Source organism: Burkholderia semiarida, assembly GCF_029268935.1.
Taxonomy (GTDB): Bacteria; Pseudomonadota; Gammaproteobacteria; order Burkholderiales; family Burkholderiaceae; genus Burkholderia; species Burkholderia semiarida.
The window spans coordinates 146,936-261,593 of sequence record NZ_JAHLCL010000003.1 but is presented as its reverse complement, the minus strand read 5'-3'; the positions used below and the strand labels follow the sequence as shown (position 1 = coordinate 261,593).

The window sequence follows — 114,658 nt, the reverse complement described above, 5'->3', positions numbered from 1 at the left end:
GGCCACCGGCGCCGCGCTGACGCTGTCGGCAGGCGCGCACGCCGAAGACAAGGTGATCAAGGTCGGCACGGTCGCCGGCCCGGATGCGCAAGTGTGGCAAGTCGTGCAGAAGGTCGCGAAGGAGAAGGAAGGCCTGAACGTGAAGGTCATCGAGTTCAACGACTACGTGCAGCCGAACGCGGCGCTCGATTCGGGCGACCTCGACGCGAACAGCTTCCAGCATCAGCCCTACCTCGACAGCCAGGTGAAGCAGCGCGGCTACAAGCTCGTCAGCGCGGGCCTGACCTACATCTCGCCGATCGGCGTGTACTCGAAGAAGTTCAAGTCGCTGAAGGATCTGCCGCAGGGCGCGAAGCTCGCGGTGCCGAACGATCCGTCGAACGAGAACCGCGCGCTGCTGCTGCTGCAGACGCAAGGCGTGATCAAGCTGAAGGCGGGCGCCGGCACGGGCGGCAACAACGCGACGGTGCTCGACATCGCCGAGAACCCGAAGAAGCTGAAGATCTCCGAACTCGACGCCGCGCAGCTGCCGCGCGTGCTGTCGGACGTCGACGCGGCCGTGATCAACACGAACTACGCACTGGCCGCGAACCTGCAGCCGACCAAGGACGCGATCGCGCTCGAAGCGCTGACGAGCCCGTACGCGAACCTGATCGCCGTGCGCGCGAAGGACAAGGATCAGCCGTGGGTGAAGAAGCTGGTGAAGGCGTACCAGTCGCCGGAAGTGAAGGAATTCATCAAGAAGCAGTTCAAGGGCTCGATGGTCGCGTCGTTCTGAACGCCGCTCACCGGGTGGACCGCTGAACGAAAAGGCCTGCATCGCGCAGGCCTTTTTCATTGGCGCGGCCGCTTGGCGGCCGCCCGGAGGTCAGCGCCCGCTCACATCTCCCCGCGCCGCGAGCAGATCGACATGATCTGCTGGATTGCGTAGTTGTCGCGCACACCCGGCAGCGACTGCACGACGCATTCGTGAAAGCGCCGTTCGCGCGGCAGCAGCATCGCGTTGTTGCGGTACAGCGCGTCGCACGAGCGCTGGATCAGCTGCGCGGCGGCGCCGTTGCGGCTCTCACGTAGCGCATTGAGCATGCAGTCGTCGTATTGCGCGTTGCCGTCGGTCAGCGCGAAGGCTGCTCCCGGCAGTGCCAGCGCGACCGTCGCGCATGCGATTGCACGAATCGTTCGTTTCAAGTCTCCTCCGATGGTGTGGATCGGGTCGGCGGACAGCATAACGTAAAGCGATCAACGCGGCTGGCGCGTTGCGCCCGAACCGGCGCGGCGGGTCATGACGGGCGCGCCGGCTTTTCCCCGGTTTCTTCCGACGAAAACCGGTTTCGTACCAGTACTGTGCGACGCGGACGCATTGCCATATACTGTATATCCATACAGGTGCGACCTGAAAGTCGCTATCACAACTGTCTTGCCAATAGCAACCGGACAAGACCTGCTGTTCTGCCAGCAGTAGCCCACTCGCCTTATAGAGGCTTGAGCCGTATGCGGGGAAACTCGCACGTACGGTTCTTAGGGGGCGGCGGCGCAGCAATGCGTCGTCGCTACCCGACTTGTGGGTGGCGTCATGCTCGCATCCTCCATTACTCCCGAATCCCTTCATCCGTCCCTCTGGCGCGGCTCGCAGCTCGCGCGCGGCGGTCCCCGCACGGTCGAAACGGGCTTCGCGCCGCTGTCCGCCGAGTTGCCGGGCGGCGGCTGGCCGGTCGGCGGTCTCGTCGAACTGCTGGCCGCGCAGCCCGGCTGCGGCGAGATGCGGCTGCTCGCGCCCGCGCTCGCCCGCACCGTCAGCGCGCGGCGGCCGCTCGCGCTCGTCGCGCCGCCGCAGGCGCCGCATGCCACCGCGCTCGCCAGTCTCGGCGTGCCGGCCGACGCACTGCTGTGGCTGCGCGCCGGCAGCCGCACCGATGCGCTGTGGGCCGCCGAGCAGGCGCTCAAGACCGGCTGTTGCGGCGCGCTGCTGCTCTGGCAGGACGCGCGGCCCGATGCGCTGCGGCGTCTGCATCTCGCGGCCGCGCGCACGGGCGACACGCTGTTCGTGATGCTGCGTCCGCTGTCGGTCGCGCGGCAGCCGTCGCCGGCCGTGCTGCGCGTCGCGCTGCATCCGGTGCCGGGCGGCGTATCGCTCGACATCGTCAAGCGTCGCGGGCCCGCGCGCAGCGAGCCGCTCGTGCTCGATTTGCCGTCACCCATCGTGGAGAGCCGCTATGCGCGTCTTGCTCGGCATCCATCTGCCGCGCCTGCCGCTCGACGTGTGCGTCCCGCCGCCGTCTGATGCAGCAGCCGGCGAGGCCAGCGAGGCCGGCTGTGCGGTGCTCGAGCAGGGGGTCGTGCTGATCGCCGATGCGGCCGCGCGCCGGCAGGGCGTACGTGCGGGCATGAAGCGCGGCGGCGTGCTCACGCTCGCGCCCGCGACGCAGCTCGTCGAACGCGATCCCGCCCGCGAAGCCGATGCGCTGCGCGCGGTCGCGCTCGCGTTGCTGCGCTTCTCGCCGTGCGTCGCGCTCGACGACGAAGCCACGCTGATCGTCGACGTCGGCCCGAGCCTGCGCCTGTTCGGCGGCCTGCCGTCGCTGTGCCGCCAGGTGCGGGCGACGCTCGCGGCGCTCGGCTATGCGGTGCGCCTGTCCGCCGCGCCGACCGGACGCGGCGCGTGGCTGCTCGCGCGCACGTCGGCCCGCGCCCGCATCCGGCGGCGTGTCGCGCGCCAGGCCTCGCTCGTCCGCACGCTCGACCGGCTGCCCTGTGTGCTGCTGCCCGATGCGCGCCCATATGCGGGCTGGTTCGACGGTCTCGGCTGCCGCACGCTCGCCGATCTGCGCCGCCTGCCGCGCGCGGGGCTGCAGCGGCGCTGCGGTCCCGCGCTGCTGGCCGTGCTCGATCGTGCATACGGTGAAGCGGTCGAGCCGCTTGCGTGGATGGCGGTGCCGCCGGTATTCGACGTGCGGCTCGAATTGGCGGAGCGCGTCGAATACGCGGAAGCCGTGCTGTTCGCCGCGCGGCGGCTCGTCGTGCAGCTATGCGGCTGGCTGGCCGCGCGGCAACTGTCGCTGGCCGCGATGACGTTCGATCTCGAGCACGAGCGCGGCCGTCAGGCCGTGCCGCCGACGCCGCTCGCGCTCGCGTTCGCCGCACCCGTGCGCGACGAGGTGCATTTCATGCGGCTGCTCGGCGAGCGGCTCGCGCGCGTCGAGCTGCCGGCCGCGGTGATCGCGGTGCGGCTGAAGGCCACGCGCGTCGAATCGATCGCGCCGCCGGCCGACGATCTTTTTCCGGAGCCGGGCGGTACGCGGGAAACCCGCGAGCGGTTGCTCGAACTGCTGGTGGCGCGGCTCGGCGCGGACAACGTGCTGCGCGCGGCGCCCGTCGCCGATTACCGGCCCGAGGCCGCGAACCGCTGGCTGCCGCTCGATGCGCAAGCGGGCAAGCCGGCCGCCGGTCCGCCCGCTGCGCCGCCGCGTCCCGCGTGGTTGCTGGCCGAACCGTTGCCGCTGCTGATGCGCGGCGAGCGGCCGGTATTCCATACGCCGCTCCGGATGATGTCGTCGGCCGAGCGAATCGAAGCCGGGTGGTTCGACGGGCAGTTGATCGCACGCGATTACCACGTCGCGCAGGACGAAGAGGGCGCGTGCTACTGGGTATTCAAGGAGCGGACGAGCAGTCAGGCGGCCCCGCGCTGGTTTCTGCACGGGTTGTTCGGGTGAGCGGAGATGGTTGCGGAATTCAGTTTGCTGCCCGATTACGCGGAGTTGTTCTGCCGCTCGAATTTTTCGTTCCTGCATGGCGCGTCGCATGCGGAAGAACTGGTCGAGCGCGCGGCGGAACTCGGCTATCGCGGGATCGCGATCACCGACGAGTGTTCGCTCGCCGGCGCGCCGCGCATGCATGTCGCCGCGAAGGCGAAAGGGCTGCCGCTCGTCGTCGGTTCGTATTTCGACGTCACGCCGGATGAAGTCGCGCCCGGCCACGATCCGGGCCCCGGTGCGTTCGGGCTCGTGCTGCTCGCGCAGAACCGCGACGGGTACGGCAATCTCTCCGAGCTGATCTCATGGCGGCGGATGGCGGCGCCGAAGGGCACTTACACGCTGACGTCGCGGATGCTGTCGGCGCCGCCGGCGGAGTTTGCCCACTTGCGCGGGATGCCCGACTGCTTCGCGATCCTCGTGCCGACGTATCCAGTGCGGGCGGACGTGCTCGATGCGCAGGTCGCCTGGTTTCGCGCGACGTTCGGCGAGCGCGCGCGGCTCGGGCTCGTGCAGTTGCAGCGTGCGCTCGACGGCGCGCAGCGCGACGAGATTCGTGCGGCCGGCAAACGGCGCGGCGTGCGGATCGTCGCGCTCGGCGACGTGACGATGCACCGGCGTTCGTGCAAGGCGTTGCAGGACGTGATGACGGCGATTCGCATCGGCATGCCGGTGGCCGAGTGCGGGTATGCGCTCGCGCCGAATGCGGAGCAGCATCTGCGTGCGCGTGGACGGATAGCGAAGCTGTTTTCGCCGCAAGAGATTGGTGAAACCTGCGCGATGCTCGATGCGTGCGATTTCGATCTCGGCAAGCTGCGCTACGAATATCCCGACGAGATCGTGCCGAAGGGGCTCACGCCGACGCGCTATCTGGAACAGGAAACCCGGGCGGGCGCGGCCGTGCGTTATCCGAACGGCATCCCGGAAAAGGTAGAGAAGCTGATCCGCCATGAACTCGACCTGATTGCGAAGCTGAGTTACGAACCGTTTTTCCTGACCGTCTACGACATCGTCAAATACGCGCGCAGCCAGAATATCCTGTGCCAGGGCCGCGGCTCGGCCGCGAATTCGGTCGTCTGCTATTGCCTCGGCATCACCGAGGTCGATCCCGATCAGAGCACGATGCTGTTCGAGCGCTTCATCAGCGAGAAGCGCGGCGAGCCGCCCGACATCGACGTCGACTTCGAGCATCAGCGTCGGGAAGAGGTGATCCAGCACATCTACGAAAAATACGGGCACGACCGCGCCGCGCTCGCGGCCGCCGTCTCGACGTATCGCCCGCGTGGCGTGCTGCGCGAAACCGGCAAGGCGCTCGGCGTCGATCCGATGCTGGTCGATCGGGTCGCGAAGGGGCATCGCTGGTTCGACGGCAGCCGCGATCTGCTGCAGCAATTCGCGTCGACCGGGCTCGATCCGGCGACGCCCATGATCAAGGCATGGGCCGAACTGGCGGGGCGCTTGCTCAACTTTCCGCGTCACCTGTCGCAGCATTCGGGCGGCTTCGTGATCAGTCGCGGCAAGCTCACGCGGCTCGTGCCGGTCGAGAACGCGGCGATGGACGGGCGGCGCGTGATCCAGTGGGACAAGGACGATCTCGAGGCGCTCGGGCTGATGAAGGTCGACGTGCTCGCGCTCGGCATGCTGTCGGCGCTGCATCGCGCGTTCGACCTGCGCACCGCGTGGCGCGGGCCGCCGGAACCGGACGGCGAACCGTTCACGCTGAAACACATTCCGCAGGATGACAAGGAAACCTACGACATGATCTGCCGTGCCGATACGGTCGGCGTGTTCCAGATCGAATCGCGCGCGCAGATGTCGATGCTGCCGCGGCTGAAGCCGCGCAACTACTACGATCTCGTCGTCCAGGTATCGATCGTGCGGCCCGGCCCGATCCAGGGCGGCGCGGTGCATCCGTACCTGAAGCGGCGCAGGATCGTGGCCGGCGAAGAGGAGGGCGAGGTCACGTATCCGAGCGACGCGCTCAAGGAAGTGCTCGTTCGCACGCTGGGTGTGCCGATCTTCCAGGAGCAGGTCATGCAGATCGCGATCGTCGCCGCGGGTTTTACGCCTGGCGAAGCGGATGACTTGCGTCGCGCGATGGCCGCATGGAAGCGCAAGGGCAATCTCGAGAAATATCAGGACAAGATCATCAGCGGGATGCTCGAACGCAACTACACGCGCGAATTCGCCGAACAGATCTTCGAGCAGATCAAGGGCTTCGGCGAATACGGTTTCCCCGAAAGCCACGCGGCCAGCTTCGCGAAGCTCGCGTACGCGAGCAGCTGGCTCAAATGCCACGAGCCCGCGATCTTTCTCGCCGCGCTGCTGAACAGCCAGCCGATGGGCTTCTATCCGCCGTCGCAACTCGTGCAGGATGCGAAGCGCCATCGCGTGAAGGTGCTACCGATCGACGTCACGCAAAGCGGCTGGGAGGCGTCGCTCGAAGCGCTGCCCGATCAGCCGCCTCCACATGGCCAACCGGCCGTGCGGCTCGGCCTGTCGCTCGTGCGCGGCCTTGGCGAAGCCGCCGCGCGGCGCATCGAAGCCGCCCGCGCCGCCGGCCCGTTCGACACCGTGAACAGCCTCGCCCGCCGCGCGCAGCTCGAACGCCGCGATCTCGAAGCGCTCGCCGCCGCGAACGCGCTCGCGACGCTCGCCGGCCATCGCCGCGATGCGTTGTGGCAGGCCGTCGCCGCGGCGCCGGAGCGCGACCTGCTGGCCGCCGCGCCAATCGACGAGGCGGAGCAGCCCGCGCTCGGCGCGCCGTCGGAAGCCGACGACATCCTCGCCGACTATCACACCACCGGCCTCACGCTGAACCGCCACCCGGTCGCGCTGCTACGGCCGGCGCTGCGCGCGCAGCGCCTGTCGTCCGCGGCCGAGTTGCGCGACCGTCCCGACGGCCGGCTCGCGCGCGCGTGCGGGCTCGTGATCGCACGGCAGATGCCGGGCACCGCGAAGGGCGTGATGTTCATGACGCTCGAGGACGAAACGGGCTGCGTGAACGTGATCGTCCGGCCCGAACTGCTCGCGCGGCAGCGCCGCGAAACGCTCGATTCGCGGCTGCTCGCGGCGTCCGGCGTGTGGCAGGTTGTGAGCGACGTGCGGCACCTCGTCGCGCAGCATTTCGAGGATCTGACGCCGTTGCTTGGCGGGCTGCGCACGTCGAGCCGCGAATTCCACTGATTCCTCCGGCGCGGGCCGCCCCTCGCGCGGCGCTCATCGCACGATCCATACCAGTCGGCTCAACGGGCTCTACTCCGATGAAGTTCACCGCCGTGTTCGGCGCGATTGTCTACGCTTCCTTATTGCGTCGAAACGCACTTCGGCGGGAATAAGGGGGGGCGCGGCATTCTGTCGCGCATTACCTGACGAATCGGCCGCCGCTCCTGAGCGGAACGCGGATGCCGGATGCGATTTCCATTGGCGAGTCATGCCGCGCGCCTTATGTCCGTGCGATGCCCATCTGGCCTTCTCCCGCATCGGCGGCTCGCGTCCGTCTGTACGCGGCCCGCGTGTCAGACCGCGCCGGCTGCGGTCGCCATCAAGTCAATAACTAATAAGCATAGCAATATATCCAGAATGTCTAATATTAATTTCAATTCGAATTGATGTATTTGGTACCTGTCCTATTTGTGTCGGTGTGAAAAAGGTGAATGAAATTTGTCATTTGAGGGTGATTATTTCGTACCCGTCTAATGGAATTGAAAGGAATGAATTGCCACAATAATCGTGGAAATACGCGGCGCGGCAGGCCATCGCAATAAACATCCGCGCGGCCTGTTTTGCAGGTGCATATTCCCCTTCGTTTTTTAACGTTATCAACATAATGAGGTCTGTTTATGAAGCTTACCCGCGCAAGTCTTGCCATTGCGACGTTCGCCGCCGCGATTGCGGCGCCCGGCGTTTCGCAAGCCGCGCCCGACGGCACCATCACGTTCAAGGGCAACATTTCCGCGCAAACCTGCACGGTTAGCGGCAACGGTGGCGGCAAGGACTTCACGGTCACGCTCCCGTCGGTGTCCGTCAGCACGCTGTCGGCCGCAGGTCAGGTGTCGGGCCGCACGCCGTTCACCATCGCACTGACCAACTGCTCGACGAAGACGGGCGTCGTTCACACGTTCTTCGAGTCGGGCCCGACCACCAATCAGGAGATCGGCACCCTGATCCTCCAGGGCGCCGACGCCGCCCAGAATGTCCAGGTTCAACTGCTGAACGCGGATCATTCCCCGATCAAGGCGGGCGCCGACGATGCATCGCAGGGCGACAAGAAGGTGTCGATCGTCGATGGCAGCGCAACGTTGCAGTACTACGCTCAGTACTACGCGACCGGCGCGGCGGGCGCGGGTCCGGCGAACACGCAGGTCATGTACACGATGGCCTACGAATAAGCGCGGAGCAGTTTCACCGTCTATCGATCTCTAAGGATGAGACAGGTATCTCCTGTCTCATCTTTCCCGCGCTATTTACCAATTTGAAACAGTTGATAACGGTCATGCAAACTAAGCAATCCTTAAGACGGTTAATCGTCGGTGGATGCGTCGTGTTGGGGCTCGCAGGCGCCTTGAATGCACGGGCGTCCGTTGTCGTCGGCGGAACCCGGCTCGTATACGACGCGAACGAGGCCGAGGCCACGATCAAGCTGTCGAACGACGATGGCAAGTCTCCCGCGCTGGTGCAGTCATGGGTCGATACGGGCGACATCAAGGCCGCGCCGTCGGCGATCGACGCCCCGTTCACGGTCACGCCGCCGATTGCACGCATCGATCCCGGCAAGGGCCAGACGCTGCGTGTCGTGTTCACCGGCGAGCCGCAGCCGCAGGACAGGGAATCGGTGTTCTGGCTCAACGTCCTGGAAGTGCCGCCCAAGCCCGGTGCGGATCAGGCCGACACGAACAAGCTGCAACTCGCGTTCCGCACCCGGATCAAGTTGTTCTACCGTCCCGCGGGGCTCAAGGGCTCGGCCAACGATGCACCCCGGCAAATTGGCTGGCGGCTGACGCACAAGGACGGCCGTCCGTTTCTCGAAGCGCGCAATCCGACACCGTACTACGTGTCGTTCTCGGCGATCGAAGCGAGATCCGGCGGCAAGACCATCCCGACGAACGAAGCCGGCATGGTGGCCCCGATGAGCAACAAGGTTTTCCCGTTGAAGAGCGACCTTCCTGCGGCGCCGGACGCGAAAGTGTTTTACAGCGTGCTGAACGACTGGGGCGGTTCCGTCGAAGGCGATGCGGCGTTGAAGCCGGACAACACGTCTGCCACGAACTGACGCCGGACGACTGATACCGCGCCACGGCGGTTTCACGCTCCTTCCATTTCCTCCGCTTGTACTCGATTTGCCAGACCGCAGCAGGCGGTCCAGGCGTGTTTTGTCGCGGAGATTTCAACTGGCCTTCGCTATGCAAAGAAGCAATCGAGATTCATTTTCCACCGCGCTACGCCCGTTCAGCCTGGTTGCATCCGCGTTGTTCTCGTGCTCCGGCGCGTACGCGAGCAATGGCACCGCCATGCAGGTGGCGGAAGTGGAATTCAACGATTTATTCTTGCAGCGACCCGGCGCGCCGCGCGTCGACGTCAGCCGCTACAGCAAGGGCAACATCGCGTCGCCCGGTGTCTACCGTGCGGATATCTACGTGAACCAGCATTGGCTCGGCCGCTCGGAGGTGACGCTCAAGCAGATCGGTAGCCGAAGCGATAACGTCCAACCGTGCTTCGATCGCGCGCTGCTCGAGCGCATGGGCGTGGATCTGTCCAGGCTGCCGGAGCAGGCGGCCGCGCAGATCGACGGCCCTGCCGACGCCAGTGCGTGCCTGACCTTGCCGGAGCTGGTGCCGGACGCGACCGCGCAGTTCGACAACGGCGAGCTGCGGCTCGACATCAGCGTGCCGCAGGCTTCGATGCTGCGCAACCCGCGCGAGTACGTCGATCCACGCTACTGGGACGAAGGCGTGCCGGCCGCCATCTTGAAATACAACGCGAATGCGTACCGCTCGGTGGCGGCGGGCACGGCATCGACGCAAGGGTATGTCGGGCTGACGGCCGGGCTCAATGTCGGTCCGTGGCGTTTCCGGCACGACGGCAACGTATCGTACAACTCGTTCAGCGGCGGCACCCAGTATCAGAGCGTGCAGACCAACGTGAAGCGCTCGATCGCGAAACTGAAAAGCCAGCTCGTCGTGGGCGAAGCCTTCACGAACGGCAAGCTGTTCGATAGCGTCGGCTTTCGCGGCGTGCAGATCGAATCGGACGAACGGATGTATCCGGCCTCGCAGCGTGGCTACGCACCGACGATTCACGGCATTGCGAAGAGCAACGCGTTGGTGAGGATCCGCCAGAACGGCAACACCATCTATGAAACCAACGTCGCGGCGGGGCCGTTCGAGATCGACGACCTGTATCCGACCGGCTATGGCGGCGATCTTCAGGTGGAGGTCACCGAAGCCGACGGCAGCAAGCATGTGTCGAGCGTGCCCTATGCAGCGCCCGTCAACGCGCTGCGGGTCGGCAACACGCGCTTCAGCGCAACGGTGGGTCAGTACCGGAGCCAGATGCTCAACAGCAAGCCGTGGATGTTCGAAGGCACGCTGCTCCACGGTTTCACGAACGCGATCACCGGTTATGGCGGCGTGCAGGCAAGCGAAGGCTATATATCGGCCCTGGCCGGCGTCGCGCTCAACACGTCGTTCGGCGCGTTCGGCTTCGATATCACGCAGGCGAACGCGAGCCTGAAGGGCCTGCCGAGCCGCAGCGGGCAGAGTGTGCGAATCACCTACAGCAAGCTGCTCGTGCCGACCGACACGAACCTCACGATGGCGGCCTATCGTTATTCGAGCAGCGGCTACCTGAGCATGCGGGACGCGGTGACGTTGCGGGATCTCGCCGGGCGCGGCATGAACGATCACATGATGACGACCGGCGTGCAGCGCGGGCGGCTGCAACTTACCGTCACGCAGAATTTGCCGCGCGGGTATGGCTCGTTCTACGTGTCCGGCTCGACGCAGGATTACTGGAATCGGAGCGGCCGGGATACGCAGTTCCAGGCCGGCTACAGCAACAACTTCAAGCAACTGAATTACAACGTGTCGCTGGTGCGCCAGCTCGACGCGACGCGGGGCCGGTGGGACAACCGCATGATGCTGACGCTCAACGTGCCGCTCGGCAGCGGCCCCCGCGCGCCGTATTCGTCGACCATGTTGCAGCGCGACTCCGACGGCAGCGTGCAGGTGCAGGAATCGGTATCCGGCTCGCTCGGCGTCGACGATGCGTTCAGCTACGGGCTGAACGGCAGCAACACGAGCGGCGGCCCGGGGCGCGCGACGTCCAGCGTGGGCGGCAACGTGTCGTACGCGTCGCCGTTGGCCACCGTCACCGGCAGCGCATCGAAGGGAACGGGCTACAGCCAGGTCGGCGCGGGCCTGTCGGGCGGCGTCGTGGCCTACAGCGGCGGCGTTGCGTTTGCGCCGCAACTGGGCGAAACCGTCGCGATCGTCGAGGCGCAGGGCGCGCGCGGCGCCCGTGTACTGAACGGCAGCGGCCTGCGTATCGACCGTTGGGGGCACGCCGTCGTCACGAGCCTGCAGCCGTTTTCGCGAAACGACATCGAACTCGATCCGAAGGGCTTGCCGCTGAGCGTCGAACTCAAATCGACGGCGCAATACACGGTGCCGACGGCGGGCGCGGTCACACGGCTCAAGTTCAAGGCCGAGGGCGGCGGGCGCTCGGTGATCATCCGCGGCAAGACGGCCGACGGCGAGCCGTTGCCGTTCGGCGCGCAGGTGTTTGATGCGAAGGGGCAGGAAGTCGGCACCGTTGCGCAGGCGGGACGCATCATCGTTCGCAGCATGAAGGGTGAAGCAGGCGACTTCAGCGTGAAGTGGGGCGACGGCACGAACGACCAGTGCCGGATGAGCGTTTCGCTATCGGGCGGCGCATCGGGCGACAAGGCCTGGTCGACCGCGAATGCAGTGTGCGTGCGGTGATTTCGCCGCCGGAAGGCGAAGCCGCAGGTAAGTGTTCAGTCCGTGTCCAATATGCGGCGACAGATGGTCGCAACGAGGATTGCAGTCTGTATCGAGTTAAGAAAAGGAATGCGAAATGTTGATGACGAAACGAATATTCGGGCGCCGGCTGCCGGCGCTTGGCAGAGCCGTAGCGGGCGGTCTCCTGTGTGCGCTCGCACTTTTTTCGGGCACCAGTCAGGCGGCTTGCACGGTAAAGAGCATGCTAGGAGGGCCGACAATGCCCCAACTGGATGTGTACGTCAGCGGCCTTGCCGGAACGATCAACGTCGATCCGAATGCACCTGTGGGGACGGTTCTCTACGAGGGCAAGGCCAGCGACGATGGGTTTTACCAAGTAAAGTGCACAGGAAAAATGGGCTCGACCACGTGGTTTACAACGGGAACTAGAGTATCACTGCCGGGGGTCACTGACGTACACGCAACGAATGTTCCTGGCATCGGGGTACGACTCAGATCGACTTTCTCGGAAACCGGGCTCGCCAATTATCCAGTCACGCTTATAGGTTCCCAGAATGCGACCGAGTGGATTTACCGCATCGGATTCTGGACCCAGATAATCAAGACCGGCGATTTCGGGCTCGGAACGGTGAGTGGGTTGATCGGTGGTATGAAGGTCAATGGCTTCAATCAGCAAGTCTTCTACTTCTATCTGAAGACGCCGATCGTCATTCAGCCGAGGGCGCCCACGTGCAGTGTGAAAACGAAGGCGATCAACGTAAATATGGACACCGTCCTCGCGTCGCAGCTCGCGGGTGTTGGCAAGACGTCGCCCGAAAAGAAAGTGGATGACATCGTGTTGACGTGCGCGGGCGCGACGCAAATCGCCGGGACAATGGGCAAGACGGATATGTACATCACGTTGACGGACGTCACCAATCCGGGGAACCGGTCCAGCACGCTGTCTCTCACGCGAGACTCCACGGCGACCGGAGTTGGCATTCAGATTTTGCGCGGCGGCAACACCCTTGTCAGCTACGGCCCCGATTCGAACGCCCCGGGCAACCAGAACCAGTGGTTCGTCGGCACGTACAGTAACGCTACCGTATCGATCCCGCTGAAGGCGCGCTATATCGCGACCGATGCGAAGGTCGGGCCTGGCACGGCCAATGGCGCTGCAACCTTCACGATGAGTTATCAGTAATCGGCACAGGCAGCGCCCACCCGCGGCGCTGCCGCTTCAATGCCGAACCCGGCCTGTTCGTTCGGCGTGAGCGTAACGTGTCGTGCGATGACCGCATCCCCCCGCCGCGCAATGCATAGCAGTCACCCAAAGTGGTTCTATCCTGGTCTGCTTTCGACGCACGAAAACGCGGCAAATCCTTCCTTCGAACTGTCCCCTTGCATACCACCTCGGGTAAATCCCTATCCCGTACTGCTTTGTAAACAAAGGCTTTGCCGGCACTAAAACGCTTGCCGCGCAAGGCTTCCGGCGATTTCCGCGGTGCTAATACCAGTTCGTTGACTGGTATTATGGTGGTTATATAATGCGTTCACTTTCGACGGTCCGAGATCGTCGTCCGACACGCGGAGGCACATGGAAACCGGCTGGGCCGAACTGGCGCCCGATCCCCTCGACGACACGCCGCTCTATCTGCAGCTCGCCCGCAATCTGGCGAGCGCGATCCACGCCGGCGCGTGGCGGGCCGGCGAGGCGCTGCCGTCGGAGCGGCTGCTGTCGGTGTCGGTCGGCGTATCGCGGATCACCGCGCGTCGTGCGCTCGCGCTGCTGGTCGAGCAAGGCCTGATCAAGCGGGCGCGCGGCGCGGGCAGCTTCATCACGCCGCGTGTGGCCGATCCGCTGTCGCGTCTCGTCGGCTTCACCGCGAAGATGCGGCAGCGCGGCTTCGTGCCCGATTCGGTGTGGCTGTCGCGCACGCTGCGCGCCGCGAGCCGCGACGAGCTTACGCATCTCGGCCTCGCGCCCGGCGCGACGGTCGCGCGGCTCGAACGGCTGCGCCGCGCGGACGGCATCGTGATGGCGGTCGAGCATTCGACGCTGCCGGCCGCGGTGGTGCCCGATCCGCAGGTGCTCGGCGCGTCGCTGTACGAATACCTCGAGGCGCGCGGCATGACCGTCGTGCGCGCGCTGCAGCACTTTCGCGCGGCCAACGCGACGCACGCGATCGCGAAATGGATGGCGGTGAAGCCGGGCTCGGCGCTCCTCGTGATCACGCGCATCGGCTACGGCGTCGACCAGCGCGCGATCGAAGTGACCGAAACGTATTGCCGCGACGACTACTACGACTTCGTCGCCGAACTGAAACGCTGACGCGCGAGACTGCCCGCGCACCCCGCGCGATCGCGATGGAACGCAATCGCGCGCAATGAATCGCAACGAATTGGCCAATCGCGACGCGGATGCCCGCGTCACCCGATCATCAAGAGACACGTCATGCTGACTGGCAACATCCTCACCCCCGACGGCTGGATTCACGGCTCGCTCGATAGCGAGAACGGCCGCATCACCACGCTCGACGGCACGCCCGTCGATCCCGCGACGAACGACGCGCCGTACATCCTGCCCGGCTTCATCGACCTGCACGTGCATGGCGGCGGCGGCGCCGACGTGATGGAAGGCGGCGACGCGATCGAAACGATCGCCCGCACGCATGCGCAATTCGGCACGACGAGCCTGCTCGCGACGACGATGACCGCGCCGCGCGACGAGCTGATGGAGGTCGTCGCGAATCTCGGCACCGTCGCGCGCACGCGCACGCCGGGCGGCGCACGGGTGCTCGGCGTGCATCTCGAGGGGCCGTACATCAACCCCGGCAAGCTCGGCGCGCAGCCCGACGCGGCCGTGTCGGCCGTGCTCGACGAAGTGCTGAAGTACCTGTCGATCGCGCCGATCCGCGTCGTCACGCTCGCGCCGGAAATCGCGGGCCACATCGAGATCATCGGCGAGATGGCCGCGCGCGGCGTGCGCGTGCAGCTCGGCCATTCGCTCGCGACCTACGACGACGCGGTCGCCGCGCTCAAGCACGGCGCGTGCGGTTTCACGCACCTGTTCAACGCGATGTCGCCGCTGCATCACCGCAACCCGGGCCTCGTCGGCGCGGCGCTCGCGCATGCCGAATACGCGGAAATCATTCCCGATCTGCTGCACGTCCATCCGGGCGCGATTCGCGCCGCGCTGCGCGCGATTCCGCGCCTGTACGTCGTGACCGACAGCACGTCCGCCACCGGCATGCCCGACGGCGAATACCGGCTCGGCAGCCAGCACGTGACGAAATGCCTCGGCGGCGTGCGGCTCGCCGACGGCACGCTCGCCGGCAGCACGCTGACGATGGACCAGGCGCTACGCAACCTCGTGTCGCTCGGCCTGCCGATCGCCGACGTGTCGAACCGGATGTCGCGCTACGCGGCCGACTACCTCGGCATCGCCGATCGCGGCCGCCTCGAGCTCGGCGCATGGGCCGACCTCGCGGTGTTCGATCGCGACCTGAACCTCACCGCGACCTACGTCGAAGGAGAATCGATTGTCGAATATGCTTAAGGAAGCGCGCGAGTCCGCCCAGGTCGTCGCCGCGCAACTCGCCGACACCGCGCGCGTCGAAGCGCTCGCCGGCCAATTGCTCGATCACCCGCCGGCCGTCGCGCTGACGGTCGCGCGCGGCAGCTCGGATCATGCCGCCAGCTATTTCGCGAGCCTGACGATGAGCCGCCTCGGCGTGCCGGTCGCGTCGCTGCCGATGTCGGTCGCGACGCTGCAGCAGGCGCCGCTGAAGGTGCAGGATCAGCTCGCGATCGCATTCTCCCAGTCGGGCAAGAGCCCCGATCTCGTCAACACGATGGCCGCGCTGCGCGAAGCCGGCGCGCGCACGGTCGCCGCCGTGAACGTGCTGCCGTCGCCGCTCGCCGACGCGTGCGAGCACCAGTTGCCGCTGCTGGCCGGCCCCGAATTGTCGGTCGCGGCGACCAAGAGCTATATCGCGATGCTGTCGCTGTCCGCGCAGATCGTCGCGTACTGGCAGCGCGACGCCGCGCTCGTCACCGCATTGCGCGGCCTGCCCGACGTGCTCGCGCAGGCCGGCCGGCTCGACTGGTCGGCGGCCGTCGCGGCGCTCGCGGGCGTCGAGCGGATGATCGTGATCGGCCGCGGCCTCGGTCTCGCCATTGCGCAGGAAGCCGCGCTGAAGCTGAAGGAAACGTCCGGCATCCAGGCCGAGGCATTCTCGAGCGCCGAAGTCCGCCACGGCCCGATGGAGCTGATCGACCGCGACTATCCGCTGCTCGTGTTCGCGCCGCCCGGGCCGGAACAGGCCGGGCTGCTGCAGCTCGCCGCCGACATGCGCGCACGCGGCGCCGCCGTGCTGCTCGCGGCGCCCGCCGGCACGCCCGGCACGCCCGACGTAAAGGGCACCGTGCTGCCGCTCGCGCAGTCCGCCCATCCGGCGCTCGACCCGATCGCCGCCATTCTTTCGTTCTACGTGATGGCGGCGGATCTCGCCGTCGCGCGCGGCCGCAATCCCGATACGCCGCGCCACCTGAACAAAGTCACCGAAACGCACTGATAGCCGAGAAAGCCGATGAGACGCGCCGAGGAGTCCCAGTTGAAGAGCCCCACCCACGATCAGATCGTCCTGCTCAGCCCGTTGACGGGGCCGATCGTCGCACTGGCCGACGTGCCCGATCCGGTGTTCTCCGGCGGGATGTTCGGCGACGGCATCGGCATCGACCCGCTCGCGGGCCGGCTCGTCGCGCCGTGCGCGGGCGTCGTGTCGCATCTCGCGCGCACCGGCCACGCGGTGACGATCACGACGCCGCAAGGCGCGGAAGTGCTGCTGCACATCGGCATCGATACCGTCGAGCTGAACGGGCAGGGCTTCATCGCGCACGTCGAAGCCGGCGCACGCGTCGAAGCGGGCGCGTTGCTGATCGAGTTCGACCAGGACGCGGTGGCGCGTCACGCGCATTCGCTCGTGTCGGTGATCGCGATCGCGAATTCCGATGCGTTCGAGGTGGTCGACCGCGCGAGCGGTTTCGCGACGGCCGGCGAGACGCCGTTGCTCGTGCTGCGCGGCAAGGGCGAAGCCGCCGCGCAGGCGGCGCAGGCCGGCGCGGCCGCGCACAACGAAGTGCGCCGCGAGATCGTGCTCGCGCAGCCGGGCGGCCTGCATGCACGGCCGGCCGCGCGGGCGCGCGAAGCCGCGCGCGGGTTCGACGCGAGCGTCGACGTGCTGTTCGACGGCCGCAAGGCGTCGATCGCGAGCGTCGTCGGTCTGCTCGGTCTCGGCGCCGGCGAAGGCGCGACGGTCGAACTGGTCGGCCGCGGCGCGCACGCGCAACAGGCCGTCGATGCGGTCGAGCGCGAGCTGCTGCGCGAGGCGCACGGCGAAGTGGAGGAAAAGCCGGCGCGGCTGAAATCGCCCGCGCCGCAAACCATCGTGCACGCCACCGGCGCGGCGCTCGACCCGAACACGCTCGCCGGCGTGTGCGCGGCGCCCGGCATCGCGGTCGGCACGCTGGTGCGTCTCGACGATGCGGACATCGTGCCGCCCGAACAGGCGTCCGGCACGCCCGCGTCCGAAAGCCGCCGGCTCGACCAGGCGCTGAAGGCGGTCGACGCCGAACTCGCCGAAACGGTTCGCAACGCGTCGGCGCGCGGCGCGGTCGGCGAGGCGGGGATTTTCGCGGTGCATCGCGTGCTGCTGGAAGACCCGACGCTGATCGACGCGGCGCGCGACCTGATCAGCCTCGGCAAGGGCGCCGGCTTCGCGTGGCGCGAGACGATCCGCACGCAGATCGACACGCTGTCGAAGCTCGACGACGCGCTGCTCGCCGAGCGCGCGGCCGACCTGCGCGACATCGAGAAGCGCGTGCTGCGCGCGCTCGGCCACACGAATGGCGCGGCGCGCATGCTACCCGACGAAGCCGTGCTCGCGGCCGACGAATTCACGCCGTCCGACCTGTCGTCGCTCGATCGCGAGCGCGTGACCGCGCTCGTGATGGCGCGCGGCGGCGCGACGTCGCACGCGGCGATCATCGCGCGGCAGCTCGGCATCCCGGCGCTGGTGGCGGTTGGCGATGCGCTGTACACGATTCCGGACGGCACGCAGGTCGTCGTCGATGCGAGCGCGGGCCGGCTCGAACATGCACCGACCGCGCTCGACGTCGAGCGCGCGCGTCACGAGCGCCAGCGCCTGGACGGCGTGCGCGAGGCGAACCGGCAACTGGCAGGCGTTGCGGCCGCGACCGTCGACGGCCGCGCGATCGAGGTCGCCGCGAACATCGCGACGCTCGACGACGCGAACACCGCGGTCGACAACGGCGCCGATGCGGTCGGCCTGCTGCGCACCGAACTGATGTTCATCCACCGCCAGGCCGCGCCGACCGTCGTCGAGCACCAGCAGAGCTACCAGTCGATCGTCGACGCGCTGCAGGGCCGCACGGCGATCATCCGCACGCTCGACGTCGGCGCGGACAAGGAGGTCGACTACCTGACGCTGCCGCCCGAGCCGAACCCGGCGCTCGGGCTGCGCGGCATCCGTCTCGCGCAGGTGCGCCCCGATCTGCTCGACGATCAGTTGCAGGGCCTGCTCGCGGTGAAACCGTTCGGCGCGGTGCGCATCCTGCTGCCGATGGTGACCGACGCGGGCGAACTCGTGCGGCTGAGGAAGCGCATCGACGAATTCGCGCGCGCGCAGGGCCGCACCGAGCCGATCGAGGTCGGCGTGATGATCGAGGTGCCGTCGGCCGCGCTGCTGGCCGACCAGCTCGCGCAGCATGCGGATTTCCTGTCGATCGGCACCAACGACCTCACGCAATACACGCTCGCGATGGATCGCTGCCAGGCCGATCTCGCCGCGCAGTCCGACGGCCTGCATCCGGCCGTGCTGCGCCTGATCGACATCGCGGTGCGCGGCGCCGCGAAGCATGGCAAGTGGGTCGGCGTATGCGGCGCGCTCGGCGGCGATCCGCTCGCGGTGCCGGTCCTGGTGGGCCTCGGCGTGACCGAGCTGTCGGTCGATCCGGTGGCGGTGCCGGGCATCAAGGCGCGTGTGCGCCGTCTCGATTACCAGTTGTGCCGTCAGCGCGCGCAGGATCTGCTCGCGCTCGATTCGGCACAGGCGGTAAGGGCAGCAAGCCGCGAGGTCTGGCCGCTCGACTGAGCGTCGACGGCGGGCTCGCGGCCCGTTTTACTACGAAAGCAATTAGGTCAACGACGCTTAACGACGAGACATGGATTGGAGGATCGAATGGACGGGAATCCGTTTCTGAAAATACAGGGCCTGGGCCGGGCGCTGATGCTGCCGATCGCGGTATTGCCGGTCGCCGGCATCCTGCTGCGGCTCGGCCAGCCGGACGTGTTCAACATCAAGATGATCGCCGACGCCGGCGGCGCGATCTTCGACAACCTGCCGCTGCTGTTCGCGATCGGCGTGGCGGTCGGTTTCGCGAAGGACAACAACGGCGTGGCGGCGCTCGCGGGCGCGATCGGCTACCTGATCGAAACCGCGATCATGAAGGACATCGATCCCAAGCTGAACATGGGCGTGCTGTCCGGGATCATCGCGGGTGTCGTCGCGGGGCTGCTGTACAACCGCTACAAGGACATCAAGCTGCCGGACTACCTCGCGTTCTTCGGCGGCAAGCGGTTCGTGCCGATCATCACGGGGCTGGTGTGCGTGATATTGGGCATCGCGTTCGGGTACGTGTGGCAGCCGATCCAGCATGCGATCGACGCGGCCGGCCAGTGGCTGACGACGGCGGGCGCGATCGGTGCGTTCGTGTTCGGCTTCCTGAACCGGCTGCTGCTCGTCACCGGCCTGCACCACATCATCAACTCGCTTGCATGGTTCGTGTTCGGCAACTTCACGCCGCCGGCCGGCGGCGAAATCGTGCACGGCGACCTGCACCGCTTCTTCGCGGGCGATCCGACCGCGGGCACCTTCATGGCCGGCTTCTTCCCGATCATGATGTTCGGCCTGCCGGCCGCGTGTCTCGCGATGCTGCACGAAGCGCCGAAGGAGCGCCGCGCGATGGTCGGCGGCCTGCTGTTCTCGATGGCGCTGACGTCGTTCCTGACCGGCGTGACCGAGCCGATCGAATTCAGCTTCATGTTCCTCGCGCCGGTGCTGTACGTGATCCACGCGGTGCTCACCGGGCTGTCGCTCGCGATCTGCCAGATCCTCGGCGTGAAGCTCGGCTTCACGTTCTCGGCCGGCGCGATCGACTACGTGCTGAACTACGGGCTGTCGACGAAGGGCTGGATCGCGATCCCGCTCGGCATCGCGTACGGCGTCGCGTACTACGGGCTGTTCCGCTTCTTCATCCGCAAGTTCAACATGGCCACGCCGGGCCGTGAGCCGGCCTCGGCCGATGCGGCCACGGAATCGTACCCATCGGGCGGCTTCGTCGCGCCGGCCGCGGGCGCGGCTGCAACGGCCGCCGCACCGCGCGCGCAACGCTACATCGCCGCGCTCGGCGGGGCGGCCAACCTGTCGGTCGTCGACGCGTGCACGACGCGCCTGCGCCTGAGCGTCGTCGATCCGGAAAAGGTATCGGAGCCGGAACTGAAGTCGATCGGCGCACGCGGCGTGCTCAAGCGCGGCGGCAACAGCGTGCAGGTGATCATCGGGCCCGAGGCCGACATCATCGCCGACGAGATGCGCGCCGCGATCGGCAGCGGCGCGGCAGCGACGGCGCCGGCCGCCGCCGCGCAGCCCGTCACGGGCGCGGCCGCCGGCCCGCTCGATCCGGAGCCGACGCGCTGGCTCGCGGTATTCGGCGGCGCGACCAACGTCGTGTCGCTCGATGCGGTGGCCACCACCCGCCTGCGCGTGGTCGTGCGCGATCCGTCGGCGGTCGATCGCGAGCGTCTCGGCGCACTCGACGTCGCATGGGTGTCGCTCGACACGTTCCACATCGTCTGCGGCAACGCGGCCGCACGCTATGCCGAACAGCTCGGCGCGCGCCTGCCGCCCTCGGGCGGCGGGGCGGCGGCACAACCGGCGTGAGGCGGTGAAGCCGGCCGGAGCCGCGAGGCGGGTCCGGCCGGGGATGAAACGAAAAACGGCTTGCGACGTGTACGTCGCAAGCCGTTTTTTCTTTGGCGCGGGCAATGCTCGATGCGCGACAGGCGATGCGTGGGCGCGCTTCGCCTGTCGCGCCGACTGCCAGGCCGTTCAACCGTTCACGGATTCGTCAGCGTGAAGGTCGGTTTCCGGTAGCCGATGCCGGCCCGGTCGAGCTTCGGCAATTCGCGTTGCGTGAGCAGCGTCGCGAAGCCGGCCCAGTCGCGCTGCAGCGCGGCGATGTCGACGTGGTGCGTGTCGCCGCGCTTGAAGCGCACGCCGGCCGCATACGGCAGCTCCCAGTCGGCCCGGTGCCACGCGCGCTCGGCCAGCGCGAGCAGCCGCGGGTAGGTCATGTATTCGAGGAAGGTGTCGTTGCGCATCACCTCGCCCCACGCCTGGCCCTGCATGCCCTCGATGCGCGGCGCGGGGCCCGTGCCCGTCACCTCGAACGCGTTGCCGTCGCGGTCGCCCATCACTTCGGCGTTCTGCGGCAGGTTCTCCGGCGCGAGCGAGAACACCTTGTACTCGTCGGTCGCGTGCGAGCCCCAGTAGTAGCCGCGCTCGCGCGGATTGAGCGTGTACGGGAAGTCGAAGTACAGGTAGTCGGGCAGCGCGAGCACCGTCTGGTAGCCCTTGCCGCTCAGGTCGCGCGCGCTGTCCGACGCACCCCAGAAGATCGTGTCCCACAGCGACACCATCACGTGGCGCGTGCTGAAATCCCGCGGCCCGTTCGCATGCTTGATACCGTCCTGCCACGCGGCCATCGTGCCGATCCCGTTCGCGTCGACCGCCGCGCTCACCTGTTTCGCGAAGCGCGTCGGCAGCTCGTCGATCGACTTGATCTCGCCGCGCTGGAGCAGCGCCGTGCACGCGGGCGACCGCGCCCACGGCTTGTCCTGCGCGGCCAGATCGATGCGCCCCTTGTTCGGGTCGGTGCCGTTCAGCGGCTGGAAGCCGCCGCCGAGGAAGATGTTCTTCGCTTCGTCGCCGCCGTAGTGCCAGGTCTGCAGCGGTGCCTGCGCGTCCGCGTGCATCGCCGCGATCTCGCGGATCACCTTCGACGCGAAGTTCAGCGCGCCCGGCACGCATGGGTTCAGGTCGCTGCGCCGGTCGTAGAACTGCACCGTCGTCAGGTTCGTCGTGTCCTGCGGGTCGAGCAGCCGATACGCGTTCGCTTCCTGCTCGCGGCCGGCCGCATGCAGCCGCCGGTAGCGCGCCTCCATCGTCACGACGGCAGCCCGTGCGTGCGCGGGCATGTCGATCTCGGGGATGATCTGCACGAAACGCGCGGCCGCGTAGCGCACGAGCGCCACGTAGTCGTCGCGCGTCAGGTAGCCGCCGCCCGAGCGGTTGTCGGGGCCGGAGCCGAGCTGCGGCAGCAGGCAGCGCGTCTCGTCCGGGTCGTGACAGCGGCGCGAGCCGATCTCGGTCAGTTCGGGCAGGCCGGGAATCTCGATGCGCCAGCCCTCGTCGTCGGACAGATGCAGGTGCAGCCGGTTGAGCTTGTACGCGCTCATCTGGTCGATCAGGCGGCGCAGCGTCGCCGGCTGCTTGAAGTTGCGCGCGAGGTCGACATGCATGCCGCGATGCGAGAAGCGCGGCGCATCCTCGACGAGCATCGCAGGAATCGGGCCGCCGCCGGCCGGCGCGAGCGAGTAGAGCGTCTGCACGCCGTAGTAGAGGCCTGCGCGATCGTAGCCTTCGATCAGCACGCCGCGCGGCCCGATCGCGAGCCGGTAGCCGCCCGGTGTCGCGAGGTCGGCCGGCAGCCGGCGCGGCGCGACGAAGCCGCGAACCGGCACGCGTGCGCCGTCGAGCCCGAGCGTCGTCGCGCGCTCGCGCAGCGCCGCGACCTGCGCGTCCGGCAGGTCCGGCAGCGCGAGTTCGACGCCGCGCAGCTCGAGCGTACCGGGCAGCGGCAGTTCGCGCTTCACGCTCGGCAGCGCGCGGCCCGGATCGGACCGTGCTGCCACGGGCGGCGCGTTGCCGGTCGAATTGTTCTGCGCGTCGGCCGGCAGGGTTTCGACGTAGCGCAGTTCGTTGTCGGTATCGTTGTAGCGCAGCACGGCCGGCGGCGCGCCGTCGACGACGACATACGGGCGCGGAATCACGTCGCTGTAACGCAGCAGCCAGTATTCGGCGACGAACGGCAACTCGATGCGCTCGCCGGGCGCGAGCCGCACCGAGCCCGGTTGCGGCGTCAGTTCGTACAGGTCGCCGGTGAGCCGCCGCAGCGCGAAGCCCGGGCGGTCGATCCGCAGCAGACGGCGGATGCTGTGCAGATAGAGTTTCCAGCCGCCGTCGGCGATCGCCTGGTGGCCGCGGTTCTGCAGGATCAGGCGGCCCGTCGCGCAGGCCGCGCCGTCGGCGCCGAGATCGGCGCAGGGTACGCCGGCGGTGGCCGCATGGTTGTTGTCGACGGCCACGCGCAACGCGAGCCCGTTCGACAGCACCGTCGCGAGGCTGGCTGCTTGCGCGGCGGCTGCTTGCGCGGCGCCGGCGGTCGCGCCGGCGGCGGCCGACGCCGGTACCGCGGCGATCGCGGTGGGGGGCAGCACCGCGAGCAGCAGACCGGCAATGAGGGAAGGCAAGGTACGCTTCAATTCGAACTCCTGAGAAAAAGAGGGCGTGGCGGCGTCGTGACGCGACGTCGCTGCGATCGGGTCTTTCAGTGGAGCTGCGGGAGATGCCTGCACGCGGGGCGATGCGGCTGCACCGCGCGCATTCGGCACGCGGGAGCGTGCGTTACGGAACGGGAGGCGGGCATGCGTGCCGATCGGATCGGCGCGGCCGCGTGCGCGGATTCATCGGCGGCGCGCGGCAACCGCCGCGACGACGACGCGGCCGCGGCCGACGGCATACGTGCGGCCGAACGCGATCGCGACGACGGCGCGCGCCGCGGCACACGGACGTCGACACGGCGCGCACGCGCACGCCACACACGGGATTCGCATGTCTCCCCCACCCAGAAGGAATCGGCCTGTCAGCGGCCGTGTCCAACGATCTTATGAAACCTTTTATTGGTATTCAAGTGGTATCAATCTGGCGCTAAATTGGCATCGATGCATGACGCCTGCCCGCGCGCGGCCAGGACGAAAAAAAACCTCGCGTGAAGCGAGGTTCTTTCCCTTCCGGGCGGTGGCGGCGCGCGATCGGCGCGCGCGTCACGCGTCAGTGCGCCGGTGCGCCTGTGCGTCAGTCGCGGCGTGCCCGCACGGGCGCTTCCTGCGTCTTCTGCCGCGCTTCGAGCCACATCGCGTTGACGATGCCGAACGACAGCGCGACGCCGATACCGAGAATCCAGCTGAAATACCACATGATCCGACTCCTTGCGAAACGGTGGAACGGCGGGCGAGGCGCCCGCGCGCCCCGACCCGGTTCAATGCATCAATACATCGAGTGCTTGTTCTCTTCGAGCGTCTGGTGCGTGACCTTCCCGCGCATCACGCGATACACCCAGCTCGTGTAGATCAGCACGATCGGCAGGAACACGATCACCGCGAACAGCATCACCTGCAGCGTCATGTGGCTCGACGTCGAATCCCACACGGTCAGGCTGCTGCGCGGGTCGAGCGACGACGGCATGATGAACGGGAACATCGAGAAGCCCGCGGTCAGGATCACGCCGGCGATCATCAGGCCCGTGCAGAAGAACGCCGTCTTTTCCTGCTTCGAGCCGGCGAGCAGCAGCGCGAGCACGCCGCCCGCGATCCCGGCGACCGGCGCCGCGATCATCCACGGATAGTCGCCGTAGTTCGCGAGCCACAGGCCCGAACCGGCGGCGACGTCCTTGAGCAGCGGGTTCGCGACGGTGTCGGTCGGCGCGGCGTGGGTGATGTGGAAGCCGCCGATGTAGGAGGCCACCAGCACGCCGGCCAGCACGAACAGCACGACCGCGAGGAACGACGCCACGCGCAGCGCGATCGACGCACGGCGCGCGATCGCGCCGTCGGTCTTCATCTTGATGAACGCCGCGCCGTGCGCGACGAGCATCGTGAGGCTGACGAGCCCGCACAGCAGCGCGAACGGGTTCAGCAGCGCCCAGAAGCCGCCGTAGTAGGTCACGCGCAGGTCGCTGTCGAACTTGAACGGCACGCCCTGCAGCAGGTTGCCGAACGCGACGCCGAACACGAGCGCCGGCACGAAGCCGCCGGCGAACAGGCCCCAGTCCCAGCCCGCGCGCCAGCGCGGGTCCGGCCGCTTGCTGCGGTAGTCGAAGCCCACCGGCCGGAAGAACAGCGCGAACAGCACGAGCAGCATCGCGAAGTAGAAGCCGGAGAACGACGCCGCGTAGACGAGCGGCCAGGCCGCGAACATCGCGCCGCCGGCCGTGATCAGCCACACCTGGTTGCCTTCCCACGTCGCGCCGACCGTGTTGACGATGATGCGGCGCTCCTCGTCGGTCTTGCCGAGGAACGGCAGCAGCGCGGTCGCGCCCATGTCGAAGCCGTCGGTGACGGCGAAGCCGATCAGCAGCACGCCGACGAGCACCCACCAGATCAGCTTGAGCGTTGCATAGTCCATAGCGATTCCTTGTTCGGTTGCGAGGGCGTGTTCAAACCGCGGCCCGCTCGCCGGCAGCGGCGAGTTCGTGGTGATAGCGGCCGGTATGCAGCGACGACGGGCCGAGGCGCGCGTACTTGAACATCAGCTTGATCTCGATGACGAACAGCGCGGTGTAGAACAGGATGAAGCCGGCGAGACTCAGGTACAGGTCGCTCGGCTGCAGGCTCGACGCGGACAGGTGCGTCGGCAGCACGCCGGCGATCGTCCACGGCTGGCGGCCGAGTTCGGCGACGATCCAGCCGAATTCGATCGCGATCCACGGCAGCGGGATCGCCCACACCGCGTAGCGCAGGAACCAGCGGCGGTTGTCCTGCAGCAGTTGCCGGCGCGCGCAGAACCAGAACGCGGCAACGAACGTCGCGACGAACAGGAAGCCGAGGAACACCATGATCCGGAACGAGAAGAACACCGGCGCGACGGGCGGGATCGTCTTCTTCGCGGCGGCCTTGATCTGCTCGGGCGTCGCGTCGGTCACGTTCGGCGTGAACTGCTTGAGCATCAGCCCGTAGCCGAGATACTGCTTGTGCTGGTCGAACAGCGCGCGCGTCGCGTCGCTCGTGTCGCCCTGCTTGATCTTCTGCAGCGCACCGTACGCGATCATCCCGCTCTGGATGTGCTCCTCGCTGTGCTTCGCGAGGTCGCGCAGGCCGATCACGGGTTCGTCGATCGAGCGCGTCGCGATCAGGCCGAGCGCGTACGGGATCTTGATCGCGTAGTCGGTGCGCTGTTCCTCCTGGTTCGGGATGCCGATCAGCGTGAACGACGCGGGCGCCGGTTGCGTTTCCCATTCGGATTCGATCGCGGCGAGCTTCATCTTCTGCACTTCGCCGGTCGTGTAGCCCGATTCGTCGCCGAGCACGATCACGCACAGCGTGGCCGCGAGGCCGAAGCCGGCCGCGACCGCGAACGAGCGCAGCGCGAAGTCGACGTCGCGCTTCTTCAGCAGGTACCACGACGACACGCCGAGCACGAACATCGCCGCCGACACGTAGCCGGCCGACACGGTGTGCACGAACTTCACCTGCGCGACCGGGTTGAACAGCACGTCGAACAGGCTCGTCATCTCCATGCGCATCGTCTGGTAGTTGAATTCGGCGCCGACCGGGTTGTTCATCCAGCCGTTCGCGACGAGGATCCACAACGCGGACAGGTTCGAGCCCAGCGCGACGAGGAACGTGACGATCAGGTGCTTGACCTTCGACAGGCGGTTCCAGCCGAAGAAGAACAGGCCGACGAACGTCGATTCGAGGAAGAACGCCATCAGGCCTTCGACCGCGAGCGGCACGCCGAAGATGTCGCCGACGTAGTGCGAGTAGTACGACCAGTTCGTGCCGAACTGGAATTCGAGCGTGATGCCGGTCGTCACGCCCATCGCGAAGTTGATCCCGAACAGCTTGCCCCAGAACTGCGTCATGTCCTTGTAGACCTGTTTGCCGGTCATCACGTAGACGGCTTCCATGATGACGAGCAGCCAGGACAGGCCGAGCGTCAGCGGCACGAACAGGAAGTGGTAGAGCGCCGTGATGCCGAACTGCAGACGCGACAGATCGACGACTTCGCTACTTATCATGGTGGTCTCCCTCGGTGGGTGCAGGCGCCGGCACCGAGAGCAGCTTCTCGGCCACGGCGGCAGGCGGCAACGACATGTGCTCGGCCTGCGGATGATTGAAGAATGCGTATTTGAGCGACATCAGGAGGATCAGCTTGACGATCAGCACCAGGGTGATGTCGCGGGCGAGGGTCGGTCCGCGTGCCCATGCGGCGATGCGCGCGCGCCAGCCGATCGGGCCGGCCGGCCGCGAGGGCGGCGCAGGCTCTTTATTGATCGAGATCAAGGCGATTATCCTGAATCGATTTAGGTCGGATTGGGGGCGACTTTACGTCGGATTGGTGACGGCCGTGAAGCTGTTTTAATCCTTTTGCGCCTGACGTGCCAATTTTAAAAGGACTGCTTTCCGATGCCGAGTGCTGCGCTGCGGCAGACCGTCGCGAAACAGGGGTTGAAAATTGAGGTGGATCAAGGTTATGCGGATGAGCGCTGCAAATAGCGCAATGCCGGATGAATCAGTTCAATTAACGGGCGGGAAACGGGGAGGGAAACGGGGCGTGAAACGCGCTGAAAAGCGCGTCAAAAGCAGTGGAAAACGGACGAAAAAAAACCGCTGCCGGTCGGGCAGCGGTTTCGATGCAGTGCTCTGAATCGCCGGGATTTACGCGTATTCGGCGAGGGCCGTGCGCATCTTTTTCATCGCGCTCGCTTCGATCTGGCGGATGCGTTCCGCCGACACGCCGAACTCGGCGGCGAGATCGTGCAGCGTCGAGCCGCCCGAGCCGTCGTCGTCGACGTGCAGCCAGCGCGCCTCGATGATGCGGCGGCTGCGCGCGTCGAGCGCGTCGAGCGCCTGCGCGATGCCGTCCGTCTGCAGCATGTCGCGCTGGCGCGCGGCGAGCACGGCGGTCGGCTCGTTGTGCGAGTCGGCCAGGTAGGCGATCGGCGCGTACGACTCCTCGCCGTCGTCGACCTGCCCTTCGAGCGCGATGTCGCCGCCCGACAGGCGCGTTTCCATCTCGGTCACTTCCTCGCGCTTGACGTTGAGCTCCTGCGCGAGGCCGTCGATTTCCTCCGGCGTCATCGCCTGCATGCTCTTCTTGTGGCTGCGCAGGTTGAAGAACAGCTTGCGCTGCGCCTTCGTCGTCGCGACCTTCACCATGCGCCAGTTGCGCAGGATGTACTCGTGGATCTCGGCCTTGATCCAGTGAATCGCATACGACACCAGGCGCACGTTTTGCGCCGGGTCGAACCGCTTCACGGCTTTCATCAGGCCGATGTTGCCTTCCTGGATCAGGTCGCCGTGCGGCAGGCCGTAGCCGAGGTAGTTGCGCGCGATCGACACGACGAGACGCAGGTGCGACAGCACGAGCCGACGCGCCGCGTCGAGGTTGTTGTCCTCGCGGAATTCGGTTGCGTACCGGCGTTCCTCTTCGGCGGTCAGCAGCGGAATGCGATTGACGGCCTGGATGTACGCGTCGATGTTGCCGAGCTGGCCGGGCAACATCGATTGGGCTGCGAGCGCCAGCGAGCCTGCCGATTCGGCCTTGGCCGGCGTCGGGCGCAGGGTGTTCGGGAGGGTCAGGGCGTTGCTCACTAAAAACTCCTTTGGAATCAGGGGCAAACCCCCGGTCTCGGTTGAGATTCCGGAGGCCATCTTAGCACTCCCGCAAGATGAGTGCTAATTCCTTAGAGGCCACGGGGGCATCCAAGTTCCCTATTTTCTATCGAATCAGTCGAGCCGATAGTCTATTCTGCGACAAGGCCTCCGCCGCGAAGTTCCGTAAGCCGTTGTTTCTGATGGGAATCGGGAGACGATTTCGATTTTTGTCGTTTTGGAAGCAAACAATTTCGCTTCGTGATGCCGATCCGAAAAGTCCTTTACCATACCATTCAGTTCGCTCGGGCCGGGCCGTCGCGGCAGGCTCCATTCAACCCACAAAGTTGGAGTGTCAGATGAACAATAAGAAGAACCGTCGGCCCCGCGGCCGGGTGGTGCTGCACGCGACGCTGGCGGCGTCTCTCCTGGGCGGATCGGGTGCGGCTTTCGCGGATCGCTGGGGAATCCAGGCGGGCGGCGGATTTTCCGATCGCCACGGGATCGACAAGGCCGATCTCGGCGTGGTCTGGGATCCGGGCTGGAACTGGTGGGAAATCGGCGGCTGGCACTTCGCGTTCGTGATGGAAGGCCATGTCGGCTACTGGCACACCGGCGGCAACGTGCACGCCAACATCGGTGAATTCGGCGCGACGCCGATGTTCCGTTTCATCAAGAGCGCGGGCCAGGTTCGCCCGTTCGTCGAGGCCGGCGCCGGCATCCGGTTCCTTACGCATCCGACGATCTCGAACAATCTGTCGCTGTCGACATCGTTCCAGTTCGCGGACGTCGTCGGCGTCGGCGCGCAGTTCGGCCAACGGCAACAGTATCAGGTTGGTTACCGTTTCCAACATGTGTCTAACGCGGGTATCAAAGAGCCGAATCCTGGTATAAATTTCCACCAGTTCTACCTGCAGTACAACTTCTGATCCGCACGCCGGCGCACGGCGGGCGCGTTGCCGAGGAGTCAGGCGATGGCGAAGGTGGTCGATGCGATCCGCGCGCTCGAGCGCGATCGGTTCCGGGCGATGGTGGACGGCGACGGCGAGGCGCTCGACGCGCAATTGTCGGACAAGGTGTTCTTCGTGCACACCAACGGCAAACGCGAAACCAAGCAGCAGTTCATCGACGCCATCGTCGCCGGCCGCCGCCGCTATCGTCAGATCGAGGTCCAGTCGCAGGACCTGCTGCCCGTCGGCGATGCCACCTGCGTCGTGACCGGGCGCGCGTTGATCGAGATGGAAACGAACAATGGCGGCCTCGTGTTTCCGATTGCCTACACGGCCGTGCACACGCACGAGCACGGGCAGTGGCGGCTGCTCGCGTGGCAGGCGACGCGGTGCGCGACCGAAACATGAGCGCGGGTGGCGCCCCCGGGTAGTGTCCCTTTTCATGCCTCGACCGAAGCGGCCTTCTGAGCCGCTTTTTGCTGCCTCGTGCGGCGCGGATCGCGCGGCGCACGGGCGGTCACGCACCGCTCGCTGACATTCAACCCTGCATCGAAGCCCGGCGCTCAGGCCGCGGCGCGGCGATCCGCGCAGTGCCATGCCGAGCGGTTGATCGCGCTGACGAGCGCATCGAGCGCCGCGCTCGCCGCATCGGCGTGCACGCCGACGCCGTGCCGCAGCGGCGCGTCGCCGACCCGGCAGCCGACCGATACCGCGATCCGGCCGTCCGCGGCGCGCACGTGTTCGCACGACGCAATGTCGACGGCGGCGCCGGCGGCCGTCGCAAAGGCCGCGGCGAAACGTCGCACGGTGTCGTCGGGCGTCGCGTCGGCGGCGGGCGCCGCCGCGATCTCGCGGTTCCGCCAGCGCGCGCCGCTGCCGTGGCGCGCGGCCGGGCCGTCGGTTTCGAGGAATTCGCGTGCGAACAGCGCGCAGATCGCGTCGCCCGTCACTTCCTCGCCCGACGCATCGGCGAGCGTCTGCACCGCCTGGCTGAATTCGATCTGCACGCGGCGCGTCGGCGTGAAGCCCATCCCGCGTTCGAGCAGGAACGTCGCGCCGCCCTTGCCGGACTGGCTGTTCACGCGGATCACCGCGTCGTAGCTGCGGCCGAGATCGGCCGGGTCGATCGGCAGGTACGGCACTTCCCAGACCGCGTCGGCGCGCTGCTGCGCGAAGCCCTTGCGGATCGCGTCCTGGTGCGAGCCCGAAAACGCGGTGAACACGAGGTCGCCCGCGTACGGGTGGCGCGGATGCACCGGAATCTGGTTGCAGCGCTCGACGACGCGGCGCACCGCATCGATGTCGGAGAAATCGAGGCCCGGGTCGATGCCTTGCGTGTAGAGGTTCAACGCGAGCGTGACGAGATCGACGTTGCCGGTGCGCTCGCCGTTGCCGAACAGGCAGCCCTCGATGCGGTCGGCGCCCGCGAGCAGCGCGAGTTCGGCCGCCGCGACCGCCGTGCCGCGATCGTTGTGCGGATGCACGGAGAGCACGATGCTGTCGCGATACGCGAGGTTGCGGTCCATCCATTCGATCTGGTCGGCGAACACGTTCGGGGTCGCGGCTTCGACGGTGGCCGGCAGGTTGACGATCATCTTGTGGTCGCGGGTCGGACGCCACGTCTGCGCGACCGCGTCGCAGATCTCGCGCGCGAACGTCAGCTCGGTCATGCTGAAGGTTTCCGGCGAGTACTGGAACGTCCAGTGCGTATCGGGGCGCGCGGCGGCGTGTTCCTTGATGATGCGCGTGCCGTCGATCGCGAGCGCCTTCACGTCGTCCTTCGACATCCCGAACACGATGCGGCGGAACGACGGGCAAACCGCGTTGTACAGGTGCACGATCGCGCGCGGCACGCCTTCCAGCGCGTCGAACGTGCGCGCGATCAGGTCTTCGCGCGACTGCACGAGCACCTCGATCGTCACGTCGTCGGGAATCCGCTTGTCGTCGATCAGCTTGCGGACGAAATCGAAATCGGTTTGCGACGCCGACGGAAAGCCGACTTCGATCTCCTTGAATCCGATCGCGATCAGCATCTCGAAGAACTCGAGCTTCTGCTCGATGCTCATCGGCTCGATCAGCGACTGGTTGCCGTCGCGCAGGTCGGTGCTCATCCACACGGGCGCGCGCTCGATGGTGCGGGCCGGCCAGCGGCGGCCATTGAGGCGGACGGGCTCGAACGGACGGTACTTGTCTTGCGGATTGCGCATCATCTTCTGGACCTCGGGTCTCAAGTCGCGAGCGAAGACGGGCGGCATGGGCGATGGTTGGCGCTGCCTCGCACCCCCCGGCGCGCGATGGCGCCATGGATGCGGATGGTCTTCGCGAATCGGCCGACGGATGGACGGACGAAGGCTGACGACTTCGGGTTGTAAAAACTGCGAGAGGGGTACGGCGAGGAACTGCTGGGAGGACCGTGCGGACAGCACACGGCGCTACGACAGCCTTAGGCTAGTCGTAGCGATAGCGGCCGCGCTAGGCGGCCGGAGGTAATTCGGAGGGTGTTCGGAAAGGAACGCATGACGCCAACTCTATGCCAGGATGCGCTCCCGTGTCAAATATCGGGATAACGGGGCGGGCGCCGCCGCGCCGTCAGCGCGCGACGCGGGCGATCCGCACGATCGTCGCGACCTGCCGCGCGACCGTGTCGGGCACCGGCACCTCGCCGCGCAGCACGGCGTCCGTCCACGCGGCCGTGGTCGCCGCATCGCGCGACTCGGGCAGCGCGACGGGCGGCGCGTCGGTCGACGAACGCTCGGCGTCGATCAGCGTGTCGCACACGCCGTCGTGCAGCCAGTCGACCTGCACCTGGCGCCGCGTGTCGGCCACCGCTTCGCCTTCGGTGCCGCGCGCGAGCAGCGCACCGCCGAGCGCGGCGTCCGGATGATCGCGGAACAGCTGCGCGAGGCTGTCGCGGTACGGCGGGTGCGTGTAGTTGACGAGCCGCAGGCCGGCCGGCGCGAACGGCTGCAGAATCTTCACGAGCGTATGCGTCGAGTTGCGCACGCCGAGCACCCTGCGCATCGACAGCAGGTGCGCGATGCGCGGCGCGAGCACGTCGATCGGCGCGAATGCGACGCGGCGTTCGGCGAGCGTGTCCTCGATCGCATCGTGCGACGTCGACGGCGCGAGCGACAGCGCCGAGAAAATCTCCGCGCTCGTCACGCGGCCCGGATCGCGCTCCACCCCATGCACGAGCACCGGCACGCCTTCGCGCGCGAGCAGCAATGCGAGCAGCGGCACGAGGTTCGGCTGCTTGCGCGCGCCGTTGTAGCTCGGGATCGACACTGGGCGGAACGCGGCGTCCTGCACGTGCACGGGCTCGAACGACGCCTGCGCGGCGGCGAGCATCGCGGCCAGTTCGTCGGCGGATTCGCCTTTCAGCCGATAGGCGATCAGGATCGCGCCGAGTTCGAGGTCCGACACGCGCGCATCGAGCATCGCGCGATAGAGCTCGAACGTGTCCTCGGCGGACAGGGCGCGCGCGCCGTTCGGGCCGCGGCCGATTTCCTTGATGAAGCGGGCGCAAGGGAACGGGGCGGCGGGATCGTGGGAAGCGGTCATCGGAACGTGGGGCGGGCGGCCGGCGTGGGGCCGCGCGGTGAGCGGTGAGGAATGCCCCGAGTATCGCACGGGCGCGGCCGCGCATCGCGCCGCGCTACACTCTGGTTCCCGGCGCCGCGCGCACCGGCTGCGCCGCGCCCGTGCCGCCGCCGGCCGAATACGACCAAAAGCGAGACATCCCATGAAGCTCTACAGCTATTTCCGCAGTTCCGCGTCGTACCGCGTGCGGATCGCCCTGAACCTGAAGCAGTTGCCGTTCGACTATGCGCCCGTGCACATGCTGCGCGACGGCGGCGAGCAACTGAAGGACGCGTACCGCGCGCTGAATCCGGATGCGGTCGTGCCGACGCTGATCGACGGCGACGCGACGCTGCAGCAGTCGCTCGCGATCATCGAATATCTCGACGAAACCCATCCCGAGCCCCCGTTGCTGCCGAAGCAGCCGGTCGATCGCGCGTACGTGCGCGCGGTCGCGCTGCAGATCGCGTGCGAGATTCATCCGCTCAACAACCTGCGCGTGCTGAAGTACCTGAAGCACACGCTGAAGGTGTCCGAGGACGCAAAGAACGCGTGGTACCGGCACTGGATCGAGGCGGGCTTCGACACACTGGAGACCCGTCTCGCGAACGATCCGCGCACCGGCAAGCTGTGCTTCGGCGACACGCCGACGCTCGCCGACGTGTGCCTCGTGCCGCAGGTGTTCAACGCGAACCGCTTCTCGATCGATACGACGCGTTTCCCGACGATCCAGCGGATCGTCGACCATGCGGCGACGATCGATGCGTTCAAGGCCGCCGAGCCGGGTGTGCAGCCCGACGCGGAATGAGCGCGACCGCATGAAAAAGGGCGCCCGAAGGCGCCCCGTGCGAGGCGAGCCGGCGGCGGTCAGCCGAGCAGCGCGTCCGCGAATTCCACCGCGCTGAACGGCTGCAGGTCCTCGACCTTCTCGCCGACGCCGATAAAGTAGACGGGCACCGGCCGTTGCCGCGCGATAGCGGCGAGAATCCCGCCCTTCGCGGTGCCGTCGAGCTTCGTGACGATCAGGCCGGTCAGGCCCAGCGCGTCGTCGAACGCCTTCACCTGCGTGAGCGCGTTCTGGCCCGTGTTCGCGTCGATCACCAGCAGCACCTCGTGCGGCGCGCCGTCGTGCGCCTTCGCGATCACGCGCTTCACCTTCTTCAGCTCTTCCATCAGGTGCAGCTGCGTCGGCAGGCGGCCGGCCGTGTCGGCCATCATCACGTCGATCTTGCGCGCGCGCGCGGCGCTGACCGCGTCGAAGATCACCGCGGCCGGATCGCCGCTTTCCTGCTGCACGACCGTCACGTTGTTGCGCTCGCCCCAGACCGCCAGCTGTTCGCGCGCCGCCGCGCGGAACGTGTCGCCGGCGGCCAGCAGCACCGACTGGTCGAAGCTCTGCAGATGCTTCGCGAGCTTGCCGATGCTGGTCGTCTTGCCCGCGCCGTTCACGCCGGCGATCATCATCACGAGCGGCTGCGCGCGGCCGAGCATCAGCGATTTCTCGAGCGGCGCCAGCAGCTCGACGAGCAGGTCGTGCAGCGCATCCTTCACCTGCTGCGGATCGGTCAGCCGGCCGGCGCGCACCTTCTCGCGCAGCGCGCCGAGCAGGTATTCGGTCGCGTCGACGCCCGCGTCCGACATCAGCAGCGCGGTTTCGAGCTCCTCGTACAGGTCCTCGTCGATCTTCGTGTTGACGAAGACGCCGGTGATGCTCGAGCCCGTCTTCGCGAGCCCCGTTTTCAGGCGTGCGAGCCACGACTTCTTCGCGGAGGCGTCCTGCTGCGGCGGCGGGACGATCTCGACCGTCTCGACGACTTCGTCGCGGCCGTCGTTGGTCGGCGTGACCGTCATCACGACGGCCGGCGCGGCCGGTTGGGCGCTCGCCTGCGGCAGCTCGGCCGCGGGTGGCGCGTCGGCGTCGGACGCTTCGTCCGCTTGCTGCGCGTCGGCCGATTGCGATTCCGCCGGATCGGGCTCCTGCGTTTTCTTGAATCGTTTGAAGAAACTGAACATGGTCTGGCGTCGGGAAGAGGGCGGGCCGCCGCCGGGGGCGGGGGCGCCGGACGGGCCGTTCTGCGTTCGCGTGGGCGCGGCGCTCGGCGGCCGAAACCGTGCATTTTATCAGTGCGGCGTGGCGCTCGCGTCAGCGCGCGTCGCCGCTGTGGTAACGTGCGCCTGTTTGGCGGCGCGCGGCTGCGCGCGTCCGGTCCCTCCGTTGTCGATATTCCCGAATGTCCCGTTCCTCTTCCGGCCGCTCAGCGGCCCCTTCCGGCCGCGGCAAGCCGCACACGATCCGCATCATCGGCGGCGACTGGAAACGCACGCCGCTCGCGGTGCTCGATCTCGACGGCCTGCGCCCGACGCCCGATCGCGTACGCGAGACGCTGTTCAACTGGCTCGGCCAGGATCTCGAAGGCTGGCGCTGCCTCGACCTGTTCGCGGGCACCGGCGCGCTCGGCTTCGAGGCAGCGTCGCGCGGCGCGGCGAGCGTCGTGATGGTCGAGCGCCATCCGCGCGCGGCGCACCAGCTGCGTGCGATCAAGGACAAGCTCGGCGCCCGTTCGGTCGAGATCGCCGAAGCCGATGCGCTGCGGCTCGCGGCCGGGCTCACGCCGGGCGCGTTCGACGTCGTGTTCCTCGATCCGCCGTTCGACGACCTGGCCGCGCTCGAGCGCGCGATCGCGCTGGCGGCGCCGCTCGTGGCGACGGACGGCGCGCTGTACGTCGAAACGGGGGCGGAACTCGATCCGGCCGCGCACGACGCGCTGGCTGGCTGGCAGGTGGTGAAGCGCGGCAAGGCCGGGGCGGTTCACTATCATTTGCTGCGGCGCGAAAATGATGAATAATGCGCGTTCCATACGAGGCGGCGCGCCGCAAAGGCGACGCATGCCCATCTCGGCAGCGGCGCGTGCATCGCACGGCTGCCATCCCGTTTGCGTGATGACAGGAGGAGCGACATGGTAGTCGCCGTGTATCCCGGTACGTTCGATCCGCTGACGCGCGGGCACGAAGACCTCGTGCGGCGCGCGTCGAGCATTTTTGATACGCTGGTGGTGGGCGTTGCCGACAGCCGCGCGAAAAAGCCGTTTTTCTCGCTCGAAGAACGTCTGACGATTGCGAACGAGGTGCTCGGCCATTACCCGAACGTGAAGGTGATGAGTTTCACAGGCCTCCTGAAGGATTTCGTCCGCGTCAACAATGCGCGCGTGATCGTGCGCGGGCTGCGCGCCGTGTCCGATTTCGAGTATGAGTTCCAGATGGCAGGGATGAACCGCTATCTGCTGCCCGACGTCGAGACGATGTTCATGACGCCGTCCGACCAGTACCAGTTCATCTCGGGAACGATCGTGCGTGAAATCGCGCAATTGGGCGGCGATGTCAGCAAATTCGTGTTTCCGTCCGTCGAGAAATGGTTGACCGAGAAAGTCGCCGCGATGGGAGGCCCCGCCGCGTGACGCGGCGTCGGCCGGTTTCGTTGCGAGGCCGGCCGACGGCCTGAAGAAGTGAGATCAGTATGGCTTTGATGATTACCGACGAGTGCATCAATTGCGACGTGTGCGAGCCCGAGTGCCCGAACGGCGCGATTTCGATGGGCCCGGACATCTACGTGATCGACCCGAACAAGTGCACCGAGTGCGTCGGCCATTTCGACGAACCGCAGTGCCAGCAGGTGTGTCCGGTCGAATGCATTCCGCGCGATCCGCAGCATGACGAATCGCATGCGCAATTGATGGAGAAGTATCACGCGCTGATCGCCGTGAAGGGCGACGACGCATCGTGATTCTGCGCTGACGCGCGCGCCTCGATTGGCCCGCGCGCCGCGCTTTCGGATCGGCGCCGCCCGGCGCCGATCTTTCCGTGTCAGGCCAGCAGCGCGCGCAACGCCGCGACGAGCGCATCGCATTCGGCATCGGTGCCGACGGTGATACGCAGGTGCTGGTCGATCCGCGGCAGCCGGAAGTGCCGCACGAAAATTTCCCGTTCCTTCAGCTTCGCCGCGATCGTGCCCGCATCGTGCGCGGGATGGCGCGCGAACACGAAATTCGCGGCCGACGGCACGATCTCGAAGCCGAGTGCGCCGAGCGCATGCGTGAGCCGCGCGCGGCTGTCGATCACGCGCCGGCAGGTGGCGTTGAAATGATCGGTGTCTTCATACGCGGCCTGTGCGGCAACCTGCGCGAGCCGGTCGAGCGGGTACGAGTTGAAGCTGTCCTTCACGCGGTTCAGCGCGTCGATCAGCGCCGCATCGCCGAACGCGAAGCCGACGCGCATGCCCGCGAGCGAGCGCGCCTTCGACGTCGTATGCACGACGAGCAGGTTCGGATGACGGTCGATCAGCGTAATCGCCGACTGCGCGCCGAAATCGACGTACGCTTCGTCGATCACGACGACCGACGACGGATTCGCGGCCGCGATCCGCTCGACGTCCGCGAGCGGCAGCGCGCGCCCGGTCGGCGCATTCGGGTTCGGAAACAGCACGCCGCCGGCGTCGTCGAGATAATCGTCGACGCGGATCGAGAAATCGTCCGCGAGCGGCACGACCGTGGTCTCGACGCCGTACAGGCGCGCGTAGGTCGGGTAGAAGCTGTACGTGATGTCGGGAAAGCGCAGCGGCCGGTCGTGCTTGAGCAGCGCCTGGAACGCATGCGCGAGCACCTCGTCGGAGCCGTTGCCGACGAACACCTGCCCGGGCTGGATGCGGTGATGGGCCGCGACCATCTCGCGCAGCGCGCGCGCGACCGGGTCCGGATAGCGGCGCAGCGTGTCGCCGGTGTCGCCGAGTTCGCGTGCGATCGCCGCGACGACGCGCGGCGACGGCGGATAGGGATTCTCGTTGGTGTTCAGCTTGACGGGGTGCGCGAGCGCGGGCTGTTCGCCCGGCACGTAAGGCACGAGTTGCTGAACGACGTCGCTCCAGTAACGGCTCACCGCTTGGCTCCTGTCGGGCAAAAACGTCCAGATTACCGCATGTGCGCGTCGCGGTGGGGCGGGCGAGGCCACCGGGTTGCGCCCGACGGCCGATGCACCGGGCCGCTGAGGCGGGCGATCAGTTGCGATGCAGTTGCATCGTCGCGCGGTCGAGTTCGCCCTTGACGACCATCGGCATCACGGCGAGCGCGCGTTCGATCGATGCGTCGATCACGTCCTGTTCCTCGCGGCGCGGCGGCTTCAGCACGAAATTCGCGACGTCGGGCTTCGCGCCGGCGCGCGCACTTTCCGGAATCAGGTCGCGCGGATGGCCGATGCCGATCCGCAGCCGCCAGTATTGCTGCGACGACAGATGCGCGGTGATGTCCTTCAGCCCGTTGTGGCCGCCGCTGCCGCCGCCGAGCTTCAGCTTCACGGTGCCGGGCGGCAGATCGAGCTCGTCGTGCGCGACGAGGATCTGGTCGGGCAGGATCTTGAAGAATTGCGCGAGCGCGACGACCGACTGGCCGGAGCGGTTCATGTAGGTCTGCGGCTCGAGCAGATGGACTTCCTCGCCGTGCAGGCGCGCTTTCGCGTAGAAGCCGTGGAAGCGGCGTTCGTCGCGCAGCATCGTGCCGGCTTCGCGGGCGAGCTGGTCGACCAGCCAGAAACCGGCGTTGTGGCGCGTCGCGGTGTATTCCGCCCCGGGATTGCCGAGGCCGACGATCAGTTTGATCATGACGTTTCGAAGGCGGCGGCGGCCGCCTGGGCGCAGAAAAAGAAAAACCCGCCGGGCAAGCCGCGGCGGGTTGCGTCGACCGTTTCGCGAAACGGATCGATGGGGCGCAGGCAGCCGCTCAGGCAGCCGGCGTTTCGCCTTCTGCTGCGTCCGACACGGCACCAGCCGGGATTGTCGCCGACGCGACAACCGGGTTTTCCGCGTCGACGTGCGCGACCAGCGTCACGCCCTTCGGCAGTGCGATGTCCTTCGCGTGCAGCGACTGACCGGCTTCGATCTTCGACAGGTCGACTTCGAGGAACTCCGGCAGGGCAGCCGGCAGGCACTCGACTTCGATTTCCGTCGCGACGTGCGAAACGACCGCGCTCGACAGCTTGACGGCCGGGCTGACTTCAGCGTTCAGGAAGTGCAGCGGCACCTTCGTGTGCAGCTTCTTCTTCGCGTCGACGCGCTGGAAGTCCACGTGCAGCACCAGTTGCTTGAACGGGTGGTATTGCACGTCGCGCAGCAGAACCTGTTGCGACTGGCCGGCCACTTCGAGATCGAGGATCGACGAGTGGAAAGCTTCCTTCTTCAGGGCGTGCCACAGGGCGTTGTGATCGAGTTCGATCTTTTGCGGGGCGGCTTCGCCACCGTAAACGATACCCGTGGTCTTACCGGCGTTGCGCAGGCGGCGGCTCGCACCCGTACCTTGCTGTTGGCGCTCGAAAGCGACGACTTTCATGTGATTCTCCAATGGCTGCCCGCGACCAGGCAGTAAAACGGGGCCATCAAATGGCGGCCCCCGATGAAACGGCCGGGGTTTCGTCTATCCCGTCCGATTGTGCAAAAAGCGAAGCGTTGCCGCTTCGCTTTCCGCGCATGCTTTGTTGCGTCGATTCGCGATCAGGATTCCGCGAACAGCGACATCACCGAATCGCCGCGGCGAATCCGCGAGAACGTCTCGGCCAGCAGGCTCGCGCTCGTCAGCGAGCGGATCTTCGAGCACGCCAGCGATTCGGCCGACAGCGGGATCGTATCGGTGACGACCAGCTCGTCGAGTGCCGATGCGGCGATGCGGTCCGCGGCGCCGCCCGACAGCACCGGGTGCGTCGCGTAGGCGAACACCTGCTTCGCGCCGCGGTCCTTCAGCACTTGCGCGGCCTTGCAGAGCGTGCCGGCCGTATCGACCATGTCGTCCATGATCACGCAGGTGCGGCCTTCGACTTCACCGATGATGTTCATCACTTCGGCGACGTTCGCCTTCGGGCGACGCTTGTCGATGATCGCGAGATCGCAGTTGAGCTGCTTCGCGAGCGCCCGGGCACGCACCACGCCGCCGACGTCCGGCGACACGACGAGCAGATCCGAGTAGTTCTGCTTGCGCAGGTCGCCCAGCAGGATCGGCGTCGCGTAGATGTTGTCGACCGGGATGTCGAAGAAGCCTTGAATCTGGTCGGCGTGCAGATCCATCGTGATGATCCGCTCGACGCCGGCGATTTCCAGCATGTTCGCGACGACCTTCGCCGAGATCGCGACGCGCGCCGAACGCGGGCGGCGATCCTGACGGGCATAGCCGAAGTAGGGGATGGCAGCGGTGATCCGGCCGGCGGATGCGCGCTTGAGCGCATCGACCATGATCATCAGTTCCATCAGGTTGTCGTTCGCCGGTGCGCACGTGGATTGCAGGACGAAGACATCCTTGCCGCGCACGTTTTCCTGGATCTCGACCTGGATCTCGCCGTCGGAGAAACGGCTGACCATTGCTTTGCCGAGGGGAATACCAAGGATACTGACGACTTCCTGGGCGAGCGCGGGATTCGCGTTGCCAGTAAAGACCATCAGGCCATCATGGCTGTGGCTGCTCATCGTGCACCTGCTTCAGGCTTGGGCGGGAAATGCGGGAAAATTTTTGGCAGGGGAGGAAGGACTCGAACCCTCGCATGCCGGAATCAAAATCCGGTGCCTTGACCAACTTGGCGACTCCCCTACACTTAACTGATAACTTCACCGAACATGTGTAGGCCGTTCGGCAAAGTAAAACTTCATGACGCGAAAGCGAAGAGCGGATGCTCGTTCAGGCTCTCGGCAACTGCGCCATTCCAACTGGCGGGCAGTTTGGCTTTCGCCGCTTCTGCCTCGTGCTTGCTGTGAAACGCTGCAAACACGCTTGCTCCGGAGCCGGTCATCCTCGCGGGGGTCACATCATACAACCATTTGACCACCTGCGCAACTTCCGCGTACTTCCTTGTTACAACTTCCTGCATATCGTTCCGGCCGAAGCTATCTGGCCATCCCGCATCGCTGGTTTGCTGTGCAAGAAAGTCAGCAATTGTGACGGGCTTCGTATCTCTTGTCAACAACTCATCTGAAAATATTTCAGCGGTCGGGACATGAACGCGTGGCGTCACAACCAGGAACCAGCGAGTCGGCAATTCTACCTCAGCTAATTCTTCTCCGATACCCTCCGCGAACGCATTTTTTCCGAAAATAAAAAACGGGACGTCGGCGCCGAGTTTGACCGCGAGCGACTGGAGTTCCGCGCGCGGCAGATCCAGTTGCCACAGGCGGTTCAGCGCGAGCAGCGTCGTCGCCGCGTCGGAGCTGCCGCCGCCGAGGCCGGCGCCCATCGGCAGGATCTTGTCGATCTCGATGTCGACGCCGTGCGCCGCGCCCGTATGCGCTTTCAGCAGATTGGCCGCGCGCACGACGAGATCGCTTTCCTCGGGCACGCCGGGCACGTCGGTGACGCGTGCGACGCGGCCGTCGTCGCGGCGCGTGAAGTGCAGCGTGTCGCCCCAGTTCAGCAGCTGGAATACGCTCTGCAGATCGTGATAGCCGTTCGGACGGCGGCCGGTGATGTGCAGGAACAGGTTGAGTTTCGCGGGCGCCAGGCAGTTGCGCAGCGAGCGGGTCGAATCGGTCATGCGGGTATCGAGGCTTAAGCGCGCGTGCTCACTGATCGAGCACGAGCTTGATGTCGAGCGGCGGCGTCGCGCGCACGAGGTTGACGCGTTTGACGCCCGTGGCCGGGGCATCCGCGTAGGCAAGGTAGTCGATCGTCCAGCCGTCCTGGCGGAGCTGCTTGATGCGCGCGCCGTCGGCCGGGTCGCGCACCGTTTCCGCGGGCGTCGCCGGGGCGGCGGTCGGCAGCAGCCAGTAGCGCAGGCCCGCGAGCGGCAGCTCGAAGCCGAGCGCTTTCTGCATCAGGTCGCCGACGTCCGGCGCATATTGGGTCGGGCGGTTCGGCAATTCGAGCGACGCCGCGCGCGGCGTCGATTTCACGACCGCGAGCGTCTGGCCGAGCGGGCTGCGCAGTTCGAGCGACACGTCGTCGCCGTGCTCCTGCCAGTCGAAGTTGCCGTACACGTTCTGCGGGTTGCCGAGACGATCGTCGTACCGCACCGCGAAGCGGCCGTGGTACGCATGGGTTGCCGCCGTCTGCAGCGCGGCGCCCGTCGGCGCGTTGGCCGACGGCGGCGTGCTCGCGCAGCCGGCGAGCGCGAGCGCCGCGCCGGCCGCGGCCAGCGTGCGCTGCGCGCGCGAGGGCAGGGAAAACATCGGGAACATCCGCATCAAAGGTCGTTGATCTGCAGGCGTTTCAGCGTCTGCACGAGCGTTTCGTTGTCGGGTTCGAGCTTCCGAGCGGCACGCCACGCGTTGCGCGCGTCGTCCTGCGCGCCGCTCTTCCACAGCACTTCGCCGAGATGCGCGCCGATTTCGGCGTTCGGCTGCAGTTCGTATGCGCGCTGCAGCACCTTCGTCGCGCCGGCCGTGTCGCCCATCCGGTACTTCACCCAGCCGAGGCTGTCCATGATGTATGCGTCGTTCGGCGCGAGCGACATCGCCTTGTCGATCAGCTTGCTGGCCTCGGGCAGGCGCTGGTTGCGGTCGGCGAGCGAATAGCCGAGCGCGTTGTAGGCCTGCGGGTTGTCGGGCTGCGTACGGATCAGCTCGCGCAACTGCTTTTCCATCGTCGCGTAGTGGCCCGTCTTTTCGGCCGCCATCGCGTAGTCGTAGCGCAGGTCGGGATCGTCCGGGAAGTCCTGGACGGCCTGTCCGAGCCGCGCTTCCGCTTCCGGATAGCGCTTCGCGGTGAACAGGATCGACGCATCCGTGCGCGCCACCACGGCCGCGTCGCGCGGATCCGTGATCGGCAGGTTGTCGAGCACCTTGCGCGCCTCGTCGGTCTTGCCCTGTTTCTGCAGCAGTTGCGCGCGCGTGATCTGCGCGGGCAGGTAGTGCTGGCTCGTCTGGTCGACCTTGTCGAGCCATTGCGACGCCTGCGCGTCGTTGTTCTGGTCGATCGCGATCTGCGCGAGGTAGATGTAGCCCTGGCCGACGTCGAGGTTCGGCTGCTTGTCGCCGAGCTGCACGTACTGCTTCAGGTAGCCGGTCGCCTCGTCGAGTTTCTTCTGCTGGATCTTGATCAGCGCGAGCGCCATCAGCGGCGTCGGATCCTTCGCGTCGAGCTTGCGCATCGTCTCGAACTGCTTCTGCGCATCGTCGAGGCGGTCGTCGGCGAGATAGAGCTGCGACAGCGCGAGCCGTGCGTCGCGCGACTTCGGATTCTGCTGAACATACTTCTCGAACGACGCGATGCCCGCCGCGCGTTCCGCCGGCCCCATCTGCGACAGCATCAACGCAGCCGGCAGGTAGTCGGGGCGGATCTGCAGCGCCTGCTTCAGCGACTGCGCGGCGCCGTCCTTGTCGTCGACCGCGAGCTGCTGGCGTGCGATCGCGAGCTGCGCCTCGGGGCGGCTCATGTCGTTCTTCAGCATGTCCTTCAGCACCGCGAGGCCGCCGACGCGGTCGGGGCCGCGCACGAGCAGCGCCTGCAGCGCGAGGATCGCCGGGCCGCGCGTCTCGCCGGTCGCGCGGGCCAGCTCGCGCGCGAGCATCGGCTGCGCGTCGGCCGGCTTGCCGGCGAGCACCAGCAGCGCGGCGTCGACCTGCGACGCGCGGTTCGAATCCGGCGCGTACTGACGCCACAGATTCGCGGCGGACAGCGCGTCGGCCGGGCTCTGCGCGCCGAGCGCGATTTCGGTCGCGCGCTGCGCCATGCGCGGATCGCGCGTGTCGCGGGCAAGCGCGAGGTAGGTCTGGTAGGCCGGCGCCGGCTGGTTGCGCTGGAGCGCGACCTCGGCGGCGAGCACCTGGTAGACGATCTGGCTCGTCAGCGGCACGCCGGGGAGATTCTTCTGCTCGTCCGGCATCACATGCTCGAACGCACCCTGCGGCTGCGCGTCGTCCGATGCCGGATCCTGCGCGTGGGCCGGGAAGGCGGTGAGGGTCCAGGCGGCAAACAGCGCGGCGCCGAGTGCACGACGGACCGGGAAGGCGCGCGCGCCGCGCACGGCGGCGGGGCGCTTCTGAAGCAGCTTCGAGGGCAGAGTCATGGAAATCCGTTCGATGTTTCAACCGATTGTAACGCGCTCGCTACAATACACGCACGATCGTGATAGGGTCCGCTTGCCTGTGGAATCCCCATGCGAATGCCCGAAATCGCGCGCCTCGCGTGCTGCCGGGCGGGCGATTTCGGGCATTCCCGTGTTTCATTCGGGGGAGTCGCGAGAGCGGCCGCTCGCGCGGCGGCGCATGCGCGTTCCCCATGCAAGCAGACCGTAGCCTCAGACCCGCAAAACATGCCAGAGTTGCCAGAAGTCGAAGTCACGCGCCGGGGCATCGAGCCCTTTGTCGCGGGCCGCCGCGTCGAGCGTGTCGACGTCCGTACCGCGATGCTGCGCTGGCCCGTGCCGGCGGGGCTCGCCGAGCAGTTGCGCGCGCGCGAGGTGCTCGCCGTCGAGCGCCGCGGCAAGTACCTGCTGTTCGAAGTCGATGCCGGCTGGTTCATCGTCCATCTCGGGATGACCGGCACGCTGCGTGTGCTGCCCGCGGCCGGCGTGCCGGTCGCCGCGAAGCACGACCACATCGACTGGATCTTCGACGAGTTCGTGCTGCGGTTTCGCGACCCGCGCCGTTTCGGCGCCGTGTTGTGGCACCCGCGCGAAGCAGGCGACGTGCATGCGCATCCGCTCCTCGCGAGCCTCGGCGTCGAGCCGTTCTCGCCGGCGTTCACCGGCGCGCTGCTGCACGCGCGCACGCGCGGCCGCACGGTATCGGTCAAGCAGGCGCTGCTCGCGGGCGACATGGTCGTCGGCGTCGGGAACATCTATGCGTCGGAGAGCCTGTTTCGCGCGGGCATCCGGCCGACGACGGCCGCCGGCAAGGTTTCGCTGGCGCGCTACGAGCGGCTGGCCGACGCGGTGCGCGCGACGCTCGCCGACGCGATCGAGCGCGGCGGCAGCACGTTGCGCGACTTCGTCGGCAGCAACGGCGAAAGCGGCTACTTCCAGCTCGACTGCTTCGTCTATGATCGTGCGGGCCAGCCGTGCCGCGTCTGCGGCACGTCGGTTCGCCAGATCGTGCAGGGCCAGCGGTCGACCTATTTCTGCCCGACGTGCCAGCGTTGAAACCCTTTTCCACGATCAGACAACTTGAAGCCGCCCCGCATCGCCCCCGCTCCGTTCCCCGTCACGCCGCTGCATCGCACGTTCGCCACGCGTCTCGTCGCGTGGCAGCGCGAGCATGGCCGCCATGACCTGCCGTGGCAGAACACCCGCGATCCGTACCGGATCTGGCTGTCGGAAATCATGCTGCAGCAGACCCAGGTGTCGACCGTCATTCCGTATTACACGCGCTTTCTCGACCGCTACCCCGACGTCGCCGCGCTCGCGGCCGCGCCGAGCGACGACGTGATGGCGCTGTGGGCGGGGCTCGGCTACTACTCGCGCGCGCGCAACCTCCACCGCTGCGCGCAGGTCGTCGTCGCCGAGCACGGCGGCGCGTTTCCGGCGACGCCCGACGCGCTGGCCGAACTGCCGGGCATCGGCCGCTCGACGGCCGCCGCGATCGCGTCGTTCGCGTACGGCGCGCGCGCGACGATCCTCGACGGCAACGTGAAGCGCGTGCTTGCGCGGGTATTCGGCGTCGAGGGCTTTCCGGGGGAGAAGCGTGTCGAGAACGACATGTGGGCGCTCGCCGAATCGCTGCTGCCCGATGCCGCGAACGCGGCCGACGTGAGCGCGTATACGCAGGGGCTGATGGATCTGGGTGCGACGCTGTGCGTGCGCGGCAAGCCCGACTGCGCGCGCTGCCCGTTCGCGGGCGACTGCGTCGCGCAATCGACCGGCCGCCAGCGCGAACTGCCGGCCGCGCGGCCGAAGAAGGCCGTGCCGACGCGCAAGACCTGGATGCTCGTGCTGCGCGACGGCGACGCCGTGCTGCTGGAGCGACGGCCGCCGACCGGCATCTGGGGCGGGCTGTGGAGCCTGCCGCAAGCGGACGGCGATGCCGCGCTGGCCGATCTCGCGCGCGGCTTCGGCGGCGGCGGCACGGTGCCGCTCGCGCCGCTCACGCACACGTTCACGCATTTCCGGCTCGAGATCGAGCCGCGGCTGAGCGATGTGGCGGACGGCGGCGGCCTGCCGTCGCAGGCGCGGGACGCGGACACCGCGTGGGTGCCGCTGAGCCGGCTCGACGCGTACGGCGTGCCGGCGCCCGTGCGCAAGCTGCTCGACGCGCTGAGCGGGCCGCTGCTGTAACGAACGGGAAGGGCGCGGCGCGGGCCGCGTGCGGGAAGGCGCCGGGTGGCCGCGCGCAGGAGAGGTTTTCGGGCGGGCGCGACGCGCGATGCGCGACGGAGCGGGCGCGGGCGCTACAGCCAGCCGTGCCGGTCGAGCACGTGGTGCACGGCGTCGATGCGCGCGCCGACGTCCGGAAACTCCATCAGCTTCTGCCGTGCGCGCAGGTCGAGCGGCAGCAGTTCCGCGAGGCGGTTCGATACCCAGCTCGGATCGTCGAGGCGGAACGGCTCGCCGAACGGCATTTTCTCCGGATCGGACTTCTTCAGCGCGTCGATGATGCGCTCGAGCACCTCGGCGCACGAGCCGAACTGCGCGAGCGCCTGTTCGCCTTCGAGCGGGATGTCGTCGGGCAGCGGCTCCGCGATGCCGACCAGCAGCCCGTTGCCTTCGACGCGATACGACAGCAGCTCGAAACGCTGCGTGCCGACCGCCTGCAGATACAGCATCCCGAATTCGCCGGTATCGCACTCGGTGATGCGCGCCATGCAGCCGATGGTCTCGGGCACCGACACCGCGCCGTCCTGCGCGACTTCGGGCCCGCTCTTGAGCAGGCACACGCCGAACGGTGCGTCGTCGCGCAGGCAGGCGCGCGACATGTCGAGATAGCGCGCCTCGAACACCTTGAGCGGGAGCAGCCCTCCCGGAAACAGCACCGTGTGCAGCGGAAACAGCGGCAGGTCGATCAGGGTGGTCGATAGGGAGGACATGGCGCGCGGGCGTGGGGGCGGGTGTCGCTAGGGTCGGTCGACCTCGGAGACGAGCCGCGACGACGCGTCGACATCCACCGGCGCGTCACGATGCCGCACGATCACGTTCGCCTCGCGCGCCAGGCGCGCGGCGAGCGTTTCCGCGATGAACACCGAGCGATGCTGGCCGCCCGTGCAGCCGATGGCGACGGTCAGGTAGCTGCGGTTGTCATCGCGAAAGTGCGGCAGCCATTTCATCAGGAACGCATGGATGTCGTCGATCATCTGGTGGACGATCGGCAGTGCGTCGAGAAAGGCGATGACCGGCTGGTCGAGCCCGGTGAGCGGGCGCAACTCGTGGTCGTAGTACGGATTCGGCAGCGCGCGCACGTCGAACATCAGGTCGGCGTCGAGCGGCACACCGCGCTTGAAGCCGAACGATTCGAACATCACCATCAGGTCGTTGTTCTTCTGCTCGATGAAGCGCTTGACCCAGGTGCGCAGCACATTCGCGCGCAGCGTGCTGGTGTCGACCTGGTGGCCGAATTCGGCGAGCGGCGCGACCAGCTCGCGCTCGCGCTCGATCGCTTCCTCGAGCGACGACAGCAGGCCGACGTCCGCGTCGTGCGACAGCGAGCCGGACAGCGGATGGCGGCGGCGCGTTTCGGAGAAGCGCTGGATCAGCGCCTGCGTGCTCGCGTTGAGGAACAGCACGCGCACGTCGTGCTCGCGGGACAGCTCGCGGATCAGGCCGGGCATTTCGTCGAGCGACGCGCTCGAGCGCGCGTCGATCGCGACCGCGAGCCGGCGCTGGCCGTCCTGCGCAAGGTAGCGGGCGAGTTCGGGGAGCACGTGCGGCGGCAGGTTGTCGACGCAGTAATAGCCTGCGTCCTCGAGCGCGTTCAGCGCGACGGACTTGCCTGAGCCGGAGATGCCGGTGATGAGGACGATGCGCATGGGAACAGAGAATCCTGACGTTTCATCATAGCACCGGCTCGACGCGTCGGCGTTGCGCGGCCGGCGCGTGCGGGTTACACCAGTTTGCCGGGGAACTGACTGTCGGGATCTTGCATCGCGAGTCGTTGCCGATCCATGAAATCGCGCAACGTGTCGATTCCGCGCAACTGCAGGATCGTGTTCCGGACGGCCGCCTCGACGAGCACCGCGAGGTTGCGGCCGGCCGCGACCTGGATCGTGACCTTGCTGATCGGCAAGCCGAGCACGTCGACGGTCTGGCTTTCGAGCGGCAGGCGCTGGAATTCGCCGTCGGGGCGCCGCACGAGCTGGACGATCAGCTTCAGCTTCATTTTCCGCCGCACCGCGGTTTCACCGAAGATCGTCTTGATGTCGAGCAGGCCGAGGCCGCGCACTTCGAGCAGGTTCTGCAGCAGCGGCGGGCAGCGCCCTTCAACGAAATCGGGGCCAAGACGGACGAAATCGACCGCGTCGTCGGCGACGAGGCCGTGGCCGCGGCTGATCAGCTCGAGGCCGAGCTCGCTCTTGCCGAGGCCCGAATCGCCGGTCAGCAGCACGCCCATCCCGAGGATGTCGAGGAACACGCCGTGCAGCGTCGCGCGCGGCGCGAGGATGCGCGACATGTAGAGCCGCAGGCTGTCGATCACCGCGGCGGCCGACATCGGCGTCGTGAACAGCGGCGTGGACGAGCGCGTGCAGCGCAGCACCAGTTCGGGCGGCGCCGCCGCGCCGCCGGCGACGACGAGGAACGGCGGCTCGAGCGCGATCAGCTCGGCCATGTGGCGCGAGCGGTCTTCGTCGGTCTGGCGCTGGTAGTAGTCGATTTCGGCTTCGCCGAGCACCTGGATCCGGTTCGGGTGGATCAGGTTCAGGTGGCCGACGAGGTCGGCGCTCGATGTCGCGTTGCCGACCGTGTCGGCCGAAAAGCCGCGTTCCCAGCCTTCATGCCCCGTCAGCCAGCTCAGTTTCAGCGTGGCTGCGTTGTCGTCGAAGATGCTCTGGGCGTTGATGCTGGACGTATCCATGACTCTCGTCACTCCAATGGGCCGGTGCGGGCGCGCGGCGACGGACGTCGCCATGCCGGGCCGGCGCCGGGCGGCCCTGGACGGCGGCATGCGCCGCCTCGTACGGGGAAATATTCCGCCCGGAACAACTCAAGGTTGCCACTGAGTGAGCAGGCGATGCAACTCGGCGATATCCGTTTCGTTGTGCAGACGCTCGCGCGCGTCGCGATCGGACAGCAGTTGCGCGATCTCCGACAGGATCTCGAGGTGCTGCTGCGTGGCTTGCTCGGGGACGAGCAGGAAGATCAGGAGGCTGACCGGCTGGCCGTCGGGCGCTTCGAACGGGATCGCATCGGCGAGGCGGACGAACGCGGCGAGCGGATGCTTGAGGCCCTTGATGCGGCCGTGCGGAATCGCGACACCTTCGCCGAGCCCGGTCGAACCGAGGCGCTCGCGCGCGAACAGGTTGTCCGTGACGGTGCTGCGGCCGATGCCGTTCTGATTCTCGAACATCAGCCCGGCTTGTTCGAAGACGCGTTTCTTGCTGGTGACCGAGAGGTCGATGACGACGTTCTCTATGGGCAGGATTTTGGCTAGGCGATTCATGTTGGCAGGCGATTGGGCGGCCTGGGGTCTCCTTGCGGCGGCGGACTGATTTTCCATGTTCGGCGATATCAAGGCATGTGGCATGGCAACCTGCAACGCCGCTACCGCATCCAACACCCCCCGGCGATAACCGGGACATTATAGAGCACAGCCGCGCGCGTGGCGCAGCACGGTCGGACCGGTTGCACCTGCGCTCGGAGTGGCAAAAAAAACGCCCGGCGAACCGGGCGGCGTGCGTGTTGCGGTGACGATTACTGCGGCGGCAGTTCGATCTGGTCGATCGACGGTTGAAGCTTGATTGGGTCGTGCGCGTGCGTTTGCAGGCGCTCCATGTGCTTGACGACCTGGCGATCCAGCTTGTCGATCAGCAGATCGATCGCGGCGTACAGGTTGCCGTTCGCGCTTTCGACGAAGATGTCCTTGCCCTTCAGGTGCAGGTTGATTTCCGCGCGCTGCTGCTTGTCCTTTTCCTTGTGGTTGTCGACCGAGAGGATCACAGTGCCATCGATCACCTGATCGCTATGCCGTAGCACCCGGTCCAGCTTGGTGATCACGTATTCGCGAATTGCAGGCGTGACTTCGAGATGATGTCCACTGATCTTCAGGTTCATAGTGCTTCTCCAAGCGAGTGACCACCCGGCCGCATCGAGGCGGCGCTCCGGTCGACTTGCCCGTGCCGCACGAAGGCGGCGTATCGCGGACAGGTCGCCCGGCCTGTTCCCCGTGTGCGCGGTGGTCGGGACACGCCTGCCGCCGGGCAGGCAGCAGGCTTAAAGAGACTTGCGCAGATTCACTGCCGGGATCTTGAGGGCTTCGCGATATTTCGCAACCGTGCGGCGCGCGACCACGAAACCCTGTTCTGCCAGCAGCTCGGCAATGCGGCTGTCCGAAAGTGGCGATTTTGGGTCTTCAGCTCCTATCAGTTGCTTGATGAGGGCTCGGATGGCGGTCGACGAGGCGGCGCCACCGGTGTCGGTCGAGACGTGAGATCCGAAGAAGTACTTAAATTCAAGCGTCCCGAACGGGGTCAGCATGTACTTCCCGGTTGTCACACGGCTGACAGTCGACTCGTGTAGGCCCAGCGTATCAGCTATTTCCCGCAAAACCAAGGGGCGCATGGCAATTTCACCGTGCGCGAAGAAATTCTTCTGACGCTCGACAATAGCCTGAGCGACACGCAGGATCGTGTCGAAACGCTGCTGGATGTTCTTGATCAGCCAGCGCGCTTCCTGGAGCTGCTGTTTCAACGATCCGGCCGACGGGTCGCCGCGGCTGTTGCGCAGGATGTTCGCGTACAGGTTGTTGATCCGCAGGCGCGGCACGACCTCCGGATTGAGCTCCGCGAGCCAGCCCTGGCCGGCCTTCTTCACGATGATGTCGGGCACGACGTAGTCGGCCTCGGCCTTCCCGTATGCGGCGCCGGGGAACGGCTCCAGCGAGCGGATCAGCGCGTGCGCGTCGCGCAGCGCGTCGTCGGTCGCCTTCAGGTGCTTGCGCAACCGTGTGAAGTCGCGCGCGGCGAGCAGTTCGAGATGCTGCGACACGATCTCGAGCGCGAGCGTGCGCGTGGGGGACGGATCGAGACGCAGCAACTGCAGCTTCAGGCATTCGGAGGCCGAGCGCGCGCCGACGCCGGCCGGGTCGAAGCTGTGCAGCAGCGCGAGCGCCGCGTTCAGTTCGTCGCAGTCGATTTCCAGCTCGGGCGGCAGATCGGCGAGCACTTCGTCGAGCGTGGCGGTCAGATAGCCGTCGTCGTCGAGCGATTCGATCAGGAACATCACGAGCGCGCGATCGCGCGGGCCGGCCTGCGTGACGCGCAACTGCGCGGACAGGTGGTCGCGCAGCGACGTCGCGGCTTCCTGCACCTGCAGCGGCGGCAGATCGTCGTCGTCGGACGCGCCGCTCGAGCGGCCGTATTCGTCGAGATTCCACTGCGGGCCGTCGCTGCCGTCGCCGGACGCATAGCCGTCGTATTCGTCGGCGCCTGCCGGCTCGTCGCGTTCCGCGCGATCGCTGGACGTACTGGTGCCGTTGGCCGCGGCGGGTTCGGTGTTCGATGCGGGTGGCGTCTGCGCGATCAGCGATCCGTCCGCGGCGACGCGCAGCGGGCTCGCGATCCATTCGTCGTCGTTCTCGAGCAGCGGGTTCTGCGCGACGGCCATCGCGACTTCCTGCTGCAATTCGAGCGTCGACAACTGCAGGAGCCGGATCGACTGCTGCAGCTGGGGCGTCAGCGCAAGATGTTGCGACAGGCGGAGTTGAAGGCTGGCTTTCATGGCAAGGAGGGAGTCATACCGGCAGTTTGCCACGACCCAGGCGCGTTGAGCCATCCGCGATTACGCGTGGCGCGCCGCCCGGCCGCGGGCATGCCCGCGGGCGTGGATGCAAAGCGGGGCGCAGCCCCGCGCGGCGCTGCCGGGCGGGGTGCAGCCAGCCACGAGGAGGACGTTACATGCGGAAGTGCTCGCCGAGGTACACGCGGCGCACGCTTTCGTTTTCGATGATTTCGCTCGGCGCGCCGGCGGCCAGCACCGAACCGTCGCTGATGATGTAAGCGTGGTCGCAGATGCCGAGCGTTTCGCGGACGTTGTGGTCCGTGATCAGCACGCCGATGTTGCGCTGTTTCAGGAACTTGACGATCTTCTGGATCTCGAGCACGGCGATCGGGTCGACGCCGGCGAACGGTTCGTCGAGCAGGATGAAGCTCGGGTTGGTCGCGAGCGCGCGCGCGATTTCGACGCGGCGCCGTTCGCCGCCCGACAGCGACAGCGCGGGGTTCTCGCGCAGGTGGCCGATCTGCAGCTCGTCGAGCAGCGCTTCGGTGCGCGCCGAGATCGCATCCTTCGACAGCCGCTTGCCGTCTTCGCCGTGCTGCAGCTCGAGCACCGCGCGGATGTTTTCCTCGACGGTCAGCTTGCGGAACACGGACGCTTCCTGCGGCAGGTACGACAGGCCGAGCGACGCGCGCTTGTGGATCGGCAGCAGGCCGATCGAGCTGCCGTTCAGCGAGATTTCGCCCGCGTCCGTCGGCACGAGGCCGACGATCATGTAGAACGACGTGGTCTTGCCGGCGCCGTTCGGGCCGAGCAGGCCGACGACCTCGCCGCTCTTCACGTCGAGCGACACGTCCTTGACGACCGTGCGCGAGCCGTAGCGCTTCTTCAGGTTGCGGACGACGAGCGAGCTCGTGGTGCCGGCCGGCTGGCGGTTGGGGAGCGCGTTCATTGGCCCGGCGCTCCCTGGATCGTGGTCGACGGCGACAGCTTGGCCGGCGCCCCGTTCAGCGGCGCGGGGCCGCCGTTCTTCGGCGACAGCATCGCGCGCACGCGGCCGTTCGGGTTGCCCGGCGCGGCGACGTCCTTGCCGCCCTTCGCGGTGTAGAAGTCGCGCTGGCCGTCGTACGTGATCACGCTGCCGTGCACGGTGTCGGCGACCGTCGACGTGCCCTGCAGGCGGCGCACGGTCGCGGCGGTGGTCAGCGTGGTCAGGTCCTGCTTGCCGTCGTAGTCGATGCGTTCGGCGTCGCCGTCGATGTACTCGTCGAGGCCTTCGCGCTTCTGGCGGAACGTCGCGTGCTTCTTGCCGCTGCCGAACGACGTCGCGTACTGATAGCCTTCCGGGTCCTGGCGCACTTCGACGCGATCGCCCTTGATGATGATCGTGCCCTTCGTGATCACGACGTTGCCGGTCGCGACCGTGACCTGCTTCAGATCGTCATAGGTCAGGTTGTCGGCCTCGACGTTGATCGGCTTGTTCTGGTCGGCCTTCTCGGCACGGGCGAGCGGCGCCAGCCCGACGAGCGGGAGCGCCACGAGCGTCGCGGCGAGCGCGGCGCGGACGGCGCGCGCAGCGCCGCCGGAAATCTGTCGAGGGAACGGTTCGTTCATGCAGTCACGTGAGGGATGCGTCACTTGGGTTGACCTTTCGAGCCGCCGGACGTGTCCGCCGCGGCGATCGTGCCGCGCACGTTGCCGTAAAGCTCGATGACCCGGGTGACGTTGTTGTACTTCATGCCGTCGGTCGCGTTGACGAGCGACAGGCCGCGCTGAAGTTTAACCGGCTTTTCGGTCTGGATCACATCGTCATTGACGAAGATCCGGAAATGCTGGGAATCGGCCTGCATCTGCGGATCGCCGCCGCCGGCCGCGCGCAGGATGCGCGCGTCGTCGTACAAGTCGACGATCGACACGTCGCCGTTGACGGTGCCGCGCTTCGCGGTGGTCGTCACGACCGGCTTGCCGGGCTGGAACGCGCGCATGGCCGGATCGGTCAGGTCGCTGCTTTCGGTATCTTCGTAATGGACCAGCTTCGCGGCCGTCAGCCGGTACTGGGTCGTGCCGGACTGGTCGAGCTCGGTGACCGAGAAGTTGTCCGCGAAATAGTCGGGCGTGTGGCGCTTCGGCTGCGCGGCGCCCTCGCCGGGCGGCGGCAGCGTGGCCTGCAGCAGCCACCACGTGACGCCCGCGAGCGCGGCGACCGCGGCGAGCGGCAGCATCTGGGTCCAGCGGAAATGCGTGCTCATCGGTCAGGCTCCGCAGGCGGCGGCGAGCAGCGCGTCGTAGCGGCGCTGCGCGCGCAGGACCGCGTCGCAGACTTCGCGCACCGCGCCGTGGCCGCCACGGGCCTCGGCGACCCAGTGCGCGCGGGCGATCACCTCGGGGTGCGCGTTCGCGGGGGCCGCGGCGAAGCCGCAGCGCAGCATCACCGGCAGGTCGGGCCAGTCGTCGCCCATGTAGCCGCATGCGTCGGCCGTCAGGCCGAGCGATGCGATCAGGTCGGCGAACACGGCGAGCTTGTTCTCGACGCCCTGGAACAGGTGCGCGATCTTCATTTCCTTCGCGCGCGCCGCGACGATGTCCGAGCGGCGGCCCGTGATGATCGCGGTCGCGATGCCGGCTTCGCCGAGCAGCTTCACGCCGTGGCCGTCGAGCGAATTGAACGACTTCATCGTGTCGCCGGCCGCGGTAAACAGCAGGCCGCCGTCGGTCAGTACGCCGTCGACGTCGAAAATCATCAGCTTCACGCGGCTCGCGCGTTCGGCCGCAGTCAGCGCTGCGCTCATCAGATCACCTTCTTCGAAAACAGGTCGTGCATGTTCAGCGCGCCGATCAGCGCGCCGTCGGCATCGACGACCAGCATCTGGTTGATCCGGTGGCGCTCCATCAGTTCAACGGCCTCGACCGCCAGGTGATCCGGCGCGATCGTGCGCGGCTCGCGCGTCATGACTTCGGTGATCGGCAGCGTGCGGAAATCGCCGTCGCGCGCGAGCACGCGGCGCAGGTCGCCGTCCGTGAAGATGCCGGCGACCTTGCCGTCGGCGTCGACCACGGCCGTCATGCCGAGGCGCTTCGCGGTGATCTGGAACAGCGCGTCCGATAGCGTCGCGTCGAGCCCGACGGCCGGGACGTCGTCGCCCGAGCGCATCACGTCGCGCACGTAGGTGAGCAGGCGCCGGCCGAGCGCGCCGCCCGGATGCGAGCGCGCGAAATCTTCCGAGCCGAAGCCGCGCGCGTCGAGCACGGCGACGGCGAGCGCGTCGCCGAGCGCGAGCGCGGCGGTCGTGCTCGCGGTGGGCGCGAGGTTCAGCGGGCACGCTTCCTTCGAGACCGCGGCGTTCAGGTTCACGTCGGCGAGCGTGCCGAGGCTCGACTCCGCGCGGCCCGTGATCGCGATCAGCTTCGCGCCGATCCGCTTCACGAGCGGCAGGATCGCGACGAGTTCTTCCGATTCGCCGGAATAGGAGATGCCGATGAAGACGTCGTCGGAGGTGACCATCCCGAGGTCGCCGTGGCTGGCCTCGGCAGGGTGGACGAAGAAGGCCGGCGTGCCGGTGCTGGCCAGCGTGGCCGCGATCTTGCGGGCGATATGCCCCGATTTGCCGATGCCCGAGACCACGACGCGGCCGCGGCAGCCGAGCAGCAGCGCCACGGCCTGGACGAAGCCGCCGTCGAGCTGGTCGCGCAGCGCGCGCACGGCGTCCGCCTCGATGTCGAGCACGTCGCGGGCGAGCGCGAGCGCCCGGTCATCATTGATTTTCGCTATCATGCGCGGAGTATAGCAAAGGCGTTTGTTCGCCGCGCCGCGCCTTCGGACTCGTCCGATGTCGCGTGTCCACCGCCACCACCCGCGCCCGCATTGCCGTGGCCCCGACGAACGAGGACGCTTCGCCCGTGATTTCCCCGCTCGAAATGACCCTGCTGCTGCTGCTGGCCTCGGTGGTGGGCGTCGTCGTATTCCGCTCGTTGAACCTGCCGCCGATGCTCGGCTACCTGACCGTCGGCATCCTGGTCGGCCCGCACGCATTCGGCGTCGCGGCGGATCTCGAACGGGCCGAGCACCTCGCGGAGTTCGGCGTGGTGTTCCTGATGTTCTCGATCGGCCTCGAATTCTCGCTGGCGAAGCTGAGGGCGATGCAGCGGCTCGTGTTCGGGCTCGGCCTGCTGCAGGTCGTCGCGACCCTCCTGCTCGCGCTCGTGCTCGGCGCGCTGTTCGAGCACTGGGTGCACATCACGTGGCAGGGCAGCATCGCGCTCGGCGGCGCGCTCGCGATGTCGTCGACGGCGATCGTGTCGAAGATGCTCGCCGAGCGGCTCGAGATCGAGACGGAGCACGGCCGCAACATCTTCGGCGTGCTGCTGTTCCAGGATCTCGCGGTCGTGCCGCTGCTGATCGTGATCGCCGCGTTCGGCGCCGAATCGTCGAAGGATCTCGCGCTCACGCTCGGCTTCGCGGCGGTCAAGATCGTGATCGCGCTCGCGCTGCTGCTGGTCATCGGCCAGCGCTTCATGACGCGCTGGCTCAACGTGGTCGCGCGGCGCCGCTCGCAGGAGCTGTTCGTGCTGAACCTGCTGCTCGTCACGCTCGGCGCGGCGTTCATCACCGACCGCTTCGGGCTGTCGCTCGCGCTCGGCGCGTTCATCGCCGGGATGCTCATTTCCGAGACGCCGTTCCGCCATCAGGTGGAGGAGGACATCAAGCCGTTTCGCGACGTGCTGCTCGGGCTGTTCTTCGTGACGACGGGGATGCTGCTCGATCCACGCGTGATCTGGGAGCATCCGTTGATCGTGCTCGGCTTCTTCGTCGGGCAGATCCTGTTCAAGGCGACGATGATCGCCGGGCTCGCGCGGCTGTTCGGCGCGACGCCGGGCGTCGCGATGCGCACGGGCATCGGCCTCGCGCAGGCCGGCGAATTCGGCTTCGTGCTGCTGAACCTGATTCTCGACCGGCATCTCGTCGACTCGACGCTGCTGCAGGCGATCCTCGCGTCGATGCTGCTGTCGATGCTCGCCGCGCCGTTCCTGATCCAGAACGCCGACCGCATCGTGATGCGGCTGTCGTCGACCGAATGGATGCAGCAGTCGCTGCAGATGACGCGGATCGCGACGCAAAGCCTCAAGCAGCGCGGCCACGTGATCATCTGCGGCTACGGCCGCGCCGGGCAGAACCTCGCGCGCATGCTCGAGCAGGAAGGCATTTCGTACGTCGCGCTCGACCTCGACCCCGATCGCGTGAGCGCGGCCGCGACGGCCGGCGAATCGGTCGTGTTCGGCGACGCCGCGCGCCGCGAGTCGCTGGTCGCGGCCGGTATCCACCGGGCGGCGGCCGTCGCGATCACCTACGCGAACACGCCGTCCGCGCTGCGCGTGCTGCATCACGTGCACGAGCTGGAGCCGACGCTGCCGGCGATCGTGCGCACCGTCGACGATGCCGATCTCGAAAAGCTGCTGGCGGCCGGCGCGACCGAGGTGATTCCGGAGATCGTCGAGGGCAGCCTGATGCTCGCGTCGCACACGCTGGTGCTGGTCGGCGTGCCGATGCGCAAGGTCGTGCGGCGCGTCGAGGAGATGCGCGACGAGCGCTACAGCCTGCTGCGCGGCTATTTCCGCGGCGCCGATGACGCGGACGACGACGATCACGAGCAGGTGCGGCTACAATCGGTGCCGGTCGATGCGCGCGCGGACGCGGTCGGGCGGTCGCTGGAAGAACTCGGGCTGTACGCGCTCGGGCTCGAGGTCACGGCGATCCGCCGCCACGGCATCCGCGGCGTCGAACCCGATCCGCAGACCAAGCTGCGCGCGAGCGACATCGTGGTGCTGCGCGGGCTGCCCGAGGCGCTCGCGCTCGCGGAGGAGCGGTTGTCGCGCCATCGGCGCGATCCGCCGGCCGCGGCTGCGTGAGCCGCGATTCGCAACCTGACCCGTATTGATCAGAAACGGTGCCCGATCTTCGCGCACCGTTTTTTTCGGAGAGTTTCATGCCGCATTCGTCGCCGGGCGCACCGCTCGATCCGGTCGCCTTCATCCACAGCCAGATCCGCACGGTGCCGGACTGGCCGCAGCCGGGTGTGCAGTTCCGCGACATCACGACGCTGCTGCAGAGCCCGAAGGCGCTGCGCATCCTCGTCGACCTGTTCGTCGAACGCTATGTCGACGCGAAGCTCGACTACGTCGCGGGCCTCGACGCGCGCGGCTTCATCATCGCGCCGATCGTCGCGTACGAGCTGAGCGTCGGTTTCGTGCCGATCCGCAAGGTCGGCAAGCTGCCGTACAAGACGCGTTCGGAATCGTACGATCTCGAATACGGCAGCGCGACGGTCGAGATCCACGAAGATGCGTGCCGCCCCGGCGACCGCGTGATCATCATGGACGACCTGATCGCGACCGGCGGCACGATGATGGCGGGACGCAACCTGCTGCAGCGGCTCGGCGCGGTGGTCGTCGAAGGTGCGTCGATCATCGATCTGCCCGATCTCGGCGGCTCGGCGCTGCTGCGCAACGCCGGGTTGCCCGTCTATACCGTTACCGAATTCTCCGGCCACTGAACGCCGGTCCGTCGGGGCCCGCCGCCCCGGTTTGCGCTGGTTCGCGCCTGGTTCACCTTCCGCAGCGAGGTTCACGATGCCCAACTTCATGCTGTTTCTCGCCACGTCGATCGCGATCACGTTCGCGCCGGGTCCCGACAACCTGCAGGTGCTCGCACGCGGCATCTCGCAGGGCCGCGCGGCCGGCTTCGTCGCCGCGCTCGGCTTCACGGCGGGGATCCTGTTCCACACGACGCTCGCGGCGCTCGGCGTCGCGGCCGTGCTGCGTTCGTCGCCGGTCGCGTTCCAGATCCTGAAGCTCGCGGGCGCCGCGTACCTCGTGTGGATCGGCATCAAGGCGCTGCGCAGCCAGGGCCTCGCGAACGCGCATGCGCGCCCGCCGCAGCCGCTCGGCACGATCTTCCGGCAGAGCGTGATCGGCAACCTGATGAACCCGAAGGTCACGCTGTTCTTCGTCGTGTTCCTGCCGCAGTTCGTCGATCCGCACGGCGCGCAGGGCGTGACGCTGCAGATGTTCGAGCTCGGCGCGCTGTTCATGCTGCAGACGGCCGCGGTCTTCTCGCTGTTCGGCGTCGGCGCGGGCATGATCGGCGCATGGCTGAAGCGCCGCCCGAAGGCCGGCGTGTGGCTCGACCGGATCGCCGGCGCGACGTTCATCGCGATCGGCATCCGCGTCGCGCTGAAGGATTGAGCGCGATGACGTTTCCGTGCATCGCGGCCGCGCGCCGCTTCGATCCGGCCGCGCACCTGCGTTTCGAGATCGCCGGCCAGGCGGTGGGCTGGGTGCGCCGCCAGGACGTCGCGAAGCTCGCGCGCTGGCCCGACGTGTTCGAGCTGACCGGCGAGCGCGTCGTGCTGTCGGCGCGCTACGATTCGGTCGATGCGCGCAGCATGGCGCTGGCCGGCGCGATCGGCGCGCTCGCGGCGGAAGGCGCGATTCCCGGCTGGCGCGACGAGATCTACGCGATCCGCAACCGCTTCGACGATCCGCCGCTCGCGTACATCGAGCGCGCGGCGTCGCGCTTCTTCGGCACGCAGACCTATGCGGTGCACGTGAACGGCATCGTAGAATATGCGGTTACGCCCGGCGAGCCCGCCGCGGCCGCGCCGAAGATGTGGCTCGGCCGCCGCAGCGAGACCAAGGCCACCGACCCCGGCATGCTCGACAACGTCGTCGCGGGCGGGATCGGCTGGGGGCTGGGCGTTCACGAGACGCTCGCGAAGGAGTGCTGGGAAGAAGCCGGCATTCCGGTCGACCTGGCGGCGCGCGCGATCGCGGGCCGCACGGTGCAGGTGCTGAACTCGCTGCCGGAAGGCACGCAGTCGGAGCTGATCTTCGTGTACGACCTGCCGCTGCCGCACGACTTCGCGCCGCGCAACCAGGACGGCGAAGTGGCCGAGCACCTGCTGGCCGGCGTGCCCGAGGTGATCGGCTGGCTGCGCGAAGGCCGCGCGACGATGGATGCGAGCCTCGCGACGCTCGACACGCTGCTGCGCCACCGCTGGCTTGCGGCGGCCGACGCGGCCGGCATCGACGCGCTGTTCGTGCCGGGCGCATGACGCGCGCCGCGCGCGGCCTGGCGGCGCGAACGGGCAATTTGACGAATACGGAAACAATGGGAGTCGCGGTCATGCCGACCGATCACAGCTTTATCTTGAAACTGTCGTGCCCCGACCGGCACGGCATCGTCCATGCGGTCTCGGGCTTCCTGTTCGAGCGCAGCAACAACATCCTCGATTCCGCGCAGTTCGGCGACAGCCGCACCGGCGAGTTCTTCATGCGCGTGCACTTCGAGCAGGACGGCGGCGGCGTGGATGCCGCGTCGGCGCTCGACACGCTTCGCAACGAATTCGCGCCGCTCGCCGAGCAGTTCTCGATGCGCTGGGAGCTGCACGATGCGGCCGTGAAGCCGCGCGTCGTGATCATGGTGTCGAAGATCGGCCACTGCCTGAACGACCTGCTGTTCCGCTATCGCACCGGCCAGTTGCCGATCGAGATCCCGGCGATCGTGTCGAACCACAAGGAGTTCTACCAGCTCGCCGCGAGCTACAACATTCCGTTCCATCACTTCCCGCTCGTCGGCGGTTCGTCCGATGCCGCGAAGGCCGCGCAGGAAGCACGCGTGCTGGAAGTGATCGACGAGCACCAGGCCGATCTCGTCGTGCTCGCGCGCTACATGCAGATCCTGTCGCCGAACATGTGCGAGCAGCTCGCCGGGCGCGCGATCAACATCCACCATTCGTTCCTGCCGAGCTTCAAGGGCGCGAAGCCTTACTACCAGGCATTCGACCGCGGCGTGAAGCTGATCGGCGCGACCGCGCACTACGTGACGACCGATCTCGACGAAGGCCCGATCATCGAGCAGGAAGTCGAGCGCGTCGACCACAGCATGACGCCCGACCAGCTGACCGCGATCGGCCGCGACGTCGAATGCGTGACGCTCGCGCGGGCGGTGAAGTGGCACGTCGAGCACCGGATCGTGCTGAACGGGACGAAGACGGTCGTGTTCCGCTGATCCGTCGGTCGCGGAAGGCTGGCTCCACAAGCGAAAACGCCGCGCCCTTCACGGGGCGCGGCGTTTTCGTTTGCCGTTGGCGAGCGGGCGGCGTCAGATCAGCCGCAGCAGGTACAGCTCGCGTTTCAGGTACGCATAGAAGATCGGTGCGGCGATCACGCCCGGCAGCCCGAACGCGGCTTCCATGATCAGCATCGCAAGCAGCAGCTCCCACGCGCGCGACTCGATCTGGCCGCCGATGATCTTCGCGTTCAGGAAGTATTCGAGCTTGTGGATGACCACGAGAAACGCGAGCGATGCGATCGCGGTGCCCATGCTGACCGACAGCGACACCGCGACGATCAGCGTGTTCGAGATCAGATTGCCGATCACCGGCAGCAGGCCGACGATGAACGTGATGAGCACGAGGGTTTTCGACAGCGGCAGCCGCTGGTGGAAGATCGGCAGCGCGACGAGCAGGTAGATGCCGGTGAAGGCCGCATTGATCGCCGAGATCTTGATCTGCGCGAACACGATCCGGCGGAACGCATCGGCGAAGCGCGACACGCGCGTGACGAGCGCGGTCGACAGCGGCCGGCGCACCTTGCCCTGCTCGACGCCGATCGCGATCATCGCGCCGATGATCATCCCGAACAGCACGTGGCCGAAGCCGCGCGCGACGCTCTTGCCGCTTTGCTGGAGCTGGTCCATGTGCGAATGCATCAGCACGGCCGCCTTCGTCTTCATCTGTTCGACGTCGACGGGCAGCAGGTTCGCGATCCAGGCCGGCGTGCGCGCGCGGGTTTGCTCGACGATCTGCATCAGCTGGCCGAGCAGGCTCTGCAGGTTCGGCACCGTGTGCTCGAAATGCTCGATGATGCCGAGCGTCAGGCCGGTGAGCGCGCCGACGATCGCGATCGACAGCAGCACGACGGCGACCCAGCGCGCGCGCATGCTGGTGGTATGGCGTTCGATCACGGGCGCGATCGTGTGGATCAGCTGATAGACGAGCAGGCCGGCCAGCATCCCGCCGAGCAGCCGCAGCTCGAGGACGAGCCACATCATGACGAGCGCGAAGAGATAGCTGCCGATCTCGAGTGCCGACAGTTTCGGCAGGCTCAAGTCGCTGGTCAGCCGCACGCTGCGCAGGTGCGGCTCGCGGTTCTGCGTGTCGCGCGACTCTTGTTGCTTCTCCATCGTGGATTCCTGTCGTCCGTGTGTCGTGCCGCGGAGCGCGCGGCAGAGCGCGGGCCGCCCGGCGCCGCACCGGATTGGTGCGGATGGCGAACCTTACGACCGTAAAGTATAGCTGCCATTATGGTCCGCAAACGGCCCGTTTGGCGCGTGGTGTAAACGCAGAAGGGAAAACGAGGGGGCGCGCGGCCGGGCGGCCGCGCGCGGGAACGGCGGAACGGGGCGTCAGCCGGCCGCGACCTTGCGGGTGGGACGCTTCAGCAGCGGCGCGAGGTACTTGCCGGTGAAGCTCGCCTTCGTCTTCGCGACCTGCTCGGGCGAGCCCTGCGCGATGATCTGGCCGCCGCCGGCGCCGCCTTCGGGGCCGAGGTCGATCACCCAGTCGGCGGTCTTGATCACGTCGAGGTTGTGCTCGATGATCACGACCGTGTTGCCCTGGTCGCGCAGCCGGTGAATCACTTCCAGCAGCAGCGCGATGTCGTGGAAGTGCAGGCCGGTGGTCGGTTCGTCGAGGATGTACAGCGTGCGGCCGGTGTCGCGCTTCGACAGCTCCAGCGACAGCTTCACGCGCTGCGCCTCGCCGCCCGACAGCGTCGTGGCCGACTGGCCGAGGCGGATGTAGCCGAGGCCGACGTCGAGCAGCGTCTTCAGCTTGCGCGCGATGACGGGCACCGCGCTGAAGAACTCGTACGCGTGCTCGACCGTCATGTCGAGCACTTCGCTGATGTTCTTGCCCTTGTACTGCACTTCGAGCGTTTCGCGGTTGTAGCGCTTGCCGTGGCACACGTCGCACGGCACGTAGACGTCCGGCAAAAAGTGCATCTCGACCTTCAGCACGCCGTCGCCCTGGCACGATTCGCAGCGGCCGCCCTTCACGTTGAACGAGAAGCGGCCCGGATCGTAGCCGCGCTCCTTCGACGTCGGCACGCCCGAGAACAGCTCGCGGATCGGCGTGAACAGGCCCGTGTAGGTGGCCGGGTTCGAGCGCGGCGTGCGGCCGATCGGCGACTGGTCGACGTTGATCACCTTGTCGAAGTGCTCGAGGCCCTCGATCGCCTCGTGCGGCGCCGGCTCGGCGGCCGAGCCGTACAGGTGGCGCGCGACCGCGTGATACAGCGTGTCGTTGATCAGCGTCGACTTGCCGGAGCCCGATACGCCGGTGATGCAGGTCAGGAGGCCGACCGGCAGATCGAGATCGACGTGCTTCAGGTTGTTGCCGTGCGCGTCGACGATGCGCAGCATCCGCTCCGGATCGGGCGCGAGCCGCTCGTCCGGGTACTCGATCACGCGCTTGCCGACGAGGTACTGGCCCGTCAGCGACTGCGGGTTCGACTGCACCTGCTTCGGCGTGCCTTCGGCGACCACCACGCCGCCGTGCTCGCCGGCGCCGGGGCCCATGTCGACGACGTAGTCGGCCGTGCGGATCATGTCCTCGTCGTGCTCGACGACGATCACCGAGTTGCCGAGGTCGCGCAGATGCTTGAGCGTCGCGATCAGGCGGTCGTTGTCGCGCTGGTGCAGGCCGATCGACGGCTCGTCGAGCACGTACATCACGCCCGTGAGGCCCGAGCCGATCTGCGACGCGAGCCGGATGCGCTGCGCCTCGCCGCCCGACAAGGTCTCGGCGCTGCGCTCGAGCGACAGGTAGTCGAGCCCGACGTTGTTCAGGAACGTCAGGCGCGCGACGATTTCCTTGATCACCTTGTCGGCGATCTCGCGCTTCGCGCCGTCGAGCGTCAGCCCGTCGAAATAGCCGAGCGCGTCGCGCAGCGGCCAGCCGCTGATCTCATAGATGCCGCGCGCATGGTCGCCGGTGCCGATCCGCACGTGGCGCGCCTCGCGGCGCAGGCGCGTGCCGTCGCACGACGGGCACGGCTGGTTGTTCTGGTACTTCGACAGCTCTTCGCGCACCGCGACCGAATCGGTCTCGCGGTAGCGGCGCTCGAGGTTCGGGATGATCCCTTCGAACACGTGCTCGCGGATCGTCGTGCGGCCGCGCTCGTTGATGTACGAGAACGGGATCGTCTGCTTGCCCGAGCCGAACAGCAGCACCTTGCGGATCTTTTCGGGAAGATCCTCGAACGCGGCGTCGATGTCGAATTCGTAGAACGCCGCGAGGCTCTGCAGCATCTGGAAGTAGAACTGGTTGCGGCGGTCCCAGCCCTTCACCGCGCCGGCGGCAAGCGACAGCGACGGGTGCGCGACGACCCGCTTCGGGTCGAAGAACGTGATCTGGCCGAGGCCGTCGCATTCCGGGCACGCGCCCATCGGGTTGTTGAACGAGAACAGGCGCGGCTCGAGTTCCTGCAGCGAGTACGAGCAGATCGGGCACGCGAACTTCGAGCTGAACAGGTGCTCCTTGTCGGTATCCATCTCGAGCGCGATCGCGCGGCCGTCGGCGAGGCGCAGCGCGGTTTCGAACGATTCGGCGAGCCGCTGCTTCATGTCCGGGCGCACCTTCAGGCGATCGACGACGACGTCGATCGTGTGCTTGTCGTTCTTCTTCAGCTTCGGCAGCGACTCGACCTCGTAGATCTTCGCGGCGCCTTCGTTCGCGGCGCCGCCGCCCGAGCGCACGCGAAAGCGCACGAAGCCCTGCGCCTGCATGTCCTCGAACAGCTCGACATGCTCGCCCTTGCGATCCGCGACGACGGGCGCGAGGATCATCAGCTTGGTTTCCTCGGGCAGCGCGAGCGCCGCGTCGACCATCTGCGACACGCTCTGCGCCTCGAGCGGGATGTCGTGATCGGGGCAGTACGGTGTACCGACACGTGCGTACAAAAGTCGCAGGTAGTCGTGGATTTCCGTGACCGTGCCGACGGTCGAACGCGGGTTGTGGGACGTCGCCTTCTGCTCGATCGAGATCGCCGGCGACAGCCCCTCGATCAGGTCGACGTCGGGTTTCTCCATCAGCTGCAGGAACTGGCGGGCATAGGCGGACAGGCTCTCGACGTAGCGGCGCTGGCCCTCGGCATAAAGGGTGTCGAACGCGAGCGACGACTTGCCCGACCCGGACAACCCGGTAATCACGACCAGCTTGTGGCGCGGCAGGTCGAGATTGACGTTTTTCAGGTTGTGGGTGCGTGCCCCACGGATACGGATCTGTTCCATGAACCTGGCGAAAATGGAGGAAACCAAACCTGCTACTATAACGGCTTTTCGAGACCGTCGTTTACGGCCCCCAGCCCTTGCGGCAGGTGGCAGCAAGGCGACACCTGCGCCGGGGAAAGCGGTCGCGCCGCACGGTTCCGGGCGGCCCGCAGGCCATCCGCATCCGGCCCCGACGTGTCGCCCGAAAGGCCGCCAGGCCGCCGGCCCTGATCTTCCGCCGCCCGCTGCCGGGCGGACATTCCGATCATTCGAAATTCATTCCCGATGTCCAATCCGTCTGCCACGTCTTCCCGCATGACTGCGCCCGAACTGCGCGCGACCACGTCGCTCGCGGCGATCTTCGCGTTGCGCATGCTCGGCCTGTTCATGATCATGCCGGTGTTTTCGGTCTACGCGAAAACCATCCCGGGCGGCGACAACGTGCTGCTCGTCGGGATCGCGCTCGGGGCCTACGGCGTCACGCAGTCGCTGTTCTACATCTTCTACGGCTGGGCGTCCGACAAGTTCGGCCGCAAGCCGGTGATCGCCGCGGGCCTCGTGATCTTCGCGCTCGGCAGCTTCGTCGCCGCGTTCGCGCACGACATCACGTGGATCATCGTCGGCCGCGTGATCCAGGGCATGGGCGCCGTGTCGTCGGCGGTGCTCGCGTTCATCGCCGACCTGACCTCCGAGCAGAACCGCACGAAGGCGATGGCGATGGTCGGCGGCTCGATCGGCGTGTCGTTCGCGGTCGCGATCGTCGGCGCGCCGATCGTGTTCCACTGGGTCGGGATGAGCGGGCTGTTCGCGATCGTCGGCGTGCTGTCGATCCTCGCGATCGGCGTCGTGCTGTGGATCGTGCCCGATGCGGCGAAGCCCGTGCACGTGCCGGCGCCGTTCGCCGAGGTGCTGCACAACGTCGAGCTGCTGCGCCTGAACTTCGGCGTGCTGGTGCTGCATGCGACGCAGACGGCGCTGTTCCTCGTCGTGCCGCGCCTGCTGGTCGACGGCGGGCTGCCGGTCGCCGCGCACTGGAAGGTGTACCTGCCGGTGATGGGGCTCGCGTTCGTGATGATGGTGCCGGCGATCATCGTCGCGGAAAAACGGGGCAAGATGAAGCCGGTGCTGCTCGGCGGCATTCTGGCTATCCTCATCGGTCAATTGCTGCTGGGCAGCGCGCCGCATACCATCCTGATTGTGGCGGCGATTCTTTTCGTCTACTTCCTCGGGTTCAACATCCTGGAAGCGTCGCAGCCGTCGCTCGTGTCGAAGCTCGCGCCGGGTTCGCGCAAGGGCGCGGCCACGGGCGTCTACAACACCACGCAGTCGATCGGGCTCGCGCTCGGCGGCATCGTGGGCGGCTGGCTGCTGAAGCACGGCGGCGCGAACACCGTGTTCTACACGTGTTCGGGGCTCGTGGCCGCGTGGCTTATAATCGCGGCCAATATGAAAGCGCCGCCGCGCAAGGCCGGAACCTGATTGTCGGGTGGGCGCCGGCGGCGTTCGCCGGCTCCCCCCGGCGGGCTGCTCCGACGGCTGTCGCGGGCGGCCCGGCATCGAATTTACTGGAGAAACACATGGCATCCGTCAACAAGGTCATCCTCGTCGGCAACCTCGGCGCCGATCCTGAAGTCCGTTACCTGCCGAGCGGCGACGCGGTTGCGAACATCCGCCTCGCGACGACCGACCGCTACAAGGACAAGGCAAGCGGCGATTTCAAGGAAATGACCGAGTGGCATCGCGTCGCGTTCTTTGGCCGTCTGGCGGAAATCGTCAGCGAATACCTGAAGAAGGGGTCGTCGGTCTATATCGAAGGCCGCATCCGCACGCGCAAGTGGCAGGGCCAGGACGGCCAGGACCGTTACTCGACCGAAATCGTCGCCGAACAGATGCAGATGCTCGGCGGCCGCGGCGGTTCGGGCGGCGGCGGTGGCGGCGGTGACGAAGGCGGTTATGGCGGCGGCTACGGCGGTGGCGGCGGCGGTCGCGGCGAGCAGATGGAGCGCGGCGGTGGCGGCGGCGGTCGTGCCGGCGGCGCGGCGCGCGGCGGTGCAAGTGGCGGCGGCCAGAGCCGTCCGAGCGCGCCGGCAGGCGGCGGCTTCGACGAGATGGACGACGATATTCCGTTCTGAGATCTCGCAACCAAACGCTGTAAAGATCGACCCCGCCTTTTGGCGGGGTTTTTTTTAGCCTTTTTAGCCCATGGCGGATCAAATCTGATTCGATTTTCTGCGGCGATTTTTATTTTGCTTCGGGAACATTCGCCCCGAATAGCGGCGGCAGGTAGCGCTTTCGCGCTGGGCCACGTCTCCGGCTGATCAATTGTCCGGACGGCCTGTACGCGGTCCGCATTCCTTCACTTTCGCATGCCCGATCGACGCTAGAGGACCTTGTTGCGCCAGTATCGTTAGGACACCGTCTGATTCCGACGGCCGGGGCGGACATGTCGGTGATGGAATCGGGCGGCGGCAGTCGACAAGAAAGCCGAATGATGTGCAGTTTTTTCGGGGAGTATTAGGAATTTATCGAAGGATTTCGTTTTTATAGAAATAAATCGTACTTGTATTATTTATCTTGATAGGACTGAAAATTATGATTCGGTAGCGAATGCAAATGGTGGTTTACCGAATTGATAATGGATCGTTACGGCCGAGGCTTCTGGTATTTTCTTGCGACCCGGCATCCAGGCGTCACGCATCATCGAGACGCACGGCCAGCGGTGGTGCGCGCGCCCGTTGCCGGCCTCGGCGGCGGTGTTCCATACGCGCTGGGCTGTTGCGCGGCGATGGGGCTGTTCCTGCCCGGTGTCGCGTTTTCGCAGTTGCCGAACGCGGGCCAGTCGATGCGCGAAATCGAATCCGTGCGCCCGGCGCTCCCGGCCGCGTCGGCGCCCGAGTTGAGCATCGAGCGTACGGAGCAGGCCGCACCCGCGCCTGAGGGCGTCGATGCGGGGCCGCGCGTGACGGTCCGCGCGTTCGCGATCGGCGGCAATCGGGTGTTCACGTCGGCGCAGCTCGAGCCGCTCCTCCAGGACCTGACCGGGCGGGAGCTGAGTTTTGGCGAGTTGCAGGCGGCTGCGGCTCGCATCACTTCCTACTACCGCGAGCATGGCTACGTGCTCGCGCGCGCCTATCTGCCGCGTCAGGACATCGACGACGGCGTCGTCCGGATCGACGTGCTGGAAGGCCGCTACGATCGGATCGAACTCCATAACCGCTCGCGCGTGCTGGACGGCGTGGTGCGCCAGCCGCTGTCCGCGCTGCGTCCGGGCGAGGCGGTGCGCGGCGCCGATCTGGCGCGCAGCCTGCTGCTCGTCGGTGACCTGCCCGGCGTCGACGCCAAGGGCACGTTGCGCTCGGGGCGCACGCAGGGCTCGACCGATCTGGTGATCGACGCCGATCCGGGGCCGATCGCGACGGGAACGCTGGAGGCGGACAACTACGGCAACCTGTCGACGGGGCGCTACCGGCTTACCGGCAGCATCGCGGTCAATTCGCCGCTGCGCATCGGCGATCGGCTCACGTTGCGCGGCATGGGAAGCGACACGCTGCAGCGCTACTACAGCGCGTCGTACCAGTTGCCGGTCGGGCCGTGGTCGACGCGCGTCGGCGTCGGCTACTCGAATCTGCATTCGAAGGTCGGCGAAGGCTTCGAGGAACTCGATCTTCACAGCCGCGCCAACATCCAGAGCGCATTTGTCGTTCAGCCGCTGCTGCGCGGCCGCGCGTTCAACCTGAACGCGCAACTCCAATACGAGAACAAGAACCTTCACGACGACTATCGCGCGTTCCAGATACAGGACGACAAGAACGTCGGTCTATGGACTTTCACGCTGAGCGGCAACGGCGACGACGCATTGCTCGGCGGCGGCACCACCGCCTTCTCCGTTTCGGCCGGCGCGGGCCGCCTGCGCACGGCCGACGTGCTTGGCGCGCAGGGGTTCGTCAAGACGCGCGGCACCTTCAAGAAACTCGGCGTCAGCGTGATGCGCCTGCAGGCGCTTGGCTCGCGTTTCCAGTTCTACACACAGTTCAGCGGCCAACTGTCGTCGGGCAATCTCGACGCGTCCGAGCAGTTCAGCCTCGGCGGCCCGTACGGCGTGCGCGCCTACACGCTCGGCTCGGGCAGCGGCGATCAGGGGTGGCAGGCGAGCGCGGAATTGCGGTATGCGGTGGCGCCCGGCTGGCGGGTCAGCACGTTCGTCGACGCCGGCCGGGTCGGCATCAACAAGCATCGCGTGTTCAAGGACACCAACATCATCCGCATGCAGGCCGCGGGATTCGGCGCGGGCTGGTACGGGAAGGGGCATCAAGTCACGGTGGCGGCCGCCTGGCCGTTCGCCTCAAGCGAAGGGCTGGCGTCGTCCGCCGGCTCGCCGCGAATCTGGTTTCAGGCGACTCAGTATTTCTGAGCGTCTGGACGAGCGCCTGCATGACGCAGGGTTTGGCAGTCAATACAACAAGGAAACCAAAGATGAACAAGGCTTATGCATTGGTCTGGAATCAAGCGAACGGATGCTGGAGCGTGGCGGGCGAGAACGCGCGTCGGCGCGGCAAGGCGGGCGGCCGCCGTGTAATCGCGGCGGCCGTGTCGCTGCTGGGCTTCGCGGCGTCGAGCGCATATGCGCTGCCCACGGGCGCCGAGATCGTGTCGGGCAAGGGCGACTTCGCGACGTCGGCCGACAACAAGACGATGTCGATCAACCAGCATACGGACAAGCTGATCACGAACTGGCAGGACTTCAGCGTCGCCGGCGGCGAGCGCGTGTCGTTCAATCAGCCGACGAGCCAGTCGCTGGCGCTGAACCGGGTGGTCGGTGCGAACGGCAGCAACATCGAAGGCCGCATCGATGCGAACGGCAAGGTGTTCCTGGTGAACCCGAACGGGGTGCTGTTCGGATCGGGCGCGCAAGTGAACGTCGGTGGCCTCGTGGCGTCGACGCGCGACATCTCGGACAAGGATTTCCTGAACGGCAACTTCCGCTTCAACGGTAAGTCGGCAGGCCAGGTGGTGAACCAGGGCACGATCACGGCGGCGGACGGCGGCGGTGTCGCGCTGCTGGGCGCGCAGGTAACGAACAACGGCGTGATCCGGGCGCAGATGGGCACGGTCGCGCTGGGCGCGGGCAATGACGTGAAGGTGAACTTCGACGGCAGCAAGCTGCTGAGCCTCGAGGTGAACGGCGCGGCGGTGGACGCGCTGGTGAGCAACGGCGGCCTGCTGAAGGCCGACGGCGGCCAGGTGCTGATGTCGGCACGGTCGGCGAACAGCCTGCTGGGCACGGTGGTGAACAACAGCGGGACGATCGAGGCGAAGGGGCTGAACAACGTCGCGGGCCGGATCACGCTGGACGGTGGCGACGGCGCGGTGCACGTGGCCGGGACGCTGGACGCGAGCACGCTGGCGGGCGCGGAAGGTCACGGCGCCGTGGTGACGAAGGGTGCCGCGGTGCGCGTGGCGGACACGACGACGGTCGACACGCGCGGGCACGATGGTGTGGCGGGCAAGTGGACGATCGAGTCGGCGAATGCCGGCGTGGGTCGGAGCGCCGCGTCGCGCGCGCTCGTGATCGGCGGCCAGCAGGTCGGCGGTTCGGGCGGTTCGGATGCCGCGATCGGCGCGGATACGCTGGCGCGCAATCTCGGCACGACCAACGTCGAACTCGCTCGCACGACCGGCACGCTGAAGGTGGACGCGCCGGTTACCTGGAGCAGCGACAACGGGCTGACGCTGACGTCGCGTCAAGGCGACGTGGAACTGCACGGGCCGGTGACGGCGACGGGCGACGACGCGGGCGTCACGGTGAACGCGGCGAAGCAGATTCGCGTGAACGACAAGCTGACGCTCGATGGCCGCAACGCGAAGCTGGAACTGAATCCGGGTAGCGGTCTCGCGGTGAACGGCGACGGCGTCGTCACGCTGTCGGGTGCGAATGCGTCGTACCGTTCGAACGGCGACGCGTATCGCGTGATCAACAGCGTCGATCAACTGCGTTCGATCGACAACGACCTGTCGGGCCGCTACGTGCTCGGCAGCGCAATCGACGGCGGTGGCCGCCAGTTCCGGAGCATCGGCAACGACCGCACGTTCTTCGGCAAGTTCGACGGCCTGGGCAACACGATCAGCAACGTATCGGTGTACGGCACCGGCCCGTTCATCGGCCTGTTCTCGGTGAACGCCGGCTACATCGGCAACCTGAAGCTCGCGTCGGTGAACGTGACGGGCGCGCGATCGTACACGGGCAACGGGCCGGCGATGATCGGCAGCCTCGCGGGCGTGAATACGGACACCGGCGTCATCTCCAACGTGAAGGCGACGAACGTGGTCGTGAACGGCGGGACGTCGCGCATGCAGGTGCTGGGCGGTCTCGTCGGCACGAACCTGGGCGGCGACATCGATCGGTCGTCGGTCACCGGGCGCATTGCAGGCAGCTGGGCCACGTTGTCGATGGGCGGGCTCGTCGGCGAAAACTACACGATCCTGGGCCGTCCGGACAAGCTCGGCACGATCAGCAACAGCTCGGCCAATACGACCATTTCGGGCGGGATCGCGGATCAGAGCTGGTTCTACGGCGGCGTGGGCGGTCTGGCCGGCATCAACCGCGGCGGCGTGATCTCGAATTCGAGCAGCACGGGAAGCATCACGCTGGCGCAGACCAATGCGAAGGTGGGCGGTCTGGTCGGCGTGAACAGCGTGAACGGTGACGTCGGCACGGGTGCGATCCAGAATTCGTCGTCGAGCGTCAACGTTGCCGTCAGCGGCCGTAACAGCAGCATCGGTGGCCTGGTGGGCGACAACGACGTCGGCACGAGCATCGCGAACTCGTCGGCGAGCGGCACCGTTCGCGGCGCCGGTAATTCCGCGATCGGTGGTCTCATCGGCGTGAACCGCGGTTCGCTCGCGAATGTGTCGGCGAGCGGCGCGGTCAACGGCACCGCGTCCGGTTCCACGATCGGCGGCCTCATCGGCCGGCATCTTCTCGGCACGGTCGCCAATGGAACGGCGACGGGCAATGTCTCGGGCGTCGGCTCGGCCGCGATCGGCGGTCTCGTCGGCGTGAACGAAAGCGTCCTCACGAACGGGACGGCAACGGGCAACGTGACCGACAAGTCGGCTGCCCTTATCGGTGGCCTCGTGGGTCAAAACAAGGGGCAAATCACGGTGGGGATCGCCCGCGGCGACGTCACCAGCGGCGGAGCCAGCCATGTCGGTGGTCTGGTCGGCAATAACGACAAGGGCACGATTTCCGGTTCGGAGGCTTACGGCCAGGTGACGGGCGGCGCTTTCAGCCTCGCGGGCGGCCTCGTCGGCATCAACGGCGGCACCATCGCAAATAGCAAGGCGTCAGGCAAGGTGGTGGCGGGCGCTTCCGCGAGCGTCGGCGGTCTGGTCGGCAAGAACGCGAACGGTGACATTTCGAACAGCAAGGCGATCGGCGTGGTGGAGGGCGGCAACTCCGCTTACGCCGGCGGCCTGGTCGGCCACAACGACGGTCGAGTGTCGAACTCGGAAGCGTCCGGCGCGGTGACTGCCGGCACGAGTAGCGCCGTAGGCGGTCTCGTCGGAATGGGCAATGTGGCGGGTAGCGTTGCGAATAGCAAGGCGACCGGCGACGTGACGGGCGGCGATTATGCGAGCGTCGGCGGTCTGGTCGGCACTAACGGCCACCTCGTGTCGAGCTCGGAATCGTCGGGTACGGTGAGTGGCGGTAGGGGTGCGCGTCTCGGCGGTCTCGTCGGCTATAACGTGGCCACGGTGAAGGGCTCGACGACGAGCAGCCGCATCAACTATGTGTCCGGGTATGACCAGGCTTACGGTGGTCTGGCGGGCTTGAACTACGGACATATCGAGTCGAGCGTGGCAACCGGCGCGGCAGCCGCGGTGCAACAGATCGGTGCTGGCCGTCGCGTCATCGCGTCCCGGTAAGCGCACCGGTCTCGATGCGGGGGGCGGGCTTTTCGCCAGCCACCCGCGAAGCTGACCGTCGCTTGTCGTAGTCACTGAAGGCGGGGCATCGGAGTGATCCGGTGCCCCGCCTTCGTCGTTCATCGGCGCGACTCAATCGGGCCGGCGTGGCCGCGTGCCCGCCCGTCTGTGTGGGTCGTGCAACCATCGGGGGCGGGTGGCAGCGGATGCGTCCGCGGCCGGCGCACATCGATGCACGCAGGGGGCTCGGCGATTCGCCGCACCATCCCGATGCACGTCGCGATACGGCAGCCAACCTGTCTCGGGTATGCTGGTGTCTTCCGTTGGCTTCGATCGAGAGGGGACTATGCGGCGTGTCGTGTTCAACCAGAAGGGCGGCGTGGGCAAATCGACGATCGTCTGCAACCTGGCGGCGATCAGCGCGAGCGAAGGGTTGCGCACGCTCGTCATCGATCTCGATGCGCAGGCGAACTCGACGCGCTACCTGCTCGGCGACGCCGCGGCCGATGCGCAACCGGGCGTCGCCGGCTTCTTCGAAACCGCGCTGACCTTCAACTTCCGTCCGATCGACGTCGCGTCGTTCATCCACGCGACCCCGTTCGACGGGCTCGACGTGATGCCCGCGCATCCGGATCTCGACACGCTGCACGGCAAGCTCGAATCGCGCTACAAGATCTACAAGCTGCGCGACGCGCTGAACGAGCTCGACATGTACGACGCCGTATACATCGACACGCCGCCCGCGCTGAATTTCTATACGCGCTCGGCGCTGATCGCGGTCGAGCGCTGCCTGATCCCGTTCGACTGCGACGATTTCTCGCGCCGCGCGCTGTACACGCTGCTCGAGAACGTGAAGGAAATCCAGCAGGACCACAACGCGGCGCTCGAGGTTGAGGGGATCGTCATCAACCAGTTCCAGCCGCGCGCGAGCCTGCCGCAACGGCTGGTCGACGAACTCGTCGACGAAGGGCTGCCGGTGCTCGCGTCGCGGCTGTCCGCATCGGTGAAGATCCGCGAGTCGCATCAGCAGTCGATGCCGGTGATCCATCTCGAGCCGACGCACAAGCTCGCGCAGGAGTTCCGCGCGCTGCATCGCGAACTGGCCGGCTGATCTCGCGCGTGACCGCATCGACCGAGGCCGCTTCGAGCGGCCTTTTTTTGTCGCGACCGGCAATTCGTCCGATTATTTATTTCGTCATTAATAATCAAGAAAACGATTTCACAAGAAATCCAGAAAAAATATGACATAAATGGTTGCTCCATTTTCAATGGTGCCCGGTTTTCTAATAAGCGGAATAATGAATTGGCAAATATTGCGCCACGTCATGATGCGCTATGCTGCAAAAGGTAAAAATGCGTCGCCGGCCGGTGAGGAGCGCTGTCTTGTCTGAGATTTCGGCGCGCCCGCAGCTTCGGCGGACGGTTCAAAGGGTAATAAGGGTTTACACCTATCATTAATGCCATTTAATTGACAATTAATCGATCTAGAATGACTTCCCTCTACCGCCCGTTCCCAAACAGGTGACGGGTTTCAATAAGGAAGCAGCTGTTTACCCGAGCTTCCATTTTTCTTTACGTCGTCTCTCGCATAGCCAACAGGAGCGTGCCCGATGTCCGTATTTGCCCCCGAAAAACTCACCGCCGATTATCAGTCCGGTATCGCCGCGTGGTTTGCAATCGCCCGTCCGGCGATCCACGGTTTCGAGGCTGTCGTCGAACTCAACCTGCAAGCGGCCCGGACGGCGCTCGAGGACTACGAGGACAAGCTGAAGAACGCGTTCACCGGCAGCAACCCGGCCGCGGGCTTCGCGCAGCAGGTCGCCGCGCCGCAGGAAGCGGCCGGCAAGGTCGCGTCGTACGGCCGCCATCTGTTCGAGATCGCGGTGTCGACGCAGTCCGAATGGGCGAAGGTCGCCCAGGCGCAGTACGAGCAGAACGACAAGCGCCTGAAGGACGTGCTCGGCGAGCTGTCGAAGCATGCGCCGGCCGGCTCGGCGCCGGTGGTGGCCGCGCTGAATTCGGCGCTGTCCGCGGCGAGCGCCGCGGCCGACTCCGTGCGTGAAGCCACGGGGCAGGCGATCGAAGCGGCGAAGAGCGGCTTCGATGTGGTCAGCGAAACGGCCACGCGCGGCGCGAAGCAGACGGCGGCCGCCGCACGCAAGGACGCAGCGGCCGCGCGCGAATCGGCTGCGTGACGGCCCGAACGGGCCCGAACGAGCACGAACGCGCATGAATGCGTGTCGCGCGCAGGCGCGACACGATTGATTGGCGCCGGCGCCGCGTGTGCCACGCGGGGCTGGCGAGCTTCGGCTCGCCGCAAGACGCCCGTGCACGGTTGCCCGTGTCACGGTGCGAACGGATGTCGCCCGCCGTATGGCGTACGGCGGCGTGTGGCCGCGATCGCGCCGGATGGCCCGACACGCGTCATCGCCGTGTACAGCACGCCTCGAGCGGGCGTCAGAACGACACACTGATTTCGATGCAGGAACTGAACATGACGGACGTAGTGATCGTATCGGCCGCGCGGACCGCGGTCGGCAAATTCGGCGGCTCGCTGGCGAAGGTGGCCGCGCCTGAACTGGGCGCGACGGTGATCCGCGCGGTGCTGGAGCGTGCGGGCGTGAAGCCCGAGCAGGTCAGCGAAGTGATCATGGGCCAGGTGCTGACGGCCGGCTCCGGGCAGAACCCGGCGCGGCAGTCGCTGATCAAGGCGGGGCTGCCGAGCGCCGTGCCGGGCATGACGATCAACAAGGTGTGCGGCTCGGGCCTGAAGGCCGTGATGCTGGCGGCGAACGCGATCGTCGCGGGCGACGCGGACATCGTGATCGCGGGTGGCCAGGAGAACATGAGCGCGGCGCCGCACGTGCTGCCGGGCTCGCGCGACGGCTTCCGGATGGGCGACGCGAAGCTGGTCGACACGATGATCGTCGACGGCCTGTGGGATGTGTACAACCAGTACCACATGGGCATCACGGCGGAGAACGTCGCGAAGGAATACGGGATCACGCGCGAGGAGCAGGACGCATTCGCGGCGCTGTCGCAGAACAAGGCGGAAGCCGCGCAGAAGGCCGGGCGCTTCGACGACGAGATCGTGCCGGTGTCGATCCCGCAACGCAAGGGCGAGCCGCTGCAGTTCGCGACCGACGAATTCGTGCGTCACGGCGTGACGGCCGAATCGCTGGCCGGGCTGAAGCCGGCGTTCGCGAAGGACGGCTCGGTGACGGCGGCGAACGCGTCGGGGCTGAACGACGGCGCGGCGGCCGTGCTGGTGATGTCGGCGCAGAAGGCGGCGGCGCTGGGCCTGACGCCGCTGGCGCGGATCAAGGCGTACGCGAACGCGGGCGTGGATCCGAGCGTGATGGGCATGGGTCCGGTGCCGGCCTCGCGCCGGTGCTTGGAGCGTGCGGGGTGGACGCCGGGCGACCTGGACCTGATGGAGATCAACGAGGCGTTCGCGGCGCAGGCGCTGGCGGTGCACAAGCAGATGGGCTGGGACACGTCGAAGGTGAACGTGAACGGCGGGGCGATCGCGATCGGCCACCCGATCGGCGCGTCGGGCTGCCGGATCCTGGTGACGCTGCTGCACGAGATGGCCAAGCGCGATGCGAAGCGCGGGCTGGCGTCGCTGTGCATCGGCGGCGGGATGGGCGTCGCGCTCGCGGTCGAGCGTGTCTGAGTGGTGATTGACGGCACGGTTCGCTCGCGGCGCGCGCCAGCGCCGCGGGTGAGCCGCGCGGGTTTCGCGCAAGACGGGAAATCGACAATAAGCGCGAGGTACCGATGCGTGCCGCGCCGCGACGCGGGGCGGCCGTGCATCGAAGCGGTGGGGCGGCAGCAGGTGCGAGGCCGTCGCCCCGTCTTTCATCGATTACTTTTTTGTCGGTAATTCATAGTATGACTAAGCGAATCGCAGTTGTGACAGGTGGGATGGGCGGTCTCGGCGAAGCGGTCAGCATCCGGTTGAACGACGCGGGCCACCGGGTCGTCGTCACGTATTCGCCGAACAACGCCGGCGCGGACCGCTGGCTGACCGAGATGCATGCGGCCGGTCGCACGTTCCTTGCGTACCCGGTGGACGTGGCCGATCACGACTCGTGCCGGGAATGCATCGAGACGATCGTGCGGGACGTCGGCCCGGTCGACATTCTCGTGAACAACGCGGGCATCACGCGCGACATGACGCTGCGCAAGCTCGACAAGGTCAACTGGGATGCGGTGATCCGCACGAACCTCGACTCCGTGTTCAACATGACGAAGCCGGTCTGCGACGGCATGGTCGAGCGCGGCTGGGGCCGCATCGTCAACATCTCGTCGGTGAACGGCTCGAAGGGTTCGGTCGGCCAGACCAACTACGCGGCCGCGAAGGCCGGCATGCACGGCTTCACGAAATCGCTCGCGCTCGAGGTCGCGCGCAAGGGCGTGACGGTGAACACGGTGTCGCCGGGCTACCTCGCGACGAAGATGGTCACCGCGATCCCGCAGGACATCCTCGACGCGAAGATCCTCCCGCAGATTCCGGTGGGTCGGCTCGGCAAGCCCGAGGAAGTCGCGGCGCTGGTGGCGTACCTGTGCTCGGAGGAGGCCGGCTTCGTGACGGGCTCCAACATCGCGATCAACGGCGGTCAGCACATGCACTGACGCGCGGCGGCCCGCACGGCGTTCGCGCGCGTGGGGGCAGCGTTGCGCGCCATCCCGTGCCGGAGCGACGGCAGGCGCGCCGCTTCGGCCTCGCATTCCGGAGGACGCATGGGAGACACCTGGATGGGACTCGTGATCGGCGGCTCGGCACTGGCCGTCGCGCTGACGATGGCGATTTCGCTCTACCGGCTCGAGCGGCGCCGCGCGCGGCTGTTGCGGAATTTCGATCATCGCGATTGCGGGCTCGCGGCGTACGGCAAGTGCTTCGCGCGCAGGCCGGCCAGGCCGCTGCGCCGCGCACGTTGGCCGTCGCGCCGACGCGTTGCGATCGATGATCGATGAGCGGTCGATCGGCGGTCACGTCCCGCGCGCATGCCGTCCGCGACGCGTGGGCGCGGGATCAGTCGTTCCTTTCGCCCTTCCCGGCCGATTCGCCCGAGTCGTTCTTGTGGAAGATCCGCTTCGTCGTGCGCTTGGTGGCTTCCCAGCCTTCGCGCGACGCATGGGCGACGCCGTGTCCGACCGCCTTCGCGGCGCTCGCGGTCGCGTGGCCGAAGCTGCGCGCCGCTTCGCCGGTCTTGTGCGCGGCTTCCTTCGAATCGCGCTTGATGTCCTGCTTCACTTCCGACAGGTCCGCGTGGGCGAGCGGGCTGAGCAGCGCCAGAACGAGCGCGGCGCCAATGAACTGACGAACTTTCACGACCGGGTTCCTTGAGGTAAGCCTCGTCATCGAGGATTCGGGTTGCCGGCAGGCGCCGGTTGAAACGCGCCGGTGGCCGATGCGTCGAGCATCACCGCCGCGCGGCCGGACAGCAGCACGCGCTCGCCGCAGCGCAGCGCGAAGCCGTACAGCACCGAGCGGCCGTCGCCGCTCAAGCGTTGCGCGTCCACGGTGAGCGGCTGCGCGAAGATGTCGAGCCGGTCGACGAACGCGTCGACGTTGCGCACGCTTGCGAGATAGCCGGCGCGCGGGCGTGCATCGTGTGCACCGAGCAGCGCGCCATGCACGGCCATCGCCTGCGCCGCGTATTCGATGCCGCAGACCGACGCGAGCCGCCCATGCGCGCGCAGCGGGTTGTGCGGATCGCGGTGGCTCGTCGCGGTGCAGCGGATGCGTTCGGCATCCCACGCATCGACCGAATCGAGCACGCACATCGCGCCGGCGTGCGGAATGTGCGCGGCAATCCACGCGTGGTCGAGCGGCGGGGCCGGTGCGGCGTTTGCGTTCATCGCGCGCGCTCCGCGAAGGTCCCGGGCATCGCGACGTCGACCTGCACGCGCGTATCGTCCAGATAGTCGAGCACGACGCGCGTCGTACGTTGCGTGGCGAGCGCCTCGAGCAGCGGCAGCACGCGCGCGGCCGGATTGCCGGTGCGCAGTGCGTCGAGCCCGGCGTGCGCGAGCGCCGTGGCGGGTGCGTCGGTGAGTTGGACGTCGATACGGGCGAGCGCGCGCTCGCTGGCTTCCGGCGCCAACACGAGCGCGACGCCGAACGCGTCGCCGATCGGCCGCACCGCGCGCAGCGGTTCCGGATAGTCGGTGTCGTACGCGATCAGCAGGCTCGGCACGCGATCGACGACGACCTGGCACAGGCTTTCGAGCAGGCCGGCGGCAAAGCTGCCGTCGTGCGCGCACAGCACGTTCGACGTCGCCATCGCGCGGGTCGCGATGCTCCAGTAGCCGGCCGGCGCGTTGTGCACCGAGTTGTGGAAGCGGGTCGGCGACAACTGGCGATCGTCGCCGGCCAGCGTTTCGCAGATCGCGTGGCAGTTCTGGCCGTCGCCGCCGGATGCGCTGAACACGGTCGCGAGCGTCGCGGCGTCGCGGCCGCTCGCGGCCACCGCTTCGTGGCCGACCGCGAGCGCGGCGCGCACGACGGGGCCCGTGCGACGCCGCTCGGCAGACGGCAGGCCGGCGGGCGGCGGCAGCTCGGTGCGGGCAGGCACGTAGGACGCGCGGCCCGCGAGCACGTCGGCCGCGTGCGGCCAGCCGTTCAATCCCGGGCCGACGAGGCCGATGCTTTCGATGAAGGCGGTGAGCGTCATGGCGGGCCTCAACGGCGGTCGTGATCGGCGCGGCCGAGGATCAGGCTGCAGTTCGTGCCGCCGAAGCCGAACGAATTGGAGAGGACGGCGCGCACGCGCGTGTCGCGGCTCGCGAGCACGTAATCGGCGACGAGCGCCGGGTCGGGCTGCGTCGTGTTGACGCCGGCCGGCACGAATTGCTCGCGCAGCGCGAGCGCGGCGACGATCGCTTCCAGCGCGCCGGCCGCGCCGAGCGTGTGGCCGGTCGCGCCCTTCGTCGAGCTGCACGGCGTGCGCGTGAACAACGCGCCGACCGCGCGGCTTTCCGCTGCGTCGTTGCTTGGCGTCGCGGTGCCGTGCAGGTTCACGTAGTCGATATCGTGCGCGCCGAGGCCGGCGGACGCGAGCGCCTGTTCGATCGCGGCGCGCGCGCCGAGCCCTTCCGGATGCGGCGACGACATATGGTGCGCGTCGCTCGATTCGCCGATGCCGAGCAGCAGGATCGCGTCGCCGTCGAGCGCGGCAGGCGCGGCCGGGGCGCGTTCGACGAGCGCGAACGCGGCGGCCTCACCGATCGAGATGCCGTCGCGCGCGACGTCGAACGGCCGGCACGGCTGGCGCGACAGCAGTTCCAGCGAATTGAAGCCGTACAGCGTGGTCAGGCACAGCGAATCGACGCCGCCGACGACGGCCGCGTCGATCAGCCCGGCCTCGATCATGCGGCGCGCGGAGCCGAACACCTTCGCGCCCGACGAGCACGCGGACGAGATCGCCATCGCCGGCCCGCGCAGCGCGAAATACGCGCGCACGAACGCGGCCGGCGAATACGGGTTGTGCGTGTGCGCATAGCGGAAGTCGGCCGGCAACGCGCCGCTCGTCGGGTCGCGGCGCCGGTACGCGCGTTCGGTTTCGAGGATGCCGGCCGTGCTCGTGCCGACGAACACGCCCACGCGTGCGGCGCCGTAGCGCGCGACCGCCGCCGCGACGCGCGCATCGAAGCCGTCCTGCGTCAGGCCGAGTTGCGCGAGGCGGTTGTTGCGGCACTCGAAGTCGGCGAGATCGGCGCGTACGGGCCGCGCATCGACGCCGTCCACCGCGCCGATCCACGTGTCGAGATCCGCACGCTCGAAGTTGCACGGCACGAGCCCGCCGCGGGCGTGGCGCAGTGCATCGAGGGTCGCGTCGAGGCCGCGGCCGATGCAGCTGGTGGCGGTGAAGTGCGAGAGCAGGAGAGGGTTCACGAGAGTCGCATCCGGTGGCCGGAACGGGCGCTGCAGCAGGGCTGGCACGCGCGCCGTTCGAGGTCAGATCTTATCAAACGGGGGTGCCGGAACGCCCGGCTGGCCGGGCGGTTCGGGCGCGAGCGCCGCGCGCAAGGTGGTCCAGTGCAGTTGCGCGTTGGCGGCTACGCGCAGCACCGCGGGCAGCACGTCGAGCACGACCGGTTCGCCGCGCGCATCGCGCGCCGCGTGACCGTCGTGCACGAGCAGGATGTCGCGCGCATCGAGCCCGTGCAGCAGGCGGCGCGTGACGGTCGCGGCGTCGCGCGCACGCGTGTCGAAGCCGCGCCGCGTCCAGCTCGCGAGTTGCAGGCCGAATTCGCACAGCACGGGTTCGAGAAACGGATTGCGCAGGCCGGCCGGCGCGCGGAAGAACAGCGGGCGCGTGCCGGCGATGTCGGTCAGCGTCTGCTGCGCGGCGGCGATTTCGCGCCGCAGCGCAGCCGGCCCCGATAGCGAGAAGGTATGGCGGTGCCGCTGGCTGTGGTTCTCCACCGCATGGCCGCGCGCGACGATCGCCTCGATCCACCGCGGATGACGGCGCGCGAGATCGCCGATGCAGAAGAACGTCGCGCGCGCGTCGTAACGGTCGAGCAGGTCGAGCACGCGCGGCGTGACGTCCGGGTCCGGGCCGTCGTCGATCGTCAGCGCGATGCGGCGGCCCGCGCCGGCCGGCAGGCGCGTCCAGTTCGGGCCGAGCAGCGTGCTGCGCGGCCACAGGCCGGCCGCGGTCAGCGCGAGATGCGACGCGGCCACGCCGCCGACGGCCCACGGCCACGCGGCTGGTTGCGCGATCATGGCGGCGGCCGCGCCCGCGTGCAGCGCGGCGGCGCCCGCGATCAGCGGCGTCGGCTTCCAGCGGCGCGCGTCGCCGGTATCGCGCGGGGGGATGAAAGGCGGCACGTTCATGCGCGGCCTCCTTGCTGGTGATTGCCGACCACCGCCGCGGCGCGCGGCGCGAGAATCGCCGCGAACGCGAGCGCGAGCATCGCGCCGGGGCCGACGGTCAGCCCGAAGGTTTCGAGCAGCGGCACGCGCGACAGCGCGAGCAGCCCGAAGCCGGCGACCGTCGCGAGGTTCGCGATCAGCAGCGACACCAGCGTGTACGGCGTGACGGGCTGCGTGTCGCCGCGCCGGCAGAAGAACAGCGCGTAGTTCGAGCCGACCGCGACGATCAGCAGCATCCCGACGAGGTGCAGGATCGTCAGTTGCACGCCGGCGAGCGCGAAACCGGCCGTCACGACCAGCACGGCCGCGACGAGCGGGGCGAGGGCGCGCGCGGCGAGCCGGGGCGAGCGCAGCGCGATCAGCAGCAGCACGGCGATCGCGGCGAATCCCGCGAGCGACAGCCGGACGTCTTCCTGCACGTAGCTCACGTACAGCCGATCGGCTTCGGCCTTCATGTCGACGAACAGCGCATCGGGCACGCCCGCGCGCGCGACGGCGGCGCGAATCCGCGCGGTGTCGACGCTCGGCGCCGGCTGCGCGGTGCGCGCGGCGTCCGGCGCACGCAGCGGCAGCATCGCGCTCCAGCGGCCGTCGCGTTCGGTCAGCAGCGCGTCGACGGCGAGCGCCATCGACGTGCCGCGCAGGTCCGCGCGCGTCAACGGCGGCGCGCGACGCGCGGCGTCGACGTCGGCGACGAACGGCGCGAACAGGTCGGGTTTCACCGCGATCGGCTGGTTCGAGACGGCAACGCGCATCCGTTCGGCGAGTACGTTCGCATCCGGCAGGCTCGCCTGGCGTGCGCGCTGCGCGGCGTCGCTCGGCAGGTAGCGTGCAGGGTTGTCGAAACCGCCGAGCGTGCCGCGGTCGACGAGCGGCTGCAATTGCGCGGCCACTTTTTCCGCGCGTTCGAGTGCGGCCTGTTCGGTCGGCGCGGCAATCACGACGAGGTAGCGCACGTCGGGCGCGCCGACGTCGGCGCGCAGCCGTGCGTCAAGCGCCTGCGCCTGTGCCGGCACGGGGCTGAGCGCGGCGAGCTCGCGGCTCCACAGGCTGCCGCGATGCAGCGCGAGGGTCGCGCACGCGGCGACCACGAGCGCCGCGAGCGGCCAGCGCAGCCGCGGCGCGGCGTCGGCCGCGCGCGCGAGCACGGCGCCGACGCGCGATACGTCGCGAATCGCGACATGCTCGCCGCGCAGGTGCGGCAGCACGAAGCGCGTGACGAGCGCGGCGGCCGTCAGCCCGACGATCGAATAGAGCCCGAGTTGCACGAGGCCCGGGAATCCGGAGAACAGCATCGACGCGAACCCGCACACCGACGTCAGCACGCCGAGCCGGATCGTCGGCCAGTACGCGGCGACCCACGCGCGCGTAGCGTCGGCCGGGCGCGCGGCGCCGCGCGTGCCGACCGGTGCCGATTGCACGAACAGGTAGATCGAATAGTCGACGGCTTCGCCGATCAGCGTCGTGCCGAACCCGAGCGTCAGCCCGTGGACCGTGCCGAACGCGACGCTGACCGCCGCGATTCCGGCCGCGACGCCCGTCAGCACCGGCAGCAAGCCGAGCGCGAGCGTGCGCGGCGAACGGTAGAGCGTGAGCAGCAGCGCGACGATCAGCACGACGCTCGCCGTCGACAGCCGCTCGACGTCGTGCCGGATCGTGTCGCGCGTGTCGACCGAGAACACGCTGGGGCCCGTCATCGCGAGCGTCGCCGCGTTCGCATTCGGCACGGCCCGCGTCGCGGCCGCAAACGCGCGGCGCACGGCGTCGATCGCGCGGGCCTGCGCATCGGTATCGGAGCCGGCGGCGGCCGTCTGCACGACCAGTACCGCGCGCGTGCCGTCGCGCGACGCCCACACGCCGTCGCGGCTCGCGGGCTCGGCCGCGCCGTCGAGGCCGTCGACGAGCGCGGCGACTTCGCCGGTCGGATCGCGCGGCAGCATCGCCTTCGCGACGAGGCCGGCCGACGAACTCAGCAGGTCGAGGCTGTCGCCGAGCGCCTGGTGCAGGCCGTCGGCGCTGAAGCGCTGCGGCGTGACGGCCGGGCTCAGCAGATAGCGGTGATCGAAGATGAACTGCCGGTCGCGCGCGTCGTTCGCGGCTTCGCCGTTGTGAACGGCCGCGAACCGCGGATCGGCGCGCAGCGTGCCGGCGACGCGCCGCGACAGCGCGGCGCGCGTGGCCGCATCGCCGCCGTCGATCGCGACGAGGATCAGGCGCGACACGATGCCGTCGCGCAACTGGTCGACGAGCACGCGCTGCCCGGCGCTCGGCGCGTTCGGCAGGAACGCGGACAGGTCGGCCGTGAAGTGCGCGCGCCCGATCGCGACGCCGCACGCGACGAGCGCGAGCAGCCACACGAGCACCGCGCGCTGCCGCCATGCGGGCACGCGGCGGGCGACGGGGGAGGGGCGCATGCGATCGTCCATCAGTTCGCGTTCGCCGCGGCGGGTTGCAAGCGCATCACCGAACGATCGCCGTCGGCCTGCCGGATCGTGACGCCGCGCAACGTGTCGCGCGTGCCGTCGAGCGTGATCGTGCTGACGACCTTCAGCATCCGCGAGTCGAGCGGCGTGAGCGTCATCGTCCAGTCGTCGCCGCGCCCGGACAGCGCGACCTTGTACACCCGTTCGAGCGCGAAGCGGTTGCCGGCGAGCGTCGCGCGGATGCTGTCGATGAACGCGCCGAGCTCCGGATAGCGCGCGAGCGCGAGCGTGTACTTGCGGTCGTTGCGCTCGACGGTGAGCATGTCGCCGTCGACGACGAGGTGCTCGGGCTTCGGGCTCAGCGTGTGCTTTTCCAGATGATCGGGCGCGACGAACACCAGTTCACCCGACGATTCGACCGGCTGCGTGGCGATCGACAGGTGCTTCGTCTCGGTAAAGGTCGCGCGGCCCGACTTGTGCTGCGCGAGCGTCGACATCAGCCGGTCGAGGGTCCAGGCCGAACCGGCATCGGCCGCGTGCGCAGGCACGGCCAGCGCGGTCGCGGCGGCGCTGGCGGCGAGCACGCGGGCGATGCGCGCGGCCATGGGCAACGAGAACGGGAACAGGCAGCGGCGAGCGGCGGTCATGCGTCGGAATCCCTCGTGGCGGGCAGGTCGACGCCGGCGCGCACCGGCTCGCGGCGCGCCGGCGCGGCGTCGCCGCCTTGCCAGAAATCGAAATAGTTGAACCAGTTGTACGGCGCCGCGCGGCAGTACCTGTCGAGCAGCGCGACGTAGCGCGCGAGCGCCGCGTCGACCGCCGCCGCGCGCGTATCGCGCCGCACGTTGGAAAAATCGGCGAGCGTCTCGAAGTGCACGTCGTAGCGGTTGCCGTCGCGATAGAGGCCCGTCATGAAGATCACCGGGCGCTTGAGCATCGCGGCCATGTAAAGCGGGCCGAGCGGGAACGCGGCCGGCGCGCCGAGCAGCGGCAGGCGCCGCAGCGACGCGGCCGCATCGTCGAGCAGCGTGCGGTCGGCGAGCATGCCGACCATGCAATTCGCGTCGAGGCGCTCGCGCACCTTCAGCATCGAGTCGACCTGCCCGAGCGGAATCACTTCCGGCTGCGCGGCCGGGTTCACCGCCGCGAGCGTCGCGTTGATCTTGCGCGCGTTCTGCTCGTACATCGTGACGACCACGCGCAGGTCCGGGCGCGTGCGGCCGATCGCGCGCACGACCTCGAAGCTGCCGAGGTGCGCGCCCATCAGGAACGCGCCGCGTCCGCCCGCGAGCGCAGCGTCGACGAGCGTTTCGCCGTGCAGCCGGATGTCGAACAGGTCGAAGCGCCCGTTCATCAGGTACACGCGATCGTGGATCGTCGCCGCGAACGTGAACACGTGCCGGTACACGTCGCGCCAGCGCACGGGGCGGCCGAGCACGCGGCGCAGGTAGTCGCGCGACGCCGCGCACGCGGCCGGCGAGAACAGCACGAAATACGTCGCGATCAGGTGCAGCACGATGCGCGCGCGCCGCCGGCCGAAGCGCAGCGAGATCCACGTCATCGCGCGCAGCAAGCCCGCGTTGCTGCGCTCCTGACGCTCGGCCCACGCGGTGCGCTTCATGGCTGCGCGCCATCCCGCGCGGCCGGTGGCGCGGACAGCACGCCGGTCGCGACCTCGCGCGACCCGGCGCGCACCGTGAAGCGGATCGCGCCGCCGGCCGCGGCGTCGTACGCGAGATCGAGCGGTTCGCCGGGCGCGACCGGGCTCAGGAATTTCGCGGCGCCGAGCCGCCACGCGTGCAGCGGACGGTTCAGCGCCGCGCCGATCGCATGGATCGCGTGATCGAGCAGCACGACGCCCGGCACGACCGGATGGCCGGGAAAGTGGCCGGGCAGTGCGGGATGGTCGGCGGCAATCGTGAACGCGAGCGAGGGCGACGGCGTGCCGGCCGGGTCGCCCTCGGCCGGCGGACCGACCGTCGTGGCCGTCGCGGCCGCGGCGCGCGCATGGTGCGCGACGAGCGCGGCCAGCACGTCGCGCGGCAGCTTGCCCGTTTCGTTGCGCGGCAGCGCATCGACGAACACGAGCGGGCGCGGCATGAACGCGGGGTCGATTCGCTCGCGCAGCGCGCGTTGCAGATCGGCGGCCGCGAGCGTCGGCGCGACGACCAGCGCGACGAGCCGCGTGACCGGTTCGAGCGCCGTGTCGCCACGCGCGGGCGCGGCTTCGTCGGGCATGAAGAACACGCCGTCGACCACTTGGGGGATCGCGTTGAGCTGATGATTTAGATATGCGAGCGACGTGCGCTTGCCGGCGATGTTGACGAGGTCGGCCTTGCGGCCGTGCAGCAGGAACCGGCCGTCGCCGAGCAGCTCGAGCGCGTCGCCCATCGGCACGGGCGCCTCGACGTGCCCGCCCGATACCCAGACCGTCGGCCCGCTGTCGCCGCCGGCCGGATCGTCGCGTGCGTCGCGCGCGTCGAGCCGGATGCCCGGGAACGGGTCCCACGCCGCGCCTTGCGACGTGCGACGGGTCGCGATCTGGCCCGTCTCGGTGCTGCCGTAGATCTCGACGAGCGGCGCGTCGAGCGCGGCCTCGGCTTCGCTCGCGAGCTTTTCCGACAGCGGCGCGGTGGCCGACAGCACCAGCGCCGCGCGCGGCAGCCCATGACCGGCCGCCAGCAGCGCACGCAGGTGGATCGGCGACGTGACGAGCACGCGCGGCTGCGGGATCGCGTCGAGCTCGTCGCGAATGTCGCCCGGGTAGAACGGCTGGCGGTTGCTGAACGCGAGGCCGCCGATCAACGCGAGCAGCACCGTCGACTCGAAGCCGTACATGTGCTGCGCGGGCACCGTGCCGATCAGCGTGGCCGCGCGGCCGTCGAGCAGCCCGAGGCGCTCGGCCGCCGCGCGCACGCAGCCGACCAGGAAGCCCCAGGTCTTGCGGTGCGGCACCGGCGCGCCGGTCGAGCCGGACGTGAACACGTAGGCCATGATCCGCGCCGCGTCGATCTGCGGCACGGCGAACGGCGCGTCGCTCGTGCATTCGCCGGGCGCGGCGTCGGGATACGCGAAGCGCGGCAGGTCGATCGCGCAGTCGGGCGCATCGTGCAGGCAGAACGCGTCGGGCGCGAACGACGCGAGCTGGCGGACCATTTCCGGCGTATGCGTCGACGGCAGCAGGCTGATCCTGCCGGCGACGAGCGCCGCGCACAGGCTGACCGCGAAGCGATAGCGGTCGCGGCACACGTTGAACACGTGGCCGCCGGCGGGCAGCGCGGCGGCCACGCGCGCGACGTCGGCGACGAAGGCGCGCACGGCGACGGGCGAGCCGTCGCGCCAGGCGATCGTCTGGTCGGGCGAGGCATGGAATACCAGCGGGTGAGTCGGCATAAATCGGTCATGACGGGAACGAAGGCCGGCGCGGCCGTGAAGCCGCGCCGGCCATGAATTCATCGCGAGGCCTGCGACGCGTGGGTCGACGCGCGATACGCGCGCACCGCGTCGACCATCCGCGGCCGCGGCTCGTGCGGCAGCGCGAAACGCCGGCATGCATGCTCGGCGGCGAACATCACGGCGACGAGCGGCAGCGACAGATAGTTCGCGAACGTCGACCACGTGACGATCGGCGCGGTCGCGAACAGCAGCGTCGACACGGCGGCGGTCGCGACGAAGAACAGCGTCCACGCGAGCGTGATCCGCCGCGTGTAGCGCGCGACGGCCGGCGTGACGGCGCCGTGGATCATCGCCGCGAAGCGCGTGCACAGCGGCACCTGGCCGGCCACGAGCGTGCGGCCGAACAGCAGCGCCATCGCGACGTTGAAGCTCGCGTGTTCCAGATACAGGCCCCATTCGAAGTGCCGCGCGAGCGGCGCGCGCGCGACCCACAGCGCGGCGGCGGCCAGCAGCCATGCCGGCACGAGCCATGCGCGCCGCGGCGAGCGCAGCGCCGCGCCCAGCGCGAGCAGCAGCGGCGGCACGAGCGCCATCGCGAGGCCGAAGCCGTGCGCGCCGGGTGTCGCGCTCGCGTAGTGCGCGCCCACCTGGTAGGCGGCCACGGCCCCGGCCGCCGCAATGCCGCGCACGACGGGCAGCAGGCGGCTCATCGGCGGCCTCCGCGCGCGCCGGGTGTGCACCGGCCGGCGGCCGGATGGCGGCGGCGGACGGGCGGGCGAACCGGAACGGGGCACAAGAGCGGACGCGGCATGACTGGAGACATCGGGTGGATCGTCGGCGGACGCGCGGTCGGGCCGTCAAACATCGTATGAATGGCGGCCGGGACGCGGGTCCGGGCCGGTGGTCGGGCACGCCCATTTTAGGGCCGCGGCAGCGCCGGTTCGGGGCGGCCGCGACCGGCTTTTGTAACCGATTGTATGGCGCGGGACGAATGGTTTCGCGGGGTCGGTGCATTTCCATCCAAAGCGGCTCAAGCGTCTCGTGCATTCGCGGCCGAAACGGGCCGCGGCGGCGGCTCGCCAGTCTTGTAACCATTCGCGGTATACGCCCCGATACCCTTCGTCTAGAATCCGCGTAACTTTTACAAACGATCCCCAAACGACGCAGGCGGGGAAGCCGGCAGAGGCCGGAGGGACGGAGATTCGCACGCGCCGGGCGTGCACGACGGTTGCCGTTTCCGGGCGCCTCCCGCTGCCATGGGCCGCCTGCACGCACGCATGATGAACGCACTGGAACAAGAGCTCGCCACGCTGATCATCGGCGAACTGAATCTCGAAGACGTCTCGCTCGATACAGTGACGGCCGACACGCCGCTGTATGGCGAAGGTTTCGGGCTCGACTCCATCGACATTCTGGAAATCGCGCTGCTGATTTCGAAGCAATACGGCTTCGAGCTGCGCTCGGACAATCCGGACAACCAAAAGATCTTTGCGACGCTCGGCGCGCTGGCGGCCTACGTCGCCGCGCATCGCACGAAGTGACGGTGTCGCGCAGCGGAGTAGCGAACGGACGTAGCGCAGCGCGCGGCGCAACGATGAAGACGGCACGCGGCGGCGCTCGGCGGACGATGCGCGGCTGCGTCGATCGAGGTGAAAACGCGATGAACGGAGCCATTCGATGCGGGCGCTCGTGACGGGCGGCAGCGGCGCGCTCGGGCAGGCGATCTGCACGGCGCTCGCGCAGGCGGGCCATGAAGTGTGGGTGCATGCGAACCGCCATCTCGCGCACGCGCAGGCGGTCGCGCAGCAGATCGTCGCGGCCGGCGGCGCCGCGCACGCGATCGCGTTCGACGTGACCGATGCCGACGCGACGCTCGCCGCGCTGAAGCCGTTCATCGACGAGGCGCCGGTGCAGATCCTCGTCAACAACGCGGGCATCCACGACGACGCGCCGATGGCCGGCATGTCGCGCCAGCAGTGGCGCAGCGTGATCGACGTGACGCTCAACGGCTTTTTCAACGTCACGCAGCCGCTGCTGCTGCCGATGATCCGCACGCGGCACGGACGGATCGTCAACATCGCATCGGTGGCCGGCGTGACCGGCAATCGCGGGCAGGCCAACTACGCGGCGGCGAAGGCGGGGCTGATCGGCGCGACGAAGTCGCTGTCGCTGGAGCTCGCGTCGCGCGGCATCACCGTGAACGCGGTGGCGCCCGGCATCATCGCGTCGCCGATGGCCGAACAGGCGTTTCCCGCCGAACGCATCAAGCAGCTCGTGCCCGCGCAGCGCGCGGGCCGGCCCGACGAAGTCGCGGCGATGGTCGCGTATCTGGTATCCGACGCCGCGGCTTATGTGACGGGGCAGGTGTTGTCCGTCAACGGCGGGCTCGCATGACGCGGCGTGTCGCGTTGGCCTGACCGCATTGGTCTGACGTAATGCACCGCGGTGCAGGGCCGCGTCGTCGTTCGGCCTGCGCCCCCCATAGTGAGGAAATCGAAGTGTCCGTGCAACCAGTCGACGCCGAACGGCACCCGTGTTCGCCGTCCCCCGCCGCCGCGCCGTTCGCGCACGGCGGCGACCGCGCGCTGCGGCTCGTCCAGATGAGCGATGCGCGGCTCGTCGCGCTGCTGCACGATGCGCGCGGCCGTGGCGACGCACTCGATCGCGTGTTTCCCGGCGCGCTGGGCGCGGTATGCATCGGCGCGGCGGGCACACCGGACGAATCGTGCGCGCAGGCGCTGGCGCGGATGCTGACCGATGTTGCGCCCGGCTTGCCGGTCGCGCCGGTGCAGATGGCGCTGCTCGGCGCCGAAGTCGCGCCGGGCGATGCCGTCTGCGAACTCTGGCAATGCGACGCGCACGACCTGCGCAGCGAACGGCGCGGTGCGCTGCACTACCGCTACAGCGAAGCGGCTGGGCTCGTGTTCGGCAGCCTCGTCGTGCACGAGACGGACGCGGCGTACGACGCGCCGCGCGACGGCGGCACGCCGCTCGAACGCGCGACGTTCGATGCGTACCGCGCGCTGTTCGGCCTGCTCGATACGCTCGGCATGCCGCATCCGCTGCGGATCTGGAACACGGTGCCGGCGATCAATGCGGTGCAGTTCGGGATCGAGCGCTATCGTCAGTTCAATATCGGCCGTCAGCACGCGTTCGATGCGTGCCGGCGCGCATTGACGGGCGGCGTGCCGGCCGCATGCGCGCTCGGCTCGGTCGTGCCGGTCGCGGGCGATGCGCCGCCGGCCGCGCCGCTCGCGATTCATTTCCTCGCGAGCCGTACGCCGGCCGATGCCGTCGAGAATCCGCGCCAGGTCAGCGCGTATCACTATCCGGCGCAGTACGGCCCGCGTGCGCCGACGTTCGCACGCGCCGCCGCATGGGCCGATGGCGATGCGGCGCCGGTGCTGTTCGTATCGGGCACCGCGAGCATCGTCGGGCATCGCACCGTGCATCGCGGCGACGTCGTCGCGCAGACGCGCGAGACGGTCGCGAATCTCGCGGCGGTGCTCGAGCAGGCCGCGCGGCAGGGGCACGGCCCGTACTCGCTCGCCGACCTCGGCTATCGCGTCTACGTGCGCGACGCCGGCGACACCGCGGCGCTGGCCGAGATCGACCGCGTGCTGCGCGATGCGGCCGGTTCTCACGTGCGGCCGCTGTTCGTGCATGCGCACGTGTGTCGCGACGACCTGCTGGTCGAGATCGAGGCCAGCGCCGGTCATGCGATGGAGTGGCTGCCATGAAGCGCGAGAGCCTCGCGATCCGGCAACCGGCCCGGCCTGCAACCGAGGTCGACGACGCGTGCGAGCGTTCGTCGGCAAGTCATACACTTTTGTCCGGATCCCCGTCTTCGTCATCGGCTGTTCCCATGTCCAGGCTGCACGCGTCGTCCACCCATCTCGTCCTGATTCCGAGCTACAACCCGGGCGCCAAGGTCGACACGACCGTGCGCAATGCACGCGCGCAGTGGAACCCGGTGTGGGTCGTCGTCGACGGCAGCACCGACGGCAGCGCCGAACGGCTGCAGGCGATGGCCGAGCGCGATCCCGGCTTGCGCGTGATCGTACTGCCGGAGAATCGCGGCAAGGGCGCCGCGGTGCTCGCGGGCCTCGACGCGGCGGCCGCGAGCGGCTTCACGCACGTGCTGACGATGGATTCCGACGGCCAGCATCCGGCCGACCTGATTCCCGCTTTCATGGCGGCATCGCAGGCCGCGCCCGACGCGATGGTGCTCGGCGTGCCGAAGTTCGACGCGAGCGCGCCGCAGTTGCGCGTGCAGGGGCGCCGGCTGTCGAACGCGTGGGCCGACCTCGAGACGCTTTGGGCCGGCATCGGCGATTCGCTGTACGGCTTTCGCGTGTATCCGGTCGCGCCGCTGGCGGCGATCATGCGGCGCCAGCCGTGGATGCGCGGCTTCGACTTCGATCCCGAAGCGGCCGTGCGGCTGTGCTGGGCCGGCGTGCGTCCGATCCGCATCGACGCGCCGGTGCGCTATTTCGGCCGGCACGAAGGCGGCGTGTCGCACTTTCACTACGGTCGCGACAACGCGCTGCTCGCGTGGATGCACTTGCGTCTTTTCACCGGCTTCGCGGTGAGGCTGCCGATGCTGGTCGCCCGCCGCCTGACGCGCCGCCGCGGCCAGACGGCCTGAGCGACACCGTTTCCGGCTTCCGTTCCGGCCGTCGCCCGAGCGCGACGATTGCGGCGCTTTTTGTCGTCAATTCGACCATGTTTTGACACTTATTTTCAATCTACCGAGTAATCGACATGTCATGTGATGTAAACATCTGGTAATTTTCCGCCGGATTATGCAAAATCGCCGCTCCCAAATACAACTATCGAGGGATTCCGGGATGCAACTCAAGAAAGCGGTGGCGGCGTGTGGCGTGGCGTTTCTGTTGAGCGCGTGCGGCGGGGTACAGAACCTTGACGCGAACAGCCTGACGTCGGCGGGGACCAATCTCTACAAGGCGGCGACGCTGTCGGACAGCGACATCGCCGCGCTGTCGAACGAGTCGTGCAAAGCGAGCGACGCCGAATCGAAGATCGCGCCGCCGAACAGCGCGTACGCGAAGCGCCTGACGAAGGTGATGAAGGGCTTCGGTGACATGACGCTGAACGGCCAGAAGATCAACTACAAGGTCTACCTGACCAAGGACGTCAACGCGTGGGCGATGGGCAACGGCTGCGTGCGCGTGTACAGCGGCCTGATGGACATGATGAACGACGACGAGCTGCGCGGCGTGATCGGCCATGAAATGGGCCACGTCGCACTCGGCCACTCGAAGAAGGCGATGCAGACGGCGTATGCGGTGAGCGCGGCGCGTACCGCGGCCGGCGCGGCTTCGCCGGGCGTGGCGGCGCTGACGAGCTCGCAGCTCGGCGACATCACCGAGAAGTTCATCAACGCGCAGTTCTCGCAGTCGCAGGAAAGCGCGGCCGACGACTACTCGTTCGACCTGATGAAGCAGAAGAACATGAGCCAGAAGGGCCTCGTCACCGCGTTCCAGAAGCTCGCGAAGCTCGACGGCGGCCAGAGCTCGATGATGAGCTCGCACCCGTCTTCGTCGAGCCGTGCGCAGCACATCGAGGATCGCATCGCGAAAGGTAGCTGATTCCGCAGCCGATCGCGCGGCGGATCGCCGGCCGTCCGCGCCGGCGATCGGCAAGCGACATGAAAAACCCCACGCTCGTTGTTCGGGCGTGGGGTTTTGTTTTTTCGGCCTGGCTGCCGCCGCTTGCGCGCTCGAAACCGCGCACGCGAACGGCGACGCGGCCGTCGCAGCCGCGACCGACGCGAAGCTGCACGAGGCGATCGCGCTCGCGTCGCGCAACACGATGTGCGTGCATCGACATACGGGCGTGGCGCGCATGCTGCGCGAGCACGTCGGATCGACATGGCCGGGATGACGATGGAGGACGAGCAGGCACCCGGGTTGCTGTCATTGCGGCACCCGGTCGTGTGCGGGGCGATTCGCACGCGCCGGCTCCAAGAGGCGCGCACCCGCGATGCAGACCATATCGACTACGTACGCAGCCATTTCGAACCGTGCGATGCACCGTCAGATGGGATGGAGCAACGGCGCGGCATGCTCGGTCCGCCCAATTGACCGGTTCGTCGGGCGCCCACTAGAATCGATCGGGACCGCCTGTCAGCCGCGCGCCGCGGCAATGACGTGCCCATTGATCCGACTGTCGAGGAAGCTTCCGTGCTCACGTCCTTGATCCGGCGCGCACCGGCCGCGCTGCCGTGGCGCGCCGCATGCCGCCAGGCCCGCGCGCTGATCGTCTGTGCGCTGCTGCCGCTCGCCGCGTGCGCGACGCATCCGCCCGCCACTTCGCTCGATCGCCCCGTCTCCCACGCGTTGCCGGCCGCTACCGCGACGCCGTTGCGCGATGCGCTGGCCGCGCCGGAGGCCGCGCATCCGGGGCAGTCGGGCTTCCGGCTGCTGGCCGACGGCGCCACCGCGTTGCAGATGCGCATCGCGCTCGCGCGTGCGGCGACGAAGACGCTCGACATGCAGTACTACATCGCGACCGAGGATACGACCGGCAAGCTGCTGCTCGGCGCGGCGCTGTACGCGGCCGATCGCGGCGTGCGCGTGCGGATGCTGGTCGACGACCTGAACTTCGACGATATCGACCGCGTGATGGCCGCGCTGAATACGCATTCGAACATCGAGATCCGCGTGTTCAACCCGTTCGGCGCATCGCAGCGCGGCATGGTCGAGCGTACGGCCAACTTCTTCACGCGGATCGACAGCTTCACGCGGCGGATGCACAACAAGGCGATGATCGCGGACAACCAGCTCGCGATCGTCGGCGGCCGCAATCTCGGCGACGAATACTTCAGTGCGAGCCCGACGCTGCAGTTCCGCGATCTCGACGTGCTGGCGGCCGGCCCCGTGACGCACGACATCTCGACGAGCTTCGACGAGTACTGGGCGAGCGCGAGCAGCTATCCGCTGCGCGTGCTCAATCATCAGACCTTCGATCCGAAGGATCTCGACGCGATGCGCGACGAACTGCGCGAGCACTGGCGCAAGAATGCCGATCCGTACAACGCGAAGCCGCTGAACGCGACGCCGCTCGCCCGGCAGATCGCGCGCGACGAACTCGAACTCGTGTGGGCGCCGGCCGAATTCAAGGTCGATGCGCCGACCAAGGTCGCGCGGCCGACCGGCACGTACGTGAGCCCGCCGATGCAGCGCCTGGCCGAGCTCACGCGCGGCGCGCGCAAGGAATTCCTCGCGTTCTCGCCGTACTTCGTGCCGCACGACGCCGGCGTGAAGATCCTCGGCGAGACGGCCGCGCGCGGCGTGCGCGTCGCGATCGTCACGAATTCGCTCGCGGCGACCGACGCGGTCGCGGTGCAGGCCGGCTATGCGCCGTATCGCGTGCCGTTGCTGCGGCGCGGCGTCGAGCTGTACGAATTCAAGTCGCAGCCGGATCAGCAGGCAGCGCGGCTGTTCGGCTCGCGCTCGCGTGCGAGCCTGCATGCGAAGGCATACGTGATCGACCGGCAGATTCTCGTGATCGGCTCGCTGAACCTCGACCCGCGCTCCGCGTACCTGAACACCGAGCTCGCGCTCGTGATCCACAGCCCGGTGCTCGCGCAGCAGGCCGCGGCGATTTTCGCGCGCGTGACGCAGCCGGACGAAAGCTACCGCGTCACGCTCGCGAAGGGGGCCGACGGCAGCCCGCCCGCGCTCGAATGGACGGGCACCGAGGGCGGCCGGACCACCACCTATCACGTCGACCCGCATGCGGGGCTGCTGCGCAACGTGATGACGGGCATCTTCACGCTGCTGCCGGTCGACGATCAGTTGTAAGGGCGGGAACGGCTCCGGCAAAACCCGCGATACCGGCGCGCGGGGAAAGATGATATGGTTGTGTGCGCAACGATATGTGAATCGTGAAGGGCGCCGGACCGCTCGCGCAATGCGGGCCGGAACGGTGCCGAACGACGTGCCGCCGCCCGTGCGGGATGCGCACCCTGCGCGGCGCCGGCAGACGATGGACGACGCGCACCGCCACTCGCGCGGGGCTGCGCGCCCCGCGCAACCGGAGTTCCCCCATGCAACGTGTACCGAGCCAGCCGTTCACGCGCCCCGCGCGCTTTTCCGAAGCCGAATGGCAGGCGCGGGTGCAGCTCGCGGCTGCCTACCGCATCTTCGACCACCTCGGCTGGACCGAGCTCATCTACAACCATATCTCGCTGCGCGTGCCGGGCGAGGACGGGCATTTCCTGATCAATCCGTTCGGGCTCCATTACCGCGAGGTGTGCGCATCGAACCTCGTGAAGATCGACATCGACGGCAATGTGATCGGTCATTCCGACTGGCCGATCAATCCGGCCGGGTTCACGTTCCACAGTGCGATCCATGCGGCGCTCCCCGATGCGCACTGCGTGATGCACGTGCACACGACGCCGACGATGGCCGTGTGCTGTTCGCGCGACGGGCTGTCGTTCTCGAATTTCTATGCCGCGCAGTTGTACGGTAAGGTCGCGTATCACGACTTCGAAGGCATCACCGTGCATCTCGAGGAAGGCCGGCGCATCGTCGACAGCGCGCTCGGGCGGCCCGTGCTGCTGCTGCGCAACCATGGGCCCGTGACGATCGGCGCGACGCTCGCGCAGACGTTTTCGCTGATGTGGCTGCTCAACCGCGCGTGCGAGGTGCAGGTCGCGACGCATGCGATCGGCGATGCGCTGCCGATTGCGCCGCCCGTGCTCGAAGGGTGCGTGCGCGATTCGCTGAATTTCGATCCGAAGCATGGCGCGGGGCAGGACGCGTTCGACGCGCTGCAGCGCATCGTCGACCGGATCGATCCGGGCTACCGCGCGTGACGGGGGCGGCGCGCGCGGCGAGTGCGCCCGCCTAGAACCGGTAGCCGAGGCCGGCCTGGATCACGTCGGTGTCGCGGTCGTAGCGCGTGACCACGCGGTTCCACGTGACGCGGGTGAGCCAGCGCTCGGAGATCCGGTAACTGGCCGAGATCGACACGATGCCGGAGAGGCGGCCGTCGCCGGGGCCCGGCTGGCCTTCGCGGTTGCGCTGGTTGACGGTGAAATAGGCGCCGGCGCCGGCCGCCAGCGTGACCTTGTCGTTCAGGAACGCGCGCGTGAGCCACAGCTGGGTGGCGACGCCGTTGCGTCGGACGGCCTGCTTCGCGCCTTCGTACATCCACGTCGCGCTCCAGTCGATCGAACGCGTGAGGCCGCGCCGGTATTCGAGGCTGCCGCCGAGCGTCGACGGCGACGAGCGGCTGTTGAGAATCGTCTCGCCGAGCATCGCCGTGATTTCGTTGTGCGTGACCCGGCCCGCGCGCGGCAGCGCGGTGTCGCGCGGGCCCGGCGTGTCGGGCGCATCGAGCTGATAGCCGACGCCGAACATCACCGCCGTCGTGTCGGGCCCGCCGAACACCTGCGCGCGGTTGACCTGAAGCTGCGCGATCCAGCGGTGCGACGTGTAGTACGCGGCGCGCACGCTCATCAGCACGCCCCAGCCGTGCGTATTCGAGTAACCGCGGCCTTCGGCGGCCGGCACCGTGTCGAAGTAGCGATACGGGCCCGCGCCGGCCGACAGCACCAGCCGGCGGCGATCGAGCGGCATGCGGCCCCAGAACTGCACGGCCTGGCCATCGCGGTGGTGATTCGGGATGTGCCCTTCGTTGTACCACGTGAAGCCGAGCGCGGTATGCGGGCTCAAGCCTTCCTGGTAATCGAACGCCCACGAATACGTGCGTTGGCCGCCGCCCCACAGCGGGCCGGTGAACAGCGAGAATTCCTGCGCGTCGGCGGGCGCGCCGTAGAGGGCGGCAGCGGAGCAGAGTCCCGCCAGCAGCGGGCGGGCGCGAACGGGGCGGGTCGGGCGGGGCATCGGGAGACGGGCCGGCACGGTCAACTTTCCAGTCACGACAACACGCGATCATTTTCCTGCGCGGGAAAACACGTGTCGACCCGGCTTCGCGCAATAACGTATTACACGTATCGTGACAACATGCGGGGTACGCGGTCGGGTCCCGGCGCGCGTCGGCATGCGCTTCGATCGCGGCGTTCGCGAGATGAAAAGCGATTCGTGATGCTTCGTATTCCGGAAAAAGACGTTCGTGTGCGGCATGTCGCGTGCCGGTCGATACACGCAAAAAAAACGCGGCCGGGCGGCCGCGTGAATACTCGCAGACTCCTTCGGACGAAGGAAACAAGCAACTGTGAAACGAAGTGTAGCGAAAGGCCGCGTCGCGATTCAGGGGGCCTGCTGCAAAGGTCTCTTCCACGTTTCGGCAGGCTGCCCGGATCGACCGCAATCGACTACCATCGTATCTGCCGCCCCTGTCCGGGCGGCGTCCACGTCGTACAAGGAGAATCCATGCTCAAGCTGCGTTTGCTCCAGGTCGCGTTGTTCGCGGGCGTGCTGGCCGCCGGCGGCGCCGCTGCCGAAACGGTGCGCCTGTCCGCCAGTCTGCAGCCGTCGAGCGAAGTGCCGCCGACGGCGACCAAGGGGTCGGGCGCCGTCGCCGCCACCTACGATACGGCCACCCGCATGCTGCAGTGGACGGTCACCTACGAACACCTCACGGGGCCGGCCACGGCCGCGCATTTCCACGGGCCCGCGCCGGTCGGCCAGAACGCCGGCGTGCAGGTGCCGATTCCGAAGGACGAGCTGACGAGCCCGATCAAGGGTTCGAAGGAACTCACCGACGCGCAGGTCACCGACCTGATGAGCGGCAAGTGGTACTTCAACATTCATACGAAGGAACACCCGTCCGGCGAGATCCGCGGCCAGGTGATGCCGGCGAACTGAGCGCCGGCGTTTGAGGTAGAGGCACCTGTCGAGCGACGCGGGCACGTTCGCCCGTACCATCGTCACATTGCGATGACGGAGTGCGTCCGATGAGTTGGCAAAGCAAGTTCGCCTGCTGGCTGCTGCGCTGGCAGTTTCGTCCCGAAACCACGCGCGAGGTGCTCGACCCCGCGCGTGCCCGGCGCTTTACCGAACTGCGGATGATCGTGCCGCGCCGCCCGCCGTCGGGCTACCGGCTGCGCCCGTGCTTCGGCGCCGGCGACGCGCCGCTGCGCGGCGAATGGCTCGAGCGCACCGACACCGCCACGGGCCGCGGGTCCGGCCGCACGCTGCTGTATTTCCACGGCGGCGGCTACTACTTCTGTTCGACGAAGACGCACCGGCCGCTGGTGTTCGGGCTGACGAAGCGCGCGGGTGTGCGCGCGTTCTCGCTCGACTATCGGCTCGCGCCCGAAAACCGCTTCCCGGCCGCGCTCGACGATGCGCTCGCCGCATACCGGCAATTGCTGGCGCTCGGCACGCCGCCCGAGTCGATCGTGCTCGGCGGCGATTCGGCGGGCGGCGGCCTCGCGCTCGCGACGCTCGTCGCGCTGCGCGATCGCGGCGAGCCGCTGCCGGCCGGCGCGATCCTGTTCTCGCCGTGGACGGATCTGGCCGGCACCGGCGACACGATGCGCAGCAACGACGGCCGCGACCCGATGTTCGCGGCCGCGGCGCTGCCGAAGGCCGCGAAGCTGTATCTCGGCGACACGCCGGCGACGCATCCGTACGCATCGCCGCTCCACGCCGATTTCACCGGCCTGCCGCCGCTGTACATCCAGGTCGGCAGCACCGAGGTGCTGCTCGACGATTCGCGCCGCGTCGCGGACAAGGCGAAGGCGGCCGGCGTGGCGGTGGAGATCGAGGTGTGGCCCGACATGCCGCACGTGTGGCAGCTGTATGCGCCGATGGTGCCGGAGGCGCGCGACGCGCTCGACCGCGCGGCCGCGTTCCTGCGCCGCGTCGCGCTCGAGCGCGCGGCTCAGCGCGCGGGCGAGGCGTCGATTGCCTGATAGGCGGCCTGGACGGCCACCGGGCCGTACTTGCGTTCAAGCCGGCGCACGGTGAAGTGGCCGTGCGCCATCTGCTGGAAGTGGTCGATGAACAGCGTGTTGACGGTCGCGCCGAGCACGGCGCCGATCGCCGGGATCGACTTCGCGGCCATCTGTTCGGTCACCTGCACCGAGAAGCGCGAGGCCACCGTCTGCACGAGCTTGAACACGGCCGCCGAGCTGTGCGCGGCGATGCCTTTGGCCGTGATGTCCGACGACGCCTTCGAGATCGCCTGCGCGAGCGCGCCGCGCAGCACGAAATAGCCGAGATCGGCGTCCTCCTCCTGCTTGTCCGGGTGGCCGCCCATCCCGAGCACGGCGAGGCACTGCAGCTGCGTATCGACCGACGTCAGATCCTCCCCCTCGCTGCGCGCGATGTCGCACACCGAGCGGAAGATCAGCGTGGTCGTCACCGGCAGCTCGACCGGCAGCGCGAGAAAGCCGAATGCGCCGCCCGCCGCGCCGGTCGTCGCGACCGCGAGCTTGTGCAGCAGATTGCTGGGCTTGTCGGGCTCGGCGTCCGGCGCCTGCGGCTTGCCGAGCGTGCGCAGCGCGATGTTCAGGCACTTGCGCAGCGCGAGCTGCGTCGCATCGTTGATCTTGCCGGTCGCGAAGTCCGGCAGCCGCGCGATCATCTTCTCGACCGGCGCGCCGAGCACGCCCGTCAGCTTCATCGTCAGCGACGGGCTTTCCAGCACCTGCTTCGCGCGCCGCAGCGCGTCCCGGTCCTCCGGCGACAGCGTCGTCGCGGGGTTGATTGAAATCGGTTCCATCTTTCTCCTTGGCCTGAACGGCCCTGAACCATCGCCAGCCTAGATTACTCCGGCATGCTAGAATTTTGAGATTATTTGACCCGGCAAAAGTTGCATCGACAAAAAATGGCCGTCCATACTGCCGCCCACCATTCGAGCGGGCAAGTCCTGCCGTTCCGCGAATCGCTGCTCGCGATGATCGGGATCTCGTTCGTCACCATGCTGGTCGCGCTGGACCAGACGGTCGTCGGCACCGCGCTGCCGACCATCGTCGCCGAACTGCGCGGCTTCGATCTGTACGCGTGGGTCGCGACCTCGTACCTGCTCAGCTCCGTGATCACCGTGCCGATTTTCGGCCGGCTCGGCGATTACTATGGGCGCAAGCCGTTCGTGATCGCGTCGATCGTCGTGTTCACCGGCGCGTCCGTGCTCTGCGGGATGGCCAACGACATGCTGACCCTCGTGCTCGCGCGCGGGTTGCAGGGCATCGGCGGCGGGATGCTGGTCGGCACCGCGTTCGCATGCATTCCCGATCTGTTTCCCGATTCCGTCGTGCGGCTGCGCTGGCAGGTGCTGATGAGCTCAGCGTTCGGCATCGCGAATGCGGTCGGGCCGTCGCTCGGCGGGTTCCTGACCCAATCGTTCGGCTGGCGCTCGGTGTTCTACGTGAACCTGCCGATCGGCATCCTGTCGCTGTTCTTCGTGTGGCGCTACCTGCCGCACCTGCGCCACGTCGAGCACGATCGCAAGATGCGGCTCGACTGGCCCGGCGCGCTCCTGATCGCGCTGTCGCTCGGCGCGCTGCAACTGTTCGTCGAATGGCTGCCGAAGTACGGCGTCATGAGCTGGGCGTCGCTGCTGCTCGTCGTCGCGGTCGCGGCGGGCGCCGGCTTGTGGCACTGGGAGAAGCGCTGCGCGCAGCCGATCCTGCCGTTCGACATGTTCGCCAACCGCGCGCTGTCCGCGCTGTTCGTGCTCGCGATCCTCGCCGGTTTCTCGATGTTCTCGTTGCTGTTCTACGCGCCGCTGCTGTTCCAGGGCGGCTTCGGGATGTCGCCGAAGGAGGCGGGGCTCGTGATCACGCCGCTCGTCGTGTTCATCACGATCGGCAGCATCATGAACGGCCGCGTCATCACGCGCATCCGCAACCCGAACGCGATGCTGCACGTCGGCTTCGTGCTGTTCGCGGTCGCCTGTGCGGGCGTCGTCGTGGCGACCCACGCGACGCCGGCCTGGATGCTGATGGCGCTGATGGTCGCGGGCGGCATCGGGCTCGGCTTCGTGCTGCCGAACCTCACCGTGTTCGCGCAGCAGACGGCCGGCCGCGAGCATCTCGGCATCGCGACGGCGCTGCTGCAGTCGCTGCGCATGGTCGGCGGGATGCTCGGTACCGCGCTCACGGGCACGCTCGTCAACCAGATGTATTCGGGCGGCGTGCGCAGCGCGCTGTCGGCCGATCACGCGATGCAGTGGCACGCGCGGCTCGCCGATCCGCAGATCCTGATCGATCGCGCGGCGCAGGGCGGTCTCGTCGCGGAGTTGACGCGTGCCGGGCATAATGGCGCGCTGCTGCTGGAAGCGGCCCGCGAATCGCTGGTCGGCGCGATCCACCTCGGTGTCGCGATGGCGGCCGTCGTCGCCGTGGTGTCGGTGTGGCAGTGCCGTCGCGTGCCGCCGATCGCGCTGCGGCGCAAGATCGAACCGCACGTCGCGGCCGATTGATCGATTGAACGAACAGAACTGAGCGCATGGAAGAACAGGACCGCGTCGCGATCTTGCAGCAATTCGGACGCACGTATCGTGCGTTCATGACCGCATTCGAAACGCACGTCGGGCAGCCGATGCCGCGCTGGCGCATCATGGTCGCGCTGCACACGATGGACGGGCATGCGTCGCAGAAGAAGCTCGTCGAGGTGCTGCGCATCGATCCGGGCGCGCTCACGCGCCAGTTGAAGTCGCTCGACGCGCTCGGCTGGATCGAGCGCGCGTCCGATGCACGCGACAACCGCGTGACCAACGTCACGCTGACCGCCGACGGCCGCGCCGCGTTCGAAGCGTGCCTGCCGCGCCGCAAGGCGTTCATCGACCAGACGATGGCGCAATTGCCGGACGACGTGCTGACCGCGCTGTCGGGCGCGCTCGCGATGCTGGAGTCGCGGATCGCGGACGTCGGCTCGACGCCGGCGCCGCACTGAAGGGCAGGCCGCGGCGGGGCGCCCCCCGTCGGCCGATCGTGGCCGGCGCGGCCGAGCGCACGTACGCACCCGCTGCCGGCCGGCGTTTCACTTCACATCATTTCGATTCATTCCCGCGTCGTTCACAGCTCGATGCGCGTGCCGAGCAGCGCGAGGAACTGCGCGAGCCAGGCCGGATGCGCGGGCCATGCGGGCGCGGTGACGAACGGCGCGTCGGTCACGGCCGCGTCGACCGGGATGTCCGCGTATTCGCCGCCCGCGAGCTTCACCTCCGGCGCACAGGCCGGGTACGCCGAAATGCGCTTGCCGCGGATCACGTCGGCGGCCGCGAGCAGTTGCGCCGCGTGGCAGATCGCCGCGATCGGCTTGCCGGCTTCGGCGAACGCGCGCACGAGCGAGATCACCTTCGGATCGAGTCGCAGATATTCGGGCGCACGGCCGCCCGCGATCGCGAGCGCGTCGTAGCGCGCCGCATCGACGTCGTCGAACGCCGCATTCAGCGTGAAGTTGTGGCCGGGCTTCTCGGTGTAGGTCTGGTCGCCCTCGAAATCGTGGATCGCGGTCTTGATCTTGTCGCCCGCGCGCTTGCCCGGGCAGACTGCGTCGACGTGATGGCCGACGGCCTGCAGCGCCTGGAACGGCACCATCGTTTCGTAGTCTTCGGCGAAATCGCCGGTCAGGAACAGGATCTTCTTCGCGGCCATGGCTTTCTCCAGAGAAGCAGCGTTGAAGGCCCGATCGCGCCGTGCATGACGGCCGCGACGGGCCCGAGGGCGAAAGCGCAGTGTACTCCGGCAGATTGAAGCGCGCGTGACGGCCGCCCCGCGCGAGCGGCAGGGCGGCGCCGCGCGCTGCATGCGTCAGAAGAACGTTTCGACGACTTCCGTCACGCGGAACTGCGGATCGAGCACGAGCACCTGGCGCCACTTGTCGAACGTCAGGCACGGGTGCGAGATGTCGAACGCGACCATGTCGCCGACCTTCACGTCCGCGCCCGGCGGGATCTGCAGGTACGCGTGCTGGTCCATCATCCCGGTGACGGCCCAGCCTTCGGCGGCGGCGACGTCGCGCGGCGCGGTGTCGCGGCCCGGGCGGAAGTGGCGCGCCGGCTCGGGCAGGCCCGCGTCGAACGCCGCATCGCGCTTGCCGAGCGCGACGATCGCACGGTCGGCCTCCGGCACCGACTGCACGTACGCCCACAGCTGCAGCGCCGGCAGCAGCCCTTCGCCCATCGAGCGGGCGATCGGGTTGCGCGCGAACACGTCGGTCTGCGCCTTCTTGTAGATGCCGACGTCGTGCGTCAGGTAGCAGCCCGGACGCAGCACGACTTCCGCGAAGCCCGCATCGGACGCCTTCCTGAATTCTTCGGCGACCACGTCGTACCACGCCGAACCGGCGCCGGACAGGATCGCGGGCGTGCGCGCGAAGCGGCCGGCTTCGGCCAGCTCGCGCGTGAGCGCGACCGCCTGCTGCAGGAACGCGCGGATCTCGCCTTCCTCCTTCAGCACGCCTTCATAGAGTTCGATGCCGGCCAGCTTCAGCGTGTCCGGATAGCGCGCGATCGCGGCGAGCACGGCCTCGCGCTGCGCGGCATCGCGCACGCCCGCGCGGCCGCCCGGCACGCCGAGTTCGATCAGCACGTTCAGCGATTTTTTCGCGTCGCCGAAGAAGCGGCCGAGCTGGTCGACGCTCTCCGCGGAATCGACGAGACAGAAGAATTCGAAATCGGGATCGGACAGCAGCCCCGCGATGATCGTCATGTTCTGGCGGCCGACCAGCTGGTTCGCGAGCAGCACGCGCCGCACGCCGCCGTGATACGCGGCCTGCGTCTGGTGCGCGGTCGCGAGCGTGATGCCCCACGCGCCGGCGTCGAGCTGGCGGCGGAACAGTTGCGGCGCCATCGTCGTCTTGCCGTGCGGCGCGAACTTGACGCCGTATTTCTGCACGAACGCCTGCATCCAGTTCAGGTTGTGCTCGACGCGATCCTCGTAAAGCACGGCGGCCGGCAGGCTGACGTCTTCCGCGAGCAGGTTCCATTCGAGCCGGCCGGCGTCGCCGAGCGGCACGCTCGCGCTCGGCAGATTGCCCAGGCCCTTGCCGAACGGATCGATCGTCGCTTCCTGATAGTTTGTAACTTTCATGTCATCCCGCTCCATCATCACTATGCATTGCACTGAAGTTGACATGCAGATGGTACAGAAAGTAGCATCGGCGCGGTGATGTTATTTAATAACATCCCGCTTCACCCCTTTTCCGCCGATGAATACGCCCGCTTCCCCGTCCGCTTCGCCCGCGGCCGAGCCGCATCCGGCTCAGGCCGCTCCGCCGGTCCTCGACATCGTCGCGCGGATCGCCGAATGCGCGCCCGAGCTGCGCGAAGCCGAGCGCAAGGTCGCCGCGTTCATCCTCGCCGATCTGGCGCGTGCCGCGCATGCGAGCATCGGCGCGCTCGCGCGCGACGCGGAGGTCAGCGTCGCCACGGTCACGCGTTTCGCGAAGGCCGTCGGCTGCCGCGACGTGCGCGAGCTGAAGGTGCTCGTCGCGCAGGCGGCGGCCGTCGGCCAGCGCTTCCTGGTGCCGTCCGACGACGCGCCGGCCGACGACACGAACCCCGCGTCGATCGTCTACGACGAGATCCGCGTGGCGCTCGCGCACAACCACCAGCTGCTGCGCAACACGTCGTTCGACGCGGCGGCCGATCTGCTGGCCGGCGCGAAGATGACCTACGTGTACGGGCAGGGCGGCGGCTCGACCGCGCTCGCCGACGAGCTGCGCTTCCGGCTCGTGCGCTTCGGCCGGCCGGTCGCGAGCTACCAGGACAGCCTGCTGCAGCGGATGGTGGCCGCGACGCTGTCGGGCGACACCGTCGTCGTCGCGTTGTCGGTGAGCGGACGCGTGCCCGAGCTGCTCGAGAGCTGCCGGCTCGCGAAGCGTTACGGCGCGAAGCTGATCGCGATCACCGCGCCGGCATCGCCGCTCGCGAAGCTCGCCGACCACCTGATCCCCGTCGTCGCATTCGAAACCGATTTCATTTACAAGCCTTCGACATCGCGCTACGCGATGATGATGGCGATCGACGTGCTCGTCACCGGCGTCGCATTGCGGCTCGGCGATGCGGGCCGGGAATCGCTGCGCCGTATCAAGCACGCGCTCGACGCGCACCGCGGCGGCGGAGACCGTCAACCGGTAGGAGACTGACCATGCATTCGCACCCCGAAGCCGCCGATACGCTGATCGTCGGCGCGCAGTTGTACGACGGCACCGGCGCGCCGCCCGTCACGCGCGACGTCGCGATCCGCAACGGCCTGATCGCGGCGATCGGCAACCTGTCGAACTGGCTCGCCGAGAACGTCGTCGACGCGAACGGCCGCGCGCTCGCGCCGGGTTTCGTCGACGTGCACACCCACGACGACACGCACGTGATCCGCGCGCCGCAGATGATCCCGAAGATCTCGCAGGGCGTGACGACCGTGATCGTCGGCAACTGCGGGATCAGCGCATCGCCGGTGACGCTCGCGGGCGACCCGCCCGATCCGATGAACCTGCTCGGCGAGCGCGGCGCGTTCCAGTACCCGACCTTCGCCGCCTACGTCGCGGCCGTGAACGATGCGCGCCCGGCCGTGAACGTTGCGGCGCTCGTCGGCCATACGGCGCTGCGCAACAACCAGATGGACCGCCTCGACCGCGCGGCGACCGACGGCGAGATCGCCGGCATGCGCGCGCAACTCGAGGAGGCGCTCGCGAACGGTGCGCTCGGCCTGTCGTCGGGGCTCGCATACGGCTCGGCGTTCGCGGCGCCGACCGAGGAAGTGATGGCGCTCGCCGAACCGCTCGCCCAAGCCGGCGCGCTGTATACGACGCACATGCGCACCGAGTTCGACGCGATCCTCGACGCGATGGAAGAGGCGTACCAGGTCGGCCGTCATGCACGCGTGCCGGTCGTGATCTCGCACCTGAAGTGCGCGGGCCCGTCGAACTGGGGGCGCAGCACCGAGGTGCTCGCGTCGCTCGAAGGCGCGCGCCGCTACCAGCCGGTCGGCTGCGACTGCTATCCGTACAGCCGCAGCTCGTCGACGCTCGATCTGAAGCAGGTGACGGGCGACATCGACATCACGATCACGTGGTCGGAACCGCATCCGGAAGTCGCGGGCAAGCTGCTGAAGGCGATCGCGGCCGACTGGGGCGTGACCGAGCAGGAGGCCGCGCAGCGCATTCGCCCGGCCGGCGCCGTGTACCACAACATGTCCGAGGACGACGTGCGCCGGATCCTGTCGCATCCGGCGACGATGGTCGGCTCCGACGGCCTGCCGAACGATCCGCTGCCGCATCCGCGGCTGTGGGGCGCGTTCCCGCGCGTGCTCGGCCACTACGTGCGCGACACCAGCCTGCTGCCGCTCGAGGAGGCGATCCGCAAGATGACGTCGCTGTCCGCGCGCCGCTTCGGGCTCGCTCGGCGCGGCGAGGTGCACGTCGGCTATCACGCCGATCTCGTGCTGTTCGATCCGGCGAGCGTGATCGACGCCGCGACGTTCGAGAAGCCGCAGCAGCCCGCGCACGGGATCGATGCCGTGTGGGTGAACGGTGTGCTGACTTACGAAAACGGCCAGCCGACCGGCGAGCGCGCCGGCGGTTTCGTCGCGCGCGGCGAACGCGTGTCGGCCAGTGCCGATGCGGCGTTCTGAACGCGCGCATTCCGATCTTCCGCGCGCCGCAGCAGCCGGCGCGCGTACCCGCAACCGTGCGTTGCATGGGCAGGAGCAGGCGCTGAAGCGCCGGCTCGGGCCGACAACACGAGGAGTGAAACGATGAAGCGATATGGCGTAGGCGAAGCGAAGGGGACCGGCGGCCAGGTGATGCCGTTCGCGCGGGCGGTCGAGGCCGACGGCTGGCTGTACGTGTCGGGCCAGACGCCGATGGTGAACGGCGAGGTCGTCGAAGGCGGGATCGTCACGCAGTCGAAGCAGGCGATCGAGAACGTGATCGCGATCCTGAAGGAAGCCGGCTACGGCCTCGAGCACGTCGTGCGCTGCGGCGTGTGGCTCGACGATGCGCGCGATTTCGCGTCGTTCAACAAGGTGTTCGTGTCGTACTTCGGCGAGAACCCGCCGGCACGCGCGTGCGTGCAATCGAGCATGGTGATCGACTGCAAGGTCGAGGTCGACTGCATCGCGTACAAGCCGCCGGTGAAGTAACGCGCGAGGGCGGAAGCTGTACGACAAGGCCGGTGCATGGACGTGCACCGGCCTTGTTGCATTTGGCACTGAATTTTTACACTTTGAATAGAATCCTGTCGATGAGAGCGCGAGACGATAGGTCCGTCTGGCGGGTGACAACAGTGATGGACGCGTAATTGGCAACGGGCATCATGAAATTCGAACGAGCAGACTAAGTGGATTGCTGGGTATGGTCGTCTTCCCGATCAACGATTTCGTGAAGTCGCCCCATGACCAGCAATACATACCGCTACGGCGTTCATTCGGATCTCACACCCGCCGAGCTTTTCTTTTTCGTCGCTGTAGAAGAGACGTGTGCACGGGCCGGGATCGACGATGTCGAAGCTGTGATCCTGATTCTGGCGGGCTGGCCGGTATTGCCGACGCGGCAGAAATTCGGCGGCGCGACGAAAGGAACGTCCGTCGCATCCGTGATGGCTCGATCGATTTTCCGCCACCAGTTGAACAGGAAGGTTTTACCAACCGTGACGCTGCAGAGTATCAAGTCGTTTCGGATCATCCTGACCCGAAAACTCAGCGTGTTCGTCGGACGTGCCGTGCCTGGCGTGGGTTGGGCGCTGCTTGCGCGTGACGTGTTCGCGATCGTTCACGGAACGACCTCCCGGTACAACGGCCTCGTCAGAAACGAGGACAGGGTGTTTTGATGCAAAACGTGAGTTGGGACGAGATCGAAGCTTTTGTGAGGTCGGAGGTGGGGCTCGGTCCATCGAAGCCGCTCGCTGCTCATACCCGGCTCTGGGAAGACCTGGGTCAAACCGGCGACGAAGCCAATGACTTCATGTGGCGCTTTTTTGAGCGGTTTGCCGTCGATACCGGCGACTTCGATTTCCATCGATATTTTTTGATGGAAGGCGAGGGGTTGCTCTATTCGCTGTTTCGGCGATGGGTGCTTCGAAAACCGCACCACCTCGAGCGTGAACCAATTACGCTCGCGATGCTGCATCGTGCGGCGGTCGGGAGGAAATGGGATGCCGAGCGATTGGTCGAAGTGCAGCGAAAGGCAGGATGAACGTGCCAGCCGTAGATGATGCTGCAATGAACATGAGTGATCAGCGGCAAGGTCGCGGCGACATGGCCATCCCGTTGCTGATGGGCGAATGGGCCGTGCTGATGGAAACGATCCGCTTGCGACTCGACCAGATCGAGTGCATGGATCCGGATTCGCTCGATGAGGATGCGCTCGCAGATCGGTACGAAGACCAGGAAACGCTCACACGTTTGCTGGCCCATATCGAGAGCAACTTTGCACGCACCTTCGGCGGTTTGCCGGCGTAGCCGAAATGACGGTCGCATTGGGCACTCGGGGAAGCGCCACGCAGCGGCGAGCAAGCGTGCAATGGTGATGCGGATCGCAAGTCTGATGTTGCTGCTCGTGCTCGACCGCACTGCCGTTGCGAGCACGTTGTCCGACAAGACGCCGCTGCGAGGAGTAGTGCTTCATGTTGCGCCGAGGTCTGTCGAAATCGTCAGCAACGGGGCGTGGTCGGCCGACATCAGCGGAGGCGAAACCGCGGATATGTGCCGCCAGTTCATTCTTCGGCAGACGGATGTCAGCGCGTTTTTCAAGCGTGCGAACCGCGTAACGGAACGGGCGTACAGTCATGACTTGGATGCCGCGAGTTGCTATGCCGAAGGCGTAGCGCGTCTAGCGGGTGGTGGCGCGGCGAAATGGAGGATAGACCAGGCAAGGCGAGGCTTCATTTCCATGCACGATGGTCGAACAATCTACCTGTATTGTCCGAAGTGCCGGGCCGCCATGTTCGCGCCGAATTAGAGAGACGCACCCTTCCGCAAGCTGGGAGGGTTGGCGGACCGCAAGATGCCGCCAACAGACTCATTTACTGCCGCGCCGTCCGCGCGTTATCGGGCATCGGCTGGTTGTAATTCGTGCGGAACGGGTTGATGTCGAGCCCGCCGCGCCGCGTATACCGTGCATACACCGCCAGCTTCACCGGTTTGCACGCATGCAGGATGTCGAGGAAGATCCGCTCGACGCACTGCTCGTGAAAGCCCGTGTGATTGCGGAACGAGATGATGTAGCGCAGCAGGCCCGCATGGTCGATCTGCGGCCCGACGTAGTGGATCTGCACGCTGCCCCAGTCGGGCTGGCCGGTGACCGGGCAGTTCGAGCGCAGCAGGTCGGACACGAGCGTCTCCTCGACCGGCGCCTCGTTCTCGCCGTCGGCGGCCGACAGCAGCGACGGATCGGGTTCGTACACGTCGGTGTCGAGGTCGAGCCGGTCGAGCGACAGCCCGTCGAGCTCGTCCATCTCGAGCTTGCCGAAATCGTGCGGCGACACCAGCTGCACCGACACGCTCGCGCCGCACGCGGCCGACACGTCGCGCTTGAGCACGTCGCGCACCGCGTCGACCGAGTCGAACTTGGATTGCGCGAACGAGCCGAGATACAGCTTGAACGACTTCGATTCGACGATGTTCGGCGATTCGGCCGGCACGTAGAACGTCGCGATCGCGAGCTGCGGCTTGCCGCGCGCGTTGAGCCACGACAGTTCGTATGCGTTCCAGATGTCGGTGCCGAAGAACGGCAGCGCCGACGTGATGCCGAGCTGCTCGCGCGCGCCGGCGCGCGGGATCGGGAACAGCAGCGACGCATCGTACTGCGCCGCGTAGACAGTGGCCTTGCCGAGCGGGGAATGTTCGGGATTCATTGCACGAAGCCTTTACGACAGGAAGAGGCGGTAAGCCGGGTTGGCGCTCTCTTCGACGTACGGATAGCCGAGCGCCGCGAGGAAGCGTTCGAATTCGGCGCGATCGGCCGGCGGCACCTGCAGCCCGACGAGGATCGAGCTGTAGTCCGCGCCCTGGTTGCGGTAGTGGAACAGGCTGATGTTCCAGTCCGGCGCCATCGACGACAGGAACTTCATCAGCGCGCCCGGCCGTTCCGGGAATTCGAAGCGGAACAGGCGCTCGTCGAGCGCGAGCGGCGAGCGGCCGCCGACCATGTAGCGGATGTGTTCCTTCGACAGCTCGTCGTGCGTCAGGTCGACGCTGTTGAAACCGTGCGACTCGAAGTTCGCGGCGATCTCCGCCGATTCGCCGCGGCGCTTGATCTGCACGCCGACGAAGATGTGCGCGGACTGCGCATCGGCGATCCGGTAGTTGAACTCGGTGACGTTGCGATCGCCGACGAGCGAGCAGAAGCGCTTGAAGCTGCCGCGCTCCTCGGGGATCGTGACCGCGAACACGGCCTCGCGCGCCTCGCCGACCTCGGCGCGCTCGGCGACGAAGCGCATCCGGTCGAAGTTCATGTTCGCGCCGGACGTGACCGCGACGAGCGTCTGGTTCTCGATGCCTTCGCGTTCCGCGTACAGCTTCGCGCCCGCGACCGCGAGCGCGCCGGACGGCTCGAGCACGCTGCGCGTGTCCTGGAACACGTCCTTGATCGCCGCGCACAGCGCGTCGGTGTTGACCGTCACGACGCCGTCGAGGAATTCGCGGCACAGCCGGAAGGTTTCCTCGCCGACGAGCTTTACCGCGGTGCCGTCCGCGAACAGGCCGACCTCGCTCAGCTCGATGCGCTCGCCCGCGTCCAGCGACTGCGCCATCGCGCACGAATCCTCGGCCTGCACGCCGATCACCTTGATCTCGGGGCGCACCGCCTTCACGTACGCGGCGACGCCGGACGCGAGCCCGCCGCCGCCGATCGGCACGAAGATCGCGTGGATCGGGCCCTGGTGCTGGCGCAGGATTTCCATCGCGATCGTGCCCTGGCCGGCGATCACGTACGGATCGTCGAACGGGTGGACGAACGTGAGGTCGCGCTCCTGCTGGACCTTGACCGCGTGCGCGTACGCATCGCTGTACGATTCGCCCGCCTGGATCACCTCGACGCTCGGGCCGCCGTGCGCGCGCACCGCATCGACCTTCACCTGCGGCGTCGTGACCGGCACGACGATCACGGCCTTGATGCCCATCCGCGCCGCCGAGAACGCGACGCCCTGCGCGTGGTTGCCGGCCGACGCGGTAATCACGCCGCGCGCGAGCGCGTCCGCCGGAATGTGCGCCATCTTGTTGTACGCGCCGCGCAGCTTGAACGAGAACACCGGCTGGTTGTCCTCGCGCTTCAGGTAAACGGCGTTGCGCAGCCGGGTCGACAGATTGCGGGCCGGTTCGAGTTCCGTCTCGATCGCGACGTCGTAGACGCGCGCGGTGAGGATTTTCTTCAGGTAATCGTGGGATGCCATGGGCGCTCGCGTGCAGTGCGGATGCAGACGGTAAAGGGTCAATGATAGCGCCAAGGGTCGGCCCGCACGCAAGCGGCATGCCGGGCGGGCGGTCGTGGCGGTGACCTGCGCATACGGGCGGGGCGCCGCGCGCCGCTTTTTACCGGTTTAACCGCATGGTTACCGACCGGACGGACGGCGAATGGTCGCACGAAATCGTGCCGAACCCCGCCCGGCGCGGCTCGTGGCGATAGCCCCACGACCTGTCCGGCGTGTCACGGGCGGCGCGATCATGGGTTAGAATTCCGTTTTGAATCAAGGATTCGGAAGATGCAGAGGCACCCTCGGATCGCACCGTTGAAGCCGACGCCGCGCGCAGCCAGCCCCGCGGCCGAACGGCATGCGCGCCGCGCGCGATCGTGCTGATGGTCCCGAGTGCCGCCAGGCCCTGTCGCCGGCCAGGAGGGGCGAGTCGCCCGCTCCGGCCCCATGAAGGACAGCCGCGCGCCTGGTAACAGAACAGATTTCCCCAAGATTGCGCCCACGCGCTTGCCGACGCCCGTGCACGGGATATCGGCCCTCCGAGTCGTCCGAACATGAACGCACCACAAGTTTTCGATCCGCATGGCGCGGCCGCCGCCGTCGCCGCCGACCCCGCGCCCCGCTTGCGCGAGATCCCCTACAACTACACGTCCTTCTCGGATCGCGAGATCGTGATCCGCCTGCTCGGCGAAGAGGCGTGGTCGGTGCTCGACGAACTGCGTGCGGAACGCCGCACGGGCCGTTCCGCACGGATGCTGTACGAAGTGCTCGGCGACATCTGGGTCGTGCGTCGCAACCCGTACTTGCAGGACGACCTGCTCGACAACCCGAAGCGCCGCGCGCTGCTGATCGAGGCGCTGAACCACCGCCTGACCGAAATCGGCAAGCGCCGTAGCGCCGATCTCACCGAGCACCGCGACGCCGCCGGCCGCGAACGCGCATCGCGCGTCGAGATGCTGGAAGCGGCAGCGCAGCGCGCGGTCGACGAATTCGCCGACGAATTCGACAAGATGGCCGAGCTGCGTCGCCGCGCGACCAAGGCGCTTGGCCGCTGCACGCAGAAGGACAACATCCGCTTCGACGGGCTGTCGCGCGTGTCGCACGTGACCGACGCGACCGACTGGCGCGTCGAATACCCGTTCGTCGTGCTGACGCCCGACACCGAAGCCGAGATCGCCGCGCTGATCAAGGCGTGCTTCGAGCTCGGCCTGACCGTGATCCCGCGCGGCGGCGGCACCGGCTACACGGGCGGCGCGGTGCCGCTCACGCCGTTCTCCGCGGTGATCAACACCGAGAAGCTCGAACAGCTCGGCGCGGTCGAGCTCACCGAGCTGCCGGGCGTCGCGCACAAGGTGCCGACGATCTTCTCCGGCGCGGGCGTCGTCACGCGCCGCGTGACCGAAGCGGCGGAAGCGGCCGGCTACGTGTTCGCGGTCGATCCGACCTCGCTCGACGCCTCGTGCATCGGCGGCAACGTCGCGATGAACGCGGGCGGCAAGAAGGCCGTGCTGTGGGGCACCGCGCTCGACAACCTGGCGTGGTGGCGGATGGTCGACCCGGACGGCAACTGGCTCGAAGTCACGCGCCACGAGCACAATCAGGGCAAGATCCACGACATCGCGGTCGCGCGCTTCGAGCTGAAGTGGTTCGACGGCGCGTATGCGCCGGGCGAGAAGCTGCTGAAGACCGAGATGCTCGAGATCGAAGGCCGGCGCTTTCGCAAGGAAGGGCTCGGCAAGGACGTCACCGACAAGTTCCTCGCCGGCCTGCCGGGCGTGCAGAAGGAAGGCTGCGACGGGCTGATCACGTCCGCGCGCTGGGTGCTGCACAAGATGCCCGCGCACACGCGCACCGTCTGCCTCGAATTCTTCGGCCAGGCGCGCGAGGCGATCCCGAGCATCGTCGAGATCAAGGACTACCTGTTCGAGACGTCGAAGCAGGGCGGCGCGATCCTCGCGGGCCTCGAGCACCTCGACGAGCGCTACCTGCGCGCGGTCGGCTACGCGACCAAGAGCAAGCGCAATGCGTTCCCGAAGATGGTGCTGATCGGCGACATCGTCGGCGACGACGCCGACGCGGTCGCGCACGCGACGTCCGAAGTGATCCGGATGGCGAACGGCAAGAGCGGCGAAGGCTTCGTCGCGGTCAGCGCGGAGGCGCGCAAGCGCTTCTGGCTGGACCGCAGCCGCACGGCGGCGATCGCGAAGCACACGAACGCGTTCAAGATCAACGAGGACGTCGTGATCCCGCTGAACCGGATGGGCGAGTACACCGACGGCATCGAGCGGATCAACATCGAGCTGTCGCTGAAGAACAAGCTGCAGCTGGTCGACGCGCTCGAGGCGTTCTTCCGTGGCGGCAACCTGCCGCTCGGCAAGACCGACGACGCGAACGAGATCCCGAGCGCGGAACTGCTGGAGGACCGCGTGCAGCAGGCGCTGGAGCTGCTCAAGCGCGTGCGCGCGCGCTGGGAATTCGTGCGCGACCGGCTCGACCAGCCGCTGCGCGAGGCGCAGCACTACCTGGTGCAGCTCGGCTACGAG

At 67.8% G+C, this 114,658-nt stretch carries 100 protein-coding genes, 1 tRNA gene and 1 pseudogene (1 of these 102 only partly in view); 55 read left to right on the top strand and 47 right to left on the bottom strand.

Annotation, left to right across the window (positions count from 1 at the left end; all coding sequences use genetic code 11):
* Positions 1–778, top strand: partial view of a MetQ/NlpA family ABC transporter substrate-binding protein gene (locus tag KPB06_RS04940; protein WP_059576148.1) — the 3' portion only. 38 nt of this gene lie to the left of the window's left edge; only the last 778 of its 816 coding nucleotides appear in the window; the start codon falls outside the window, past its left edge; it ends in the stop codon at positions 776–778.
* A gap of 101 nt (positions 779–879) precedes the next feature.
* On the opposite strand, the gene KPB06_RS04935 is transcribed toward KPB06_RS04940, so the two are convergent.
* On the bottom strand, positions 880–1,188 hold the full coding sequence (locus KPB06_RS04935) for a VF_A0006 family four-cysteine protein (protein ID WP_063892418.1): 309 nt from the start codon (positions 1,186–1,188) through the stop codon (positions 880–882).
* 385 nt (positions 1,189–1,573) lie between these two features.
* Here KPB06_RS04935 and imuA point away from each other — a divergent pair, with 385 nt between their 5' ends.
* The 12 genes from imuA to nagE all read left to right on the top strand — a co-directional run bounded on the left by imuA (position 1,574) and on the right by nagE (position 20,733).
* Positions 1,574–2,281: a translesion DNA synthesis-associated protein ImuA gene (gene imuA / locus KPB06_RS04930; RefSeq protein WP_060966623.1), complete on the top strand. Its 708-nt coding sequence runs from the start codon at positions 1,574–1,576 to the stop codon at positions 2,279–2,281.
* Positions 2,214–3,710: a Y-family DNA polymerase gene (locus tag KPB06_RS04925; RefSeq protein WP_099316842.1), complete on the top strand. Its 1,497-nt coding sequence runs from the start codon at positions 2,214–2,216 to the stop codon at positions 3,708–3,710. The genes imuA and KPB06_RS04925 overlap by 68 nt, the downstream gene beginning before the upstream one ends.
* A 6-nt stretch (positions 3,711–3,716) precedes the next feature.
* Entirely contained in the window at positions 3,717–6,935 is a 3,219-nt protein-coding gene (locus tag KPB06_RS04920; RefSeq protein WP_275905549.1) for an error-prone DNA polymerase, read from the top strand.
* Positions 6,936–7,591: 656 nt separating this feature from the next.
* Complete coding sequence (locus KPB06_RS04915; RefSeq protein ID WP_060008970.1) at positions 7,592–8,140, top strand: fimbrial protein; 549 nt, start codon at positions 7,592–7,594, stop codon at positions 8,138–8,140.
* A gap of 104 nt (positions 8,141–8,244) precedes the next feature.
* Positions 8,245–9,021: a fimbria/pilus periplasmic chaperone gene (locus KPB06_RS04910; RefSeq protein ID WP_275905550.1), complete on the top strand. Its 777-nt coding sequence runs from the start codon at positions 8,245–8,247 to the stop codon at positions 9,019–9,021.
* Between the two features lie 274 nt (positions 9,022–9,295).
* Positions 9,296–11,731: a fimbria/pilus outer membrane usher protein gene (locus tag KPB06_RS04905; RefSeq protein WP_476695704.1), complete on the top strand. Its 2,436-nt coding sequence runs from the start codon at positions 9,296–9,298 to the stop codon at positions 11,729–11,731.
* Positions 11,732–11,990: 259 nt separating this feature from the next.
* Complete coding sequence (locus KPB06_RS04900; RefSeq protein WP_275905552.1) at positions 11,991–12,914, top strand: fimbrial protein; 924 nt, start codon at positions 11,991–11,993, stop codon at positions 12,912–12,914.
* A gap of 393 nt (positions 12,915–13,307) precedes the next feature.
* Positions 13,308–14,042 carry a GntR family transcriptional regulator gene (locus KPB06_RS04895; protein ID WP_059575605.1) on the top strand — a complete coding sequence of 245 codons (735 nt, stop codon included), beginning with the start codon at positions 13,308–13,310 and terminating at the stop codon, positions 14,040–14,042.
* A gap of 123 nt (positions 14,043–14,165) precedes the next feature.
* Positions 14,166–15,269: an N-acetylglucosamine-6-phosphate deacetylase gene (gene nagA / locus KPB06_RS04890; protein ID WP_059575606.1), complete on the top strand. Its 1,104-nt coding sequence runs from the start codon at positions 14,166–14,168 to the stop codon at positions 15,267–15,269.
* Positions 15,262–16,287 carry an SIS domain-containing protein gene (locus tag KPB06_RS04885; RefSeq protein WP_089465168.1) on the top strand — a complete coding sequence of 342 codons (1,026 nt, stop codon included), beginning with the start codon at positions 15,262–15,264 and terminating at the stop codon, positions 16,285–16,287. Before nagA ends, KPB06_RS04885 begins: the two co-directional genes overlap by 8 nt.
* A gap of 15 nt (positions 16,288–16,302) precedes the next feature.
* Entirely contained in the window at positions 16,303–18,885 is a 2,583-nt protein-coding gene (gene ptsP, locus KPB06_RS04880) for a phosphoenolpyruvate--protein phosphotransferase (protein ID WP_089465167.1), read from the top strand.
* A gap of 87 nt (positions 18,886–18,972) precedes the next feature.
* Positions 18,973–20,733 carry an N-acetylglucosamine-specific PTS transporter subunit IIBC gene (nagE, locus tag KPB06_RS04875; protein WP_179231744.1) on the top strand — a complete coding sequence of 587 codons (1,761 nt, stop codon included), beginning with the start codon at positions 18,973–18,975 and terminating at the stop codon, positions 20,731–20,733.
* A gap of 176 nt (positions 20,734–20,909) precedes the next feature.
* Here nagE and KPB06_RS04870 read toward each other — a convergent pair whose 3' ends face one another.
* The 6 genes from KPB06_RS04870 to rpoH form a co-directional block, all read right to left on the bottom strand.
* Positions 20,910–23,396, bottom strand: coding sequence for a family 20 glycosylhydrolase (locus KPB06_RS04870; protein ID WP_089465165.1), 2,487 nt, complete (start codon positions 23,394–23,396; stop codon positions 20,910–20,912).
* Positions 23,397–23,988: 592 nt separating this feature from the next.
* Positions 23,989–24,111, bottom strand: coding sequence for a cytochrome bd-I oxidase subunit CydX (gene cydX / locus KPB06_RS04865; RefSeq protein WP_006477761.1), 123 nt, complete (start codon positions 24,109–24,111; stop codon positions 23,989–23,991).
* 69 nt (positions 24,112–24,180) lie between these two features.
* Positions 24,181–25,317, bottom strand: coding sequence for a cytochrome d ubiquinol oxidase subunit II (cydB, locus tag KPB06_RS04860; protein ID WP_089465163.1), 1,137 nt, complete (start codon positions 25,315–25,317; stop codon positions 24,181–24,183).
* Positions 25,318–25,348: 31 nt separating this feature from the next.
* Positions 25,349–26,929 (bottom strand): cytochrome ubiquinol oxidase subunit I, encoded by a 1,581-nt coding sequence (locus KPB06_RS04855; protein WP_059575619.1) that lies wholly within the window; start codon positions 26,927–26,929, stop codon positions 25,349–25,351.
* The gene (gene cydP, locus KPB06_RS04850; protein WP_179231750.1) at positions 26,919–27,200 is read right to left on the bottom strand and encodes a cytochrome oxidase putative small subunit CydP; all 282 of its coding nucleotides are present in this window, start codon (positions 27,198–27,200) and stop codon (positions 26,919–26,921) included. The genes KPB06_RS04855 and cydP overlap by 11 nt, the downstream gene beginning before the upstream one ends.
* A 369-nt stretch (positions 27,201–27,569) precedes the next feature.
* On the bottom strand, positions 27,570–28,505 hold the full coding sequence (rpoH, locus tag KPB06_RS04845) for an RNA polymerase sigma factor RpoH (protein WP_060966632.1): 936 nt from the start codon (positions 28,503–28,505) through the stop codon (positions 27,570–27,572).
* A 359-nt stretch (positions 28,506–28,864) separates the two neighbouring features.
* Here rpoH and KPB06_RS04840 point away from each other — a divergent pair, with 359 nt between their 5' ends.
* Positions 28,865–29,434, top strand: a complete 570-nt coding sequence (locus tag KPB06_RS04840) for an acyloxyacyl hydrolase (RefSeq protein ID WP_099316834.1) — start codon at positions 28,865–28,867, stop codon at positions 29,432–29,434.
* A 45-nt stretch (positions 29,435–29,479) separates the two neighbouring features.
* Positions 29,480–29,863 carry a nuclear transport factor 2 family protein gene (locus tag KPB06_RS04835; protein ID WP_059642650.1) on the top strand — a complete coding sequence of 128 codons (384 nt, stop codon included), beginning with the start codon at positions 29,480–29,482 and terminating at the stop codon, positions 29,861–29,863.
* Positions 29,864–30,018: 155 nt separating this feature from the next.
* Here the strand turns inward: KPB06_RS04835 and leuA are convergent, their stop codons facing one another.
* Entirely contained in the window at positions 30,019–31,665 is a 1,647-nt protein-coding gene (leuA, locus tag KPB06_RS04830) for a 2-isopropylmalate synthase (protein ID WP_059575628.1), read from the bottom strand.
* A gap of 379 nt (positions 31,666–32,044) precedes the next feature.
* Complete coding sequence (gene ybiB / locus KPB06_RS04825) at positions 32,045–33,016, bottom strand: DNA-binding protein YbiB (protein ID WP_089465161.1); 972 nt, start codon at positions 33,014–33,016, stop codon at positions 32,045–32,047.
* A gap of 181 nt (positions 33,017–33,197) precedes the next feature.
* On the opposite strand from ybiB, the gene maiA reads away from it, so the two are divergent.
* The gene (gene maiA, locus KPB06_RS04820) at positions 33,198–33,842 is read left to right on the top strand and encodes a maleylacetoacetate isomerase (RefSeq protein WP_060966636.1); all 645 of its coding nucleotides are present in this window, start codon (positions 33,198–33,200) and stop codon (positions 33,840–33,842) included.
* A 59-nt stretch (positions 33,843–33,901) separates the two neighbouring features.
* On the opposite strand, the gene ftsY is transcribed toward maiA, so the two are convergent.
* The gene (gene ftsY / locus KPB06_RS04815) at positions 33,902–35,047 is read right to left on the bottom strand and encodes a signal recognition particle-docking protein FtsY (protein WP_275905553.1); all 1,146 of its coding nucleotides are present in this window, start codon (positions 35,045–35,047) and stop codon (positions 33,902–33,904) included.
* A gap of 218 nt (positions 35,048–35,265) precedes the next feature.
* Between ftsY and rsmD the strand changes: the two genes are divergently transcribed.
* The 3 genes from rsmD (at position 35,266) to KPB06_RS04800 (ending at position 36,815) form a co-directional block, all read left to right on the top strand.
* The gene (gene rsmD, locus KPB06_RS04810; RefSeq protein ID WP_060966638.1) at positions 35,266–35,880 is read left to right on the top strand and encodes a 16S rRNA (guanine(966)-N(2))-methyltransferase RsmD; all 615 of its coding nucleotides are present in this window, start codon (positions 35,266–35,268) and stop codon (positions 35,878–35,880) included.
* Between the two features lie 111 nt (positions 35,881–35,991).
* Positions 35,992–36,489, top strand: coding sequence for a pantetheine-phosphate adenylyltransferase (gene coaD, locus KPB06_RS04805; protein ID WP_014895999.1), 498 nt, complete (start codon positions 35,992–35,994; stop codon positions 36,487–36,489).
* Between the two features lie 59 nt (positions 36,490–36,548).
* Complete coding sequence (locus KPB06_RS04800; RefSeq protein ID WP_006477774.1) at positions 36,549–36,815, top strand: YfhL family 4Fe-4S dicluster ferredoxin; 267 nt, start codon at positions 36,549–36,551, stop codon at positions 36,813–36,815.
* Positions 36,816–36,895: 80 nt separating this feature from the next.
* Here KPB06_RS04800 and hisC read toward each other — a convergent pair whose 3' ends face one another.
* The 8 genes from hisC to KPB06_RS04760 form a co-directional block, all read right to left on the bottom strand.
* Positions 36,896–37,963: a histidinol-phosphate transaminase gene (gene hisC, locus KPB06_RS04795; RefSeq protein WP_275905554.1), complete on the bottom strand. Its 1,068-nt coding sequence runs from the start codon at positions 37,961–37,963 to the stop codon at positions 36,896–36,898.
* A gap of 118 nt (positions 37,964–38,081) precedes the next feature.
* Positions 38,082–38,681: an aminoacyl-tRNA hydrolase gene (pth, locus tag KPB06_RS04790; RefSeq protein ID WP_059642632.1), complete on the bottom strand. Its 600-nt coding sequence runs from the start codon at positions 38,679–38,681 to the stop codon at positions 38,082–38,084.
* 118 nt (positions 38,682–38,799) lie between these two features.
* On the bottom strand, positions 38,800–39,405 hold the full coding sequence (locus KPB06_RS04785; protein ID WP_059575641.1) for a 50S ribosomal protein L25/general stress protein Ctc: 606 nt from the start codon (positions 39,403–39,405) through the stop codon (positions 38,800–38,802).
* 161 nt (positions 39,406–39,566) lie between these two features.
* The gene (locus KPB06_RS04780) at positions 39,567–40,529 is read right to left on the bottom strand and encodes a ribose-phosphate pyrophosphokinase (RefSeq protein ID WP_059575643.1); all 963 of its coding nucleotides are present in this window, start codon (positions 40,527–40,529) and stop codon (positions 39,567–39,569) included.
* Positions 40,530–40,573: 44 nt separating this feature from the next.
* Positions 40,574–40,650: transfer RNA gene (locus tag KPB06_RS04775), tRNA-Gln, on the bottom strand.
* Between the two features lie 55 nt (positions 40,651–40,705).
* Complete coding sequence (gene ispE / locus KPB06_RS04770) at positions 40,706–41,587, bottom strand: 4-(cytidine 5'-diphospho)-2-C-methyl-D-erythritol kinase (RefSeq protein WP_059575646.1); 882 nt, start codon at positions 41,585–41,587, stop codon at positions 40,706–40,708.
* Positions 41,588–41,615: 28 nt separating this feature from the next.
* Positions 41,616–42,236, bottom strand: a complete 621-nt coding sequence (gene lolB, locus KPB06_RS04765; RefSeq protein WP_089465157.1) for a lipoprotein insertase outer membrane protein LolB — start codon at positions 42,234–42,236, stop codon at positions 41,616–41,618.
* Entirely contained in the window at positions 42,236–44,059 is a 1,824-nt protein-coding gene (locus KPB06_RS04760; RefSeq protein WP_059642629.1) for a tetratricopeptide repeat protein, read from the bottom strand. The genes lolB and KPB06_RS04760 overlap by 1 nt, the downstream gene beginning before the upstream one ends.
* 246 nt (positions 44,060–44,305) lie before the next feature.
* On the opposite strand from KPB06_RS04760, the gene mutM reads away from it, so the two are divergent.
* Entirely contained in the window at positions 44,306–45,133 is an 828-nt protein-coding gene (gene mutM, locus KPB06_RS04755; protein ID WP_059575651.1) for a bifunctional DNA-formamidopyrimidine glycosylase/DNA-(apurinic or apyrimidinic site) lyase, read from the top strand.
* A 24-nt stretch (positions 45,134–45,157) separates the two neighbouring features.
* Entirely contained in the window at positions 45,158–46,264 is a 1,107-nt protein-coding gene (gene mutY, locus KPB06_RS04750) for an A/G-specific adenine glycosylase (RefSeq protein WP_059642623.1), read from the top strand.
* Positions 46,265–46,377: 113 nt separating this feature from the next.
* On the opposite strand, the gene KPB06_RS04745 is transcribed toward mutY, so the two are convergent.
* The 11 genes from KPB06_RS04745 to kdsD all read right to left on the bottom strand — a co-directional run bounded on the left by KPB06_RS04745 (position 46,378) and on the right by kdsD (position 55,622).
* Complete coding sequence (locus KPB06_RS04745) at positions 46,378–47,013, bottom strand: LON peptidase substrate-binding domain-containing protein (protein WP_011546241.1); 636 nt, start codon at positions 47,011–47,013, stop codon at positions 46,378–46,380.
* A gap of 27 nt (positions 47,014–47,040) precedes the next feature.
* Positions 47,041–47,949 (bottom strand): RNase adapter RapZ, encoded by a 909-nt coding sequence (gene rapZ, locus KPB06_RS04740; RefSeq protein WP_059642620.1) that lies wholly within the window; start codon positions 47,947–47,949, stop codon positions 47,041–47,043.
* A gap of 74 nt (positions 47,950–48,023) precedes the next feature.
* On the bottom strand, positions 48,024–48,992 hold the full coding sequence (gene hprK, locus KPB06_RS04735) for an HPr(Ser) kinase/phosphatase (RefSeq protein ID WP_006483133.1): 969 nt from the start codon (positions 48,990–48,992) through the stop codon (positions 48,024–48,026).
* 129 nt (positions 48,993–49,121) lie between these two features.
* Entirely contained in the window at positions 49,122–49,634 is a 513-nt protein-coding gene (locus tag KPB06_RS04730) for a PTS sugar transporter subunit IIA (protein ID WP_179231743.1), read from the bottom strand.
* Between the two features lie 194 nt (positions 49,635–49,828).
* Entirely contained in the window at positions 49,829–50,188 is a 360-nt protein-coding gene (gene hpf, locus KPB06_RS04725) for a ribosome hibernation-promoting factor, HPF/YfiA family (protein ID WP_006477786.1), read from the bottom strand.
* Between the two features lie 159 nt (positions 50,189–50,347).
* Positions 50,348–51,853, bottom strand: a complete 1,506-nt coding sequence (locus tag KPB06_RS04720) for an RNA polymerase factor sigma-54 (protein ID WP_059642617.1) — start codon at positions 51,851–51,853, stop codon at positions 50,348–50,350.
* 172 nt (positions 51,854–52,025) lie between these two features.
* Complete coding sequence (gene lptB / locus KPB06_RS04715) at positions 52,026–52,802, bottom strand: LPS export ABC transporter ATP-binding protein (RefSeq protein WP_059575659.1); 777 nt, start codon at positions 52,800–52,802, stop codon at positions 52,026–52,028.
* Complete coding sequence (lptA, locus tag KPB06_RS04710) at positions 52,799–53,464, bottom strand: lipopolysaccharide transport periplasmic protein LptA (protein WP_059575661.1); 666 nt, start codon at positions 53,462–53,464, stop codon at positions 52,799–52,801. The genes lptB and lptA overlap by 4 nt, the downstream gene beginning before the upstream one ends.
* A 20-nt stretch (positions 53,465–53,484) precedes the next feature.
* Entirely contained in the window at positions 53,485–54,099 is a 615-nt protein-coding gene (lptC, locus tag KPB06_RS04705) for an LPS export ABC transporter periplasmic protein LptC (protein ID WP_059506659.1), read from the bottom strand.
* A 3-nt stretch (positions 54,100–54,102) separates the two neighbouring features.
* A complete protein-coding gene (locus tag KPB06_RS04700; RefSeq protein ID WP_059575662.1) occupies positions 54,103–54,639 on the bottom strand; it encodes a KdsC family phosphatase in 537 nt (178 codons plus the stop codon).
* A complete protein-coding gene (gene kdsD / locus KPB06_RS04695; protein WP_059575664.1) occupies positions 54,639–55,622 on the bottom strand; it encodes an arabinose 5-phosphate isomerase KdsD in 984 nt (327 codons plus the stop codon). Before kdsD ends, KPB06_RS04700 begins: the two co-directional genes overlap by 1 nt.
* 125 nt (positions 55,623–55,747) lie before the next feature.
* On the opposite strand from kdsD, the gene KPB06_RS04690 reads away from it, so the two are divergent.
* From KPB06_RS04690 to purU, 5 genes are all read left to right on the top strand, one after another.
* The gene (locus KPB06_RS04690; RefSeq protein ID WP_059642787.1) at positions 55,748–57,754 is read left to right on the top strand and encodes a monovalent cation:proton antiporter family protein; all 2,007 of its coding nucleotides are present in this window, start codon (positions 55,748–55,750) and stop codon (positions 57,752–57,754) included.
* Positions 57,755–57,831: 77 nt separating this feature from the next.
* A complete protein-coding gene (locus tag KPB06_RS04685; RefSeq protein WP_059575666.1) occupies positions 57,832–58,398 on the top strand; it encodes an adenine phosphoribosyltransferase in 567 nt (188 codons plus the stop codon).
* Positions 58,399–58,474: 76 nt separating this feature from the next.
* Complete coding sequence (locus KPB06_RS04680; protein WP_059575668.1) at positions 58,475–59,089, top strand: LysE family translocator; 615 nt, start codon at positions 58,475–58,477, stop codon at positions 59,087–59,089.
* A 5-nt stretch (positions 59,090–59,094) separates the two neighbouring features.
* The gene (locus KPB06_RS04675) at positions 59,095–59,958 is read left to right on the top strand and encodes an NUDIX hydrolase (RefSeq protein ID WP_089465295.1); all 864 of its coding nucleotides are present in this window, start codon (positions 59,095–59,097) and stop codon (positions 59,956–59,958) included.
* Positions 59,959–60,029: 71 nt separating this feature from the next.
* A complete protein-coding gene (purU, locus tag KPB06_RS04670; protein WP_059575690.1) occupies positions 60,030–60,914 on the top strand; it encodes a formyltetrahydrofolate deformylase in 885 nt (294 codons plus the stop codon).
* A 93-nt stretch (positions 60,915–61,007) separates the two neighbouring features.
* On the opposite strand, the gene KPB06_RS04665 is transcribed toward purU, so the two are convergent.
* On the bottom strand, positions 61,008–62,090 hold the full coding sequence (locus KPB06_RS04665) for an AI-2E family transporter (protein ID WP_059575670.1): 1,083 nt from the start codon (positions 62,088–62,090) through the stop codon (positions 61,008–61,010).
* Between the two features lie 222 nt (positions 62,091–62,312).
* Positions 62,313–65,198 carry an excinuclease ABC subunit UvrA gene (uvrA, locus tag KPB06_RS04660; RefSeq protein WP_089465155.1) on the bottom strand — a complete coding sequence of 962 codons (2,886 nt, stop codon included), beginning with the start codon at positions 65,196–65,198 and terminating at the stop codon, positions 62,313–62,315.
* Between the two features lie 264 nt (positions 65,199–65,462).
* Here uvrA and KPB06_RS04655 point away from each other — a divergent pair, with 264 nt between their 5' ends.
* From KPB06_RS04655 to KPB06_RS04615, 9 genes are all read left to right on the top strand, one after another.
* Positions 65,463–66,656, top strand: a complete 1,194-nt coding sequence (locus tag KPB06_RS04655; protein WP_059575675.1) for an MFS transporter — start codon at positions 65,463–65,465, stop codon at positions 66,654–66,656.
* Positions 66,657–66,754: 98 nt separating this feature from the next.
* The gene (locus KPB06_RS04650; RefSeq protein ID WP_059575676.1) at positions 66,755–67,309 is read left to right on the top strand and encodes a single-stranded DNA-binding protein; all 555 of its coding nucleotides are present in this window, start codon (positions 66,755–66,757) and stop codon (positions 67,307–67,309) included.
* A gap of 590 nt (positions 67,310–67,899) precedes the next feature.
* Positions 67,900–69,588: a ShlB/FhaC/HecB family hemolysin secretion/activation protein gene (locus KPB06_RS04645; protein WP_275905555.1), complete on the top strand. Its 1,689-nt coding sequence runs from the start codon at positions 67,900–67,902 to the stop codon at positions 69,586–69,588.
* A gap of 62 nt (positions 69,589–69,650) precedes the next feature.
* Positions 69,651–73,103 (top strand): two-partner secretion domain-containing protein, encoded by a 3,453-nt coding sequence (locus KPB06_RS04640; protein WP_275905556.1) that lies wholly within the window; start codon positions 69,651–69,653, stop codon positions 73,101–73,103.
* A gap of 346 nt (positions 73,104–73,449) precedes the next feature.
* Complete coding sequence (locus KPB06_RS04635; RefSeq protein ID WP_059642606.1) at positions 73,450–74,214, top strand: ParA family protein; 765 nt, start codon at positions 73,450–73,452, stop codon at positions 74,212–74,214.
* 499 nt (positions 74,215–74,713) lie between these two features.
* Positions 74,714–75,298 carry a TIGR01841 family phasin gene (gene phaP, locus KPB06_RS04630; RefSeq protein WP_059575684.1) on the top strand — a complete coding sequence of 195 codons (585 nt, stop codon included), beginning with the start codon at positions 74,714–74,716 and terminating at the stop codon, positions 75,296–75,298.
* Positions 75,299–75,597: 299 nt separating this feature from the next.
* On the top strand, positions 75,598–76,779 hold the full coding sequence (locus KPB06_RS04625) for an acetyl-CoA C-acetyltransferase (RefSeq protein ID WP_060966968.1): 1,182 nt from the start codon (positions 75,598–75,600) through the stop codon (positions 76,777–76,779).
* A gap of 218 nt (positions 76,780–76,997) precedes the next feature.
* The gene (phbB, locus tag KPB06_RS04620) at positions 76,998–77,741 is read left to right on the top strand and encodes an acetoacetyl-CoA reductase (RefSeq protein WP_059580714.1); all 744 of its coding nucleotides are present in this window, start codon (positions 76,998–77,000) and stop codon (positions 77,739–77,741) included.
* Between the two features lie 108 nt (positions 77,742–77,849).
* Positions 77,850–78,083: a hypothetical protein gene (locus KPB06_RS04615; RefSeq protein WP_059580718.1), complete on the top strand. Its 234-nt coding sequence runs from the start codon at positions 77,850–77,852 to the stop codon at positions 78,081–78,083.
* Positions 78,084–78,141: 58 nt separating this feature from the next.
* Here KPB06_RS04615 and KPB06_RS04610 read toward each other — a convergent pair whose 3' ends face one another.
* From KPB06_RS04610 to KPB06_RS04565, 10 genes are all read right to left on the bottom strand, one after another.
* Positions 78,142–78,471: a hypothetical protein gene (locus KPB06_RS04610; protein ID WP_089465150.1), complete on the bottom strand. Its 330-nt coding sequence runs from the start codon at positions 78,469–78,471 to the stop codon at positions 78,142–78,144.
* On the bottom strand, positions 78,468–78,971 hold the full coding sequence (locus KPB06_RS04605) for a hotdog family protein (protein ID WP_275905557.1): 504 nt from the start codon (positions 78,969–78,971) through the stop codon (positions 78,468–78,470). The genes KPB06_RS04610 and KPB06_RS04605 overlap by 4 nt, the downstream gene beginning before the upstream one ends.
* A complete protein-coding gene (locus KPB06_RS04600; protein ID WP_275905558.1) occupies positions 78,968–79,786 on the bottom strand; it encodes a beta-ketoacyl synthase chain length factor in 819 nt (272 codons plus the stop codon). The genes KPB06_RS04605 and KPB06_RS04600 overlap by 4 nt, the downstream gene beginning before the upstream one ends.
* Positions 79,787–79,794: 8 nt before the next feature.
* On the bottom strand, positions 79,795–81,006 hold the full coding sequence (locus KPB06_RS04595) for a beta-ketoacyl-[acyl-carrier-protein] synthase family protein (protein WP_275905559.1): 1,212 nt from the start codon (positions 81,004–81,006) through the stop codon (positions 79,795–79,797).
* Positions 81,007–81,069: 63 nt separating this feature from the next.
* Positions 81,070–81,954: a polysaccharide deacetylase family protein gene (locus KPB06_RS04590; RefSeq protein ID WP_275905560.1), complete on the bottom strand. Its 885-nt coding sequence runs from the start codon at positions 81,952–81,954 to the stop codon at positions 81,070–81,072.
* Entirely contained in the window at positions 81,951–84,419 is a 2,469-nt protein-coding gene (locus KPB06_RS04585) for an MMPL family transporter (RefSeq protein ID WP_275905561.1), read from the bottom strand. The genes KPB06_RS04590 and KPB06_RS04585 overlap by 4 nt, the downstream gene beginning before the upstream one ends.
* Complete coding sequence (locus KPB06_RS04580; RefSeq protein WP_275905562.1) at positions 84,419–85,063, bottom strand: outer membrane lipoprotein carrier protein LolA; 645 nt, start codon at positions 85,061–85,063, stop codon at positions 84,419–84,421. The genes KPB06_RS04585 and KPB06_RS04580 overlap by 1 nt, the downstream gene beginning before the upstream one ends.
* A complete protein-coding gene (locus KPB06_RS04575) occupies positions 85,060–86,037 on the bottom strand; it encodes an LpxL/LpxP family acyltransferase (RefSeq protein WP_275905563.1) in 978 nt (325 codons plus the stop codon). The genes KPB06_RS04580 and KPB06_RS04575 overlap by 4 nt, the downstream gene beginning before the upstream one ends.
* Positions 86,034–87,809, bottom strand: coding sequence for an acyl-CoA synthetase family protein (locus KPB06_RS04570; RefSeq protein WP_275905564.1), 1,776 nt, complete (start codon positions 87,807–87,809; stop codon positions 86,034–86,036). Before KPB06_RS04570 ends, KPB06_RS04575 begins: the two co-directional genes overlap by 4 nt.
* Positions 87,810–87,868: 59 nt before the next feature.
* Positions 87,869–88,522 (bottom strand): COG4648 family protein, encoded by a 654-nt coding sequence (locus KPB06_RS04565; protein WP_059580746.1) that lies wholly within the window; start codon positions 88,520–88,522, stop codon positions 87,869–87,871.
* A gap of 546 nt (positions 88,523–89,068) precedes the next feature.
* Between KPB06_RS04565 and KPB06_RS04560 the strand changes: the two genes are divergently transcribed.
* The 8 genes and pseudogenes from KPB06_RS04560 (at position 89,069) to KPB06_RS04525 (ending at position 96,660) form a co-directional block, all read left to right on the top strand.
* Entirely contained in the window at positions 89,069–89,353 is a 285-nt protein-coding gene (locus KPB06_RS04560) for a phosphopantetheine-binding protein (RefSeq protein WP_081066508.1), read from the top strand.
* 136 nt (positions 89,354–89,489) lie between these two features.
* The gene (gene fabG, locus KPB06_RS04555; protein ID WP_060966656.1) at positions 89,490–90,206 is read left to right on the top strand and encodes a 3-oxoacyl-ACP reductase FabG; all 717 of its coding nucleotides are present in this window, start codon (positions 89,490–89,492) and stop codon (positions 90,204–90,206) included.
* Between the two features lie 104 nt (positions 90,207–90,310).
* Positions 90,311–91,552: a chorismate transformation FkbO/Hyg5 family protein gene (locus KPB06_RS04550; protein WP_275905565.1), complete on the top strand. Its 1,242-nt coding sequence runs from the start codon at positions 90,311–90,313 to the stop codon at positions 91,550–91,552.
* A gap of 125 nt (positions 91,553–91,677) precedes the next feature.
* Positions 91,678–92,460, top strand: a complete 783-nt coding sequence (locus KPB06_RS04545) for a glycosyltransferase family 2 protein (protein ID WP_059580754.1) — start codon at positions 91,678–91,680, stop codon at positions 92,458–92,460.
* A gap of 202 nt (positions 92,461–92,662) precedes the next feature.
* Positions 92,663–93,424, top strand: a complete 762-nt coding sequence (loiP, locus tag KPB06_RS04540) for a metalloprotease LoiP (protein WP_059637939.1) — start codon at positions 92,663–92,665, stop codon at positions 93,422–93,424.
* 130 nt (positions 93,425–93,554) lie between these two features.
* Positions 93,555–93,919, top strand: a pseudogene (locus KPB06_RS04535) (hypothetical protein); the annotation flags it as partial.
* Between the two features lie 99 nt (positions 93,920–94,018).
* The gene (locus KPB06_RS04530; protein ID WP_275905566.1) at positions 94,019–95,641 is read left to right on the top strand and encodes a phospholipase D family protein; all 1,623 of its coding nucleotides are present in this window, start codon (positions 94,019–94,021) and stop codon (positions 95,639–95,641) included.
* 245 nt (positions 95,642–95,886) lie between these two features.
* Complete coding sequence (locus KPB06_RS04525; RefSeq protein WP_124659455.1) at positions 95,887–96,660, top strand: class II aldolase/adducin family protein; 774 nt, start codon at positions 95,887–95,889, stop codon at positions 96,658–96,660.
* Positions 96,661–96,691: 31 nt separating this feature from the next.
* Here KPB06_RS04525 and KPB06_RS04520 read toward each other — a convergent pair whose 3' ends face one another.
* Complete coding sequence (locus KPB06_RS04520; protein ID WP_124659456.1) at positions 96,692–97,693, bottom strand: hypothetical protein; 1,002 nt, start codon at positions 97,691–97,693, stop codon at positions 96,692–96,694.
* A gap of 489 nt (positions 97,694–98,182) precedes the next feature.
* On the opposite strand from KPB06_RS04520, the gene KPB06_RS04515 reads away from it, so the two are divergent.
* On the top strand, positions 98,183–98,617 hold the full coding sequence (locus tag KPB06_RS04515) for a CHRD domain-containing protein (protein WP_060966662.1): 435 nt from the start codon (positions 98,183–98,185) through the stop codon (positions 98,615–98,617).
* Positions 98,618–98,706: 89 nt separating this feature from the next.
* Positions 98,707–99,669, top strand: coding sequence for an alpha/beta hydrolase (locus KPB06_RS04510; protein ID WP_124659457.1), 963 nt, complete (start codon positions 98,707–98,709; stop codon positions 99,667–99,669).
* On the opposite strand, the gene KPB06_RS04505 is transcribed toward KPB06_RS04510, so the two are convergent.
* Positions 99,639–100,481, bottom strand: a complete 843-nt coding sequence (locus KPB06_RS04505; RefSeq protein ID WP_059580773.1) for an EcsC family protein — start codon at positions 100,479–100,481, stop codon at positions 99,639–99,641. The two genes, KPB06_RS04510 and KPB06_RS04505, sit on opposite strands and share 31 nt — an antisense overlap.
* A gap of 105 nt (positions 100,482–100,586) precedes the next feature.
* Between KPB06_RS04505 and KPB06_RS04500 the strand changes: the two genes are divergently transcribed.
* Positions 100,587–102,182 carry an MDR family MFS transporter gene (locus tag KPB06_RS04500; protein ID WP_124659458.1) on the top strand — a complete coding sequence of 532 codons (1,596 nt, stop codon included), beginning with the start codon at positions 100,587–100,589 and terminating at the stop codon, positions 102,180–102,182.
* A 26-nt stretch (positions 102,183–102,208) separates the two neighbouring features.
* Complete coding sequence (locus tag KPB06_RS04495; RefSeq protein ID WP_059580779.1) at positions 102,209–102,655, top strand: MarR family winged helix-turn-helix transcriptional regulator; 447 nt, start codon at positions 102,209–102,211, stop codon at positions 102,653–102,655.
* 122 nt (positions 102,656–102,777) lie between these two features.
* Here the strand turns inward: KPB06_RS04495 and KPB06_RS04490 are convergent, their stop codons facing one another.
* Both KPB06_RS04490 and KPB06_RS04485 read right to left on the bottom strand, forming a co-directional pair.
* Positions 102,778–103,359, bottom strand: coding sequence for a DJ-1/PfpI family protein (locus KPB06_RS04490; RefSeq protein ID WP_059580784.1), 582 nt, complete (start codon positions 103,357–103,359; stop codon positions 102,778–102,780).
* A gap of 156 nt (positions 103,360–103,515) precedes the next feature.
* On the bottom strand, positions 103,516–104,796 hold the full coding sequence (locus KPB06_RS04485) for an amino acid deaminase (protein ID WP_059580786.1): 1,281 nt from the start codon (positions 104,794–104,796) through the stop codon (positions 103,516–103,518).
* A gap of 118 nt (positions 104,797–104,914) precedes the next feature.
* Between KPB06_RS04485 and KPB06_RS04480 the strand changes: the two genes are divergently transcribed.
* From KPB06_RS04480 to KPB06_RS04450, 7 genes are all read left to right on the top strand, one after another.
* Complete coding sequence (locus tag KPB06_RS04480) at positions 104,915–105,853, top strand: MurR/RpiR family transcriptional regulator (protein WP_226224954.1); 939 nt, start codon at positions 104,915–104,917, stop codon at positions 105,851–105,853.
* A gap of 2 nt (positions 105,854–105,855) precedes the next feature.
* Positions 105,856–107,337: an N-acyl-D-amino-acid deacylase family protein gene (locus tag KPB06_RS04475; protein WP_089465134.1), complete on the top strand. Its 1,482-nt coding sequence runs from the start codon at positions 105,856–105,858 to the stop codon at positions 107,335–107,337.
* Positions 107,338–107,460: 123 nt separating this feature from the next.
* Entirely contained in the window at positions 107,461–107,847 is a 387-nt protein-coding gene (locus tag KPB06_RS04470; protein WP_059580793.1) for a RidA family protein, read from the top strand.
* A gap of 251 nt (positions 107,848–108,098) precedes the next feature.
* The gene (locus KPB06_RS04465) at positions 108,099–108,533 is read left to right on the top strand and encodes an STM2901 family protein (protein ID WP_275905567.1); all 435 of its coding nucleotides are present in this window, start codon (positions 108,099–108,101) and stop codon (positions 108,531–108,533) included.
* Positions 108,533–108,898, top strand: a complete 366-nt coding sequence (locus tag KPB06_RS04460) for a DUF1493 family protein (RefSeq protein WP_099316813.1) — start codon at positions 108,533–108,535, stop codon at positions 108,896–108,898. Before KPB06_RS04465 ends, KPB06_RS04460 begins: the two co-directional genes overlap by 1 nt.
* Complete coding sequence (locus KPB06_RS04455; protein WP_146075165.1) at positions 108,895–109,164, top strand: hypothetical protein; 270 nt, start codon at positions 108,895–108,897, stop codon at positions 109,162–109,164. The genes KPB06_RS04460 and KPB06_RS04455 overlap by 4 nt, the downstream gene beginning before the upstream one ends.
* Before the next feature lie 85 nt (positions 109,165–109,249).
* Positions 109,250–109,663 (top strand): hypothetical protein, encoded by a 414-nt coding sequence (locus KPB06_RS04450; protein WP_104011905.1) that lies wholly within the window; start codon positions 109,250–109,252, stop codon positions 109,661–109,663.
* Positions 109,664–109,727: 64 nt separating this feature from the next.
* Here the strand turns inward: KPB06_RS04450 and queF are convergent, their stop codons facing one another.
* Positions 109,728–110,558 carry an NADPH-dependent 7-cyano-7-deazaguanine reductase QueF gene (queF, locus tag KPB06_RS04445; RefSeq protein WP_059580804.1) on the bottom strand — a complete coding sequence of 277 codons (831 nt, stop codon included), beginning with the start codon at positions 110,556–110,558 and terminating at the stop codon, positions 109,728–109,730.
* Positions 110,559–110,570: 12 nt separating this feature from the next.
* Complete coding sequence (ilvA, locus tag KPB06_RS04440; RefSeq protein WP_059580806.1) at positions 110,571–112,094, bottom strand: threonine ammonia-lyase, biosynthetic; 1,524 nt, start codon at positions 112,092–112,094, stop codon at positions 110,571–110,573.
* A gap of 575 nt (positions 112,095–112,669) precedes the next feature.
* Here ilvA and KPB06_RS04435 point away from each other — a divergent pair.
* Positions 112,670–114,658: DUF3683 domain-containing protein (locus KPB06_RS04435; RefSeq protein ID WP_275920425.1), on the top strand; the 1,989-nt coding region annotated here is incomplete at its 3' end.

Bases quoted from the DNA above. Each gene is read 5' to 3' on its own strand.
- KPB06_RS04520 (WP_124659456.1), bottom strand. From the start codon at position 97,693: ATGCCCCGCCCGACCCGCCCCGTTCGCGCCCGCCCGCTGCTGGCGGGA.
- fabG (WP_060966656.1), top strand. From the start codon at position 89,490: ATGCGGGCGCTCGTGACGGGCGGCAGCGGCGCGCTCGGGCAGGCGATC.
- KPB06_RS04475 (WP_089465134.1), top strand. From the start codon at position 105,856: ATGCATTCGCACCCCGAAGCCGCCGATACGCTGATCGTCGGCGCGCAG.
- cydB (WP_089465163.1), bottom strand. From the start codon at position 25,317: ATGGACTATGCAACGCTCAAGCTGATCTGGTGGGTGCTCGTCGGCGTG.
- KPB06_RS04510 (WP_124659457.1), top strand. From the start codon at position 98,707: ATGAGTTGGCAAAGCAAGTTCGCCTGCTGGCTGCTGCGCTGGCAGTTT.
- KPB06_RS04745 (WP_011546241.1), bottom strand. From the start codon at position 47,013: ATGTCCTCCCTATCGACCACCCTGATCGACCTGCCGCTGTTTCCGCTG.
- KPB06_RS04685 (WP_059575666.1), top strand. From the start codon at position 57,832: ATGCCGCATTCGTCGCCGGGCGCACCGCTCGATCCGGTCGCCTTCATC.
- kdsD (WP_059575664.1), bottom strand. From the start codon at position 55,622: ATGATAGCGAAAATCAATGATGACCGGGCGCTCGCGCTCGCCCGCGAC.
- nagE (WP_179231744.1), top strand. From the start codon at position 18,973: ATGGACGGGAATCCGTTTCTGAAAATACAGGGCCTGGGCCGGGCGCTG.
- KPB06_RS04925 (WP_099316842.1), top strand. From the start codon at position 2,214: ATGCGCGTCTTGCTCGGCATCCATCTGCCGCGCCTGCCGCTCGACGTG.
- lptA (WP_059575661.1), bottom strand. From the start codon at position 53,464: ATGAACGAACCGTTCCCTCGACAGATTTCCGGCGGCGCTGCGCGCGCC.
- KPB06_RS04675 (WP_089465295.1), top strand. From the start codon at position 59,095: ATGACGTTTCCGTGCATCGCGGCCGCGCGCCGCTTCGATCCGGCCGCG.
- lptC (WP_059506659.1), bottom strand. From the start codon at position 54,099: ATGAGCACGCATTTCCGCTGGACCCAGATGCTGCCGCTCGCCGCGGTC.
- cydX (WP_006477761.1), bottom strand. From the start codon at position 24,111: ATGTGGTATTTCAGCTGGATTCTCGGTATCGGCGTCGCGCTGTCGTTC.
- KPB06_RS04585 (WP_275905561.1), bottom strand. From the start codon at position 84,419: ATGGACGATCGCATGCGCCCCTCCCCCGTCGCCCGCCGCGTGCCCGCA.
- KPB06_RS04575 (WP_275905563.1), bottom strand. From the start codon at position 86,037: ATGAAGCGCACCGCGTGGGCCGAGCGTCAGGAGCGCAGCAACGCGGGC.
- KPB06_RS04515 (WP_060966662.1), top strand. From the start codon at position 98,183: ATGCTCAAGCTGCGTTTGCTCCAGGTCGCGTTGTTCGCGGGCGTGCTG.
- pth (WP_059642632.1), bottom strand. From the start codon at position 38,681: ATGATCAAACTGATCGTCGGCCTCGGCAATCCCGGGGCGGAATACACC.
- KPB06_RS04470 (WP_059580793.1), top strand. From the start codon at position 107,461: ATGAAGCGATATGGCGTAGGCGAAGCGAAGGGGACCGGCGGCCAGGTG.
- KPB06_RS04655 (WP_059575675.1), top strand. From the start codon at position 65,463: ATGTCCAATCCGTCTGCCACGTCTTCCCGCATGACTGCGCCCGAACTG.
- ptsP (WP_089465167.1), top strand. From the start codon at position 16,303: ATGAGACGCGCCGAGGAGTCCCAGTTGAAGAGCCCCACCCACGATCAG.
- KPB06_RS04760 (WP_059642629.1), bottom strand. From the start codon at position 44,059: ATGACTCTGCCCTCGAAGCTGCTTCAGAAGCGCCCCGCCGCCGTGCGC.
- KPB06_RS04565 (WP_059580746.1), bottom strand. From the start codon at position 88,522: ATGAGCCGCCTGCTGCCCGTCGTGCGCGGCATTGCGGCGGCCGGGGCC.
- ispE (WP_059575646.1), bottom strand. From the start codon at position 41,587: ATGACCGATTCGACCCGCTCGCTGCGCAACTGCCTGGCGCCCGCGAAA.
- KPB06_RS04590 (WP_275905560.1), bottom strand. From the start codon at position 81,954: ATGAACGTGCCGCCTTTCATCCCCCCGCGCGATACCGGCGACGCGCGC.
- KPB06_RS04635 (WP_059642606.1), top strand. From the start codon at position 73,450: ATGCGGCGTGTCGTGTTCAACCAGAAGGGCGGCGTGGGCAAATCGACG.
- lolB (WP_089465157.1), bottom strand. From the start codon at position 42,236: ATGCGGATGTTCCCGATGTTTTCCCTGCCCTCGCGCGCGCAGCGCACG.
- ybiB (WP_089465161.1), bottom strand. From the start codon at position 33,016: ATGACCGCTTCCCACGATCCCGCCGCCCCGTTCCCTTGCGCCCGCTTC.
- KPB06_RS04785 (WP_059575641.1), bottom strand. From the start codon at position 39,405: ATGAAAGTCGTCGCTTTCGAGCGCCAACAGCAAGGTACGGGTGCGAGC.
- KPB06_RS04885 (WP_089465168.1), top strand. From the start codon at position 15,262: ATGCTTAAGGAAGCGCGCGAGTCCGCCCAGGTCGTCGCCGCGCAACTC.
- KPB06_RS04665 (WP_059575670.1), bottom strand. From the start codon at position 62,090: ATGGAGAAGCAACAAGAGTCGCGCGACACGCAGAACCGCGAGCCGCAC.
- KPB06_RS04840 (WP_099316834.1), top strand. From the start codon at position 28,865: ATGAACAATAAGAAGAACCGTCGGCCCCGCGGCCGGGTGGTGCTGCAC.
- KPB06_RS04500 (WP_124659458.1), top strand. From the start codon at position 100,587: ATGGCCGTCCATACTGCCGCCCACCATTCGAGCGGGCAAGTCCTGCCG.
- phaP (WP_059575684.1), top strand. From the start codon at position 74,714: ATGTCCGTATTTGCCCCCGAAAAACTCACCGCCGATTATCAGTCCGGT.
- KPB06_RS04600 (WP_275905558.1), bottom strand. From the start codon at position 79,786: ATGACGCTCACCGCCTTCATCGAAAGCATCGGCCTCGTCGGCCCGGGA.
- queF (WP_059580804.1), bottom strand. From the start codon at position 110,558: ATGAATCCCGAACATTCCCCGCTCGGCAAGGCCACTGTCTACGCGGCG.
- KPB06_RS04730 (WP_179231743.1), bottom strand. From the start codon at position 49,634: ATGGAAAATCAGTCCGCCGCCGCAAGGAGACCCCAGGCCGCCCAATCG.
- KPB06_RS04780 (WP_059575643.1), bottom strand. From the start codon at position 40,529: ATGAGCAGCCACAGCCATGATGGCCTGATGGTCTTTACTGGCAACGCG.
- phbB (WP_059580714.1), top strand. From the start codon at position 76,998: ATGACTAAGCGAATCGCAGTTGTGACAGGTGGGATGGGCGGTCTCGGC.
- rapZ (WP_059642620.1), bottom strand. From the start codon at position 47,949: ATGCGCATCGTCCTCATCACCGGCATCTCCGGCTCAGGCAAGTCCGTC.
- KPB06_RS04605 (WP_275905557.1), bottom strand. From the start codon at position 78,971: ATGAACGCAAACGCCGCACCGGCCCCGCCGCTCGACCACGCGTGGATT.
- KPB06_RS04680 (WP_059575668.1), top strand. From the start codon at position 58,475: ATGCCCAACTTCATGCTGTTTCTCGCCACGTCGATCGCGATCACGTTC.
- KPB06_RS04465 (WP_275905567.1), top strand. From the start codon at position 108,099: ATGACCAGCAATACATACCGCTACGGCGTTCATTCGGATCTCACACCC.
- lptB (WP_059575659.1), bottom strand. From the start codon at position 52,802: ATGAACGCGCTCCCCAACCGCCAGCCGGCCGGCACCACGAGCTCGCTC.
- KPB06_RS04625 (WP_060966968.1), top strand. From the start codon at position 75,598: ATGACGGACGTAGTGATCGTATCGGCCGCGCGGACCGCGGTCGGCAAA.
- KPB06_RS04895 (WP_059575605.1), top strand. From the start codon at position 13,308: ATGGAAACCGGCTGGGCCGAACTGGCGCCCGATCCCCTCGACGACACG.
- KPB06_RS04800 (WP_006477774.1), top strand. From the start codon at position 36,549: ATGGCTTTGATGATTACCGACGAGTGCATCAATTGCGACGTGTGCGAG.
- KPB06_RS04640 (WP_275905556.1), top strand. From the start codon at position 69,651: ATGAACAAGGCTTATGCATTGGTCTGGAATCAAGCGAACGGATGCTGG.
- leuA (WP_059575628.1), bottom strand. From the start codon at position 31,665: ATGATGCGCAATCCGCAAGACAAGTACCGTCCGTTCGAGCCCGTCCGC.
- coaD (WP_014895999.1), top strand. From the start codon at position 35,992: ATGGTAGTCGCCGTGTATCCCGGTACGTTCGATCCGCTGACGCGCGGG.
- hpf (WP_006477786.1), bottom strand. From the start codon at position 50,188: ATGAACCTGAAGATCAGTGGACATCATCTCGAAGTCACGCCTGCAATT.
- KPB06_RS04495 (WP_059580779.1), top strand. From the start codon at position 102,209: ATGGAAGAACAGGACCGCGTCGCGATCTTGCAGCAATTCGGACGCACG.
- KPB06_RS04835 (WP_059642650.1), top strand. From the start codon at position 29,480: ATGGCGAAGGTGGTCGATGCGATCCGCGCGCTCGAGCGCGATCGGTTC.
- KPB06_RS04915 (WP_060008970.1), top strand. From the start codon at position 7,592: ATGAAGCTTACCCGCGCAAGTCTTGCCATTGCGACGTTCGCCGCCGCG.
- rsmD (WP_060966638.1), top strand. From the start codon at position 35,266: ATGTCCCGTTCCTCTTCCGGCCGCTCAGCGGCCCCTTCCGGCCGCGGC.
- KPB06_RS04855 (WP_059575619.1), bottom strand. From the start codon at position 26,929: ATGATAAGTAGCGAAGTCGTCGATCTGTCGCGTCTGCAGTTCGGCATC.
- KPB06_RS04615 (WP_059580718.1), top strand. From the start codon at position 77,850: ATGGGAGACACCTGGATGGGACTCGTGATCGGCGGCTCGGCACTGGCC.
- KPB06_RS04450 (WP_104011905.1), top strand. From the start codon at position 109,250: ATGTTGCTGCTCGTGCTCGACCGCACTGCCGTTGCGAGCACGTTGTCC.
- KPB06_RS04920 (WP_275905549.1), top strand. From the start codon at position 3,717: ATGGTTGCGGAATTCAGTTTGCTGCCCGATTACGCGGAGTTGTTCTGC.
- KPB06_RS04900 (WP_275905552.1), top strand. From the start codon at position 11,991: ATGCCCCAACTGGATGTGTACGTCAGCGGCCTTGCCGGAACGATCAAC.
- KPB06_RS04700 (WP_059575662.1), bottom strand. From the start codon at position 54,639: ATGAGCGCAGCGCTGACTGCGGCCGAACGCGCGAGCCGCGTGAAGCTG.
- KPB06_RS04610 (WP_089465150.1), bottom strand. From the start codon at position 78,471: ATGACGAGGCTTACCTCAAGGAACCCGGTCGTGAAAGTTCGTCAGTTC.
- KPB06_RS04545 (WP_059580754.1), top strand. From the start codon at position 91,678: ATGTCCAGGCTGCACGCGTCGTCCACCCATCTCGTCCTGATTCCGAGC.
- mutM (WP_059575651.1), top strand. From the start codon at position 44,306: ATGCCAGAGTTGCCAGAAGTCGAAGTCACGCGCCGGGGCATCGAGCCC.
- KPB06_RS04570 (WP_275905564.1), bottom strand. From the start codon at position 87,809: ATGCCGACTCACCCGCTGGTATTCCATGCCTCGCCCGACCAGACGATC.
- KPB06_RS04560 (WP_081066508.1), top strand. From the start codon at position 89,069: ATGGGCCGCCTGCACGCACGCATGATGAACGCACTGGAACAAGAGCTC.
- KPB06_RS04650 (WP_059575676.1), top strand. From the start codon at position 66,755: ATGGCATCCGTCAACAAGGTCATCCTCGTCGGCAACCTCGGCGCCGAT.
- KPB06_RS04525 (WP_124659455.1), top strand. From the start codon at position 95,887: ATGCAACGTGTACCGAGCCAGCCGTTCACGCGCCCCGCGCGCTTTTCC.
- KPB06_RS04490 (WP_059580784.1), bottom strand. From the start codon at position 103,359: ATGGCCGCGAAGAAGATCCTGTTCCTGACCGGCGATTTCGCCGAAGAC.
- purU (WP_059575690.1), top strand. From the start codon at position 60,030: ATGCCGACCGATCACAGCTTTATCTTGAAACTGTCGTGCCCCGACCGG.
- ilvA (WP_059580806.1), bottom strand. From the start codon at position 112,094: ATGGCATCCCACGATTACCTGAAGAAAATCCTCACCGCGCGCGTCTAC.
- KPB06_RS04580 (WP_275905562.1), bottom strand. From the start codon at position 85,063: ATGACCGCCGCTCGCCGCTGCCTGTTCCCGTTCTCGTTGCCCATGGCC.
- hprK (WP_006483133.1), bottom strand. From the start codon at position 48,992: ATGGATACGTCCAGCATCAACGCCCAGAGCATCTTCGACGACAACGCA.
- nagA (WP_059575606.1), top strand. From the start codon at position 14,166: ATGCTGACTGGCAACATCCTCACCCCCGACGGCTGGATTCACGGCTCG.
- uvrA (WP_089465155.1), bottom strand. From the start codon at position 65,198: ATGGAACAGATCCGTATCCGTGGGGCACGCACCCACAACCTGAAAAAC.
- KPB06_RS04455 (WP_146075165.1), top strand. From the start codon at position 108,895: ATGAACGTGCCAGCCGTAGATGATGCTGCAATGAACATGAGTGATCAG.
- imuA (WP_060966623.1), top strand. From the start codon at position 1,574: ATGCTCGCATCCTCCATTACTCCCGAATCCCTTCATCCGTCCCTCTGG.
- KPB06_RS04720 (WP_059642617.1), bottom strand. From the start codon at position 51,853: ATGAAAGCCAGCCTTCAACTCCGCCTGTCGCAACATCTTGCGCTGACG.
- KPB06_RS04480 (WP_226224954.1), top strand. From the start codon at position 104,915: ATGAATACGCCCGCTTCCCCGTCCGCTTCGCCCGCGGCCGAGCCGCAT.
- KPB06_RS04505 (WP_059580773.1), bottom strand. From the start codon at position 100,481: ATGGAACCGATTTCAATCAACCCCGCGACGACGCTGTCGCCGGAGGAC.
- KPB06_RS04460 (WP_099316813.1), top strand. From the start codon at position 108,533: ATGCAAAACGTGAGTTGGGACGAGATCGAAGCTTTTGTGAGGTCGGAG.
- KPB06_RS04485 (WP_059580786.1), bottom strand. From the start codon at position 104,796: ATGAAAGTTACAAACTATCAGGAAGCGACGATCGATCCGTTCGGCAAG.
- loiP (WP_059637939.1), top strand. From the start codon at position 92,663: ATGCAACTCAAGAAAGCGGTGGCGGCGTGTGGCGTGGCGTTTCTGTTG.
- maiA (WP_060966636.1), top strand. From the start codon at position 33,198: ATGAAGCTCTACAGCTATTTCCGCAGTTCCGCGTCGTACCGCGTGCGG.
- ftsY (WP_275905553.1), bottom strand. From the start codon at position 35,047: ATGTTCAGTTTCTTCAAACGATTCAAGAAAACGCAGGAGCCCGATCCG.
- KPB06_RS04910 (WP_275905550.1), top strand. From the start codon at position 8,245: ATGCAAACTAAGCAATCCTTAAGACGGTTAATCGTCGGTGGATGCGTC.